Source organism: Kitasatospora sp. NPDC091276 (assembly GCF_040684355.1).
Classification (GTDB): Bacteria; Actinomycetota; Actinomycetes; order Streptomycetales; family Streptomycetaceae; genus Kitasatospora.
The window spans coordinates 1-115,343 of sequence record NZ_JBFBFU010000024.1 but is presented as its reverse complement, the minus strand read 5'-3'; the positions used below and the strand labels follow the sequence as shown (position 1 = coordinate 115,343).

General features: G+C 73.5%; 84 protein-coding genes and 1 pseudogene (1 of these 85 running past the window's edge). 22 read left to right on the top strand and 63 right to left on the bottom strand.

Features of this window, described 5'->3' with window-relative positions:
* The 3 genes from AB0O19_RS27500 to AB0O19_RS27490 all read right to left on the bottom strand — a co-directional run.
* Positions 1-356 carry the beginning of an RtcB family protein gene (locus AB0O19_RS27500; protein ID WP_363623252.1) on the bottom strand. 838 nt of this gene lie to the left of the window's left edge, so only the first 356 of its 1,194 coding nucleotides appear in the window; it begins with the start codon at positions 354-356; its stop codon lies beyond the left edge, outside the window.
* 315 nt (positions 357-671) lie between these two features.
* A complete protein-coding gene (locus tag AB0O19_RS27495) occupies positions 672-2,036 on the bottom strand; it encodes a pitrilysin family protein (RefSeq protein WP_363623286.1) in 1,365 nt (454 codons plus the stop codon).
* 20 nt (positions 2,037-2,056) lie between these two features.
* Positions 2,057-3,418 (bottom strand): pitrilysin family protein, encoded by a 1,362-nt coding sequence (locus AB0O19_RS27490; protein ID WP_363584489.1) that lies wholly within the window; start codon positions 3,416-3,418, stop codon positions 2,057-2,059.
* Between the two features lie 250 nt (positions 3,419-3,668).
* Here AB0O19_RS27490 and AB0O19_RS27485 point away from each other — a divergent pair, with 250 nt between their 5' ends.
* Positions 3,669-6,119, top strand: coding sequence for a DNA topoisomerase IV subunit A (locus tag AB0O19_RS27485; RefSeq protein WP_363584491.1), 2,451 nt, complete (start codon positions 3,669-3,671; stop codon positions 6,117-6,119).
* A gap of 95 nt (positions 6,120-6,214) precedes the next feature.
* The gene (locus AB0O19_RS27480) at positions 6,215-7,117 is read left to right on the top strand and encodes a sucrase ferredoxin (RefSeq protein WP_363584493.1); all 903 of its coding nucleotides are present in this window, start codon (positions 6,215-6,217) and stop codon (positions 7,115-7,117) included.
* A 151-nt stretch (positions 7,118-7,268) separates the two neighbouring features.
* Here the strand turns inward: AB0O19_RS27480 and AB0O19_RS27475 are convergent, their stop codons facing one another.
* The 3 genes from AB0O19_RS27475 to AB0O19_RS27465 all read right to left on the bottom strand — a co-directional run bounded on the left by AB0O19_RS27475 (position 7,269) and on the right by AB0O19_RS27465 (position 10,156).
* Entirely contained in the window at positions 7,269-8,345 is a 1,077-nt protein-coding gene (locus AB0O19_RS27475) for an ABC transporter substrate-binding protein (protein WP_350880086.1), read from the bottom strand.
* Positions 8,346-8,466: 121 nt separating this feature from the next.
* Entirely contained in the window at positions 8,467-9,342 is an 876-nt protein-coding gene (locus tag AB0O19_RS27470; protein ID WP_363584495.1) for an ABC transporter permease, read from the bottom strand.
* Positions 9,332-10,156, bottom strand: coding sequence for an ABC transporter ATP-binding protein (locus AB0O19_RS27465; protein WP_063349366.1), 825 nt, complete (start codon positions 10,154-10,156; stop codon positions 9,332-9,334). The genes AB0O19_RS27470 and AB0O19_RS27465 overlap by 11 nt, the downstream gene beginning before the upstream one ends.
* A 219-nt stretch (positions 10,157-10,375) precedes the next feature.
* Between AB0O19_RS27465 and AB0O19_RS27460 the strand changes: the two genes are divergently transcribed.
* Both AB0O19_RS27460 and AB0O19_RS27455 read left to right on the top strand, forming a co-directional pair.
* Complete coding sequence (locus AB0O19_RS27460; RefSeq protein ID WP_363623250.1) at positions 10,376-11,971, top strand: sensor histidine kinase; 1,596 nt, start codon at positions 10,376-10,378, stop codon at positions 11,969-11,971.
* Positions 11,971-12,660, top strand: a complete 690-nt coding sequence (locus AB0O19_RS27455) for a response regulator (RefSeq protein ID WP_063349364.1) — start codon at positions 11,971-11,973, stop codon at positions 12,658-12,660. The genes AB0O19_RS27460 and AB0O19_RS27455 overlap by 1 nt, the downstream gene beginning before the upstream one ends.
* 67 nt (positions 12,661-12,727) lie before the next feature.
* Here AB0O19_RS27455 and AB0O19_RS27450 read toward each other — a convergent pair whose 3' ends face one another.
* From AB0O19_RS27450 to AB0O19_RS27425, 6 genes are all read right to left on the bottom strand, one after another.
* Positions 12,728-14,440, bottom strand: coding sequence for a cation acetate symporter (locus AB0O19_RS27450; RefSeq protein WP_363623284.1), 1,713 nt, complete (start codon positions 14,438-14,440; stop codon positions 12,728-12,730).
* Positions 14,441-14,472: 32 nt separating this feature from the next.
* The gene (locus tag AB0O19_RS27445; RefSeq protein WP_363623248.1) at positions 14,473-15,036 is read right to left on the bottom strand and encodes a DUF485 domain-containing protein; all 564 of its coding nucleotides are present in this window, start codon (positions 15,034-15,036) and stop codon (positions 14,473-14,475) included.
* 125 nt (positions 15,037-15,161) lie between these two features.
* Complete coding sequence (locus AB0O19_RS27440; protein WP_363623246.1) at positions 15,162-15,857, bottom strand: response regulator transcription factor; 696 nt, start codon at positions 15,855-15,857, stop codon at positions 15,162-15,164.
* 73 nt (positions 15,858-15,930) lie between these two features.
* A complete protein-coding gene (locus AB0O19_RS27435; RefSeq protein WP_363623244.1) occupies positions 15,931-17,091 on the bottom strand; it encodes a histidine kinase in 1,161 nt (386 codons plus the stop codon).
* Positions 17,092-17,145: 54 nt separating this feature from the next.
* Positions 17,146-17,631 carry a CcdC protein domain-containing protein gene (locus AB0O19_RS27430; protein ID WP_363623242.1) on the bottom strand — a complete coding sequence of 162 codons (486 nt, stop codon included), beginning with the start codon at positions 17,629-17,631 and terminating at the stop codon, positions 17,146-17,148.
* Positions 17,632-17,794: 163 nt separating this feature from the next.
* A complete protein-coding gene (locus AB0O19_RS27425; protein ID WP_363623240.1) occupies positions 17,795-19,906 on the bottom strand; it encodes a DNA topoisomerase IV subunit B in 2,112 nt (703 codons plus the stop codon).
* Positions 19,907-20,443: 537 nt separating this feature from the next.
* On the opposite strand from AB0O19_RS27425, the gene AB0O19_RS27420 reads away from it, so the two are divergent.
* Entirely contained in the window at positions 20,444-20,677 is a 234-nt protein-coding gene (locus AB0O19_RS27420) for a hypothetical protein (protein ID WP_363623238.1), read from the top strand.
* A 193-nt stretch (positions 20,678-20,870) separates the two neighbouring features.
* On the opposite strand, the gene AB0O19_RS27415 is transcribed toward AB0O19_RS27420, so the two are convergent.
* The 7 genes from AB0O19_RS27415 to AB0O19_RS27385 form a co-directional block, all read right to left on the bottom strand.
* Entirely contained in the window at positions 20,871-21,800 is a 930-nt protein-coding gene (locus tag AB0O19_RS27415; protein ID WP_363584515.1) for a serine protease, read from the bottom strand.
* 171 nt (positions 21,801-21,971) lie between these two features.
* Positions 21,972-23,609 (bottom strand): RNA polymerase sigma factor, encoded by a 1,638-nt coding sequence (locus AB0O19_RS27410; protein ID WP_363623236.1) that lies wholly within the window; start codon positions 23,607-23,609, stop codon positions 21,972-21,974.
* Between the two features lie 454 nt (positions 23,610-24,063).
* Positions 24,064-24,996, bottom strand: coding sequence for a FadR/GntR family transcriptional regulator (locus tag AB0O19_RS27405; RefSeq protein ID WP_363584519.1), 933 nt, complete (start codon positions 24,994-24,996; stop codon positions 24,064-24,066).
* A 118-nt stretch (positions 24,997-25,114) separates the two neighbouring features.
* Complete coding sequence (locus AB0O19_RS27400; RefSeq protein WP_363623234.1) at positions 25,115-26,038, bottom strand: hypothetical protein; 924 nt, start codon at positions 26,036-26,038, stop codon at positions 25,115-25,117.
* Between the two features lie 3 nt (positions 26,039-26,041).
* Positions 26,042-27,505: an ATP-binding cassette domain-containing protein gene (locus AB0O19_RS27395; protein ID WP_363623232.1), complete on the bottom strand. Its 1,464-nt coding sequence runs from the start codon at positions 27,503-27,505 to the stop codon at positions 26,042-26,044.
* Positions 27,506-27,733: 228 nt separating this feature from the next.
* Positions 27,734-28,492, bottom strand: coding sequence for an NUDIX domain-containing protein (locus AB0O19_RS27390; protein WP_350880113.1), 759 nt, complete (start codon positions 28,490-28,492; stop codon positions 27,734-27,736).
* A gap of 106 nt (positions 28,493-28,598) precedes the next feature.
* Entirely contained in the window at positions 28,599-30,722 is a 2,124-nt protein-coding gene (locus AB0O19_RS27385; protein ID WP_363623282.1) for a glycogen debranching N-terminal domain-containing protein, read from the bottom strand.
* A gap of 765 nt (positions 30,723-31,487) precedes the next feature.
* Here AB0O19_RS27385 and AB0O19_RS27380 point away from each other — a divergent pair.
* On the top strand, positions 31,488-32,801 hold the full coding sequence (locus tag AB0O19_RS27380) for an alpha/beta fold hydrolase (protein WP_363623230.1): 1,314 nt from the start codon (positions 31,488-31,490) through the stop codon (positions 32,799-32,801).
* 61 nt (positions 32,802-32,862) lie between these two features.
* Here the strand turns inward: AB0O19_RS27380 and AB0O19_RS27375 are convergent, their stop codons facing one another.
* Entirely contained in the window at positions 32,863-34,440 is a 1,578-nt protein-coding gene (locus tag AB0O19_RS27375; protein WP_363623228.1) for a DUF4192 family protein, read from the bottom strand.
* A gap of 228 nt (positions 34,441-34,668) precedes the next feature.
* On the opposite strand from AB0O19_RS27375, the gene AB0O19_RS27370 reads away from it, so the two are divergent.
* Together AB0O19_RS27370 and AB0O19_RS27365 are read left to right on the top strand one after the other, a co-directional pair.
* Entirely contained in the window at positions 34,669-36,864 is a 2,196-nt protein-coding gene (locus tag AB0O19_RS27370) for a RecQ family ATP-dependent DNA helicase (protein ID WP_363584528.1), read from the top strand.
* 359 nt (positions 36,865-37,223) lie between these two features.
* Positions 37,224-37,922, top strand: coding sequence for a hypothetical protein (locus AB0O19_RS27365; RefSeq protein WP_363584530.1), 699 nt, complete (start codon positions 37,224-37,226; stop codon positions 37,920-37,922).
* 236 nt (positions 37,923-38,158) lie between these two features.
* On the opposite strand, the gene AB0O19_RS27360 is transcribed toward AB0O19_RS27365, so the two are convergent.
* The 3 genes from AB0O19_RS27360 to AB0O19_RS27350 form a co-directional block, all read right to left on the bottom strand.
* Positions 38,159-38,686, bottom strand: a complete 528-nt coding sequence (locus AB0O19_RS27360; protein WP_363623226.1) for a hypothetical protein — start codon at positions 38,684-38,686, stop codon at positions 38,159-38,161.
* A gap of 249 nt (positions 38,687-38,935) precedes the next feature.
* Positions 38,936-39,634 carry a ribonuclease HII gene (locus AB0O19_RS27355; RefSeq protein ID WP_363623224.1) on the bottom strand — a complete coding sequence of 233 codons (699 nt, stop codon included), beginning with the start codon at positions 39,632-39,634 and terminating at the stop codon, positions 38,936-38,938.
* Between the two features lie 126 nt (positions 39,635-39,760).
* The gene (locus AB0O19_RS27350; RefSeq protein WP_363623222.1) at positions 39,761-40,312 is read right to left on the bottom strand and encodes a TetR/AcrR family transcriptional regulator; all 552 of its coding nucleotides are present in this window, start codon (positions 40,310-40,312) and stop codon (positions 39,761-39,763) included.
* A 372-nt stretch (positions 40,313-40,684) separates the two neighbouring features.
* On the opposite strand from AB0O19_RS27350, the gene AB0O19_RS27345 reads away from it, so the two are divergent.
* Positions 40,685-42,226: an MFS transporter gene (locus AB0O19_RS27345; RefSeq protein WP_363623280.1), complete on the top strand. Its 1,542-nt coding sequence runs from the start codon at positions 40,685-40,687 to the stop codon at positions 42,224-42,226.
* A gap of 156 nt (positions 42,227-42,382) precedes the next feature.
* On the opposite strand, the gene AB0O19_RS27340 is transcribed toward AB0O19_RS27345, so the two are convergent.
* The 9 genes from AB0O19_RS27340 to nrdR form a co-directional block, all read right to left on the bottom strand.
* On the bottom strand, positions 42,383-43,900 hold the full coding sequence (locus AB0O19_RS27340; RefSeq protein ID WP_363623220.1) for a DUF4173 domain-containing protein: 1,518 nt from the start codon (positions 43,898-43,900) through the stop codon (positions 42,383-42,385).
* Between the two features lie 344 nt (positions 43,901-44,244).
* Positions 44,245-45,192: a carbohydrate ABC transporter permease gene (locus AB0O19_RS27335; protein WP_350880131.1), complete on the bottom strand. Its 948-nt coding sequence runs from the start codon at positions 45,190-45,192 to the stop codon at positions 44,245-44,247.
* The gene (locus AB0O19_RS27330) at positions 45,189-46,211 is read right to left on the bottom strand and encodes a sugar ABC transporter permease (protein ID WP_363623218.1); all 1,023 of its coding nucleotides are present in this window, start codon (positions 46,209-46,211) and stop codon (positions 45,189-45,191) included. Before AB0O19_RS27330 ends, AB0O19_RS27335 begins: the two co-directional genes overlap by 4 nt.
* A 209-nt stretch (positions 46,212-46,420) precedes the next feature.
* Positions 46,421-47,824, bottom strand: a complete 1,404-nt coding sequence (locus AB0O19_RS27325; protein WP_363623216.1) for an ABC transporter substrate-binding protein — start codon at positions 47,822-47,824, stop codon at positions 46,421-46,423.
* Between the two features lie 419 nt (positions 47,825-48,243).
* The gene (locus AB0O19_RS27320; RefSeq protein WP_363623214.1) at positions 48,244-48,807 is read right to left on the bottom strand and encodes a Clp protease N-terminal domain-containing protein; all 564 of its coding nucleotides are present in this window, start codon (positions 48,805-48,807) and stop codon (positions 48,244-48,246) included.
* A gap of 3 nt (positions 48,808-48,810) precedes the next feature.
* Positions 48,811-49,047: an RNA polymerase subunit sigma-70 gene (locus AB0O19_RS27315; protein WP_363584548.1), complete on the bottom strand. Its 237-nt coding sequence runs from the start codon at positions 49,045-49,047 to the stop codon at positions 48,811-48,813.
* Positions 49,048-49,095: 48 nt separating this feature from the next.
* Positions 49,096-49,860 carry an NAD(P)H-binding protein gene (locus tag AB0O19_RS27310; RefSeq protein WP_363623212.1) on the bottom strand — a complete coding sequence of 255 codons (765 nt, stop codon included), beginning with the start codon at positions 49,858-49,860 and terminating at the stop codon, positions 49,096-49,098.
* Positions 49,861-50,032: 172 nt separating this feature from the next.
* Positions 50,033-52,918 carry a vitamin B12-dependent ribonucleotide reductase gene (locus AB0O19_RS27305; protein WP_363623210.1) on the bottom strand — a complete coding sequence of 962 codons (2,886 nt, stop codon included), beginning with the start codon at positions 52,916-52,918 and terminating at the stop codon, positions 50,033-50,035.
* 203 nt (positions 52,919-53,121) lie between these two features.
* Complete coding sequence (gene nrdR / locus AB0O19_RS27300; RefSeq protein WP_063349343.1) at positions 53,122-53,619, bottom strand: transcriptional regulator NrdR; 498 nt, start codon at positions 53,617-53,619, stop codon at positions 53,122-53,124.
* Between the two features lie 524 nt (positions 53,620-54,143).
* On the opposite strand from nrdR, the gene lexA reads away from it, so the two are divergent.
* The gene (gene lexA, locus AB0O19_RS27295) at positions 54,144-54,857 is read left to right on the top strand and encodes a transcriptional repressor LexA (RefSeq protein ID WP_244293672.1); all 714 of its coding nucleotides are present in this window, start codon (positions 54,144-54,146) and stop codon (positions 54,855-54,857) included.
* A 133-nt stretch (positions 54,858-54,990) separates the two neighbouring features.
* Here the strand turns inward: lexA and AB0O19_RS27290 are convergent, their stop codons facing one another.
* The 5 genes from AB0O19_RS27290 to AB0O19_RS27270 are packed head-to-tail and all read right to left on the bottom strand — an operon-like array spanning position 54,991 to position 62,784.
* A complete protein-coding gene (locus AB0O19_RS27290) occupies positions 54,991-57,162 on the bottom strand; it encodes an ATP-dependent DNA helicase (protein WP_363623208.1) in 2,172 nt (723 codons plus the stop codon).
* A 12-nt stretch (positions 57,163-57,174) separates the two neighbouring features.
* The gene (locus AB0O19_RS27285; RefSeq protein ID WP_363623278.1) at positions 57,175-58,968 is read right to left on the bottom strand and encodes an IucA/IucC family siderophore biosynthesis protein; all 1,794 of its coding nucleotides are present in this window, start codon (positions 58,966-58,968) and stop codon (positions 57,175-57,177) included.
* A 7-nt stretch (positions 58,969-58,975) separates the two neighbouring features.
* Positions 58,976-60,412 (bottom strand): SidA/IucD/PvdA family monooxygenase, encoded by a 1,437-nt coding sequence (locus tag AB0O19_RS27280; RefSeq protein WP_363623206.1) that lies wholly within the window; start codon positions 60,410-60,412, stop codon positions 58,976-58,978.
* A gap of 9 nt (positions 60,413-60,421) precedes the next feature.
* Positions 60,422-60,991, bottom strand: coding sequence for a GNAT family N-acetyltransferase (locus tag AB0O19_RS27275; RefSeq protein WP_363623204.1), 570 nt, complete (start codon positions 60,989-60,991; stop codon positions 60,422-60,424).
* Positions 60,988-62,784, bottom strand: coding sequence for an IucA/IucC family protein (locus AB0O19_RS27270; RefSeq protein ID WP_363623202.1), 1,797 nt, complete (start codon positions 62,782-62,784; stop codon positions 60,988-60,990). Before AB0O19_RS27270 ends, AB0O19_RS27275 begins: the two co-directional genes overlap by 4 nt.
* A 334-nt stretch (positions 62,785-63,118) precedes the next feature.
* Between AB0O19_RS27270 and AB0O19_RS27265 the strand changes: the two genes are divergently transcribed.
* Together AB0O19_RS27265 and AB0O19_RS27260 are read left to right on the top strand one after the other, a co-directional pair.
* Positions 63,119-64,291 (top strand): hypothetical protein, encoded by a 1,173-nt coding sequence (locus AB0O19_RS27265; RefSeq protein WP_363623200.1) that lies wholly within the window; start codon positions 63,119-63,121, stop codon positions 64,289-64,291.
* A 67-nt stretch (positions 64,292-64,358) separates the two neighbouring features.
* Positions 64,359-65,483 carry a hypothetical protein gene (locus tag AB0O19_RS27260; protein ID WP_363623198.1) on the top strand — a complete coding sequence of 375 codons (1,125 nt, stop codon included), beginning with the start codon at positions 64,359-64,361 and terminating at the stop codon, positions 65,481-65,483.
* Between the two features lie 142 nt (positions 65,484-65,625).
* Here the strand turns inward: AB0O19_RS27260 and hflX are convergent, their stop codons facing one another.
* The 5 genes from hflX to miaA form a co-directional block, all read right to left on the bottom strand.
* Positions 65,626-67,128: a GTPase HflX gene (gene hflX / locus AB0O19_RS27255; RefSeq protein ID WP_363623196.1), complete on the bottom strand. Its 1,503-nt coding sequence runs from the start codon at positions 67,126-67,128 to the stop codon at positions 65,626-65,628.
* A gap of 104 nt (positions 67,129-67,232) precedes the next feature.
* Complete coding sequence (locus AB0O19_RS27250; protein WP_363623194.1) at positions 67,233-69,572, bottom strand: HD domain-containing protein; 2,340 nt, start codon at positions 69,570-69,572, stop codon at positions 67,233-67,235.
* 197 nt (positions 69,573-69,769) lie between these two features.
* Positions 69,770-70,681, bottom strand: coding sequence for a diaminopimelate epimerase (gene dapF, locus AB0O19_RS27245; protein ID WP_363584569.1), 912 nt, complete (start codon positions 70,679-70,681; stop codon positions 69,770-69,772).
* Between the two features lie 97 nt (positions 70,682-70,778).
* The gene (locus tag AB0O19_RS27240; RefSeq protein ID WP_363623192.1) at positions 70,779-71,279 is read right to left on the bottom strand and encodes a hypothetical protein; all 501 of its coding nucleotides are present in this window, start codon (positions 71,277-71,279) and stop codon (positions 70,779-70,781) included.
* Between the two features lie 226 nt (positions 71,280-71,505).
* Positions 71,506-72,471, bottom strand: coding sequence for a tRNA (adenosine(37)-N6)-dimethylallyltransferase MiaA (gene miaA / locus AB0O19_RS27235; protein WP_363623190.1), 966 nt, complete (start codon positions 72,469-72,471; stop codon positions 71,506-71,508).
* A 188-nt stretch (positions 72,472-72,659) separates the two neighbouring features.
* Between miaA and AB0O19_RS27230 the strand changes: the two genes are divergently transcribed.
* On the top strand, positions 72,660-72,923 hold the full coding sequence (locus tag AB0O19_RS27230) for an antitoxin (protein WP_363584573.1): 264 nt from the start codon (positions 72,660-72,662) through the stop codon (positions 72,921-72,923).
* A 15-nt stretch (positions 72,924-72,938) separates the two neighbouring features.
* Here AB0O19_RS27230 and AB0O19_RS27225 read toward each other — a convergent pair whose 3' ends face one another.
* A complete protein-coding gene (locus tag AB0O19_RS27225) occupies positions 72,939-73,637 on the bottom strand; it encodes a class III extradiol dioxygenase subunit B-like domain-containing protein (protein ID WP_063349332.1) in 699 nt (232 codons plus the stop codon).
* Between the two features lie 117 nt (positions 73,638-73,754).
* Entirely contained in the window at positions 73,755-75,257 is a 1,503-nt protein-coding gene (gene miaB / locus AB0O19_RS27220) for a tRNA (N6-isopentenyl adenosine(37)-C2)-methylthiotransferase MiaB (protein WP_363584577.1), read from the bottom strand.
* An 85-nt stretch (positions 75,258-75,342) separates the two neighbouring features.
* Here miaB and AB0O19_RS27215 point away from each other — a divergent pair, with 85 nt between their 5' ends.
* Entirely contained in the window at positions 75,343-76,362 is a 1,020-nt protein-coding gene (locus AB0O19_RS27215; RefSeq protein WP_363623188.1) for a TAXI family TRAP transporter solute-binding subunit, read from the top strand.
* An 88-nt stretch (positions 76,363-76,450) separates the two neighbouring features.
* On the opposite strand, the gene AB0O19_RS27210 is transcribed toward AB0O19_RS27215, so the two are convergent.
* Both AB0O19_RS27210 and AB0O19_RS27205 read right to left on the bottom strand, forming a co-directional pair.
* On the bottom strand, positions 76,451-77,884 hold the full coding sequence (locus AB0O19_RS27210) for a HAMP domain-containing sensor histidine kinase (protein WP_363623186.1): 1,434 nt from the start codon (positions 77,882-77,884) through the stop codon (positions 76,451-76,453).
* A 6-nt stretch (positions 77,885-77,890) separates the two neighbouring features.
* Positions 77,891-78,646, bottom strand: a complete 756-nt coding sequence (locus AB0O19_RS27205; RefSeq protein ID WP_350880177.1) for a response regulator transcription factor — start codon at positions 78,644-78,646, stop codon at positions 77,891-77,893.
* A 371-nt stretch (positions 78,647-79,017) separates the two neighbouring features.
* Between AB0O19_RS27205 and AB0O19_RS27200 the strand changes: the two genes are divergently transcribed.
* From AB0O19_RS27200 to AB0O19_RS27180, 5 genes are all read left to right on the top strand, one after another.
* Positions 79,018-79,791, top strand: coding sequence for an amino acid ABC transporter ATP-binding protein (locus AB0O19_RS27200; RefSeq protein ID WP_363584583.1), 774 nt, complete (start codon positions 79,018-79,020; stop codon positions 79,789-79,791).
* 120 nt (positions 79,792-79,911) lie between these two features.
* Positions 79,912-80,814, top strand: coding sequence for a glutamate ABC transporter substrate-binding protein (locus AB0O19_RS27195; protein WP_363623184.1), 903 nt, complete (start codon positions 79,912-79,914; stop codon positions 80,812-80,814).
* A gap of 55 nt (positions 80,815-80,869) precedes the next feature.
* Entirely contained in the window at positions 80,870-81,520 is a 651-nt protein-coding gene (locus tag AB0O19_RS27190; RefSeq protein WP_363623182.1) for an amino acid ABC transporter permease, read from the top strand.
* The gene (locus AB0O19_RS27185; protein ID WP_363623180.1) at positions 81,517-82,368 is read left to right on the top strand and encodes an amino acid ABC transporter permease; all 852 of its coding nucleotides are present in this window, start codon (positions 81,517-81,519) and stop codon (positions 82,366-82,368) included. The genes AB0O19_RS27190 and AB0O19_RS27185 overlap by 4 nt, the downstream gene beginning before the upstream one ends.
* A gap of 122 nt (positions 82,369-82,490) precedes the next feature.
* Positions 82,491-84,239, top strand: a complete 1,749-nt coding sequence (locus AB0O19_RS27180; protein WP_363623178.1) for an FAD-dependent monooxygenase — start codon at positions 82,491-82,493, stop codon at positions 84,237-84,239.
* Between the two features lie 72 nt (positions 84,240-84,311).
* On the opposite strand, the gene rny is transcribed toward AB0O19_RS27180, so the two are convergent.
* The 7 genes and pseudogenes from rny to AB0O19_RS27145 all read right to left on the bottom strand — a co-directional run bounded on the left by rny (position 84,312) and on the right by AB0O19_RS27145 (position 92,116).
* Positions 84,312-85,781, bottom strand: a complete 1,470-nt coding sequence (gene rny, locus AB0O19_RS27175; protein WP_363623176.1) for a ribonuclease Y — start codon at positions 85,779-85,781, stop codon at positions 84,312-84,314.
* A 156-nt stretch (positions 85,782-85,937) separates the two neighbouring features.
* Positions 85,938-86,432, bottom strand: a pseudogene (locus AB0O19_RS27170) (regulatory protein RecX); the annotation flags it as partial.
* A 598-nt stretch (positions 86,433-87,030) separates the two neighbouring features.
* Positions 87,031-88,161, bottom strand: a complete 1,131-nt coding sequence (gene recA, locus AB0O19_RS27165; RefSeq protein ID WP_363623174.1) for a recombinase RecA — start codon at positions 88,159-88,161, stop codon at positions 87,031-87,033.
* Positions 88,162-88,338: 177 nt separating this feature from the next.
* Positions 88,339-89,472, bottom strand: a complete 1,134-nt coding sequence (locus AB0O19_RS27160; RefSeq protein ID WP_363623276.1) for an AI-2E family transporter — start codon at positions 89,470-89,472, stop codon at positions 88,339-88,341.
* Positions 89,473-89,679: 207 nt separating this feature from the next.
* Positions 89,680-89,874, bottom strand: a complete 195-nt coding sequence (locus tag AB0O19_RS27155; RefSeq protein ID WP_350880193.1) for a DUF3046 domain-containing protein — start codon at positions 89,872-89,874, stop codon at positions 89,680-89,682.
* Positions 89,871-90,461 carry a GNAT family N-acetyltransferase gene (locus tag AB0O19_RS27150; RefSeq protein WP_363584599.1) on the bottom strand — a complete coding sequence of 197 codons (591 nt, stop codon included), beginning with the start codon at positions 90,459-90,461 and terminating at the stop codon, positions 89,871-89,873. Before AB0O19_RS27150 ends, AB0O19_RS27155 begins: the two co-directional genes overlap by 4 nt.
* Positions 90,462-90,514: 53 nt before the next feature.
* Positions 90,515-92,116: a S8 family serine peptidase gene (locus AB0O19_RS27145; RefSeq protein ID WP_363623172.1), complete on the bottom strand. Its 1,602-nt coding sequence runs from the start codon at positions 92,114-92,116 to the stop codon at positions 90,515-90,517.
* A 172-nt stretch (positions 92,117-92,288) separates the two neighbouring features.
* On the opposite strand from AB0O19_RS27145, the gene AB0O19_RS27140 reads away from it, so the two are divergent.
* Positions 92,289-97,040 (top strand): ATP-dependent helicase, encoded by a 4,752-nt coding sequence (locus AB0O19_RS27140; protein WP_363623170.1) that lies wholly within the window; start codon positions 92,289-92,291, stop codon positions 97,038-97,040.
* Between the two features lie 77 nt (positions 97,041-97,117).
* On the opposite strand, the gene AB0O19_RS27135 is transcribed toward AB0O19_RS27140, so the two are convergent.
* From AB0O19_RS27135 to AB0O19_RS27095, 9 genes are all read right to left on the bottom strand, one after another.
* Entirely contained in the window at positions 97,118-97,402 is a 285-nt protein-coding gene (locus AB0O19_RS27135) for a hypothetical protein (protein WP_363623168.1), read from the bottom strand.
* 55 nt (positions 97,403-97,457) lie between these two features.
* Positions 97,458-97,826 carry a helix-turn-helix transcriptional regulator gene (locus AB0O19_RS27130; protein ID WP_030290911.1) on the bottom strand — a complete coding sequence of 123 codons (369 nt, stop codon included), beginning with the start codon at positions 97,824-97,826 and terminating at the stop codon, positions 97,458-97,460.
* Between the two features lie 381 nt (positions 97,827-98,207).
* Positions 98,208-98,699 (bottom strand): CinA family protein, encoded by a 492-nt coding sequence (locus tag AB0O19_RS27125; protein WP_363623166.1) that lies wholly within the window; start codon positions 98,697-98,699, stop codon positions 98,208-98,210.
* Between the two features lie 17 nt (positions 98,700-98,716).
* The gene (gene pgsA / locus AB0O19_RS27120) at positions 98,717-99,355 is read right to left on the bottom strand and encodes a CDP-diacylglycerol--glycerol-3-phosphate 3-phosphatidyltransferase (RefSeq protein WP_363623164.1); all 639 of its coding nucleotides are present in this window, start codon (positions 99,353-99,355) and stop codon (positions 98,717-98,719) included.
* Positions 99,352-100,845 carry a 30S ribosomal protein S12 methylthiotransferase RimO gene (gene rimO / locus AB0O19_RS27115; protein ID WP_363623162.1) on the bottom strand — a complete coding sequence of 498 codons (1,494 nt, stop codon included), beginning with the start codon at positions 100,843-100,845 and terminating at the stop codon, positions 99,352-99,354. The genes pgsA and rimO overlap by 4 nt, the downstream gene beginning before the upstream one ends.
* Before the next feature lie 117 nt (positions 100,846-100,962).
* A complete protein-coding gene (locus tag AB0O19_RS27110; RefSeq protein WP_363584611.1) occupies positions 100,963-101,826 on the bottom strand; it encodes a helix-turn-helix domain-containing protein in 864 nt (287 codons plus the stop codon).
* A gap of 263 nt (positions 101,827-102,089) precedes the next feature.
* Complete coding sequence (locus tag AB0O19_RS27105; RefSeq protein ID WP_350880211.1) at positions 102,090-104,777, bottom strand: DNA translocase FtsK; 2,688 nt, start codon at positions 104,775-104,777, stop codon at positions 102,090-102,092.
* 146 nt (positions 104,778-104,923) lie between these two features.
* Positions 104,924-105,562 carry a response regulator gene (locus AB0O19_RS27100; RefSeq protein WP_063351395.1) on the bottom strand — a complete coding sequence of 213 codons (639 nt, stop codon included), beginning with the start codon at positions 105,560-105,562 and terminating at the stop codon, positions 104,924-104,926.
* A gap of 294 nt (positions 105,563-105,856) precedes the next feature.
* Entirely contained in the window at positions 105,857-110,425 is a 4,569-nt protein-coding gene (locus AB0O19_RS27095) for a HAMP domain-containing protein (protein WP_363623160.1), read from the bottom strand.
* 507 nt (positions 110,426-110,932) lie between these two features.
* Between AB0O19_RS27095 and AB0O19_RS27090 the strand changes: the two genes are divergently transcribed.
* A complete protein-coding gene (locus AB0O19_RS27090) occupies positions 110,933-113,494 on the top strand; it encodes a SpoIIE family protein phosphatase (protein WP_363623158.1) in 2,562 nt (853 codons plus the stop codon).
* Positions 113,495-113,798: 304 nt separating this feature from the next.
* Positions 113,799-114,362: a GPR1/FUN34/YaaH family transporter gene (locus AB0O19_RS27085; RefSeq protein WP_363584619.1), complete on the top strand. Its 564-nt coding sequence runs from the start codon at positions 113,799-113,801 to the stop codon at positions 114,360-114,362.
* Here the strand turns inward: AB0O19_RS27085 and AB0O19_RS27080 are convergent.
* Complete coding sequence (locus AB0O19_RS27080) at positions 114,355-115,200, bottom strand: phosphatase PAP2 family protein (RefSeq protein ID WP_363623156.1); 846 nt, start codon at positions 115,198-115,200, stop codon at positions 114,355-114,357. The genes AB0O19_RS27085 and AB0O19_RS27080 overlap by 8 nt on opposite strands.
* Positions 115,201-115,343 lie beyond the last annotated feature (143 nt).

Below are 115,343 nucleotides of genomic sequence, written 5' to 3'. Positions count from 1 at the left end.
GGGTCGACGGGGTCGGTGTGGAGGCCGCGGCCGACCGGGATGGCCTGCTCGATCTTGGAGCGGAGGCGGGACAGGTCATCGGGGAGGTCCTCGGCGGTGAGGGAGGTCTTCACCGCGCTCATTCCGCAGCCGATGTCGACACCGACCGCCGCCGGGCAGACGGCGCCCTTCATGGCGATGACGGAGCCGACGGTCGCGCCCTTGCCCAGGTGGACGTCGGGCATCACGGCGAGGCCGTGCAGCCAGGGCAGGGAGCTGATGTTGCGCAGCTGCTGCAGGGCCTGGCCCTCGACGGTGGCCGGGTCGGTCCACATCCGGATCGGGACCCGGATTCCGGGCACCTCGGTGTACGTCATGGTCGAACGACCTCCAGCGGTCGGGTGGTTCGGGGAAGGGGGTGCCGCGCGAAGAAGCCCGGTGCGGCTCGGGGAAGTTCGGGGGTGGGGCTCAGGCGCCCTGGGCACAGGGGGAGGACGGCCTCGGGGAGCGTCGGCGTATGGCTCGCTCGACCCGCATGGTGACCGCCTCCCTTCGTTCGCCGTCGTTCGTCGTCGTTCGTCCGTGTGTGCCGGGGATATCTATCCACGGAACGCCGCTGGCCCGCAACGGATTTAACAACGCGACGGCCCGGCGGAGCGGGTGCTCCACCGGGCCGTACGGGAAACGCCGGGTCAGCTGACGACGGTGACCTCGCCGATGCCGAGGGCCCGCACGTCGTCGGCGATGACGGCGGCGTCGCCGACCAGCACGGTGACCAGGCGGTCCGGCGGGAAGGCGGCGACGACGGCCTCGGTGGCTGCGGCGGTGGGCAGTTCGGCGAGCTGCCGGTAGACCTCGGCCTGGTAGTCGTCCGCGAGGTACTGCTCGACCTGGTCGGCCAGGGTGCCGGCGACCGAGCCCGCGGTCTCGTACTTCAGCGGTGCGACGCCGACCAGGAACTGCACGGCCTCGTCGCGCTCGGCGTCGGTGAGGCCCTCGGCGGCGAGGGTGCGCAGGATGGTCCAGGTGTCGGCGATCGCCGGGGCGGTGGAGGCGGTGTCCACCGAGCCGCTGATGGCGAGCAGCGAGCGGCCGCTGCCGTCGGCGGCGGAGCGCAGCGGCTGGGCGAAGGAGCGGACGCCGTAGGTGTAGCCCTTCTCCTCGCGCAGGACGCGGTCGAGGCGGGAGGTGAGGGTGCCGCCGAGGCAGTAGGTGCCGAGGATCTGGGCGGCCCAGACGGGGTCGTGGCGGTCGGGGCCGATGCGGCCGATGAGGAGTTGGGTCTGGACGGAGCCGGGGCGGTCGACGATGACGACGCGGCCGCGGTCGTCGGCGGTGACGGGGGCGTGGGCGGAGGGTTCGGCGGTGTTGCCGGTCCAGGTGCCGAGGGTGCTCTCCAGGAGGGCGGGCAGGTCGGTGCCGGTGAGGTCGCCGACCACGACGACGGTGGCGGTGGCGGGGCGCACGTGGGCGTCGTAGAAGGCCTTGACGGCGGCCCGGTCGATGGCCTTGACCGTGTCGGCGGTGCCGCTGCGGGGCCGGGAGAGGCGGTCGGCGCCGTCGAAGAGCTCGGCGTAGAGGGCCTTGGCGGCGCGCCGGGCGGGGTTGGCCTGCTCGTGGACGATCTCGTCGAGGCGGTTGGCGACGAGGCGCTCGATCTCGTCCTCGGGGAGGGCGGGGGCGCGCAGGGCGTCGGCGAGCAACGAGAGGCCGCGCTGCAGGCGGGAGGCGGGGACCTCCAGGGAGACGCGGATGCAGGGGTGGTCGGCGTGGGCGTCGAGGGTGGCGCCGGCGCGTTCGAGTTCGGCGGCGTACTCCTCGGCGGTGAGGGTGTCGGTGCCTTCGCTGAGGGCGCGGGCGAGGATGGCGGCGATGCCGTCGAGGCCGTCGGGTTCGGCGGCGAGCGGGGCGTCGAGGAGGACCTCGACGGCGACGAGCTGCTGGCCGGGCCGGTGGCAGTGCAGGACGGTGATGCCGTTGCCGAGGGCGGCGCGCTCGGGGGCGGGGAAGGCCCAGGGGCCGGGGGTGCCGGGCTCGGGCTGGGGGTGGAACGTCATGGCGGGGACGTAGTCGGTGCTCATGCGGCGGCACCCTCCTCATCGGTGGCGGCGGGGGCGTCGGTGTCGTCGGCCGTGGTGGGCTCGTAGACGAGGACGGCCCGGTTGTCGGGGTGGAGCCGGGCCTTGGCGACGGCCTGGACCTCCTCGGCGGTGATGTCGAGGACCTTGGGGAGGGCGTCGTTGAGGAGCTTGGGGTCACCGAACAGGACGGCGTAGCGGCAGAGTTCGTCGGCGCGGCCGGCGACGGTGGTGAGCCGGTCGAGCCATTCGCGCTCGATCTGGGCCTGGGCCCGTTCGAGTTCCTCGGGGGTGGGGCCTTCGGCGGCGAAGCGGGCGAGTTCCTCGTCGACGGCGGCGTCGATCTGCTCGATGGTGGCGTCGCCGGAGGTCTTGACGTCGAGCCAGCCGAGGCTGGGGGCGCCGGCGAGGCGGAGCAGGCCGAAGCCGGCGGCGACGGCGGTGCGGTCGCGGCGGACGAGCCGGTTGTAGAGGCGGCTGGACTCGCCGCTGCCGAGGATGGTGAGGGCGAGGTCGGCGGCGTCGGCGTCGCGGGTGCCGTCGTGCGGGAGGCGGTAGGCGGCCATCAGGGCGCGGGAGGGGACGTCCTCGCGGACGTGCTCGCGCAGTTCGCTGCCGATGGTGTCGGGGAGTTCGCCGGAGCGCGGCGGCTGCTTGCCGTCGTGGGCGGGGATGCTGCCGAAGTACTTCTCGACCCAGGCGATGGTCTGCTCGGGGTCGATGTCGCCGACGACGGTGAGAACGGCGTTGTTGGGCGCGTAGTAGGTGCGGAAGAACGCGCGGGCGTCGTCGAGGGTGGCGGCGTCGAGGTCGGCCATGGAGCCGATCGGGGTGTGGTGGTACGGGTGGCCGTCGGGGAACGAGAGCGCGGTGAGCTTCTCGAAGGCGGTGCCGTAGGGGACGTTGTCGTAGCGCTGGCGGCGCTCGTTCTTGACGACGTCGCGCTGGTTCTCCATGGACGTCTCGTCGAGGGCGGCGAGCAGCGAGCCCATGCGGTCGGCCTCCAGCCAGAGGGCGAGCTCCAGCTGGTGGGCGGGCATGGTCTCGAAGTAGTTGGTGCGCTCGAAGCTGGTGGTGCCGTTGAGCGAGCCGCCGGCGCCCTGGACGAGCTCGAAGTGCCCGTTGTTGGAGACGTTGGCGGAGCCCTGGAACATGAGGTGCTCGAAGAGGTGGGCGAGGCCGGTGCGGCCCTTGACCTCGTGGCGGGAGCCCACGTCGTACCAGAGGCAGACCGCGGCGACCGGGGTGAGGTGGTCCTCGGAGAGGACGACGCGCAGGCCGTTGGCCAGGCGGTGCTCGGTGATGGCGATGGCAGCGCCATGTCCTCCGGTGGAGGCGGATGCGGGGGCCGGGTTGGCCATGCGCTCGGGTCCTTCCCGTCGTCGATGTCGGGGTTCGTGTGGCGTCCCCCATTGTGGTGCAACGCGCGGGGGGCGTGTTCGTGTCCCGCGCAGACAGGGCGTTCGCCAGGGGCGGAAGAGGGGCGCTGGCCGGGAGTGTCGGCGCGAGGGTCCACAATGGGGGCGCCGAGCCCTGTTGACGAGGGTCGGCGGATGGACGTCAGAGACTGACCGAGACACAGCAAGCGAGACGTAAGGGAGCCCCGCCGCGATGGCCCGCCGCAGTTCGCAGACCCCGCCGCCCGGAGACTTCGAGGAGCGGATCCTCGATGTCGACGTCGTGGACGAGATGCAGGGCTCCTTCCTGGAGTACGCCTACTCGGTGATCTACTCGCGTGCGCTTCCGGACGCGCGGGACGGTCTGAAGCCGGTGCACCGCCGGATCCTGTACCAGGCCAACGAGATGGGCCTGCGGCCGGACCGCGCACACGTGAAGTGCGCCCGTGTGGTGGGCGAGGTGATGGGCCGGCTGCACCCGCACGGTGACGCGTCGATCTACGACTCGGTCGTCCGGATGGCGCAGCCGTTCTCGATGCGGCTGCCGCTGATCGACGGGCACGGGAACTTCGGTTCGCTGGGCAACGACGACCCGCCGGCGGCGATGCGCTACACGGAGTCGCGGCTGACGGCGGCGTCGATGGCGATGGTGGAGTCGATCCACGAGGACACCGTCGACTTCGGTCCGAACTACGACGGCAGCGAGCAGGAGCCGTTGGCGCTGCCGGCGGCGTTCCCGAACCTGCTGGTGAACGGCGCGACGGGCATCGCGGTCGGCATGGCGACGAACATGCCGCCGCACAACCTGTCCGAGGTGGTGGCGGCGGCCCGGCACCTGATCAAGCACCCGACCGCGGACCTGGACACGCTGATGCGGTTCGTGCCCGGTCCGGACCTGCCGACGGGCGGGCGGATCGTGGGCCTGTCGGGGATCCGGGACGCGTACGAGTCGGGCCGCGGCACGTTCAAGATCCGGGCGACCACGACGGTGGAGGCGGTGACGGCGCGCCGCAAGGGCATCGTGGTGACCGAGCTGCCGTACAACGTCGGCCCGGAGAAGGTCATTTCGAAGATCAAGGACCTGGTCAACGCGAAGAAGCTGCAGGGCATCGCGGACGTCAAGGACCTGACCGACCGCGAGCACGGGCTGCGGCTGGTGATCGAGGTGAAGAACGGCTTCGTGCCGGAGGCGCTGCTGGAGCAGTTGTACAAGCTGACGCCGATGGAGGAGACCTTCGGCATCAACAACGTGGCGTTGGTGGACGGCCAGCCGCTGACGCTGGGACTGAAGGAGCTGCTGGAGGTCTACGTCGACCACCGGTTCACCGTGGTGCGGCGACGCAGCGACTTCCGCCGGCGCAAGCGGGAGGAGCGGCTGCACCTGGTCGACGGTCTGCTGGTCGCGCTGCTCGACATCGACGAGGTCATCGCGATCATCCGGTCGAGTGACAACGCGGGGCAGGCGAAGGAGCGCCTGATGGAGCGCTTCTCGCTGTCGGAGACGCAGACGGCGTACATCCTGGACACTCCGCTGCGGCGGCTGACCCGGTTCGACCGGGTGGAGCTGGAGCAGGAGAAGGCGAAGCTGAACGCGGAGATCGCGGAGCTGACCGAGATCCTGGACTCGGACTCCCGGCTGCGCAGCGTGGTGTCGTCCGAACTCGGCGCGGTGGCGAAGCAGTTCGGGACGGAGCGGCGGACGGTGCTGCTGGAGGCGGGGGCGGCGCCGTCGGCGGCGCTGTCGGTGCCGCTGGAGGTGGCGGACGACCCGTGCCGGGTGCTGCTGTCGTCGACGGGCCTGCTGGCGCGGACGGCGGACGGGGAGCCGTTCGAGCTGTCGGAGAAGCGGTCGAAGCACGATGTGATCGTGTCGGCGGTGCCGGCGACGGCGCGGGCGGACGTGGGTGTGGTGACGTCGGCGGGCCGGGTGCTGCGGCTGCCGGTGATCGATCTGCCGGCGCTGCCGCCGACGCCGTCGCCGACGCTGGCCGGCGGGGCGGCGGTGGGCGAGTTCCTGCGGTTGGAGGCCGGGGAACGGGCGCTGGCGTTGACCACGCTGGACGAGTCCTCGCCGGGGCTGGCGCTGGGCACGGCGCAGGGCGTGGTGAAGCGGGTGGTGCCGGAGTGGCCGGCGAACAAGGACGAGTTCGAGGTGATCGCCCTCAAGGAGGGTGACGAGCTGGTGGGCGCGGTCGAACTGCGCACCGGCGAGGAGGACTTGGTCTTCATCGCTTCGGACGCGCAGCTGCTGCGCTACCCGGCGGGGCAGGTGCGCCCGCAGGGCCGTCCGGCGGGCGGCATGGCGGGGATCAAGCTCTCCGACGGGGCGCGGGTGCTGTCGTTCACGGCGGTGGATCCGGCCTCGGACGCGGTGGTGGTCTCGGTGGCGGGGGCGTCGGGGACGCTGAGCGGCGAGGAGCAGACGTCGTGGAAGGTGACGCCGTTCGAGCAGTACCCGCGCAAGGGCCGGGCGACGGGCGGTGTGCGCTGCCAGCGGTTCCTGCGCGGCGAGGACGGTCTGACGTTCGCCTGGGCGGGCGTGGCCCCGGCCCGGGCGGCGTCCGACAAGGGCGCGCCGGTGGACCTGCCGGAGCGCGACCCGCGCCGTGACGGTTCGGGCACGCCGGTGACGGCTCCGATCGCGGTGGTGGCCGGCCCGGCGTAGGGCGCGGGCGTGGTGGAGGAGGGGTGCCGGAGCCGTCCGGCGCCCCTCCTTCGTCGTTCCGGGGCGCGGCGGGTGCCGAGGGTAGCCTTACCCGGGTGAGCACCTGTGCGACGCTGTCGCGTGAACTGTCGGAGCCGCTGACCGCCACCGCCGCGGTGGCGACCACCTGGCTGCTGGTGGAGCAGAACGGGCCGTGGGGCGCGAAGGCGCTCGGGGAGAGCCACCTGGACCCGGCGACGGGGCGGGCGCTGGACGCGGCCGCGGCGGGCACCGGGGTGCGGGTGGCGCTGATCCGGCGGCCGGGGCGGCACGCGGACTGCCTGCCGACGGCGCGGCACGAGGTGGTCGTGGCGCACACGGTGCCGGGTCGCGGCTGGGTGCGCCGGGCGGAGGTGGCCGATCCGGCGGAGCTGCTGGAGCTGGACTTCGCGGCGCTGGGCGTCGGTGACCACGGCGGTTTCGGGGTGGAGCACGTCGGCGGCCCGTTGGCGCTGGTGTGCACCAACGGGCGGCGGGACCGCTGTTGCGCGCTGCTGGGCCGCCCGTTGGCGGCGGAGCTGGCGGCGGCCGGGCACAGCGAGGTGTGGGAGGTGACGCACCTGGGCGGGCACCGCTTCTCCCCCACGATGCTGGTGCTGCCGTACGGCTACGCGTACGGGCGGCTGACGGCGGAGGCGGCCAAGGAGGTGCTGGCGGCGACGGCGGCCGGGCACATGGTGCCGGCCTGGTCGCGGGGCTGTTCGGGCTGGGAGCGTCCGGGTCAGGCTGCCGAGCACGCGGTGCGGTTGGCGACCGGGGAGACCGGGGTGGACGCGCTGACGCTGGCCCAGCGGCCGGACGGCGCGGGCCGTTGGCTGGTCTCGGTGCTGCACCAGGACGGCCGGGCCTGGGAGGTGGACGTGATCGAGGCGGTGAGCGAGCCGGCGCGTCCGGAGAGCTGCGGCAAGGCGGCGGGGACGCCGTCGCGGATGGACGTGCTCTCGGTGCGGGGTCGGTAGCGGGGCGGAAGCGCGCCGGCAGGGCCTTCAGCAGGTCGGGAGCGCGCGGGCGGCCCCGCGCCCGTGGGGGTGAGCGCGGGACCGGAGCGCGTGGGCGGCCCCGCGCCCGCTGTCCACGGAGGTGCGCGGGGCCGTCACGTCGGGTGTCGGCTCAGCCGGTGACGGCCTTGCCGACGAACTCGGTGGTGTAGGTGCGGGAGAGGTCGATGGTGCCCTCCTTGCCCTTGACGTCCGGGTGGAAGGCGGCGAGCACGGCGAGGACGGTCTTGGGGCCGTCGGCCGGCATCACGCCGTCGGTGGTGAACATCGGCAGGGTCGCCTTGATCGCGGCCGCGTACTGCTCGGCGCCGCCCTGCGCGTAGTCGGCGGGCATCTTCGCGGCGATCTCCTCGGGGCTGTGCGTGGACATCCACTTGAGGGTCTTGACGAAGGCGTTGGCGAGCTTCTGGGTGGTGTCCTTGTTCTTCTCCACCCAGTCGGTGTTCATGTAGAGCGAGGACGACGGGTAGAGGCCGCCGAGGGCCTCGCGGGAGCCCTCGGGTGTGCGCATGTCGTAGAGGATCTTGCCGAGGCCCTTGTCGAGGACGTTGGCGACGGTCGGGTCGGTGGTCATCCCGCCGTCGATGCTGCCCTGTTGGAGCGCGGCGATGAAGGTCTGGCCGGCTCCGACCGCGATCGGGCTGAACTCGCTGACGGCGGTGCCGTTCTTGACGGCGAGGTACTTGGTGAGGAAGTCGGTGGAGGAACCGATGCTGGTGACGCCGAGCTTCTTGCCCTTGAAGTCCGCGCCGGACCTGATGGCGTCGGCCTGCTTGGTGGAGACGAGTTCGACCTCGCCGGGGGCCTGGGAGAACTGCACCACGGACTCGACGATCTTGCCCTTGGCCTGGAGGTCGATGGTGTGGTCGTAGAAGCCGACGGCGCCCTGGACGTCGCCGGCGAGCAGCGCGGTGGTGGCGTTGACGCCGGCGGGCTCGCTCATCAACTCGACGTTGACGCCCGCGTCGGCGAAGAAGCCGAGCCGCTGGGTGAGCATCGCGGGCAGGTAGATGACCTTGTCCAGGCCACCGACCATGATCTTGACCTTCGGCCCGTCGACCTGCCGGCCGGCCGGGGCGGCGGCGCCGTGGGTGGTCGTGGCGGCGTCGTTGGCGCAGGCGGAGAGCGGGAGGAGCAGGACGGCGGCGAGGGCGGCCGCGGCGGGTCTGCCGATCGGGTTCGGGCGCATGGGTGGGGGTGCCTCTCTCTGCGAGGGGGGTTCAGCGGCACAGGTGGTTCAGCGAAGCGGGGGGTTCGCGACGCAGGGGGTGGGGTTCAGCGGCGCAGGTGGTTCAGCGACGCAGAGGGGTTCAGCGGCCGTCGCCCGTGTCTGCGGGCTTCCAGCGGAACAGCTTCGTCTCGGCGAAGGTCAGCAGCCCCTCGGTGAGCAGCGCCACGACGGCGAGGATGGTCATGGCGGCGTACACGCCGGCCGCGTTGAAGGTGCCCTGGGCGGCGGCGACGAGCAGGCCGAGGCCCTTGGTGGCGCCGATGTACTCGCCGACGATGGCCCCGATCAGGGCGAAGCCGAAGCTGACGTGCAGGCTGGTGAAGATCCAGGTGGTGGCGGCGGGGATGACCACCTGGAGGGTGACCTTGCGGCCGTCGGCGCCGAGGATGCGGGCGTTGGAGACGAGGTTGCGGTCCACCTCGCGGGCGCCCTGGAAGGCGTTGAAGAACACCGGGAAGAACACCAGGACGACGGCGGAGGCGACCTTGGAGGCCGGGCCGAGGCCGAACCAGATCAGGAAGATCGGGGCGAGCACGATCCGCGGGATGGCGTTGAGCACCTTGATGTAGGGCCCGAACACGTCGGCCAGGAAGCGGACCCGGCCGAGCGCGATGCCGAGCAGCACACCGCAGATGACGCCGATCACCCAGCCGGTGAGGGCCTCGTAGAGGGTGTAGCCGATCTGTTCGCCGAGCGAGCCCTGCGCGGTGCCGTGGGTGATCCACTGCCAGATCTGGTCCCAGATCCTCGACGGCTGCGAGAAGTTGAACGGGTCGATGACGTCGGTGCGGGCGCAGACCTCCCACAGTCCGAGGAAGGCGACCAGGACCGCGACCCGGGCCCCGTAGACGGTCAACCTCCGGTTGCGGGCGGCCCGTTCGCGGGCCTCGGTACGGCTGGCGGGGGTGGCCGCCGGGGGCTTGTCGGCGACGGCCGACGCGGTCTCAAGCGGCACGACCCGCTCCTCTCTCCCGGGTGATGCGCACCTCTTCGCCGAGCGAGGCCCAGATCTCGCGGTACAGCTCGACGAACCTCGGTTCCAGCCGGACGGCCTCCACGGTGCGCGGTCGCGGCAGGTCGACGGTGAAGATCTCCTTGACGGTGGCCGGTCCGGCCGTCATGACGACGACCCGGTCGGCGAGCGCGATGGCCTCGTCCAGGTCGTGGGTGACGAAGACGACCGACGCGGCGTTCCCGGAGGACCTGGTCCCGGCCCACAGCTCCAGCAGCTGGTCGGACATCAGGGCGCGGGTCTGCACGTCCAGCGCCGAGAACGGCTCGTCCATCAGCAGGATGTCCGGGTCGTTGACGAAGGTCTGGGCGAGCGCGACGCGCTTGCGCATGCCGCCGGACAGCTGGTGCGGGTAGCGGTCCTCGAAGGCGGCGAGGCCGACGCGGCCCAGCCAGTCCCGGGCCCGTTCCCTGGCCTCGGCGGTGGGCACGCCGCGGAAGCGCGGCCCGGCCATCACGTTGGACAGGACGGTGCGCCAGGGGAAGACGGCGTCCTGCTGGAAGACGAAACCGACCTTGGGGTGGATTCCGCGGACCGGCTCGCCGTCCACCCGGACCTCGCCCTCGGTGGGCTCCTCCAGGCCGCTGACCAGGGTCAGCGTGGTGGACTTGCCGCAGCCGGTGGGCCCGACGACGGCGACGAACTCGCCTTGGGCGACGGTCAGATCGAGATCACGGACGGCGGTGTGCAGGGCCCCGGACGGGGTGCGGAACCGTTTCGTCGCGCCAGTCAGCTCGATCGCCGGGGTTGTGCTCATTCGATCCTCCCGGGTCTGTGCTTGCCCCGGAAAGGTAGGAGCGGGCCGGGCCCGGGCGGGAGCCTTCTCGGCGTACTGCGGTTTCTCCGCGTTGAGGGGTGTTCTGCTCCTTTTGCTTCCGCTACAACTGCGGGGACGCGGCTGACAGAAACACGCCGGAAACGTAGGGTGTCCCGACCCTGACGTACCCGCCCCCACAGCCGCCGAGAGGAGGCCCGGATGAAGCTGCCCCGCTGGCCCCGCCGGGTCTTCGCGCAACTGCTGCTGAGCCAGACCGTCGTCACCGTCGGTGTCACCACCGTGACCGCCGGCCTGTTCCTGGCCCCGGTCAGCAGCGAGCTGGACCACGACGCGATGCAGCGGGCGCTGTCGATCGCCCAGGCCACCGCCACCGACGAGGCGATCGCCCGCGCCGCCGACGCCCGGGACTCGGCGACCGCGCAGCGCAACGCCGAGCAGATCCGGCTGGCCACCGGCGCGAGCTTCGTGGTGGTCACCGACCTGGACGGGATCCGGCTCTCGCACACCGACCCGGAGCGGATCGGCCACCGGGTCAGCACCGATCCGGAGCCGGCGCTCAGCGGGCTCAGCGTCACCGCGATGCAGCAGGGCACGCTGGGCCGCACCGCGCGCGGCAAGGTGCCGCTGCGGGTCGCGGACGGCCGGATCGTCGGCGAGGTGTCGGTCGGCATCAGCGACGACTCGATCCGCCGCCGGCTGCTGAAGATGCTCACCGGGATCCTGCTGTGCGCGGGCGCGGGCCTGGCCGCGGGGACGGTCGCCACGCTGGCGCTGGCCCGGCGGCTGAAGCGCCGCACCCACAACATCGCGCTGGCCGACATCTCGGCGCTGCTGGTGGAGCGGGAGGCGATGCTGCACGGCATCCGCGAGGGCATGGTGGCGCTGGACGAGCGCGGCCGGATCCGGCTGGCCAACGACGAGGCGGTGCGGCTGCTCGGCCTGCCGGAGGACTGCACCGGGCGGCCGATCCACGCGGTGCTGCCGCCGGGCCGGCTGGCGGACGTGCTGACCGGGCGGATCACCGGCGCCGACCTGCCGGCGGTCCGGGACGACCGGGTGCTGGTGGTCAACCGGATGGGCACGGCCGAGGGCGGCGCGGTCGTGACGCTCCGCGACCGGACCGAACTGGAGTCGCTGGTCCGCGAGTTGGACACCACGCGCAGCCTGACCGAGGCACTGCGCGCCCAGGACCACGAGCACGCCAACCGGATGCACACCCTGCTGGGCCTGCTGGAGCTGGGCCGCCACGAGCAGGCGGTGGCGTTCATCTCGGAGCAGTCCGGTTCGCACGCGGTGGTCGCGGCGCGGATCGCCGAGCAGGTGCAGGATCCGCACGTCGCGGCGCTGCTGGCGGGCAAGACGGCGGTGGCGGGCGAGCGCGGGGTGCGGCTGGCGCTGGCCCCGGCGGCGCACCTGCCGGACGCGGTGGTGGACGCGCGGGCGCTGGTGACGGTGCTCGGCAATCTGATCGACAACGCGGTGGACGCGCTCGCGGCGGGTGGGGGCGGCCGGCTGGAGGTGACGCTGGCGGCGGCCGGCTCCACGCTGCTGCTCCAGGTCGCGGACAGCGGCCCGGGCGTGCCGGAGGAGCTGCGCGAGCAGGTCTTCGAGGAGGGGTGGACCAGCAAGGACGCGCCCGCGCACCGTCCGCGCGGGCTGGGGCTGGCGATGGTGCGGCGGCTGGTCGAACGGACCGGCGGCCGGATCGTGCTCGACGCGGGACCGCTCGGCGGCGCCCGGTTCACGGTCGAGCTGCCCGAGGCCCTGCTCACCCCTCAGCTCGTGGAGGCCTGATGATCGACGTACTCGTGGTGGACGACGACTTCCGGGTCGCGGACGTGCACGCCGCGTACGTGGCCAAGGTGCCGGGCTTCCGGGTGACCGGCACCGCGCACTCGGCCGGGGAGGCGCTGGCCGCGCTGGAGCGCCGCCCGGTGGACCTGCTGCTGCTCGACCACCACCTGCCGGACGAGACCGGCCTGGCGCTGGTGCGCCGGTTGCGGGAGCGGCAGGTGGCCTGCGACGTGATGATGGTGACGGCCGCCCGGGACGTGTCGACGGTGCACGCCGCGATGCAGCACGGCGCGCTGCAGTACCTGGTCAAGCCGTTCACCTTCGCCGGCCTGCGGGACAAGCTGGTCGCGTACGCGCAGCTGCGGCACGCGCTGGCCGGACCGGCGGCCCGGGAGGCCGGCCAGGACGAGGTGGACCGGCTGTTCGCCACCCTGCGCAGCGCCGCCGCCCCGGCCGGCCCGCTGCCGAAGGGGCACTCGGCGCCCACCACCGACCTGGTGCTGGGGGTGCTGCGCCAGGCGGGCCGCCCGCTGTCCGCGCAGGAGGTCGCGGACGCCACCGGGCTCAGCCGCTCGACGGCGCAGCGCTACCTCAAGCAGCTGGAGCGGGACAGCCGGCTGCGGCTGACCCTGCGCTACGGCGACACCGGCCGCCCCGAGCACCGCTACGGCCTGGCGGTCCGGGCCTGACACCGCGCCCGGACGTGGGGGAACCCCGGCGGCCCCAGGCCCGCCGGGGTTCCCCGGGGCGCGGCGCTCAGGCCGCGCCCGCACCGGTGAGGGCGCGCACCTCCAGCTCGGCGAAGCGGTCCGCGTCGGCCGGCTCGGGCGAGGTGATCGTCCCGATCCAGCCGGCCAGGAAGCCGAGCGGGATGGAGATGATGCCGGGGTTCTCCAGCGGGAACCAGTGGAAGTCGACGCCGGGGAAGAGCGCCACCTTGGTGCCGGAGACCACCGGGGAGAAGACGACCAGCACGATCGCCGGGACCAGCCCGCCGTACACCGACCAGACCGCGCCGCGGGTGGTGAACCGCGACCAGAACAGGCTGTACAGCAGGACGGGCAGGTTGCTGGAGGCCGCCACCGCGAAGGCCAGGCCGACCAGGAAGGCGACGTTCAGCTGCTGGGCGTAGAGGCTGATCGCGATCGCGGCCGCGCCGATCCCGACGGCCGCGAACCGTGCCACCCAGACCTCCTGGCGCTCGCTGGCCTCGCCCGTCGGCTCGGCCTCCGCCGCGTCCCCCGCCTCCCCCGGCCGGGAGGCCGGGACGGCGGCACGCCGCCGGAAGGGGCGCCGGCGCGGCCGGCCGCGCCAGGCACCGGCCCAGATGTCGTGGGCGAAGGCCGCCGAGGAGGCCAGGGTGAGCCCGGCGACCACGGCGAGGATGGTGGCGAAGGCGATCGCCGAGATCAGGGCGAACAGCACCACCCCGCCGGTGCTGCCGTTGCCGCCGCCGAGCACCAGGGCGAGCAGCGGGACGGCGGTGTTCCCGGCCGAGTTGGCGTGCCGCACCTCCGCCGAGCCGACCAGCGCGGTCGCGCCCAGGCCGAGCGCGATGGCCATCAGGTAGAAGCCGCCGACCAGGCCGATCGCCCACATCGTGGAGCGGCGGGCGGCCCGCGCGGTGGGCACGGTGTAGAAGCGGGACAGGATGTGCGGCAGTCCGGCGGTGCCGAGCACCAGGGCGAGGCCCAGGCTGAAGAAGTCGAGCCGGCTGGTGAAGGTGGCGCCGTACTTGAGGCCGGGTTCGAGGTAGCGCCGCCCGGCGCCGCTGTGCTGGGCGGCCTGGCGCATCAGCTCGCCGACGTCGCCGTGGAAGCGGACCATCAGCAGCACGGTGAGCAGCACCGAGCCGGCGATCAGCAGGAAGGCCTTGACGATCTGGATCCAGGTGGTGGCCCGCATCCCGCCGATCGTGACGTAGACGATCATCAGTCCGCCGACGGCGACGATGGTCCAGGTCCGGGCCTGGGCGCTGTTGGTGCCGAGCAGCAGGGCGACCAGCGAGCCCGCGCCGACCATCTGGGCGACCAGGTAGAGCAGGGTGACGACGACGCTGGCGCCACCGGCCGCGGCCCGGACCTTGCGGCGGCGCAGCCGCAGGGCGAGCACGTCGGCGAGGGTGTACCGGCCGGCGTTGCGGACCAGTTCGGCGACCAGCATCAGCACCACCAGCCAGGCGACCAGGAAGCCGATGCTGTAGAGCACGCCGTCGTAGCCGTACAGCGCGATCAGCCCGGCGACGCCGAGGAAGGAGGCGGCGGAGAGGTAGTCGCCGGAGAGCGCGAAGCCGTTCTGGAGCGGGGTGAAGTCGCGTCCGCCGGCGTAGAAGTCCTCGGTGGCGCTGCCCCGGCGGCCGACCCAGAGGGTGATCGCCAGGGTGACCAGGACGACGACGGCGAACAGCGCGATCGCGAGGTCGTGGTGGTCGCCGGTGGGGGCGACGGGGGGCGGGGTGGCGGTCGTCATCGTGGTCGTCACCGCGGTCGTGATCGTGGTCGTCATCGCAGCTGGTCCTGGGTGTCCCAGCGCAGGCCCAGGGCGGCGCGGTCGCGCTTGGTCCGGGCGTTGCGGGCGTAGAGCCAGGTGAGCAGGAAGGTGGAGGCGAACTGCAGCAGGCCGAGCAGCCAGGCCACGTTGAGCGGGCCGGCCACCTGGCTGCGCATCAGGCCGGGGGCGGCGGCCTGCGCGGCGACGTACATCAGGAACCAGCCGAGGAAGGCTCCGCTGACCGGGAAGACGAACGACCGGTAGCTGCGGCGGATGTCCTGGAAGGCGTCGCTGCGCTGGACGGCCCGGTACACCTCGGTGCTGTCGGTGGCGGGCACCAGGGCCCGGGGGGCGGTCGCCGGTTCGACGGCGGGCTGGGCGGCGGGGGCAGCGGCGGCCCGGCCGGGCGCCCGCCCGGCCGGTACCGGCTGGACCGCGCGGGTGGGGGCCGACTGGGCCGGTACCGCCGGTTGGCCGGGCACGTCCGGCCGGTCGGCGGCGGTGGCGGCGGCCGGAGCGGCCCACCAGTCAAATCGCTGCCCCTGTCCGGGACTGCTCGTCTGCTGCTGTGGCACAACTGCTCCTGGACCGGCGGGCACTCTGACCCCAACCATGATGGTGGCCGCCGGACAGCCCCTCTGACCATTGCCGATACCTTCACTCGATGAGGTGATCGATCATCCGACAGACACTCATCCGACTACTGCTGCGTACCGGTGATCCCGTGTCGAAAGGCGTACGAGACCGCCTGCGCCCGGTCCCGTACCGCGGTCTTGGCGAACAGGTTGTTGATGTGCGTCTTCACGGTGGCCTGGCTGACGAACAGCCGCTGGGCGATCTCGGCGTTGGAGAGCCCCTCCGCGATCAGCGCCAGCACCTCCGCCTCCCGGGCGGTCAGCCCGTCCGGGAGCTCCCCCGGCCGCCCGGCCGGCTTCCCGGCCCCCGGCGCGGATCCGACCTCAGGCCCTGAAAGCCTTTCCAACAGACGGAGTTGGATCTGCGGCGAGAGCCCGGCCGCCCCCGCGCGGACGTCCGCGATCGCCCGGGCGATCTCCTCGCCGCCGGCGTCCTTGGTGAGGTAGCCGCGCGCCCCGGCCTGCAGGGCGGGGAACAGCGAGTCGTCGTCGGCGTAGGTGGTGAGCACCACGACCTCGGTCTGCGGGTGCGCGGCCCGGATCCGCCGGGTCGCCTCGACGCCGTCGACGCGCGGCATCCGCAGATCCATCAGCACCACGTCCGGGTGACACCGCTCCACCAGGGCGACGGCCTCCTCCCCGTCCGCCGCCGCGCCGACCACCTCGATGCCGGGCAGCAGCCCCAGCAGCATCACGATGCCCTCGCGCACCACCGTCTGGTCGTCCACCACCAGCACCCTGGTGACTTCCGCCTCGCTCATGCGCCCGCCCCGCTTCGCTCGGCAGTCGCTTCGCGAAATCCGCACCTGCTGATGATGAGCTCGCCGCGCTCGCTCATGCCGGCACCTGCAGCAGCACGCGCCACCCTCCGTCCTCGGGGCCCGCCAGCAGGGTGCCGCCGAGCAGTTCCGCGCGTTCGCGCATCCCCAGCAGACCGTACCCGCTGCCGCTGGCTGCCAGCTCCCCGGACGGTTCGCCGCGCGGGGGGCGGGAGTTGCGCACCTCCAGCTCCACCGCCTCCGTCAGGTAGCGCAGTTCGACGGTGCACCGGGCGCCGGGCGCGTGCTTGCGGACGTTGGTCACCGCCTCCTGCGCGGTGCGCCGCACCGCGAGGGCGGCCTCGGCGGCGAGCGGTCGGGGCGTGCCGGTGACGGCGAGCGCGGCCCGCTCCCGCCCGGTCAGCTCCACCAGGAACTCGCCGACCGGGGTGAGCTCGCCGCGCAGCGCGGACAGCGCCTGCCGGGTCTCGACCAGCCCGTCCTGGGCCATCCGCCGGGCGGCGACGACCCGCTCGCGGATCTGCCCGCGGTCGGTGCCGGCGTCCAGCATCAGCCGGGCCGCCTCCAGGTGGACGAGCTGCGCGGAGAGGCTGTGCGCGAGCACGTCGTGGATCTCCCGGGCGATCCTGGCCCGTTCGGCGAGCGCCGCGCTCTCCGCCTCGGCGGCCCGGGCGGCGCGCTCCTGGGTGAGCAGCTGGCGGGCGGTGCCGCGGGCCTCGACGTCCAGCCGCAGCAGGTAGCCGAGCAGGCCGAGCCCGCCGATGGTGGCGAAGATGCTCACCCAGCTCGCCCAGCTGGCGGCGGTGTACGAGCCCAGCGCGGTCGCCGCGGCGAGCAGGCCGGGCGCGGGCGGCAGCCGGACCACCCCCACCACGGCCAGCCCGCACCAGACGAAGTCGGCCAGCAGGTAGGCCTGCCCCCAGTTGGCCAGCCAGGCGCTGCCGAGCAGGGCGACGGCCAGGCCCAGCGAGAGCGCCAGGCGCTGTTCCCGGGTGGCGTAGAGGTAGCCGGTGGCCAGGGCGGCGACCCCGAGCAGTCCGGCCGCCACGACCACCACCGCCCAGCCCGTGTACTTGCCGCCGGAGAACGTCCCCCAGCAGACGACGACCAGCAGGACGGTGCGGCCGAGCAGGGAGAGGGCCCGCCGCGGCCATCTCCCGACCTCGCGCTCCAGCCCCTCGCGGGACGGCCAGCGGGTCCAGTACCACTCGGCCACAGATGCCTCCTCGACGTTCTCGGACAGCGGGCCCGGCAGGCCCCGGCAGGGCGGTCAGCGCGGTACGGCGGCCTGTTGCGGCAGGTCCAGGGCCCGTGCCCGCCAGTTCACCACGAAGGAGCGGGTCAGCAGCAGGACCGCCAGCCCCAGCAGCAGCGCGCTGCCCGCCTGGTGGACGTGCAGTGCCGCGCCGATGCCGTACAGGGCGAGCCGGATGGCGAGCATGCCGACCCAGGCGGCCACCGTGGCCTTGGTGCCCTTGGCCCAGACCGAACCGTCCCCGGCCCGCCACAGCCGCACGGTCCAGCCCCAGACGGAGCCCATCGCGACCACCGCCACCAGGCCGCACCCGACCAGGGTGGCGGACAGCGCGGTGTGCTGGTGGTCGATGAGCTGCGGGTCGCGCAGTGCGAGCACGCCGAGGATCAGCGGCAGCAGCCAGAAGCGGCGCTCGGTGTCCAGGCGCTGGGCTCGCATCTGGCGCTGGACCACGAGGACCATCACCGCGATGATCACGACGATGTTGACGAGGGCGGTCATCGGACTTCTCCGTCCCGACAGGAGGCTTGTACTGACCTCTCCGACGCTACGGATCCGGCGCCCCCGGTTGATCGGCGCCGGGGTGGACCACAGGTGGAACCGGCAGCACGAGGGCCCTCCACCCGTGGGTGGAGGGCCCTCGTGCCGGAAGGATCCGAAGGCCTCAGGCGTCGATGCGGGAGCGGTCCAGGGTGGCCGCCGAGTCCACGATGAACTCCTTGCGCGGGGCGACGTCGTTGCCCATCAGCAGGTCGAAGATCCGCTCGGCCTGCTCAAGGTCGCCCAGGTTGATCCGGCGCAGCGTGCGGTGGCGCGGGTCCATGGTGGTCTCGGCCAGCTGGTCGGCGTCCATCTCGCCCAGGCCCTTGTACCGCTGCACCGGCTCCTTCCAGCGCTGCCCCTTGCGCTGGAACTCCAGCAGCGTGGAGCGCAGTTCGGCGTCGGAGTAGGTGTAGTGGTACTTCTCCTGGCCGCGCTTGGGATTGGTGAGCTCGATCCGGTGCAGCGGCGGCACGGCGGCGAAGACCCGGCCCTGCTCGACCATCGGCCGCATGTAGCGGTGGAACAGCGTCAGCAGCAGGGTGCGGATGTGCGAGCCGTCGACGTCGGCGTCGGCCATGAAGATGACCCGGCCGTAGCGGGCCTGGTCGATGTCGAAGGTGCGGCCCGAACCGGCCCCTATCACCTGGATGATCGCGGCGCACTCGGTGTTCTTGAGCATGTCGCTCACCGAGGCCTTCTGCACGTTGAGGATCTTGCCGCGGATCGGTAGCAGCGCCTGGAACTCGGAGTTGCGGGCGAGCTTGGCGGTGCCGAGCGCGGAGTCGCCCTCGACGATGAAGAGCTCGCTGCGGTCGACGTCGTCACTGCGGCAGTCGGCCAGCTTGGCCGGCAGCGAGCTGGTCTCCAGCGCGGTCTTGCGGCGCTGGGCCTCCTTGTGCTGGCGGGCCGCGACCCGGGTGCGGGCGGCCGCGACGACCTTGTCCAGCACGGCCCGGGCCTGGAGCTTCTGGTCCTTCTTGGCCGAGGTGAGGAAGGCCTTGAGCTCCTTGGCGACGACGGCGGCGACGATCCGGTTGGCCGCCGAGGTGCCGAGCACCTCCTTGGTCTGGCCCTCGAACTGCGGCTCGGCGAGCCGGACGGTGACCACCGCGGTGAGGCCCTCGGTGGCGTCGTCCTTGGTGATGTCGTCCTCGGCGACGCGCAGCAGCTTGGCCGCGCGCAGCGCCTCGTTGACGGTCTTGGCCAGCGAGCGCTCGAAGCCGGTCATGTGGGTGCCGCCCTTGGGGGTGGCGATGATGTTGACGAAGGAGCGCAGGGTGGTGTCGTAACCGGCGCCCCAGCGCAGCGCGATGTCCACGCCGAGCTGCCGGGTGACCTCGGTGGGGGTCATGTGGCCGAGCTCGTCCAGGACGGGCACCGTCTCCTTGAAGGTGCCCTCTCCGCGCAGCCGCAGCACGTCGCAGACCGGCTTGTCGGGCGCCAGGAACTCGCAGAACTCGGCGATGCCGCCGTCGAAGCGGAAGACCGACTCCTCGACCTGCTCGCTCTCGGTGAGCCGCTCGTCACGCACGACGATGGTCAGGCCGGGCACGAGGAAGGCGGTCTGTCGGGCGCGGCTGTGCAGGTGCTCCAGGGAGAGCCGGGCGTCCTTGAGGAAGATCTGCCGGTCGGCCCAGTAGCGGATCCTGGTGCCGGTGCGGGCCTTGGGCACCTTGCGGGCCCTGGTCAGGCCGTTGGCGGGCTCGAAGGGCGCGTCGGGGCTGGCCTCGGTGAAGATGCCGGGGGTGCCGCGGCGGAAGCTGATCGCGTGGGTGTGTCCGCTGCGGTCGACCTCGACGTCCAGCCGGGCGGAGAGGGCGTTGACCACGGAGGCGCCGACGCCGTGCAGGCCGCCGGAGGCCGCGTAGGAGCCGCCGCCGAACTTGCCGCCGGCGTGCAGCTTGGTCATCACGACCTCGACGCCGGACAGCCCGGTCTTGGGCTCGACGTCGACCGGGATGCCGCGCCCGTTGTCGCGGACCTCGACCGAGGAGTCCGGGTGCAGCAGGACCTCGATGCGGTCGCAGTAGCCGCCCAGCGCCTCGTCGACGGAGTTGTCGATGATCTCCCAGAGGCAGTGCATCAGGCCGCGGCTGTCCGTCGAGCCGATGTACATGCCGGGGCGCTTGCGGACCGCCTCCAGGCCCTCCAGGACGAGCAGGTGCCGAGCGGTGTAGTTGGAACCGTCGTCGCCGGCCAGCAGTGCGGACGGCACGGTCGTTTCGGCACTCACGCGGCACTCTCCTCGGTGAAGTTCTGTCTCATCGGTCACATCCGGACGCATCCGGACCATCCGCCAGTGCAGCACGCCGCACCGACAGCCGTCGCCCGGTGTGCTCGCACCCCTCCGCTGGGTGCACAGCACGGCGGGCCGCTCCCGCGCAGCTTGTACGCGCTGCGCGAACAAGGACCGCTCCGGTGTCCGGACCCCGGGGCGCCATCTCCTCCCGGTACCACCGGTCCTGGCGGATCGTGGGGCCTGGCACAGGCTCCGGAACTGCCGTTATGCAGGCTACCGGGGCCCGGGGCGGGGCTTATGCTCCAACCCGGCAGAGGATTATGCTACGCGGACCTCGCACCCGGTCCCGATCGGGCGTTCGAGGGACGGGCGGATCCTGGGATTCGGTACGCATGAACCACCGGCCCCCGGGGCACGTCCTCATCAACACAGCAGAATCCTCAGAGAAGAAAAGCCACGAGCGGGAACGTTTTCGGCCTGGTTGGATGTTGACCCTGGTACGACAGCTCGTCGAGCTAGAGAAGAGGCGACGTGACTACTGTTCTGACACCTGCGAGCCCGCTCACCGCGGCTGACCGCTGCGACCGCTGCGGCGCCCAGGCCTACCTGCGCGTCGTACTCGCCAGCGGCGGAGAGCTGCTCTTCTGCGCCCACCACGGCCGGAAGTTCGAGCCCGAGCTCAAGAAGATCGCCGTGGAGATACAGGACGAGAGCGGCCGTCTCAGCGGCACCGCCAACGCCGCGGCCGCCGAAGAAGAGCGCTGATCCAAGGCGCCACACCAGCAGTCGGCGTCGAGCTGTGTATCCGGTCGCGCACTCCGCGCGACCGGTGAGCCGGGCGACAGGTCCCCTCGGGGGCCGGTCGCCCGGCTCTGCTGTTCCCGGAGGCTGGCACGCTCCGCAGCGATGTGACGTCAGAACGTGACCAGTTGGCCACCGGCAACGGCCCGGGCGGCCCTCACAGCACCGAGCGCACCGCGTCCGCGACGGACGCCACCCTGGTGTAGACGCCCGGGTGGGCCGCCTCGGCGCAACCCGTCCCCCAGGAGACCAGGCCGACCAGTCGGCCGCCGACGACCAGCGGGCCGCCGCTGTCGCCCTGGCAGGCGTCCTTGCCGCCCTTCTCCTCACCCGCGCACACCATGCCCCGGGCGTCGAACTTGCCGTCCGGCCCGCCCGGGTAGGCCTGCGCACAGGTCTGGTCCGCGATGATCGGCACCTCCACCCCGCGCAGCGTGGGCGAGTAGTCACCGCGCCCGGTGGTGTCGCCCCAGCCGAAGACCCGCGCGGCGGTCCCGGCCGCGTACGGCTCGGTCTCGCCCTGGCCGACCAGGTCGATCACCGGCCGGGAGTCCTGGGGGTCGGCGAGGGTGAGCACGGCGACGTCGTTCAGGTTGGCGGTGAAGGAGTAGTCGGGGTGGATCCACACCGACCGGACGGGCACCTCGCGGCCGGCCGAGCTGCGCATGTCGTCCCGGCCGATGACGGCCTTGAGGCCCGGCCGGTCCACCTTGGCGCCCCTGGACTCGTCGTAGAAGCAGTGCGCGGCCGTCACCACCTTGGTCGGTGTGACCAGCGCTCCCCCGCAGAACTGGCCGGAGCGGCCGCTGCCGAACTGCTGGCGGCTGGACAGCGCCACCACCCACGGGTGGTCGACGGTGGTCTCGGCGGTGCCGCCGACCACCCGGCGCTGCGCCCCGGCCGGACCGGCCGCGCCGAGCGCGACCAGCGGGACGGGGACGGCGGCCAGCAGCGCCAGCACGGCGGCCCGTCGGCGGCGGCCCGCACGGGCGGCCGCCGGGCTCGCCGGGGGCGGGGCGGGGGTCGGCAGGGCAGCGCGGTCCGGGTTGGGCAGCACCGTGACTCCAGTCGGCTCGGCAGCAGGCAACCGCCACAGCGTAGGTGATCGACTACACGGTGCGACCGATTCCCGTCGCACCGCCACCCGGACGAGGGACAACGGCCACCCGGACGCTGACCCGCCCGGGCCCGGACAGCGGCGAAGGCCCGGAGCCGTGGGGCTCCGGGCCTTCGTCACACGCTCGCCGTACCGGCCTGATCAGTCCAGGTAGTCGCGCAGCACCTGGGAACGCGACGGGTGGCGCAGCTTCGACATGGTCTTCGACTCGATCTGGCGGATGCGCTCACGGGTGACCCCGTACACCTTGCCGATCTCGTCGAGCGTCTTCGGCTGACCGTCCGTCAGGCCGAAGCGCATCGAGACCACGCCGGCCTCGCGCTCGGAGAGGGTGTCCAGCACCGAGTGCAGCTGCTCCTGGAGCAGGGTGAAGGAGACCGCGTCGGCCGGGACGACCGCCTCGGAGTCCTCGATCAGGTCACCGAACTCGCTGTCGCCGTCCTCGCCGAGCGGGGTGTGCAGCGAGATCGGCTCACGGCCGTACTTCTGGACCTCGATGACCTTCTCGGGGGTCATGTCGAGTTCCTTGGCCAGCTCCTCCGGGGTGGGCTCGCGGCCCAGGTCCTGGAGCATCTGGCGCTGGACGCGGGCCAGCTTGTTGATGACCTCGACCATGTGCACCGGGATGCGGATGGTGCGGGCCTGGTCGGCCATGGCGCGGGTGATCGCCTGGCGGATCCACCAGGTGGCGTAGGTGGAGAACTTGTAGCCCTTGGTGTAGTCGAACTTCTCGACCGCACGGATCAGACCGAGGTTGCCCTCCTGGATCAGGTCCAGGAAGAGCATGCCGCGGCCGGTGTAGCGCTTGGCCAGCGAGACCACCAGGCGGAGGTTGGCCTCCAGCAGGTGGTTCTTGGCTCGGCGGCCGTCCTCGGCGATGATCTCCAGCTCGCGCTTGAGCTTGGGAGCGAGCTTGTCGGCGGCCGAGAGCTTGTCCTCGGCGAACAGACCGGCCTCGATGCGCTTGGCGAGCTCGACCTCCTGCTCGGCGTTGAGCAGCGGGACCTTGCCGATCTGCTTCAGGTAGTCCTTGACCGGGTCGGCGGTGGCACCGGCGACGGCGACCTGCTGGGCCGGCGCGTCGTCCTCGTCGTCGTCGGAGAGCACGAAGCCCTGCGACTCCTCCTCGGGCTCCGCCTCCTCGCCCGCCTTGTCGCCGGGCAGCGCGACGTCCTCGAGCAGCTCCTCCTCGCCGATGAGCTCCTCGTCGCCCTTGCCCGCCTTGGCGGCGGTCTTCTTGGCGGCGGTCTTCTTGGCCGGCGCGGCGGTCTTCTTGGCCGCGGCCTTCTTCGCCGGGGCGGCCTTCTTCGCCGCGACCGCCTTCAGCTCGGAGGCGACCCCGGTCGTCTCCGAGGTGATCTCGGCGGACACCGTGGGGGCGGACGCCGTGGCGGCCGCCACGGCCGGGGCCGCGACGGGCGCACCGGGCGCGATCCGCACGGGCGGCTTGGTCGGGGCCGTGGGGGCGGCCGGGCTCCGGGTGGTGACAGCCTTGGTGGCGGTGCGCTTGGTGGGGCTCTTGGCAGCAACGCTCTTGCGCTTGGCGCCGGCCGGTTCGGCCGCGCTGACCATGAGGTCCACCCCCTCCTCAATCAGCACCTGGTTGAGGCTGCGCATGACGTTCTTCCACTTGGTGACCGGGATCTGGTCCGCCTCGAACGCCTGGCGCACGTCGTCACCGGCGATCTGCCCCTGGGCCTTGCCCCGCTCGATGAGCGCCAGCAGAGCTGCGGACTCGGCGATCTCGGGGGGAAGCGAACGGGATGTGCTGGCCGACACGAACAACCTCTCGGACGATGAGTGGACTCGAACCCGTACCGGCCGCCCGAGCGGGCGGGGAAGGAAATCGCGCGTCGGGCGCGCGGTGTCGATTCCGACCGACTCGGGCTTGAGGACTGGGTTTGCAGGACGGCAGCAGCGCCGCGGACCAACACAGCATTGTGACATGTTGAAGTATTCCGGAGCTGCTCCCGCTCAGGAGACATCGCTGCTACTCGTCAAGTGTTACGCATGGCCTTCGTGTCGCGGGTCACACCACTCGGCGCCCGCGGCCACGGGGCCGGAATCCATCATCGCGCACTCGCGCCGAAACCCGTTGTCATGGACGGGGCATCAAACGTTCGGGTCGGACCGCCGGCATGCAGAAGCCCTCCGGCTGCGCCGCGCGGGTGCGGCCGGAGGGCCCTGGAGGAACGGAGGACGGACGGGGCGCCCGCTCACCGGAACGGCCCGCTCAGTGCTCCCGAGGGGCGGGGACGGACGGCTCGATCTCGGGGTGGACGGTGAGCAGCGCCCGCATCGCGGCCTCCCCCGCGGTGCCGTCGCCGGTGCCCAGCGCATCCACCAGCCGGGCGTGCAGGCTGACCGAGGACTCGGAGGCGCGCTCGCAGGAGATGGCCGGCCCGCCCGACACCTGCAGCGCGCCGGCGACGATCCCGGACAGGTGCTCCAGCATCCGGTTGCCGGCCATCTGGAGGATCAGGCCGTGCAGCTCGGCGTCGGCCCGGGCGTAGGTGGAGAGGTCGGCCTGGGCGGCGGCGTGGCCCATGATCTCGACCAGCTCGACCAGCCGCTGCTGGACGTCCTCCCGGCCGTGGCCGGCGGCGAGCCGGGCGGCCAGCGGCTCGATCGCCCAGCGGAGCTCGAACAGCTCCCGGCGCTGCTCGTCCCGCTGCGGGCCGAAGGCGCGCCACTCGATGATGTCCGGGTCCAGCAGGTTCCAGTCGGCGACCGGACGGACCCGGGTGCCGACGTTCGGCCGGGCGCTGACCAGGCCCTTGGCCTCCAGGACGCGCAGCGACTCGCGGACGACTGTGCGGGACACCTCGAACCGCTGGCCGATCTCCTCGGGCACGAGCGGACGGTCGGCGCCCAGGTCGCCGGAGACGATCATCTGGCCGAGCTGCTGGACCAGCTGGCCGTGCAGACCGCGGCCGCGACTGCTGGTGGTCTTGCGGCCGACCCGGGCGAGATCGGACTCGGCGCCCTCCCAACGGGGCGCCGGCGGAGTCGGCCGGTCGGCGTACGAGAAGCGGTCCAGATCGCCGGGGCCGTGGATGGGTCCGTCGGCGGAACGGGCGGGGGTCATGGTGGGGTGCGCAAGGGTACTCACAGCTCCTTTGTCGGCGATCGGCGGGCGCAGCTTGAGAATTCTCGTGAAAAGCACACGAAAGGGTGATCGACCGCGACTGGATAATTGACTTCTTATCAGGAAGAACCGCGCATTACGGTCACTGCTGGTCGATCTTGATGCTTCGGCGCGGCCGCCCCCTCGGCGCCCGGCGTCAGAGCGCGCGCCGCCGGACCTGCACCAGGAGCGCCGCGAGCAGCAGGACGGCCGCGGGCGCCACCACCGCCGCGAGCAGAGCCGGATCCGTCAGCGCCGCGCTCCCAGCCACCGCCTCGTGCTCCCCGCGGTAAACCCAGCCGTAGGCCCATTCGACGCCGGACTGGAACGGCAGCAGCTCGGCCGCACGGGTCGGCCACGGCCTGCCGGTCTCCCGCAGCAGCAGCGCCACACCAGACTCCAGCAGCGGCGGCAGCGCGCACAACAGCAGCACCCCGACCGAGGCGCTGCGGGTCAGCGACGCCGTCAGCACCCCGGTCCAGCCCGCCACGACGGTCAGCAGGACGAAGGCCAGCAGGGCCGCCGGCGCCCCGTGGCCGGCCGCCAGCGCCACCGGGGCAAACACGCCCGGCAGGTCGGTCAGGCCCGGCAGGTCAGTCAGGCCGGACAGCCCGGTGGCGGCCAGCGCCTGCGACACCTGGTCCGACAAGGCCGAGGGCTCCGCCCAGGCGGCCACCGTCACCCCGCCCGGCAGCGCCAGCTGCACCGCCACCGCGTCGAGGAGCAGGGTCGCCAGCGCCAGCAGCCCCGCGACGGGACCGACCACCAGCAGCTTGGCCAGCAGCAGTCGCACCCGCCGCGGGTACGACACCTGGGAGGCCGGCAGCCCCGGGTGTCGCACCTCGTGCCCGTACGAGAGCGCGCCCAGCACGCCGGCCCCGAACGCGGCGAACGGCAGCGGGATCAGCGGTACGGCGGCGGTCAGCAGCCGCACCCCGGCCGGGACGGCCAGCGGGCCGGCCGGGGCCTGGCTCGCCAGGACGGCGGCCGTGACGGCGTCGCACAGCAGCACGGCGGCGAGCAGCAGCCAGGTGGAACGCAGGCCGCGCAGGCGGCGCAGCTCGTAGGCCAGGACACGCACGGTTCACTCGCTCCGGTGGTCGTCGGGGGTGGCGGGGCTGACGGGACCGCCGGGGGCCTGGGTCGCGGCCGGAACCTGGGCCCCGGCCGGGCGGCCGAGCCGGACGGTGTCGTCGGTCAGCAGGTCGGCGGCGCTCTCGCGGCGGCCCCTGGTCGGGTCGGGCGCGGGCCTCCCGTCGCCGACAGCGGGGACGGGGTCGGGGTCGGGAGCCGGGGCCAGGGCCGACGCGGATCTGGCCAGGGCGCCGGGGCCGTCACGGAACAGCCGCTCCACGACCACGGTCGGGGTGGGCTCGGCGGGCTCGGCCTGGCGGGGGGTGGCGCCGAGAGCGGAGAGGGCGGTCGCGGCCGAGGCGGCCGGCAGGGCGCGGGTGGGCAGCGCCGCCTCGTCCCGGTGGTGGGCGGCCGCCGGACGGGCCTCCGGGCGGCGGGCGCCCCGGTGGCGCGGGACGGTGACGGCCTGGACGTCGGAGGCCGGTTCCTGAGCGGGCTCAGGGCCGGGTTCGGGGCCCGGCTCGGCAGCGGTGGGGCCCGACTGGACACGGAGGTGGCCGGAGCGGCCCGACGCGACCGGCAGGGCGACCCGGGGCGCCGGCTGCTCGACCACCCGGTCGGCCAGCTCGTGCAGCAGGATGCCGTGGCGATAGGCGAGTTCACCGATCTCGGTACGGTCGACGCCCGCCACCGCGAGGCCCGCGCCGCCGTCCCGCCGCACCTCGGCGCCCTGACTGACCAGCAGGTCGGCCAGCCGCGCCATCTGCGGCCCGCGGACGGCCACTTCGGGGCTGAGCCTGGTCCGGCGGAACTCCGCCACCGGCTGGTCCGCCACCAGCCGGCCGCGGTCCAGCGTGATGACCCGGTCGGCGAGCTGCGCGGCCTCCTGCGGGGTGCGGGTGGTCACCAGGACCGTCCCGCCGGCGACGCCGAACGAGTGCAGGAAGGAGTGGAACCACTCGACGTTGCGCGGGGACAGGCCCTCGGTCGGCGCGTCCAGCAGCAGCGTGCCGGGGTCGCCGAGCAGGGCCGCGGCCAGGGCCAGCCGGCGGTGCATGCCGGGCGAGAAACTGCGCAGCCGCTGCCCGGCGACGGCGGCCAGCCGGGTCTGCTCCAGCAGTTCGTCGGCCCGCCGTGCGGGGGCGCCGACCGCCGCGGCCAGCATCCGCAGGTGGCCGTGCGCCTTGCGGCCCGGGTGGCCCGCCACGGCGGCCGCGCCCGGCCCGGGGCCGGGCAGCAGCACGCCGACCTCGCGCTCGGGGCGGCGCAGCCGGCGGTAGGTGCGGCCGTCGAAGAGCGTGATGCCCTGGCCGCGTTCGAGTTCGAGCATCAGCCGCAGCGCGGTGGACTTGCCCGCGCCCTCGGCGCCGAGCAGCGCGGTCACCATGCCGGGCCGGGCGTCGAAGGTCAGATCGAGCACCGCGGGCGGCGCGCCCTTGCGGTAGACCTTGGTCAGTCCGGTGATCTGGATCATCGCTGCCTGCTCCCATGCCCTCGGCCGACCTGCCCGACGCGGGGCGCCCCCTGGTGTGTTGGCGCGTGCCAGCACGGCCCCGCGCCAGCACATTAGGGGCCGGTGGCGGAGATTCCGGGCATTACGGGAGCGGCGCGGGCCCGTCGGCCACCCACCTCACCCGATCAGGGGACAATCCGATCCTGCGATTCCCGGGTCGGGGGGAGTCGGCGGCGGGCCGGGGCCGGGTCAGGACTCCGGGCGCAGCATGGGCGGGTTGAGGACGGTCGCGCCGCCCGCGGTGAACAGCTGGGCGGGGCGGCCTCCCTGACGGGTCGTCGTGCCACCGGAGGGCAGCAGGAAGCCGGGGGTGCCGGTGACCTTGCGGTGGAAGTTCCGCGGGTCCAGGACCACGCCCCAGACCGCCTCGTAGACCCGGCGCAGCTCGCCGACGGTGAACTCGGTGGGGCAGAAGGCGGTGGCGAGGGAGGAGTACTCGATCTTGGAGCGGGCGCGTTCCACGCCGTCGGCGAGGATCAGCCCGTGGTCGAAGGCGAGCGGGACGCCGTCGACCGGGCTCCGGCCGAGCAGTTCGCCGACCGGGGCCCAGCGGGCGCTGCTGGCGTCGCCGCCGGCCCGGGGGGTCGGCAGGTCGGGGGCGAGGACCAGGTAGGCGACGCTGACCACCCGCATCCGGGGGTCGCGCTGCGGGTGGCCGTAGGTGGCGAGCTGCTCCAGGTGGGCACCGGCCGCGCCGGGGCCGACCGCCTCGTGGCCGGGGGCGGAGTGTGCGCGCAGGCCGGTCTCCTCGGCCAGCTCCCGGGAGGCGGCCTCGGCCAGGCCCTCGTCCGGGCGGACGAAGCCGCCGGGCAGTGCCCAGTACCCCTGGAACGGCGGCTCGCCGCGTCTGACCAGCAGGGCGCAGAGCGCGTGGTCGCGCACCGTCAGCACCACCAGGTCAACCGTGACAGCGAACGGGGGGAAGGCTGACGGATCGTAGCGCGACATGGCGACGATCATAGTCGTCTCTCTGACGATAAGCACAGGCCCGTACACGGACCGCGCCCGGCCCGCCTGAGGTGTCGCCGGAGCCGGGCGGGCCCGGGCAGGGGTGTCAGCGGGCGACCAGTTGCAGTTCCGCGGAGGCCTCCTCGACCATCGCCACGCCGATCCGGCTCACCCGGACCGAGAAGGGCTCGCCGGCGACCCGCAGGCCGGTCAACTCCAGCTCGCCGAGCGGAGCGGTGCTGGCCGGACGGACCAGGACCCGGCCGCCCGGCACGTCGGGGCGGACCCCGGCGAGCGCGAACACCGCGTGCGCGGCGCCGGCCGCCGAGACCGCTGCCGGGCGGCAGGCGGCCGGGTGCGGCACCGGCGGGCAGCCGGGGATGCGCTGCTCCCCCGCGTACATCTCGGGCAGCCGCCCCTCGTAGTGGGCGGCCGCGGCGAGCAGGCCCTCCAGCAGGGCGCCGGCCTCGTTCTCATGGCCGGCTTCGGCCAGCCCGGCGATCGCCAGCGCGGTCTCGTGGACCCGCACCGCGCCGCCGCGGTGGCCCAACGGGTTGAAGCGGGGGGACTTGGCGCTGAGCGTGCGCAGGCCCCAGCCGCTGTCCAGCTCCGGCGCGGCCAGGCGCTGGGCCAGCAGTCGGGTCTGTTCCCGGTCCAGCAGGCTCTCGTGCCGGCCGCCGTCGGCGGCGAGCCCGGTGTCCAGCAGGTGCACCAGGCAGGAGGCGACGGCCGGCAGCGGCTGGCCGCCGGGCGCCAGCGCGGCGGCGGGGCGTCCGCCGGAGAGGTCGTCGATCCAGAACCGCTCGCGGAAGCGCCCGCGCAGTTCGGCGGCCCAGCCGCGCCACTCCTCGGCGCCGGGGCGGCCGAAGGCCTCCAGCAGTTCGGCGCCGTGCAGGGCGGCGCGGTGGGCCTGCGCCTGGACCTCGGCCCGGGCGGCCACCGGGTGGGCGGCGCGGTCCTCCGCCGGGCGGCTGAGGTCGGTGACGAAGCCGTCGACCAGGCCCTCGCGGAGGGCGGCCAGGGCACGCTCGGCGGCCGGGAGCAGGTCGGCGGTCTCCGCGCGGGGCAGGCCCCAGCGCCAGGCCTCGGCCAACACGGTGACGAACAGCAGGGTGGCCTCGGTGGCGGTGCAGGTGGGCGGCAGCTCGGGGCCGCCGTGCCGGAGGGCGCCGGGCAGCAGGCCTTCGGTGCGACCCGGGGCGGCGGCGGGCTGCTGACGGCGGGCCAGCGCCCGGAGGGTGCCGGCGGCGAGCCGGGTGCCGAGCGGCAGGGTGAGCCGGGCGGCCCAGAGCGCATCGGCCGGGGCGAGGCCGAAGCGCCAGGGCGCGCCGGAGGCCGGGTAGAGGTCGGTAGGGCGGTCCGGGTCGGCGAACAGCAGCCCGCCGAGGGCGTCCAGGGAGCGGGTGACCAGCAGGGCGGCCCGGGCGTCGTCGCTGCGGACCTCCGGTTCGGCCCAGGGCAGCGGCACGCCCGTGCCCCGCCCGCCGGGCGGCCGCGGGCCGGGGACGGTGCTCTCCAGTTCGGCGCGCAGCTCGACCGACCAGCGGGCGCCGGGTTGCACCTCCAAGTCCCACCGGAGCACCCCGGCCCCGGCCAGCACCGCGTGCGGGGAGGGCTTGGCGCTGACCACCGCGCTGTGCGCCGGGCCGGCCCAGCGCAGCCCGGCGGACTGCACCTGGCCCGGCAGGTCGGCCGGGCGGTGCCCGGCGGCGATCTCGGCGACCGGACCGAGGTCGGTGCCGAGGGCGATCTCCATCGGCAGCCGGGCGGGCCGGCCGCCGGTGTTGCGCACGATGACGGTCTCCACTCCGTCCGCGTGGCGCAGCCGCTCGACGGTGAGCGCCGGGTCCGGGTCGAGGTCGCCGGGGAGCCGGACGGCGCCGAGGAAGCGGGCCTGCGCGGTGCTGGTCAGGGCACCCTGGAGCGGCAGCGGCTCCATACCGCCCAAACGCAGCTCCATCCGGGCGAGCACCCGGACGCCGTTGCGGTAGAAGCCGTGCAGGCCCTGGCCGCGTAGCTGGCCGTCCGGCCCGGAGGCCGCCATCGCTGGGGCGTTGACGCAGAGCACCGCGTGGTGGACGGCGGGGGGCTGCGGCCTTGGCGGGGCCGTGAGCCGACTCGGGCCGACGGGTGCCCCCGCCGGTCCGGCCGTCTGGACCTGGTCGGGACGGCCGACCGGTCTCGGCGCGCCGACCACGCTCTCGGCCGGCATGGCCTGTGGTGGCCTCATGGCGGTCACCGGACTCTCCTCCCCTCGGCGGTCCGGTGGCCTGGTCAGGCCGGTGGGCCGCGAGCACGCTCGATCGCGTGCTGATGGTGCCGGGCCGGCGGGGTGCCCCGTCGGCGGGTGTGCCGTGTCTGGCCGTACCCGGTGCCGGGCCGTGCCATGCGGTGCGCGGTACCGGGCCGGTACCGGCGCGCCGCACCTTCGCGTCGGGCCCGCCTCGGTGCCCGGCGCGTCGTCAGGTCCGGTGGCCCGGACCGCCGGTGGCGCCCGACCCGTGGGCCGCGGCGGCGGCCGAGCCAGGTGACCCGAGCGGGCCCCGCACGCTCCGGCGCCCCGGCGCCGTGGCCGCCCCGCTCGGCGGGCGGTCCGCCCGGAACCTGCCGCCGGACGGCCGTCGGCCGGTCGCCGGGCCCCCGGAGTGAACGCCGCGCACCGCCTCCAGGTCACGCCCGGCGACGGGTGCGGCCCGTCGAGCCCGGCCCGCCGGGCGGTCGTGCCGCAGCCGTCGAGCCGTCACGGTCGGGCCGTCACCGGGCTGCCACCAGGGCGGCGCGGTCTCGCCACCGGGTGGCGGCGGCTGCGTCCCGGCCCACTGCCTGCCGTGCAACCCGCCCCGGCCCGGCATCGTATGCCTGGCCGAGTGGGCGGTGACCGTCGAACCGGTGCCCGACCGCGGTCAGGATACGGTGCGGGGGTCGCGGCGCCCGCACCCGGTGACCCCGTGAGCCGCGACCTGACCGCTGTGACCAGCAGAGACCGAGGAGTTGCATGTCCACCGTCAGCCGTCTGCCCGGGATTGCTACGACCGACCACGTCTTCCAGGCCCCCCTCGACCACGCCGACCCGCAGGGCGAGCAGATCGAGGTGTACGCCCGCGAGGTGGTGGCCGCCGGCCGCGAGCAGGCCGACCTGCCCTGGCTGGTTTTCCTCCAGGGCGGTCCCGGCGGCAAGGCCGCCCGCCCGCTCGGCCGCGACGCCTGGCTGGAACGCGCCCTCGACGACTACCGGGTGCTCCTGCTCGACCAGCGCGGCACCGGTCGCTCCACGCCCGCGACCCGGCAGACCCTCGCCCGGCGCGGCGGTGCCCAGGAGCAGGCGGACTACCTGGCGCACTTCCGCGCGGACTCGATCGTGCGGGACGCCGAGCTGATCCGCCACCAGCTGCTCGGCGCGGACCGGCGCTGGAGCGTGCTCGGCCAGAGCTTCGGCGGCTTCTGCACCCTCACCTACCTCTCCTTCGCCCCCGAGGGCCTGGCCGAGGCCTTCATCACCGGCGGTCTGTCCGGCCTCGGCAGTTCGGCGGACGACGTCTACCGCGCCGCCTACCCGCGGGTGGTCCACAAGAACGAGGACCACTACGCCAGGTTCCCGCAGGACGTCGAGGCGGTACGGCGGATCGCCGCGCACCTCGCCGCCGCCCCCGCGACGCTGCCCGACGGCGGACTGCTGACCGTCGAGGCGTTCCAGGCCCTCGGGCTGATGCTCGGCGGCGGCAGCGGCTCCGGCACCCTGCACTACCTGCTGGAGGAGGCCTGGGTGGACGGCGCGGCCGGCCCCGAGCTGTCCGACACCTTCCTGGCCGGTGTCCAGGCCAAGCTCTCCTTCGCGGAGGGCCCGCTGTACGCCGTGTTGCACGAGTCGATCTACGGCCAGCGCTCGGTGGACCAGGGCGGCACCGCCTGGTCTGCCGATCGGGTCCGCAAGGAGTTCCCGCAGTTCGACGCCCGGGCGGCGCTGGACTCCGGCGCACCGGTGCTGTTCACCGGGGAGATGATCTACCCCTGGATGTTCGACACCGACCCGGCGCTGCGCCCGCTGAAGGAGACCGCGGACCTGCTGGCCGCCCGCACCGACTGGCCCGACCTGTACGACCCGACGCGGCTGGCCGCCAACACCGTCCCCGTCGTGGCGGCGGTCTACCACGACGACATGTACGTGGACACCGCCGACTCGCTGGCGACCGCCCGCGCGGTGCGCGGTCTGCGGACCTGGATCACCAACGAGTGGGAGCACGACGGCCTTCGGGCGAGCGGCGGCAAGGTGCTCGACCGCCTGATCAAGCTGGCGCGCGGCGAGGCCTAGCGAAGCCCGCCCGGGCCGGGCGGCGAGGCTCCGGACGGCCCCTGACGGACGCCCGGCGAGGTCAGCGCGCATGGTGGGCTCCCCTCGCCGCCCGACGGACGCCCCGGCACCGGTGGCGCCCGGCGGCCGACGGTGCGGCGGCGGCCCGGGACACCGCTGTCCGGCCGAGCCGCAGACCCCGGGCGGACCGCTGCCGGGGCACCGGAGCGCACCCGGGCACCGGTAGCAGGGCGAGCGGGCCCGGACCGTCCGGACGCGGCGTCGGCTCGGCGGGGCCGGCCGGGCCGACGGGGCCGTGCTCGGCCGGCCCCGCTGTGGCCTGAGCCGCCTTCGAGGCCTTCCGGCGGGCAGGCCGGCGGCGGCGTGAGGCCCCCGCCGGCCCGGGCAGCCCCGACGGCCCACCGCGGCCGGCCTGGTTACCACCCGGGCCCTCGGCGGGCGCCGGCCCCGGTTCGCCGCCGGGCGCCGGCACGGGCCCACCCGCCTCGCGCCGCCGACGCTGCGCCTCGACCGCCGCGAGCAGCGCGTCGGGCGTCATGCCGTCGTTCAACGACTCGTACAGCAGCTCGGCCAGCAGGTAGGACGGGTCGAGCCGAAGGACGTGGCCCAGCACGACGCGGGCCGTCGCGGTGTCCCCCGCCACCCAGGAGGCCCAGGCCAGCAGCGTGAGCGGGGCCACCGCACAGCCCTCGTAGGGGGGCACGGCGCGCCGGGCGAGGAAGCGCCAGAGCCGCTCGGCGGGCGCGAGCTCGGCGGGTCGGGTGTACTCGACTCCGCGATCCCGGGTGAGGCGGTCCCGCAGGGCGACCAGCAGCCGGGCCGCCCGCTCCTCGTCGAGCTCCCGGGCCCCGGCCGCGAACTCGGCGAAGGCCTGGTCGAGCAGGTCGGCGCCCTGCTCCTGGACGGACGCACCCCCGGAGCCCCCAGCGCCGTCAGCACCGTTGGCGGCCTCAGCGGCCTCGGCCCGGGCGAGCGCCGCGCGCTGGGCGTCCGCCCCCGGCGGGCCGATCGGGGCCAGCCCGCCGATGATCGCCTTCCGGCTGCCACGCGGCGCGAGGCCGGCGAACGCCGCGGCGGCGGCCGCCGGGCCCGGGCCGGGGGCACGGCGGATCGGGTTGCCCGCCGGATCGCAGCACCCGGCGCGGCGGCAGAGGAAGGACCACCAGCGGCCGTCCGAGACGCAGAGCGACTCTTTGACGGCCACCCCCCTGCGCCCGAAGGCCGCGCGGAGGTCGCCCGCCAGCGGCCGCAGGCCGTCCACCACCGGAGGGGCGTGCGCCGTGGTCGGATCCTGGCAGAGGTAGAGGAGCACTTGGACCGGCCGCTCGCCGTGCCGCTCGGAGAGCGCGACCAGCAGGGCGGCCGTCTCCTCCGCCGCAGCCGGCCACTGCTCGGGCGACTCCGGGACGTCCGCCCGGATCACTCCGCCCTGGTGCAGGTCGGGGCCCTGGAGGCCGACCGCGACGATGCTGTCGTCGGGGTAGAACCCCAGGAGGTAGGGCAGCAGCTCGGCCATGTCGGCCGGGCCGCGCATGGTGACCGGCCGGTGGCCGGAGGACGGGCCGAGGGACAGGGTGACGCGCTCGTTGTTCATGACGCTCCCGTTGTTCATGACGCTCCGGTTGTTCGCGGCGTTCATGACCGGAAGCGTGACGCAATCCGAGAGACGCACCGGATTTTTCTCTTTTCCTGTGGATAACCCCGCCCTCGTTTTCCGCTTCCCTCATTCGGAGCACACCGCGCCCACTCCCCCGGGTGATTAGTCGGCGGCCGTTCAGCTGAGGAGCTGATGAAATACATCCGGCCTCCATCTCTCCGCAGCCCCGGCATTCGCCCCATGTCGGCGGCTCGGGGTTACATGGACGCCATGCAGCAGTCCGAGAACCACACCACCGCCACCGCCGACCGCGCCGAGGTCCGGGCGCGGGCCGAGGCCGTCCTGCGCGAGCTCGCCGGGCCCGGTGCCGCCCTGCGCGAGGACCAGTGGACGGCCATCGAGGCCCTCGTGGTCGACCACCGCCGCGCCCTGGTCGTGCAGCGCACCGGCTGGGGGAAGTCCGCGGTCTACTTCATCTCCACCGCCCTGCTCCGGGCCCGGGGCGCCGGGCCGACGGTGATCGTCTCCCCGCTGCTCGCCCTGATGCGCAACCAGGTCGAGTCGGCGGCCCGGGCCGGCATCCACGCCCGGACCATCAACTCGGCCAACACCGACGAGTGGGACGAGATCCAGGCCGAGGTCTCCGCCGGGAAGGTCGACGTCCTGCTGGTCAGCCCCGAGCGGCTGAACAACCCCGACTTCCGCGACCAGGTGCTGCCCAAGCTCGCCGCCTCCACCGGCCTGCTCGTGGTCGACGAGGCCCACTGCATCTCGGACTGGGGCCACGACTTCCGCCCCGACTACCGCCGGCTGCGCACGATGCTCGCCGAGCTCCCGCCAGGCGTCCCGGTGCTGGCCACCACCGCCACCGCCAACGCCCGGGTCACCGCGGACGTCGCCGAGCAGCTCGGCACCGGCAGCACCGACGAGCACGCCCTGGTGCTGCGCGGGCCCCTCGACCGGGAGAGCCTCACCCTGGGCGTGCTGCCCCTGCCCGACCCGGCGCACCGGCTGGCCTGGCTCGCCGACCACCTCGACCGGCTGCCGGGCTCGGGCATCGTCTACACCCTGACGGTGGCCGCCACCGAGGAGGTGACGGCCTTCCTCCGCGAGCGGGGCTTCCCGGTGGCCTCCTACTCCGGCCGCACCGAGGACGCCGAGCGCCGCACCGCCGAGGCCGACCTGCTGGCCAACCGGGTCAAGGCGCTGGTCGCCACCTCCGCGCTGGGCATGGGCTTCGACAAGCCCGACCTGGGCTTCGTGGTGCACCTGGGCTCGCCCAGCTCGCCGATCGCCTACTACCAGCAGGTCGGCCGGGCCGGGCGCGGCGTCGACCGGGCCGAGGTGCTGCTGCTGCCCGGGCGCGAGGACGAGGCGATCTGGCGCTACTTCGCCTCGCTGGCCTTCCCGCCGGAGGAGCAGGTGCGCCGCACCATCGACGCGCTGGCCGAGGCCGGCCGCCCGCTGTCCACCGCCGCGCTGGAGCCCCGGGTGGACCTGCGCCGCACCCGGCTGGAGACCATGCTCAAGGTGCTCGACGTGGACGGCGCCGTCCGCCGGGTCAAGGGCGGCTGGACGGCCACCGGGCAGAGCTGGGCGTACGACACCGCCCGGTACGCCAAGGTCGCGGCCTCCCGCGAGGCCGAACAGCGGGCGATGCGCGAGTACGCGGCGACCACCGGCTGCCGGATGGAGTTCCTGCGCCGCCAGCTGGACGACGAGCAGGCCCGTCCGTGCGGCCGGTGCGACAACTGCGCGGGACCGCTGCACACCGCCGAGGTCTCCGCCGAGGCGCTGGACGCGGCCCGGGCCGCCCTCGGCCGCCCGGGCATCAGCTTCGAGCCGCGCCGGCTCTGGCCCACCGGGATGGACTCCCTCGGCGTGCCCCTCAAGGGCCGGATCCCGGCGGGCGAGCAGGCCGAGAACGGGCGGGCGCTCGGCCGGCTGTCCGACATCGGCTGGGGCAACCGGCTGCGCACCCTGCTGGCCGACCAGGCCCCGGACGTACCGGTCCCCGGAGAGGCCGTGGACGCCCTGGTCGCGGTGCTCGCCGACTGGGCCCGCGGCCCCGGCGGCTGGGCCGGGCCCGCGACGGCGGACGGCGCCCGGCTGGAGCGGCCGGTCGGCGTGGTGGTCATGGCCTCCTCGACCCGCCCCCAGCTGGTGGGCAGCCTCGGTGCGCGGATCGCCGAGATCGGCCGGCTGCCGCTGCTCGGCCGGATCGAGTACGCCGACGGTCGGCCCCCGCACGGCGCGCGCAGCAACAGCGCCCAGCGACTGCACTCGCTGGCCGGCGCGCTGACGCTGCCGCCGGAGGTGGCGCAGGCGGTGGCCGAGGCCGGCGGGCCGGTGCTACTGGTGGACGACCTCGTCGACTCGGGCTGGACGGTCACCGTGGCCGCCAGGCTGCTGCGCCGTGCCGGGGCGAGCGCGGTGTTGCCCCTGGTGCTGGCCGTGCAGGGGTGACCGGGCGGCAGCGGGCCGCCACTCCACCCATCACTCGAATGGCCTAACGAAGGGAGAAAGCAGCCCACTCGCGAACACGCGGGACGCCGGAGCGGGGAAAGGAGTGGTCACCGTGCCGACAGCGGTTCACCGGACCCCGCACACGGTCTGGATCAAGGTCCAACGCCGCCCGAACGACGCCCGGAACACGGTGGAACATATCCGGCGGAACGTGGGCTTTCGGGTGGCGTTCATCGTTTCATCGTTGCCGCTCCACCCCGGATACCGCGAGAATTGGCGCGTACCCGAAACCCTGTCCGCTGGACCCGGCCTTCGGCGTACCCACGTACCCGCGTGCCAGTGGGTCAGGAAGGAGGATCGTGATCAACGGTATCGGCCGAGGTCAGCATCCCCTCGCCCGGAGTTCGGCGCCCAGACGGCTGCTGGACCTGGAGACCTGGACCGCCTCGGGGATCCCGTTGCTGCGCGACCCGCGCGAGTTCGTGGTGGAACTGCACCAGCGCCACCTGCCCCAGCCGGGCACGGTCGTGATCGCCGTCCTCAACGCGCTGCACCACGTGTCCGCCTCGGCCTCGTTCACGCCCTGGCCACACGACACCGACGGCTGGCAGCACCGCAACGCCGTGCTCACGCACCTGCGCCAGATCACCCCGCACGACCTGCGGCTGGCCGAACCGACCCGCACGGCCGTGCTGTTGCGCTGCCGCGAGGGCGCACCCGGCTGGACCGAACAGGACGGCGCCTGGATGTGGGCGCTGCGGGACGCGGCCGTCCTGCACGGCCTGCGCTGCGGCTCGTACATCGGGCTCACCCCGGCGGGCTGGCACGTCCTCGGGGACGGCCGGAGCGGACGCGATCCGCACGCGGGCTCGTGGGCGGACGGGGTGGTGCACACCGTCACGGAACTGCCGCCGCGCTCGGCGCTGGACGCCCCGCGCGGCCAGCGCGCCCGGCACCAGGCGGCCGAACGGGCCCAGCACGCCCGGCAGTCCGAGCACCCGTGGCCCCCGGCGCGGGTCGCGGCCGTCCAGCCAGCCCGGCGCACCGGCACCTGCTGACCCCACTGGTCCCGCCGACACCCACGGGCCGCGGCCACGGGCGACGCCACGATCGCAGACGATGCCACGGCCGGAGCCGACCCCAAGGCCCGACAGCCGACACCAGGACCAGGCACGGGCGAGACCAGCCACGGGTCGGCCCGCGCCCCGGACCGTACGCCCTCGCCGCCACCGGGGTACGACGGACCCGGGCCCGGCACCGTGCGGCGCCGGGCCCGGGGGTGGCTCCGTCGTGGTCAGGCGCCGATCGAACGGCCGGGCGCGGTTCCGGCCGCCCCGGTGGCGACCGGGCCGGCGTCACCGCAGACCACGAGCAGCGCGGTCGTGTGGCCGAGCGCCTTGGCGTGGGCCTCGGCGGCCCGGACGGCCGTTCCCCCGTTGACCACCAGGACGACCACCTCCCGGCGCACCGGGCGGGTCAGCGCGACGTCCGCGTAGAACACGTCCCCGCCCTCGGCGAGCTGCGCCCAGTAGCGCTCCTCACCGAAGGAGAGTTCGTGCTGCTGCCACGGGTGCGCCTCGCCGACCGTCAGCACCAGGATGGCGCCCGGGTCGCGGCCGGCGTCCAGCAGTCGGTCGACCGCGGCGTCCGCGCGTTCCAGCGCCCGCGCCGGGGTGGCGGCGACGCGCTGGATCTCGACCTGCGGTTCGGCGCCGCCCGAACGGCGCTGCGCCGGAGAGGGCTTGGGGATCAGTCGCGGCGGACCGGAGCGGTCGGCGCGCGGGGGTGCCGGGCGCGGCGGTGCCGGACGGGGGCCGGGCACCGGAACGGCGGCGACGGTGGTGGGTGCGGTGGAAGAAGCGCCGCCGTTGGCAGGCGCGCGGAGGGCTTGTGCGTCCGACTCTCGGGGGAAGGGAACGCCGGGGCCCGGGAGGCTCTCGTGAATCTCCGACTCCTCGGGGAAGACAGGCATACCCGGATATCTATCAAATGCGGCTCGAACACGCACGCGCACCCCACCCATCGGGCACCGCACACCCACCGCCCCACCCAGGCAATTCCAGACGGACCGTCAGAAACCGAGCGTCAACTGTTCGTCGGCGGAGCCTTCGACCGCACCCGCGACGTCCCGGACGCGCTTCAGGTGCCGCCACTTCGGCAGCGCGTCCAGGTATGCCCAGGAGAGCCGGTGATGCCCGGTGGGGCCGAACTCCTCCAGCGCGGCGCGGTGCACCGGGGACGGGTAGCCGGCGTTGTCCGCGAAGCCGTATTCCGGGCATTCCTCGCCGAGTTCGGCCATCAGCCCGTCGCGGTGGACCTTGGCGAGCACCGAGGCGGCGGAGACGCAGATGCAGGACTGGTCACCCTTGATCACCGTACGCACCCGCCAGGGGCCGCCCAGGTAGTCGTGCTTGCCGTCCAGGATCACCGCGTCGGGCTCGACCGGCAGCGCCTCCAGCGCGCGGACGGCGGCCAGCCGCAGCGCCGCCGTCATGCCGAGTTCGTCGCACTCCTGCGGCGAGGCATGGCCGAGCGCGTAGGCGGTGACCCAGTCGGCGAGGACCGGGGCGAGCGCGCGGCGGCGCAGTTCGGTGAGCAGCTTGGAGTCGGTCAGCCCCTCCGGGGCCCTGCGCAGGCCGGTGACGGCCGCGCCCACGGTGACCGGGCCGGCCCAGGCGCCGCGCCCGACCTCGTCCAGGCCGACGACGATCTTGGCGCCGGCCCGGCGGAGCGAGCGCTCGACGGAGTGCGTCGGCGGGACGATGGGCATCGCGAGTTCCGTTCGGCGGAGGGGCAGCCCGTTCAGCTGGGCAGCATCCAGCCTAAGCCCCGCCGCTCAGCCGCCCGGGCCGGCCGCCGACAGCCCCCGCCCGCGGAGCCGCAGCAGCGGCCGCACTCAGGCGCGGATCAGCGGGTACAGCACCTCGTCCAGCAGCCGGGCCCCGAAGTCCGGCCCCGTGTTCTCCCGGCCGCAGATCTTCACCTGGTAGAGCAGCATCGCCGGGACGACGTCCGCGACCAGCGCGGTGGCCGCGCCGGGCCGGACGTCGCCGCGGTCGGCGCCGCGGCGCAGGATCGCCAGGATGGTCTCCTTGGTCGGCTCGATCACCCGTTGGCCGATGAAGTCCTTGAACACCTCGGCCCGTTCATGGTCGATCTCACCCATCAGCGTCTGGATCGCGGCGCCCGTCGGGGAGTTCATCGCGCCCATGAACACCTCGATGAGCTGCCGCAATTCGAGATCCGCGGACCCGAGGTCGGGGGTGTCGTAGGGGCGTGGGAGAGTGGCGTCCAGGGCGTCGATGACCAGTTCGTCCTTGGACGCCCAGCGCCGGTAGAGCGCGGCCTTCCCGGTCCGCGCCGCGCCGGCGACGCCTTCCATCGTCAGCCGCGCGTATCCGCCGGAGGTGAGCTGGTCGACCGTGGCCTCGAAGATCGCGTTCTCCAACTCCTTCCCGCGGCGCCGCACCGGCCGTGTGAGGGCCTCGCGGGCGATCCGCACCGGGCAGTGAGCCGCCGGCTCGGGCGTCGCCCCCGGTCCCGCCGCGGGTGACGGGGGCGCGTCCGCCGCCTCAAGCGGTCGGGCGCCCGCCCGACCGGTCGCCCGGTCCGCCGTCAGGCGCCGCACCAACCGATCCATCGCCACCATCCTTAGGGAACGCTTGCGTTCACAATCAGGCCCAGGATATCGTCCGCATTAGTGAACGATCCCGTTCCTTCCTAGCCCGCGCCAGACCGTGGGCTCACGCCGGACCAGTCGGTCCGCGGCGTACGAAGCACGCAGCCAGGCACATAGCCAGCAGGGGGCACAATCGTGGCTATCTCCGACACGATCAGCAAGAACTCACCACCAAAGAGCAGTCAGGGCCGGGGCAAGGGCATCACCCTGACCGTCATCGCGGCCACGCAGTTGATGGTGGTGCTCGACGCCACCATCGTGAACATCGCGTTGCCGCAGATCAGGGACGCACTGAACTTCTCGACCACCAACCTGTCGTGGGTCATCAACGCCTACACGCTGACCTTCGGCGGGCTGCTGCTGCTCGGCGGGCGCGCGGGCGACATCCTCGGCCGCCGCCGGGTGTTCATCTTCGGGACCCTGCTGTTCGGCTTCGCCTCCCTGCTGGGCGGATTCGCCCAGGACGGGGGGATGCTGCTGGCCGCCCGCGCGCTCCAGGGCATCGGCGGCGCGATCTGCTCACCGACGGCATTCGCCCTGATCGCCACCAACTTCGAGGAAGGGCCGGAACGCAACAAGGCGTTCGGCGTCTTCTCGGCGGTGGCCGGGTCCGGTGCCGCGATCGGCCTGCTGGCCGGCGGTCTGCTCACCGAGTACCTGGACTGGCGCTGGGTCTTCTTCGTCAACGTGCCGATCGCCGCGCTGATCGCGCTCGCCGCACCGCGCTACATCGCCGAGTCCGAGCGCCACGCGGGCCGCTTCGACCTGCCGGGCGCACTCACCTCGACGCTCGGCCTGGTCGGCCTGGTCTACGGGTTCATCCGGGCCGCCTCGGACGGCTGGTCGGACAGCATCACGCTCGGTTCCTTCGCGGGCGGTGTGCTGCTGCTCGCCGCGTTCGTCGTGATCGAGAACCGCACCGACCAGCCGATCACCCCGCTGCACCTGCTCGCCAACCGCAACCGCACCGGCGGCCTGGTGATGATGCTCTGCCTGGCCGCGGCCATGTTCGGCATCTTCTTCTACATCACGCTCTTCGTGCAGGGCCCGCTCGGCTACAGCCCGCTGAAGGCCGGCGTGTCCTTCCTCCCGATCAGCGTGTCGATCATCATCGCCGCGCAGCTCGCCTCCAGCCTCCAGGCCAAGTACGGCCCGAAGCCGTTCATGGCGGGCGGCGCCCTGCTGGTCACCGTCGGCCTCACCTGGCTGACCCAGATGAGCAAGGACAGCGGCTACCTGGACGGGGTGCTCGGCCCCACGGTCATCTTCGGCTTCGGCATGGGCCTGATCTTCGTCCCGGTGATGCTGCTCGCGGTCGCGGGCGTCCCCGGCCAGGAGACCGGTGCCGCATCCGGCCTGCTGAACTCCATGCAGCAGATCGGCGGTTCGCTCGGCCTGTCGATCCTGACCACGGTCTTCGCGCACTACGCCACCGCCGAGGGCAAGCTCCAGCAGCCGAAGTTCCTCCAGTCGGCCACTCCGGACCAGCTGGCCTACCTCCAGCAGCACCACGAGTTCCCGAAGGGCACCGACGCCGCCAACTCGGTCCTCACCCAGGGGATTTCGCACGGCTTCATCGTGGGCGCCGTGCTCGCCGGGCTGGCGCTGGTGGTCTCGGTCTTCGTGATCAAGGCCAAGGCCAGCGACCTGCCGAGCGGGGCCTCCGGCGTCGCGATGCACTGAGCCCGACCAGGGCACACCGCACCACACCGGGCCGGCCGGGAGCAGCACGCTCCCGGCCGGCCCGGCCGCGTTTCCCAGCCTCGTTTCCCGGCCGCGTTTCCCCTCCTCACACCAGCCCCGCCCCAAACGCACGCCCCCCCGAGACAGGCGCAGGCGTCAGGGCCAGAGGTCCTGGTACCTCATCCCGGCCCGCTCGCAGGAGGTGCGCCCCTCCTCCAACTGGTCCACCAGCGGCCGTTGCGCCAGGATCTCCCGGGCCCGGGCGGCGGAGGCGCTGGTCGCGTACCAGGGCTGCCCGGGGCGGTTCTCCAGCCCGGCGCGGATCAGCTGCAGCGCGCAGGTCCGCTGGGCGGCGGGGAGCCGGTCCAGGGCGGGGGCGGCGTCCGGCGAGAGGTCGCGGACGTTGCGCAGGTCGATCCGGGAGGTCCGCTCGAAGCGGGCGACGTTCTGCTCGGCGATGATCGCGTCCGGGCCCATCAGCCCGTACACCGCCGCCGTGAGCATGCCGCTGAGGACGACGACGCGGGGCAGCCAGCCCGCCGAGCGGGTCAGCCCGGCGGTGATCAGCAGCAGCAGGACGACGCCGAGCCAGCCCTCGACCACCAGCACCCAGAGCCGCAGCCTGGTCAGCCCGGAGGCGTCGACGTAGAACCACATCCGGCCGAGCGCCGAGGCGACCACGACCAGGGCGAGCACGCAGAGCGCGCCGAGCAGGATCCGCGCCACCCGGCGGTCGGCGGGCGTGCTGCGCGGGGCCCAGCGCTTGGCGACCGCCACCACGACCAGGGTGAGCGCGGTGATCACGCTCAGCTGCCAGAAGCCCTGCCGGGCGTACTCGGAGCGGCTCATCCCGGTGTTGCGCAGGACGGCGTCGGCGCCACCGAGCACCACCAGGGCCTGGATCACCGCGAAGGCGCCGAACATCAGGTTGAGCGCGACCAGCGGCAGCGCCCACTCCAGCCGGCGGCGGGCCCGGCCCGGCCGGACGACCGTACGGTCCCAGCGGCGCGGCCCGGCCGCGATGTGGGCGAAGCCCAGGGCGGTGAACGCCCCCAGTGCGAACAGCACCGCGCGCAGCGGGAGCCCGCCGAGGTCGAGGCTGGGGCTGAGGCTGCCCAGCAGGTCCGCCATGGCGGCGTCCGCACCGGCGAACAGCAGGCCGAAGACGGTCAGCAGGACGGCGGCGACCGCGAGCGCCTTGAGCACCGGGACGATCCGGCCCCGGTGGGGCAGGCTCCGGCCGCGCAGCCCGTCCCTCAGCCAGAGCGCGCCGGGCGGCAGCTGCCAGAGGACGGCGGGCAGGGGGAGCAGGACGCCCGCCCAGCGGCGGCCGCCGTGCAGCGCGAGCGAGGCCAGGCCGAGTGCGCACCCGATGGACAGCGTCACCGGCCAGCCCGCCTCCCAGAGCGCCGGGACGGCGAGCAGGGCGACGGCGAGCAGGCTCCACACCACCGTCCAGGGCCGGATCCGGCGGCCCGCCGACCGGGCGGCGAGACCGGCCGCGGCAGCGGTGGCCCCGGCGCAGATCAGCAGGTTGACGCCCACGCCGTCGAACAGCAGCCAGGCCGTCAGCAGGCCGGTGAGCAGCGCCAGGAGGAGGACCCGGGGCGTGGCGGCCGCCCTGCGCTCGGGGTCGCTCGGGCGCAGCCACCCGTGGTGCGGCGGCACGGTCACGCCGGACCCCCAATGGGGGCCGGGCGGCGTCGCGGGTCCGGGCTCGGGCCGCAGGTCGGCCGGGGCGGGCGGGGACGGGCCGGACATGAGTCCCCCTCGGTGGTCGGCGGGCATGCGGAAGCCGCCCTTGGGGCAGTCCGCCGTCGGGCGCGCTCGGCGCCGCGGCTGCAGCCGACTGTAGACCATTCTGAACAGGTTCAAAACTCAGTTCTGAACAAGTTCAGAAATCTCGGCCCGCCTTCCCGCCACCGCCCCCGCGACCCTCCCCCAGCCCTCCCGCGCCTCTCCCGCAGCCTCCCCCCGCCTTCCCGCACCCCTCCCGCGGCCCATCCACCACCCCTCCGCTACCCCTTCACCGACCCCGCCAGCAAGCCCCGGACGAAGTACCGCTGCAAGCTGAAGAAGACGATCAGCGGGACGATGATCGACAGGAACGCCCCGGCCGTCAGCAGCTCCCACCGCCCGCCGAAGGACCCGGACAGCTGCGCCAGCCGGACCGTCATCGGCGCCACCTCCGGCGTGCCGCCCGCGAAGGTCAGCGCGACCAGCAGGTCGTTCCAGACCCACAGGAACTGGAAGATCGCGAACGAGGCCAGCGCCGGGGTGCACAGCGGCAGCACGATCGAACGGAAGATCTTGAAGTGCGAGGCCCCGTCCACCACCGCCGCCTCCATCAGGTCCCGCGGCAGCTGGGCGATGAAGTTGTGCAGCAGGAACACCGCCAGCGGCAGCGCGAACATGGTGTGCGCCAGCCACACCGGCGCGTAGCTGCCCTTCAGGTCCACCGCCGGAATCAACGTCAGCGACCCCAGGTGCGCACCGCCGGAGAAGAGCCGCAGCAGCGGGATCAGCGCCATCTGGATCGGCACCACCTGGAGCGCGAACACCCCGAAGAACACCGTGTCGCTCCCCCGGAACCGCACCCAGGCCAGCCCGTACGCCGCCATCGCCGCCAGCACCAGCGGGAACAGGGTGGCCGGGACGCTGATCGCCAGCGAGTTCACCAGGAACGGCATCAGCCCGGTGGAGACGCCGGAGCCGCCCTCGAACAGCACCGTGTGGTAGTTGCCCAGGCCCAGGTCCGGGTGGAGGAAGGCGTTCCACCAGCCGTTCGCCGTCACGTCCTGCTTGGGGCGCAGCGAGGTCACCAGCAGGCCCACCGTCGGGATCGTCCACAGGACGGTCACCGCGATCACGAAGACCGAGGCCAGCGGGCTGCTGAAGGCCTTCCGGACCGGGCTGCCGTGCGGCGCGCTCATCGCGCGGGCCGGCCTGTCGTGCGGTGCGCTCATCGGACCCCACGCTCCTTCCGCAGCTGGACGATGTTGTAGGCCACCAACGGCAGCACCGCGAGGAAGAGGATCACCGCGAGGGCACTGCCCCGCCCGGTGTCGAACTGCACGAAGGACTGCGAGTACATCTCGTTGGCCAGCACCTGGGTGCCGAAGTTGCCGCCGGTCATGGTGCGGACGATGTCGAAGGCCTTCAGCGTGATGATCATGATGGTGGTCAGCACCACCACCACCGTGGTGCGGATCATCGGCACCGTGACGTACCAGAACAGCCGCACCCCCTGCGCGCCGTCCAGCCGGGCCGCCTCGGTGACCTCGTCGGGGATCGCCTTGATCGCCGCCGACAGCACCACCAGCGCGAAGCCCGTCTGCACCCAGACCATCACCGCCATCAGCAGGAAGGTGTTCAGCGGCTGCGAGAGCATCCAGTTCGGCGGGTCGTCCCAGCCCACCGCGATGGCGAGTTGGCTCAGCAGGCCGATCTGCGACTGGCCCGGCCCGCGCGACTCGTAGACGAACTTGAAGATGATCGAGGCGCCGACCAGCGAGATCGCCATCGGCATGAAGATCAGCGACTTGTACACCGCCTGGCCGCGCATCCGGTCCACCAGCAGCGCCAGCACCAGGCCCAGGCCGGTCGCCGCCAACGGCGCGACCACCAGCCAGAGCAGCGTGTTGACCAGCACCTTCTGCACCGAGTCGGTGGTGAACGCCCAGCCGAAGTTCTCGCCGCCGACGAACCCGCTGCCGTCGGCGTTCTGCAGGCTCAGATAGACCGTGCGGATCAGCGGCACGACCAGGCCCACCAGCAGCAGCACCGCGGCCGGGCCGAGGAACACCACCACCGACAGCGGGCGGGAGAGTCGGCCGCGGGCCCGGCCCGCGGCGAAGAAGACCAGCAGCAGGATGCCGAGGAAGCCCGCGACGGCGCCGAGGCTGTTGCCGAACTTGACCGCCGCGTCGCCCCAGGAGCCGGTGGCGAGCGCGGTGACCGGTGAAGGGGTTCCGGGTACGGACATGACGGTGCGTCCCTCCTGTTCTGGTGGGAAGGGGCGGGCGGTGCGGGTGGGTGGCCCCGCACCGCCCTCGACAGGTGGTCCTGAACGGCGCCCGGCCGGGCCCGGCACGAGTCCGGCTCGGCGCCCACCACGGCCAGGCGCCCACTGCGGCCGAGTACCCACCACGGCCAGGCGCCCACTGGGGGCGTGCGCCTCGTACGGGCGGGCGGCTACTGCGGCCAGGCGGCGTCGATGTCGGCGGCGGTCTTCTGGATCGACTGCCCCTCGGCGAACCAGGCGGTCAGCGACTTCCACTCCTGCCCGGAACCGATGGCGGCCGGCATCAGGTCGGAGCCGTCGAAGCGGAAGGTCGCCGCCGGGTCGGTCAGCGCGTCCGCCGACAGCCGGTCGATCGGGTCGGTGTACAGGCTCTTGTCCACGCCCTGGTTGGCCGAGACCCAGCCCGTCGCGGTCTTCACCCGGCTGCTCGCCCAGTCCGAGCTGGACAGGTAGTTCTGCACCGCCTGCACCTCGGGCCGGCCGGAGAAGGCGGCCAGGAACTCGCCGCCGCCCTCGACCGGGTTGGGGATCGCCGGGTTCACCGCGGGCAGGTGGAAGGCGAACACGTCGCCGTCCGGGCCGACCTTGGTGCCCTTGGGCCACTGCGCCTCGTAGAACGACGCCTGCTGGAGCATGGCGCACTTGCCGGTGAGGACCGGCGCGCCCGCGTCCTGGAAGGTGGTGGTAGCGATCGACTTGACGTCGCCGTAACCGCCGTTGACCCAGGCCGGGTTCTGCATCCAGCCGGCGACGGTCTTCATCGCCGTGGTGATCTTCTCGTCGGAGAACTTCACCTGGTGGCCGACCCACTGGTCGTACACGTCACCGCCGTACGTGCCGAGCACCACCTCCTCCAGCCAGTCGGTGGCCGGCCAGCCGGTGGCCGTGCCCGAGGCGATGCCGCCGCACCAGGGCTTGGCGCCACCGGACTTGGCGATCCGGTCGCTGAGCGCCATCAGGTCCGCCCAGGTCTTCGGCACCTCGTAGCCGCCCGCCTTGAAGGCCTTCGGCGAGTACCAGACCAGCGACTTCATGTTGGCGCTCATCGGCGCCGCGTAGAAGGTGCCGTTGACCGAGCCGTAGGTCTTCCAGATCGGACTCCACCGGTCCTCGTTGGTGACCGTCTGGGCGGGCGGCTTGACCACCTTGCCGCTCTTCACCATCTGCGCCAGCAGGCCCGGCTGCGGGATGATCGCGAAGTCCGGGGCGTTGCCGCCGGCCACCCGGACCGGCAGCTGGGACTCGAAGTCGTTCGAGCCCTCGTAACTGATCTTGATGCCGGTGCACTTGGCGAACTCGGCCCAGGACTTCTCCAGGTTGTCCGACTCCGGACTGAGGATCGAGGCGAACATCGTCACCGTGGTTCCCGAATGCCCGGCGTACGGCTGGTACTTGGCACAGTCGCCGGACAGCGACGGGACCGCCGCGTCACCCCCGCCGCCCGAACCGCCTGAGCTGTTGGAACAGGCCGCGGTCAGGGCCAGCGCCGCGAGCAGGGCGGGTACGACGGCCAAGCGGCGGCCGGAACCGCGATGACCGGAACTCCTGGACGGCGCGGTCGGGTTGAGGGTCAATGCGGTCCTCCTCGCCAGGGCGTGCTGCCGACGGTGGGCTGAACAACATCGCGCTGTACCGGAGACGGGCGTGCAGAGGTCGCGAGCGGGCGACGGACGAACCGATCCGATGACGTTAACGCAGCCGCCAGCCGCCGCCAAGGTCCACGTCGACCTTCATCCGTCGACACCCCGACCGGGAGCTCCGCCCCCGCCCGACAGCACGACGGCCCCGCCCGGAAACCCGGACGGGGCCACGCGTCTTGACCGACTGCCAGTGCGGCCGGACCGGCAGCACCTCGATCGCCGCAGTGGCGATCACCTCGGCGGCCTCCTGAGCCGGGAAGGGGCAGCCGTGCTCGCCGTACGGGTAGCTCAGGCGCGCCCGGTCGCCCCCGGCCGGGCGGCCGTCCGGCCGGCGCACCGCCGAACCCGCCGGTTCACGCCAGCACCCCCTCGACAGCCCGCCGGACGGCCTGCGGATCCAGTCCGTGATCGACGATCACCCGGGCGCCGAACCCGTCCCCCTCCCGGAGGACCCCCAGCAGCAGGTGCCCGACCGCGATCTGACCGGACTTGAGCCGCAGCGATTCGCGCAGCGACAGTTCCAGCGCCTTCTTCGCCCGGGCACTGAACGGACTCCGGCCCGCCCTCGAATCCAACCTGAACCAGCCCCGCCGCTTCGGCTCCTCCTCGGCCGGCGCGTCCAGCGCGCCTTCACCGAAGGCCGATTCGACCGCGGCCCGGACGGCGTCCAGGTCCACTCCGATCGAGGCCAGCGCCTGCGTGTCGTCCCCCGGCCCGAGCAGCCGGACCACTGCCCGCCGGGCGGCCTCGTGGTCCAGCCCCAGCCCGATCAGGACGCCGGCGGCCGGGTCGTCCGGCCGGGCCAGGATCGCCAGCAGCAGGTGCTCCGTCCCGATGCGGTCGTGCCGCAGCTCCCCGGCCTCCTGCTGGGCCGCAGCCACCACCTGCCGCGCCGGGTCGGTGAAACGCTCGAACATCGTTCAGCCTCCGTCCTGGTCCTTGCCGGGCCCGCGCCGGGCGTACTTCTTGTGCACCGCCTGCCTGGTGACCCCGAGGCAAACCGCGATGTCCTGCCAGGACCAGCCCCGCGACCGGGCGTTACCCACCTGCAGGCCTTCCAGGCGGTCCGCCAGGTCGCGCAGTGCGCGGACCGCCCGGAGCCCGACCGCGGGGTCACGGCTGCTCGCCGCGGCCGCGAGTTCTCCGCTCTCACTCATGCTGTCAACTATGGTTGACAGTTGCGGCGATGTCAACCCTGGTTGACATCAGCGGTCGCCGAACCGCCCCGCCAGCACCTCCTCGAAGGTCCCCCGGCCCACCTTCCGCTCCGGGGTGAGGTTCCCGCCCGCCCGCAGCGCCCGCCCCGAGGCCCCCGGCACCCGCACCGGCAGCAGCACCCGACGCCGACCCGACGCCCGCAGGTAGGCCTCGGCCAGCTCCCGGTACGGCCGCACCCGCGGCCCGCCCACCTCCGGCGCGTACCCGGTCGGCCCCTCCCCCACCAGCTCCGCCACCCGCGCGGCCACCTCCCGCACGTCCACCGGCTGGACCCACGCCCCGCCCGGCACCGGGAACACCGGCAGCCGCGCCGACACGTCGAAGATCCTCAGCAGCAGGTCGTGGAACTGCGTCGCCCGCAGCACCGTCCACCCCAGCCCCGACTCCCGCACCACCCGCTCACAGGCGAGCTTCGCCCGGTAGTACGGGATCGGCACCCGGTCGACCCCGACGATCGACACGTACAGCAGGTGCCGCGTCCCAGCCCTCCCGGCCTCCGCCACCAGCGTCCGGACCGCGGCCACGTCCTTCCGCCCCACCGTGGTCGCGCAGTCCACCACCACCTCGACCCCCGCCACCGCCCCGGCGACCCCCTCCCCGGTCACCAGGTCCCCGACCACCCACTCGACCCCCGCGCCCCCGCTCCGCACCCGCCGGCTCAACCCCCGCACCGCCACCCCGCGCGCGACCAGCAGCCGCACCACCTCCCGCCCCAGAACCCCCGTCGCCCCGGTCACCAGCACCGTCGCCATCACCACACCACTCCTCCCGCCGAACGCCGTCACCCCTACCGACCGCCCACCGCCCCCATCCGTGACATCGGCGTCCGCGAAGTGCCCGGACAACGAGAAGAGGCGGGGCGAGGACGTGAAGTCCTCGCCCCGCCTCAGCGGTGGCTCACCCGCGCGGGGTCAGTACCGGCGGTCAGCTGCAGCCGCTGGTGGAGCCGCAGCCCTCGCAGAGGTAGCAGCTGCCGGCGCGGCGCATCTTGGTGCCGCAGGAGAAGCAGAGCGGGGCGTCGGCGTTGAGGCCGAGCTGGATCTCGATCAGCTCCGTGGAGTTGTGGGCCTGCGCCGGGGAGGCCTTGGGGGCCTTGGGCGCCTCGACGGCGGGGGCCGGGGTGGCGACCACCGGCGCCGACTGGGCGAGCGACTCGGTGTCGAGCTCCTCGGCCTCCAGCGGCTCGTAGGAGCCCGTGTCCAGGTGGCGCTGGCGCTCCTCGACGGAGTGGATGCCGAGCGCCGAACGGGTCTCGAACGGCAGGAAGTCGAGCGCCAGGCGGCGGAAGATGTAGTCGACGATCGACTGCGCCATCCGCACGTCCGGGTCGTCGGTCAGGCCGGCCGGCTCGAAGCGCATGTTGGTGAACTTCGAGACGTAGGTCTCCAGCGGCACGCCGTACTGCAGGCCGACCGAGACGGCGATGGAGAAGGCGTCCATCATGCCCGCGAGGGTCGAGCCCTGCTTGGACATCTTGAGGAAGACCTCGCCGAGGCCGTCGTCCGGGTAGGAGTTGGCGGTCATGTAGCCCTCGGCGCCACCGACCGTGAAGGAGGTGGTGATGCCCGGGCGGCCCTTGGGCAGGCGCTTGCGGACCGGGCGGTACTCGACGACCTTCTCGACCGCGGCGGCCGGGGCGGCCACCTCGAGCTTGGGCTCGGAGTCCTTCTTCTTCGCCGAGAGCGGCTGGCCGACCTTGCAGTTGTCGCGGTAGATCGCGAGCGCCTTGACGCCCATCTTCCACGCCTCGAAGTAGATCTCCTCGATCTCCTCGACGGTGGCGGACTCGGGCATGTTCACGGTCTTGGAGATCGCGCCGGAGATCCACGGCTGGATCGCGGCCATCATCCGGACGTGGCCCATGGCCGAGATGACCCGCTCGCCCATCGCGCAGTCGAAGACCTCGTAGTGCTCGGCCTTGAGGCCCGGGGCGTCCACCACGTTGCCGTGCTCGGCGATGTGGGCGACGACCGCCTCGATCTGCTCGTCCTGGTAGCCGAGGCGCTTGAGGGCGCGCGGCACGGTGCCGTTGACGATCTGCATCGAGCCGCCGCCGACGAGCTTCTTGAACTTGACGAGCGCCAGGTCCGGCTCGACGCCGGTGGTGTCGCAGTCCATCATCAGGCCGATGGTGCCGGTGGGGGCGAGCACCGAGGCCTGGGCGTTGCGGAAACCGTTCTGCGCGCCGATCCGCAGGACGTCCTGCCAGGTGTCGTTGGCCACGGCCCAGACCGGGGCGTCCAGGTCGTCGAGCGAGACGGCGGCGAGCGAGGCGTCCGCGTGCTGCTTCATGACCAGCTGGTGCGGGGCGGCGTTGCGGGCGTAGCCGTCGTACGGGCCGACGACGCCGGCGAGTTCGGCGCCGCGGCGGTAGGCGGTGCCGGTCATCAGCGAGGTGATGGCGCCGGCCAGGGCGCGGCCGCCCTCGCTGTCGTAGGCGTGGCCGGTGGCCATCAGCAGGGCGCCGAGGTTGGCGTAACCGATGCCGAGCTGGCGGTAGGCGCGGGTGGTCTCGCCGATCTTCTCGGTGGGGAAGTCGGCGAAGCAGATGGAGATGTCCATCGCGGTGATGACCAGCTCGACGACCTTGGCGAAGGTCTCCGCGTCGAAGGAGTCGTCATCGCGCAGGAACTTCATCAGGTTCAGCGAGGCGAGGTTGCAGCTGGAGTTGTCCAGGTGCATGTACTCGGAGCAGGGGTTGGACGCGTTGATGCGGCCGGACTCCGGGCAGGTGTGCCAGTGGTTGATGGTGGAGTCGTACTGGATTCCGGGGTCGGCGCAGGCCCAGGCGGCCTCGGCCATCTTGCGGAACAGCTTCTTGGCGTCGACGGTCTCGATGACCTCGCCGGTCATCCGGGCGCGCAGGCCGAATTCGGTGCCGTTCTCGACGGCGGTCATGAATTCGTCGGAGACGCGGACGGAGTTGTTGGCGTTCTGGTACTGGACGGAGGTGATGTCGTCGCCGCCGAGGTCCATGTCGAAGCCGGCGTCGCGCAGGGCGCGGATCTTCTCCTCCTCCTTCACCTTGGTCTCGATGAAGGCCTCGACGTCGGGGTGGTCGACGTCGAGCACGACCATCTTCGCCGCGCGGCGGGTGGCGCCACCGGACTTGATGGTGCCGGCGGAGGCGTCGGCGCCGCGCATGAAGGAGACCGGGCCGGAGGCGTTGCCGCCGGAGGACAGCAGTTCCTTCGAGGAGCGGATGCGGGAGAGGTTGAGGCCGGCGCCGGAGCCGCCCTTGAAGATCATGCCCTCTTCCTTGTACCAGTCGAGGATCGACTCCATGGAGTCGTCGACGGACAGGATGAAGCAGGCGCTGACCTGCTGGGGCTGCTTGGTGCCGACGTTGAACCAGACCGGCGAGTTGAAGCTGAACACCTGGTGGAGGAGGGCGTGCGTCAGCTCGTGCTCGAAGATCTCGGCGTCGTCCTTGGTGGCGAAGTAGCCGTGCTTCTCGCCGGCGGCGCGGTAGGTGAGCACCACGCGGTCGATGATCTGCTTGAGGCTCCACTCGCGCTGGGGAGTGCCGACGGCGCCGCGGAAGTACTTGGACGTGACGATGTTGACGGCGTTGACCGACCAGAAGTCGGGGAACTCGACGCCGCGCTGCTCGAAGTTGACGGACCCGTCGCGCCAGTTGGTCATGACGACGTCGCGGCGCTCCCAGCGCACCTCGTCGTACGGGTGCACGCCAGGAGTGGTGTAGATGCGCCCGATCCGCAGACCGCCCTTGGGGGCCTTGCCGCCGCCCTTGGCCGTGGTCTTGTCGGACTTCGACCCGCGTGCGGAACCGCTCGTGGTGTCTGTCACTTCTTCCTCCTCCTGGGCAAACGCCCGAGGTGCCCCGAAAAGTCCGGGCACCGCTGGTTCGTTCTTCCGGTGTGCGGGCAGGCGGAGACCTCGCCTGCTTGCGCACGGTTTGTTGTGTTCTGTGCCCTTTTTCCGGGCATGCGTGGGCCCCGTGGGACCCGTGGTGCAGCAAGGCCCGCCAGGGGGCCGGGTGCCGGCGCCTCCTAGGGCGCGGCGGCGGCGACGGGCACGCAGGTGCCGTCCGCCTCGGGGACGGGCCGTTCGGCGCGGAGTTCCGCGATGGCGGCCTCGAAGTCTTCCAGTCCGTCGTACGCCTGGTACACGCTGGCGAAGCGCAGGAAGGCGACCACGTCGAGTTCCTTGAGCGGGCCGAGTATGGCCAGCCCGACGTCGTGGGTGGTCAGCTCGGCGTTGCCGGTGGCGCGCACGCACTCCTCGACCCGCTGGCCGAGCTGGGCGAGGGCGTCCTCGGTGACCGGGCGGCCCTGACAGGCCTTGCGGACGCCGGTGATGACCTTCTCCCGGGAGAAGGGCTCGGTGACCCCGCTGCGCTTGATGACCATCAGCGCGGCCGTCTCCACGGTGGTGAAGCGGCGGCCGCAGTCCGGGCACTGCCGACGACGGCGGATCGAGCTGCCGTCCTCATTGGTCCGGCTGTCGACAACACGGCTGTCGGAGTGCCGGCAGAAGGGGCAGTGCACCTGAGGATCCCTCCCTGGCAGGACGTGCGGACCTGTTGAGTCTATGCGATGCGACCCCGGCCTCGGCAAGCTGATCATGCGCCGTAACCACTAGTACTGGGCACGGAGAGGACTGTAGCCACTAGATGTAGGTCTCCGGGGGAAGCGACACCCCTGGCGTGTCGGCACCGATTAGACTGCCGAAGTCGAGATCCGATCGAACATTTACTCGATGCACGGTCTCGATGTACAGCAAAGCCTTGATCGAGTCAGCCAACTCTCGAATAATTCACTCGAACGTGTGTTTGGCGCAACCTTTCGATAGGAGGGGCGTTGGGCTGGAAAAGGGGAGAGGACAGCCGTCGAGAGGGGCCGCCGTGAACACCATCGAAAGCAACACCATCCCGGTGCAGGAACACTCCCAGTTCAAGGTGGGGCAGCGCACCACGAATCAGCAGAGCGTGGACATCAGCATGGACCGTAGCGAAGACCAGCGCCTCTCCGGCCCGGCCCTTTCCAGCACGGGCCGCGTTCCCGACCAGCCGATCGAACACTCCCCCGCGATCGACGACGCCCACCAGGCGCCCACCCGCGCGCTGCCCGGCCGCCCCCCCGGCATCCGCACCGACGAGGCCGGTCTCACCGAGCGCCAGCGCCGCGTGATCGAGGTCATCCGGGACTCCGTCCAGCGCCGCGGCTACCCGCCGTCCATGCGCGAGATCGGCCAGGCCGTCGGCCTGTCCAGCACCTCCTCGGTCGCCCACCAGCTGATGGCCCTGGAGCGCAAGGGCTTCCTGCGCCGCGACCCGCACCGCCCGCGCGCCTACGAGGTCCGCGGCGTCGAGGTGGCCCGCCCGAACACCGCCGAGACGGCCGGCCGACCGTCCACCTCGTACGTGCCGCTGGTCGGCCGGATCGCCGCCGGCGGCCCGATCCTGGCCGAGCAGACGGTCGAGGACGTCTTCCCGCTGCCCCGCCAGCTGGTCGGCGAGGGCGAGCTGTTCGCGCTCACCGTGCGCGGCGACTCGATGATCGAGGCGGCCATCTGCGACGGCGACTGGGTCACCGTGCGCCGGCAGCCGGTCGCCGAGAACGGCGACATCGTGGCCGCGATGATCGACGGCGAGGCCACGGTCAAGCGGCTCAAGCGCGAGGACGGCCGGATCTGGCTGATGCCGCACAACCCGGCGTACGAGCCGATCAACGGCGACAACGCCACCATCCTGGGCAAGGTCGTCGCGGTCCTGCGCCGCCTCTGACGCCTCGCGCGCACCCAGCGGGAAGGGGCTCCACCGCGCGGTCGCGGGGAGCCCCTCCGGCGTCTCCGGGGGCTTCCGGGCCCCGCCTCGGCCCCGGGGGCGGGCTGGACGGAACCCCGGATCACCGCACCGCTCAGCCCCGCTTCACCACCGGCTTGACCGGCGGCGCCGAGGCGTCGATCGCCGCCAGCGAGCGGCGCACCTGGTTGCGGTCCGTGGTGTACCAGAACTCCGGCATCGAGGAGCGGAAGAAGCTCCCGTACCGCTTGGTCTCCACCCGCGGGTCGAGCACCGCGACCACGCCCCGGTCCTCGGCCGCGCGCACCAGCCGGCCGGCGCCCTGCGCCATCAGCAGCGCCGCGTGCGTCGCCGCGACGGCCATGAAGCCGTTCCCGCCACGCTGTTCGACGTCCTTCTGGCGGGCGCTCATCAGCGGGTCGTCCGGCCGGGGGAACGGGATGCGGTCCATCACGACCAGCTGGCAGGCCGAGCCGGGCACGTCCACGCCCTGCCAGAGCGAGAGCGTGCCGAACAGGCAGGTGGACGCGTCCGAGGCGAACTCCCGGATCAACTCGCCCAGGGTGTCCTCCCCCTGGAGCAGGATCCGGTTGTCCAGCCGCTCCCGCAGCGCCTCGGCGGCCGTCTGGGCGCCGCGCATCGAGGAGAACAGCCCCAGCGTGCGCCCGCCGGCCGCGCCGATCAGCTCCGCCAACTCGTCCAGCATGTCCGGCCGTTCGGGATCGCGGCCGGGATCTGCGAGGTGCCGGGCGACGTACAGGATGCCCTGCTTGGGGTACTTGAACGGCGAGCCGACGTCGATGCCGCGCCAGTGCGGCACCGCGTCCTCGCCGAACCCGGAACCGGAACCGGGACCGGAACCGGAACCGGAACCGGCCGAAGGATTGTCCCCGGGGGTGCGCTGGTCCGGCAGCCGGGAGTCCGAGGGCAGGCCGACGGAGGCGGCGACGCCGTTGAAGTCCCCGCCGAGCTTGAGGGTGGCCGAGGTGAGCACCACCGAGCGCTCCTTGTAGAGGCCCTCGCGCAGCAGCCCGGAGACGCTGAGCGGCGCGACCCGCAGCGAGCCGGTGCCCATGCCGAAGCGGTCGCTGCGCTCGATCCAGACCACGTCGTACTCGGAGTCCTCCAGCAGCCGCTCGGCGGTCTCGTGCAGCGACTCGGCCGAGGCCATCGCCTGCTTGCGGACGGCGTCCTCGTCGCTGAGCCCCTTGTCGCGGGTCTCGCCGAGCGAGCTGATCACCTGGCGGGCGGCGTCCCGGATCGAGGTGACCGCGTACGCCAGGTACTCGGGCAGTTCCTCGACCCGGCCGGGCTGGGCGGTCTCCATCAGGCCGTGGTAGTTCTCGGCGGCGGCCTGCAAGGCGTCCACGGCCTTCTCGTTGGCGAGCCGGGCGGCGCGCTTGACCGCCCGGTTGACCGCACCGACGGTCAGTTCGGCGGTGGCCGCGCCGGTGACCCGGTTGACCAGCTCGTGCGCCTCGTCGACGATCAGCAGCCCGTGCTCGGGCAGCACCGGCGCGCCCTCGATCGCGTCGATCGCGAGCATCGCGTGGTTGGTGACCACGACGTCGGCCAGCTTGGCCCGCTCCCGGGCCTTCTCGGCGAAGCACTCCTGCCCGTACGCGCAGCGGGTGGCGCCCAGGCACTCCTTGGAGGTGACCGCCAGCTGGGCCCAGGCCTTGTCGGAGACGCCGGGGCTGAGGTCGTCCCGGTCCCCGGTGTCGGTCTCGTCGGCCCACTCGCGCAGCCGCAGCACGTCCTGCCCGAGCTTGCTGGCGGGCCCGCCGAGCGCCTCGGCCGCGTCGAACAGGCCCTCGCCCTCGTCGCTCGGGGTGCCCTCGTTGGCCCGGTGCAGGCACAGGTAGTTGGAGCGGCCCTTGAGCATCGCGAACAGCGGGCGGCGGCGCAGCACCGGGTGCAGCGCCTCGACCGTGCGCGGCAAGTCCCGTTCGACGAGCTGGCGTTGCAGCGCCAGGGTGGCGGTGGCGACCACCACGCGGTCCCCGTGGGCGAGCGCGGGCACCAGGTAGGCGAGGGACTTCCCGGTGCCGGTGCCGGCCTGGACGAGCAGGTGCTCGGCGTTGTCGACGGCGTCGGCGACGGCCTCGGCCATCCGGACCTGACCGGGGCGCTCGACGCCGCCGACGGCCGCCACCGCGGCGTGCAGCAGGTCGGGGATGCGGGAGCGCGGAACGGCGACGGCTTCCTCGACGTCGGCGGCGGCGCCGCCGTCCTCGCCAGGGAGCTCGGTCTCGCCGGGGAGCTGGGTTTCGGAGTCGTTCGTCATGACCCTCCCAGCCTACGGGGCGGGGGTGACAATCCGGCTCCGTCGCCCGGGAAGATCCGCCTCCAGGGTCACCAGGGCGTTGGGGACGGTCCCGTACCGGGCGGCGTGCGGGCGGTGCGGGCGGTCCTGGTAGCCGTCGAGCAGCAGCCGGTTGCGGTTGAGGCAGAGCCGGTCGATCCGCGGCCGGAACAGGTCGAACAGCTCGAAGCGCTCGCCCAGGCCGGGGAAGCGGTCCTGGTAGCGGCGGATCTCGGCCCGCAGCAGGGCCCAGAACCCGGCCTCGGGCAGCCCGGTCTGCGCCTCCAGCAGCGGGGCGAGGTAGCGCAGGACGCCGATGAACAGCCCGGAGTGGAGGAACTGGCAGAGCCCCTGCGGGCCGTCCCGCAGCAGGACGTCGTCGACCTCGGCGGGCAGGTCGCGCAGTTCGGGCAGGTCCTGGTCGCTGAGGTTGACGTCGTCGACGAAGTCCTTGACCGCGAGCCGGGTCGGCGCGTCGTGCTCGTCGAAGACGACGATGGCGTTCTCGCCGTGCGGGGAGAAGACCAGCCCGTACCGGTAGAGGAAGTGCAGCAGCGGCGGCAGCACCGCGCCGAACAGCCGGCCGGTCCAGGCGGCGGGGGTGAGCCCGGAGCGGGCGATCAGTTCGGCGGCGAGCGCCCGGCCGTCGGAGCCGGTCTGCAGCAGGGCGGCCAGGGTGCGGGCGCGTTCGCCGCCGGCCAGGAAGGGGCCGAGGGGTTCGCGCCAGATCGCGCCGAGGAGTTCCTTGTACTGGTAGGGCGCCTCGGGCAGCTCGCGGTAGAGCGGGTGGTCGACGGTGACGGAGGCGATCTCGCCGAGCAGGATCACCCGGCACTCGTCGCGCAGGTACGGGTCGGCGTCGCGCAGGCCGTGGATCCAGGCGGTGACGGCGGGCGCGGCGAGGGTGCGTTCGGTGGGCAGGCCGCGCCAGACCAGGGTGTTGAGGACGGACAGCGGCAGTTTGACGGTGCAGCGCTCGGGGTGGGCGGTGTTGAAGAAGGAGCGGATGGACTGCTGGGGCAGCCGTGGGTCGCCGTCGGAGGGCAGCGGGACGATCTCGCCGGAGGCGATCCAGGGCGCGAACAGCGGGACGATCGTCTCGTCCCACTGCCAGGGGTGGACGGGCAGCAGCAGGTAGTCGTCGGCGGCCGGGCCGAGGGCGGCGCGCAGCGCGTCCGGGTCGTCGAGTTCGCGGGCGTACAGCTGCTCGGGCCGCTCCAGGCCTGGCACGCCGCGGTACTCGGCGAGCCGGCGGTGGACGGCGATCCAGGGCAGCGGGCGCGGGGTGCGGGCCTCCGGGGCCCAGCGGGCGGCGTCGGTGGCGGAGAAGCCGATCCGGCCCTTGTTGGGGACGATCCAGGGGTGGCCGTCCTGGCGGCCCTCCAGGGCGGGGTGGTCGAGGTCGGCGAGTTCGGCGGCGGTGAGCGCGGTGGCGAGCTGGTGCGCGTCGGCGGTCAGGGTGGCGGTGAGTTCGCGGATCAGGTGGCCGGTGGTCTCGCCGCGCAGGCCGAGGGCGTGCCGGGCGTGCGGGAGGAAGCGCAGCGGGTCGAGGCCGTCCGGGTCGGAGCAGCGGACCGACTCCGGGTCGACCCGCCAGCTTCCGTACGCGCCGCGGCGGGCGGTGAAGCGGTACTCGGCCTCGGGCAGCCAGAGCAGGTACTCGCCGTCGGCGGCGGCGCGGACGGGCGTGAGCAGTTCCTCGTAGGCGAACTCGCCGAGCATCTTGGCCAGCAGGGCGCGCCCGGCCCGCCGCCAGTGCCCGGCGGTCAGGTGCGGGGGCAGGTACAACGGCGGTTCAGCGGCCGACGGTTGCGGCACGGGTCAGCTCCTGGGGACGGGGGACGGTGGGGGTGCTCTCGGTGGGGGTGCCCTCGGCGGCAGCGGCGACAGCGGCGGTGCCCGCGGCGGGGACGGTCCCGGGCGGCGCGAAGCCGGTCCAGGCGGTGCGGGCGGGCAGCCGGTGGACGGTCCGGCCGGTGACGGCGTTGAGGATCACGGCGGCCCGGTGGGCGCCGAGTCCCAGGTCGGGGACGCCGACGCCGTGGGTGTGCAGTTCGGCGTTCTGGACGTAGAGGCCGCCGGTGAGTTCGGGCCGGGTGGCGACCCGGTGGTCGAGGTCGACCCGGTAGCGCCCGCCCCGGTCCCAGTCGATCAGCCGGGCGAGCGGTTCGAGCGCGGCCGGCCGGGCGGCCCGGTAGCCGGTGGCGAGCACCACGGCGTCGGTGCGCAGGACGTGTTCGGCGCCGGAGTCGCCGTGCCGGCAGTGCAGTTCGAGGCCGCCGCAGGGGCCGGGGCGGGCTTCGGTGACGGCGGTGCCGGGGGTGATGTCGACCGGGGCGGTGTCGATCGGGCGGCCGATGGTGCGTTCGTAGAGGTGGTCGTGGATCTCGGCGAGGGTTTCGGCGCTGGCGGCCTTGTGGAGTTGCCACTGGGCGGCGACCAGGGTGTCCCGGACGGGTTCGGGCAGGCTGTGGAAGTAGCGGGTGTAGTCGGGGGTGAAGTGCTCCAGGCCGAGCTTGGAGTACTCCATCGGCGCGAGCGCCCTGGTCCGGGTGAGCCAGCGCAGCCGGACGCCGTCGCCGTCGTGGCGGCGGAGCAGGTCGAGGAAGACCTCGGCGCCGGACTGCCCGCTGCCGACCACGGTGATGTCCCGGGCGCCGGCGAGGTCGCCGCGGCGGTCCAGGTAGTCGGCGGAGTGGAAGGCGCGCGGGTGACCGTCGAGGGCGGTGAAGGCCTCGGGCAGGACGGGCCGGGTGCCGACGCCGAGGGCGAGGTTGCGGACGTGCACCTCGGTCCGCCGCCCGGTCGCGGTGTCGGTCAGCTCGGCCCGGAAGTGCGGGGCTTCCCAGTGCAGGGCGGTGACCTCGGTGCCGAAGCGGCAGTTGGCGAGCCGTTCGGCGGCCCACCGGCAGTAGTGGTCGTACTCGCGGCGGGGCAGTTGGAAGCGCTCGGCGAAGTAGAACGGGAAGAGCCGGTCCTGGTCGCGCAGGTAGTTGAGGAAGGACCACGGGTTGGTCGGGTCGACGAGGGAGACCAGGTCGGCGAGGAACGGCACCTGCATCCGGGCCCCGTCCACCAGCATGCCGGGGTGCCAGCGGAACTCCGGGCGCTGGTCGCAGAAGAGCGTGCGCAGGCCGGGGACGGGCGCGGCGAGCGCGGCGAGCGAGAGGTTGAAGGGGCCGATGCCGACGCCGAGCAGGTCGTACGGCGGCTGGGGTGCTGGGGTGTCCACGGGGGTGTCCTAGGCGACGAAGGGGACGCGGGCACGGACCATCAGGGCGGCGCGCTTGTCGGGCAGGTCGAGTTCGGTGTCCAGCCGGAATCCGGCCCGTTCGAAGGCCCGGACGGAGCGCCGGTTGCGGACGTCCGGTTCGGCGACGACCCGTTCGCAGCGGGGCCGTTGCCGCAGGATCCGCTCGGCGAGGGCGGCCAGCAGGACGGCGCCGAGGCCCCGGCCGCGGCTCTCGGCGGGGCCGAGCAGGAGGTGGACGCCGGTGTCGTGCGGCCGGGCCGGGTAGTGCCGGGCGAGCGGGTCGAGGTCGGCGCGGTAGACCTCCCAGTAGCTCGTCGGGGCCCCGTCGAGCAGGCCGAGGCAGGGCACGCTGCGGCCGTCGCCGTCGAGTTGGGCCCGGAGGTGCCGTTCGGTGGCGTCGGGCGGCCCGGCGAGCTGCCAGAACGCGGCGATCTCGGGGTCGTTCATCCACCCGGCGAGCAGGTCCAGGTCGGCGGGCAACCGGACCGGGCTGAGCCGGAACTCGCCGGCCGGGGTGGGGATCGCGCCCCATTCCGGCGGGTCGTCGAGCAGGCTCATGCGCCCGCCAGCGGGTTGGGGATGTCCACGTAGACGGACTGGGTGGCGACCGGGCCGACCAGTTCGTCCAGGCCGTTGATCCGGGTGAGCAGGTTGGCCTTGCACGGCAGGGTGGGCGCGTCGAGCAGCAGCCCGGGCAGCGCCGAGCCGGTGGCGGCGGCCCGCGGGCCGGCCAGGAAACGGCGCAGCCCGGCCAGCAGCACGGTCTCGTCGGCGAGCCCCTGGCTGCCGAAGGCGCCGATCAGGCCGAGGACGTGGTTGATGCCGAGGTAGTAGGCGAAGTGGTGGTCGATCACCTCGTCGGGCAGGAAGGTGTCGCTGTGCTCGCCGAGCCCGGGCAGCCGCGCGGTGAGCCGGTCGGCGGCGCTCTCCCGGTAGTAGTAGCCCTGGTTGTCGCGGTAGCGGCCGCCGCTGGGCCAGCCGTCGGCGTCGAGCAGGACGAGGCTGTTCTGCTGGTGCGCCTCCAGGGCGATGCCGGCCGTGCCGTCCAGCCAGAGGACGGGCAGCACGACGGCGTCCAGGTAGCGCAGGAACCATTCGGCGGCGACGGTCCGCAACGGACGGCCGCAGCGGACGGCGAGCGCCCGCAGGGTGTCGCCGAGCCGGGACGGCACGGTGTCGCCGGTGCCGAGCGGCTGTTCGGCGACCAGCCCGGCGACGCACAGCGCGCGGTCGGCGGGGGCGAAGGGCTGGGCGCGCAGCACGGTGTCCAGGCCGCCCGGGTCACCGAGGGCGGGGTGATCGACGCCGATCCAGGCCGGGTCGCGGACGATGTCGAAGCCGGGGTGGGCGCGGTGCCATTCGGCGGCCAGGCCGCTCTCCAGCAGCCGGTGCACCTCCAGGCCGCGGTGGAGTTCCTTGCGCAGGTTCTCCCGGCGGGAGTTGGTGATCCGCAGGCCGAGCGAGAGCTTGAGCATCCAGGGGGTGCCGGGGCGGTAGACGGTGCGCACCGAGGAGGTGGGGTGCCAGGGTTCGCCGGCCGGGCCGAGGTCGTGCAGCAGCCCGTCGGCGAGCAGGGCGGCGACGGCCGGGCGGTGGGCGAGTTCGCGGGCCTGCCAGGGGTGCAGCGGCAGGGCGGCGGTGCCGGGCGGCAGGACGGCCTGGTCCCCGAGCAGGTCCGCGGTGATCCGGTCGGCGCTCTCGGTGAGGGCGGAGCCGGCGGCGAGCAGGTCGCGGTGGACCGCGTACCAGTGGAGTTGGAAGGAGCCGTGCAGTTCGGGCGAGTAGGCGGCGCTCTGGGCCGGGCCGAGGCCGTCGCGGCTCTTCGGGGTGGGGTGCAGCGGGTGGCCGAGCAGCAGGGACTGTTCGGCGGCGAGGAAGTGCGAGCGTTCCGGGCCGCCGGCGGGGGCGGCGGTGCGGCGGTGGGCGAGGATGTCGGCGGTGCGGACGACCGAGTCGGCGACCCGGGCGGCGAGGTCGGCGACCTGCCCGGGGTCGGGGCGGTCGGCGGCCGCGGCGGCGAGCAGCGCGGCGGTGGTGACGGCGTCCACGGGGGCGTCGGCGGTGCCCTCCCCGGCGGAGAGGACGGCTGGGCCGAACCGGTGCCAGCCGCCGGGCGACCAGTAGCGGACGGGGGCGGAGAGCCGGGCGGCGCCGCCGAGGACGGCGATCCGCAGCCGGCCGTCGGGGCCGGGGCGGGCGCCGGTCTCGCGCGTCCAGCAGCGCAGCAGGGCTTCCAGTGCGGCCTGTTCGGCGGCGACGGCGGGGTCCGGGTGCAGCAGCGGATCGGGCTCGGCCGGCCGGTCCGCGGGCAGCAGCGGGGCGGGCGGGGCTCCGGTGAGGGCGGTGCTCAAGGCTGCTCCTTGGGGCGCGTGGGGGTGCGGACGCACGGGTGGTGGAGAGGATCGGCGGGCGCTCGCACCGTCGCATCAGGTAAGGGTTACCTATCCCTGATGGGTGATCACAAGGTTGACTCACTCGTCCGGGTGAAGATCGGGGATTGTCCGCGTCCGGCAAGCGGGGCCCTGCTGGGCCGACGGACCGTCGGCGGCCACGTCACGGATCGGTGACCTCCGGTCGGGGCCGCAACCCGGGGGGTGGCCGCCGCCGTCCTGGTGACCGGTGGAAGACTCCACAGCGGCGAGTCGCCGCACGACAGCCCGATCGAGCACAGGGGGAAGCGCACACATGCCATCGATCCACCGGTCAGCCATGGCCGTCGCCCTCGTCACGGGGACGCTGCTCGCGGCGAGCGCCTGCGGGCCGGACGGCCCGGCGGGCGACGGGGGCGGCAGCGCCGCGCCGCCGCCCGCGTCCGGCACCGCCGCCCCGGGGGGCGGCGTGATCGGCGGGATCACCCTCCCGTCGGGCATCCCGACCGGTCTGCTGGAGGGCCTGCCGAAGTCCTGGGACGACCTGAAGAAGTGGAAGTTCGAGGACTGGGACTCGTGGGCGTCCAAGCACGTCTTCAACAACCCGGTGGTGAAGGACTTCTGGAACCCGGACAAGATGGGCGACTCCAAGCCCGCCGATCCGGCTCCGCCCACCGCCAAGCCGGCCGCCGACAACGGCGTGACGGACCCGGACCCGCCGGTGGTCAAGGCCGTGCCGGTGCCCCGCCCGTACACCAAGCAGCCGTCCGGGAAGGTGTTCTTCAGTGCCCAGGGCGGCCGGGGCAACTGCTCGGCGACGGTGATCACCGACCCGCAGCACCCGGGCAGGAGCAATCTGGTCTGGACGGCCGGCCACTGCGTGCACGCGGGCAAGGGCGGCGACTTCTTCAAGGACCTGGTCTTCGTGCCCGCCTACAACAACTCGGGCGCCTCCAGCGGCGGCAAGAAGGCCCCGCTATCCGAACTGGCCCCGCTGGGCACCTGGTGGGCCGACCTGGTCACCACCTCGCCGCAGTGGATGGTCGAGGGCGGCGGCACCGGTGACGCCGCGAACCAGTACGACTTCGCCGTCATGCGGGTGCACAACCAGAACGACTCCGGCAAGTCGCTGGAGGAGACGGTCGGTTCGGCCGTCCCGGTCTGGTTCGACGCCCCGCGCGACAAGGTGTCCGTCGCGGCGGTCGGCTACCCGCTCTACAAGCCGTTCGACGGCCAGGAGCTGTACAGGTGCGACGGCGGCAAGCCGACCCGGCTGTCGTTCGACGCCAAGCGCCCGTCGATGCTCACCATCGGCTGCAACATGACCCAGGGCTCCAGCGGCGGCGGCTGGTTCGCCACCATGCCGGACGGGAAGACCGCCCTGGTCAGCAACACGTCCATCGGCACCGAGGACCACACCTCGCTGAGCGGCCCGTACCTGGAGACGGTCGCCAAGCAGGCGCTGGACTGGATCTCCAAGAAGCCGTAAGCCCTTTCCGGCCGGACCGGACCAAGCCGTACGGGCGGCGGAGGCCGCCCCCGGGGGACGATGCAGCATGCCCAAGCACACCGGCCGCGGACCGCGGCGCCGATCCGGACCGACCGGCGCCGCGGTGCTCGCCGTGCTCGCGCTCGCCGCGACCGCCTGCGGGCCGGACGACTCCGGCGCCGCGGCGGCCGCGCCGCCGCCCGCCCTCCCCACCTCGGCGCCCACCAGCCTGGGCGACCTGACGGGCTGGAAGGTGGAGGACTGGGCCCGGTTCGTCTCCGGCAGCGGCTTCGCCAACGAGGTGGCCCCGGGCTTCTGGTCGACCACCCGGATGGCCGCCGCCAAGGGCCGGCCCACCCCGGAGTACCCGCTCACCGCCGCACCGGACGGCGGCCGGCCGGACGCCCCGCCCGCGGCCGCCGCGGCCACGCCGCAGCCGCACCCGTACGGCCCGGCCACCGCCGTGGTCGGCCGGCTCTTCGTCACCACGCCCCAGGGCGACGCGGCCTGCTCCGCGACGGTGGTCTCCGACCCGGCCAACCCGGGCCGCAGCAACCTCGTCTACACCGCCGCGCACTGCCTGCACGACGGCAAGGGCGGCGGCTGGCTGCGGAACATCACCTTCGTGCCCGGTTTCAACCGGGACGGCCAGGCGGCCCGCGGCAAACCGCTCACCGAGCAGCAGGCCGCGCCGTACGGCCGGTGGGTGGCGGTGCGCGCGCTGGTGTCGCCGACCTGGCTCGGGGAGGACGGCGTCGGCGCCCACCACCAGTACGACTACGGGATCATCCGGGTGCGCGGCGAGGGCGGCTCCGGCGCGTCGCTGGAGGAGGCGGTCGGCGGCTCGGTCCCGGTCTGGTTCAACGCCCCGCGCGAGCAGATCGGCTCGGCGGCCGCGTACGGCTACCCGACCGATCGGCCGTCCGACGGCCTGGAACTCTCCCGCTGCGAGTCCCCGGTCCCGCCGGCCAGGCTCTCCCCCGACCGGAGCCGCCCGCCGATGTACGTCACCGGCTGCACCGTGACCGGCGGCTCCAGCGGCGGCGGCTGGTTCATCACCAAGGACGGCAAGCCCAACCTGATCAGCGTCACCGCGATCGGCAGCCGCAACCCGCCCGGGTACCTGGCCGGCCCCTCGCTCCAGGACCAGGCGAAGCAGGCCTTCGACTACTTCGCCAAGAACGTGAAGTAGCCCGCACGCCCGCACGCCCGCACGCCCGGACAAGCCCCCGCACGGCCCCCGCACGCTCGCGCACGCGAAGGGCCCCCGCACGCTCGCGCGATGCCCAACGGCATGACGCTCGCGTCCGGGGGCCCTTCGTCGGCCCGTCGCCTCAGACCTGCAGCGCCACCGCGTAGCGCTCCAGCTCGGCGGCCAGCTCGGCCGGCACCTTGGCGTGCAGCAGCGTGCCCTCGCCGGTGTGCTCGGTGCCGAGCAGCTCGCCCTCGGCGTGCACCCGGGAGACCAGCCCGCCCTGGGTGTAGGGCACCAGGGCCCGCACCTCGATCGCCGGGCGCGGCAGCTCGTCGTCGATGAGCTTCAGCAGCTCCTCGATGCCCTCGCCGCTGCGGGCCGACACCACGATGGCGTGCGGCTCGCGGCGCAGCAGGCGCTGCAGCACGTGCGGGTCGGCGGCGTCCGCCTTGTTGATCACCACGATCTCCGGCACGTTCTGCGCGTCGACCGAGACGATGACCTCGCGGACGGCGGCCAGCTGCGTCTCCGGCTCGGGGTGCGAGCCGTCGACCACGTGCAGGATGAGGTCCGCGTCGGCGACCTCCTCCATGGTCGAGCGGAAGGCCTCGACCAGGTGGTGCGGCAGGTGCCGGACGAAGCCGACGGTGTCGGCCAGGGTGTAGAGCCGCCCGCTCGGGGTCTGGGCCCGGCGCACGGTCGGGTCCAGGGTGGCGAACAGGGAGTTCTCCACCAGGACGCCCGCCCCGGTGAGCCGGTTGAGCAGGGACGACTTGCCGGCGTTGGTGTACCCGGCGATGGCCACCGACGGCACCTGGTGGCGCTTGCGCTCCTGGCGCTTGGTGTCGCGGCCCTTCTTCATCTCGGCGATCTCGCGGCGGAGCTTCGCCATCTTCTCGCGGATCCGGCGCCGGTCGGTCTCGATCTTGGTCTCACCGGGACCACGGGTCGCCATGCCGCCGCCGGACGAGCCGGAGCCGCCACCACCCATCTGCCGGGACAGCGACTGACCCCAGCCGCGCAGGCGCGGCAGCATGTACTGCATCTGCGCGAGCGAGACCTGCGCCTTGCCCTCCCGGGACTTGGCGTGCTGGGCGAAGATGTCCAGGATCAGGGCCGTCCGGTCGACGACCTTGACCTTGACCACGTCCTCCAGGTGGATCAGCTGGCCGGGGGTGAGCTCACCGTCGCAGACCACGGTGTCGGCGCCGGTGGCCGCCACGATGTCGCGCAGTTCCTTCGCCTTGCCGGAGCCGATGTAGGTGGCCGCGTCGGGCTTGTCGCGGCGCTGGATCACGCCGTCCAGCACCTGGGAGCCGGCCGTCTCGGCGAGGGCGGCGAGCTCGGCCATCGAGTTCTCCGCCTCCTCCAGGGTGCCGTCCGTCCAGACGCCGACGAGCACCACGCGCTCCAGGCGGAGCTGGCGGTACTCGACCTCGGTGACGTCTTCGAGTTCGGTGGAGAGGCCGGCGACGCGGCGCAGGGCGGCACGCTCGCTGCGGTCGTACTGGTCGCCGTCGTAGTGGTGGCCGCGGTCCTCGTCGATGGCCGCGAGGTCCTCGTCCATGAGGGCTTCCGCCCGCAGACCGTTCAGGCGGCGCGGGGCGTCGGCGTGGTCGCGGGTGTCGGACGTGGAGGTCATTCTGTCCTTTGGTCGCTGGTGCGGATGGCCTGTGGGGACCGCCCTGTGCGGTCCCACCCGGAGTCTGCCCAGCTGCCGCCCCGGTTACCGCCGGGCGAGGTGAGCTACCCCTCAGGTCCTCGGGTGCCATCGGGGCTCCTGTGCCCTGAGAACGCCGTGGACCGGCCGTGAATTCCCCATGATGGTCCCACGCCCGGCGCGGACCGGTCATCCCCATTTTCCCCGGGGTGGCGGGCCCCGCCGGTGTCCGGGGCCTGCGGCCGGCTGACGTCGTACACCCCGGAGACCTTGAGCATCGCCCGCATCAGCGCGGGCAGCGCGGCCGGCTCGGGCAGTTCGACGGTGTAGGTGTGCCGGACCCGCAGCTCCTGCGGCGGTTCGACCTCGGCCGAGACGATGCCGACGTCCTCGGCGGAGATGGCCGCGGTGAGGTCGGCGAGCAGCCGGGGCCGGTTGAGCGCCTCGGCCCGCAGGGTGGCCCGGTGGCCGGCCGCCGGGGTGCCCTCCGGCCGCCAGCGGACCTCCAGCTCGGCGCGCCCGGCCGCGCGCATCCGCTCCCCGGCCGGGCAGCCGGTGCGGTGCACGGCGACGGCTCCGCCGCGGATCGGGTAGCCGGCCACCTCGTCCGGCGGCACGGGCGTGCAGCAGCGGGCCAGCCGGACCGGCGCCCCGGGCCGGCCGGCCACCGCGACCGGGGCCGGCCGGCGCTCGGTGGTGCGGTGCGCGGGCGGGGCGGGCTGGCCGCTGGAGGGGCCGGTGCGCACCGCCGGGAGCCGGGCCGGGTGGTCGGCGAGCCAGCGTTCGATGGCCAGCCGGGCGGCCGGGGTCCGGGCGTGCGCGAGCCACTCGGGCGCGGGCCCGGAGGGTTCGGCGGGGCGCGGTCCGTCCTCGGTGAGCACGGTTCCGGTGGGCACGGCCTCGGTGAGCACGGCGAGCAGGTCGCCGTCCTGCAGGACGGTGGAGAGCGCGGTGAGCCGGCCGTTGACCCGGGCTCCGATGCACCGGTGGCCGGTCTCCTCGCCGAGCAGGTAGGCGGCGTCCACGCAGGTGGCGCCGGCCCTCAGCTGAAGCGTTTCGCCGCTCTCCGTCACGACGGTGATCTCGCGGTCGCCGGCCAGGTCGGCGGTGAGCGCGGACCAGAAGGCGTCCGGGTCGGGCGTCTCCTGCTGCCACTCCAGCAACCGGCTGAGCCAGCCGGGCCGGGCCGGGTCGGTGCGGTCGAGTTCGTCGGCGTCCTGGACGGCGCCGGCCGGCTCCGGGTCGCCGAGCGCGACCACCCCGGTCTCGGCGACCTCGTGCATCCGCCGGGTGCGCACCAGCACCTCGACGACCGTGCCGCCGCTGAGCGCCACGGCGGTGTGCAGCGACTGGTAGAGGTTGAACTTGGGGGCGGCGACGAAGTCCTTGAACTCGCCGGGCAGCGGCGTCCAGCAGGTGTGCAGCTCGCCGAGCACGGCGTAGCAGTCGGCGTTCTCCTCGACGACCACCAGCAGCCGCCCGAAGTCGGCGGGCTGCGGCCCCTGCGGCCGCCCGTCCGGGCCGGGCGCGGCGGCCCGCTTGAGCAGCACCCGGTGCAGCGACACGCAGTGCCGGGGCCGGACGGTGACCTCGGCGGCCACCCCGGTCTCGGACAGCTGGCGGGCCAACAGCCGGGCGAAGGGGGCCAGCAGGGTGTCCGGCTCGCCCTCGTGACCGGCCATCAGGGCCCGGGTGCGGGCGTGCTCCTCGGGGTGCAGGGTGGCGAAGACGATGTCCTCCAGCTCCGCCTTGAGCACCTGGATGCCGAGCCGTTCGGCCAGCGGGATCAGCACGTCCCGGGTGACCTTGGCGATCCGCACCTGACTGGCCGGTTTCATGTGCCGGATGGTGCGCATGTTGTGCAGCCGGTCGGCGAGCTTGATCACCATCACCCGGACGTCGTCTCCGGTGGCGACCAGCATCTTGCGGAAGGTCTCGGCCTCGGCGGCGGCGCCGAAGTCGACCTTCTCCAGTTTCGTCACCCCGTCGACCAGGTAGGCGACTTCGGGCCCGAAGCCGGCGCTCACCTGATCGAGCGTCAATTCGGTGTCCTCGACGGTGTCGTGGAGCAGCGAGGCGACCAAGGTGGTTGTCCCCGCGCCGAGTTGGGCCAGGATCATGGTGACGGCGAGCGGGTGGGTGATGTACGGCCCGCCGCTCTTGCGCTTCTGGCCCCGGTGGCTGGCCTCGGCGAGCCGGTAGGCCCGGGCGAGCAGGCCGAGGTCGGCCTGCGGATGGTGCTCGCGGTGGACTCGGACGAGCGGTTCGAGGGCGTCCGGGACGGGCGGCCGGCCGGTGGCCAGCAGGGCGGCCCGCCCGGCCCGGCCGAGCGCGGCCCGGCCGAGCTCCCCCAGGGGCCGCCTGGCCCCGGCTTGCCGTGCGGACGTCGGCTGCCCCGTCAGGGACTGCCCGGCTTCGATGGTCATCGGCGCACCTCCGGCAGCGATCACCGGCCGCCACCCCGCCGAGGGGCGCCTTCCCGGTGGTCCATGCTACCGAGCAGAGCACGTTCCGCGATGCCTTGCTTCCCGTCCGCGACACGCGTCACTCGAACGGGCGGATTCACCACCGCGCGAAATGGGCAAACCGGGCCGTCAGCTGTCCGAGCCGCGCCCCAGGCGTGTCAGACCCGCCCCAGTTCGGCCCACCAGCGGGCGTCGATCTCGCCGGCGGCCACGATGACCGCCGGGCCGGTCTTCTCGATCCGGCCGTCCGGGTGCTCGGTGATGACCAGTCGGCCGCCCGGCACGTCCACGGTGTAGGTGGCCGGCTCGCCGGTGACCGCCGGGTCGACGCCGTCCCGGCGGATGGCGGCCACCGCGACGGCGCAGGTGCCGGTCCCGCAGGAGCGGGTCTCGCCGGAGCCGCGCTCGTACACCCGCATGGCGACGTGCCGCGGCCCGCGGTCCACCACGAACTCGACGTTCACGCCTTCCGGGTAGGCCCCTTCGGGGCTGGTCAGCGGCGCGGACAGCAGGTCCCCGGCGTGGTCGAGGCTGTCCACGAAGGCCACCGCGTGCGGATTGCCCATGTTGACGTTCAGCGCGGGCCAGCGCCGCGCGCCGACCGCGACCTCGACGCCGTCCGGCCCGGGCAGCCGGGCCCGGCCCATGTCGACGGTGACCTCGCCGGGCGTCCCGTCCCCGGCGTCCTCGGCGACCCGCACCGTCCGCACCCCGGCGCGGGTGGCGACCGCGAACTCGCCGGGCTCGGCCAGGCCGGCCTCGACCAGGTAGCGGGCGAAGACCCGCACGCCGTTGCCGCACATCTCGGCGATGCTGCCGTCGGAGTTGCGGTAGTCCATGAACCACTCGGCCCGGTCGGCCTGGTCCGCGGCGGCCGGCTCGGCGGCGGAGCGCACCACGCGCAGCAGCCCGTCCCCGCCGATGCCGGCCCTCCGGTCGCACAGCGCGGCGACGGCCGCGGGGCCGATCTCCAGCGCGCCGTCCGGGTCCGGGACGATGACGAAGTCGTTCTGGGTGCCGTGCCCCTTGAAGAAGGGGACGCCGACCGGCTGCGGGGAGGATGCGCTCACCCTCCCGATGGTACTGAACGGGCGCACCGGCCACCCGGGCGGTCCAGCCGGTGGATCGGCGCGGACAGCAGGGGGGCCGACACCGGCAGCCGACGGATCAGCGCAGGTAGGCGACCCGCCAGACGGCCAGCGCACAGGCCACCAGCGCGATCAGGGTGTAGAGCGCGATCGCCTTCCAGCCGGCCCGCTGCCCGGAGCCGCGGCGCGGCAGGCCCGGCCACTTGTACCCGGCGTGCCGGGCGGCCATCGCCCCCCAGCCGACCGAGGCGGCGGTGAGCAGCAGCCCGAGCATGCCGACCATGGTGGCGCGCGCGCCGGCCGAGCCGAAGGCGAGCGGGAAGGCGAACATCAGCGAGCCGAGGATGCCCAGCAGGGCGATCGGCAGGGTCTGCCACCAGCGGAGCCGGCGCAGCGGTCGGATCTCCCGCTCGTGCACCGCGCCGGCCGGGGTGCGGGTGTCCAGGGCCGGCAGTGCCACCGCGTAGGAGGTGGGCGCCTCCAGGCCGGTCAGCACGGGGAGGTCACCCATCGTCGACTCGTCGACCGGTGCGGTGACGCTCCCGCTCTGGCCGGGTTCGGGGCCGGTACCCGTCGACACGCGGCCTCCCCTGACAGTTCGACACGAGCGGACTCGCGGTCGGGCACGGTCGGCCCGCGCGGCCGACCCCTACGCCTTCGATGATGGCATGTCCAGACGGGCGTTCCGGGCCTGACCGGCGTCGACGGGTGATCCGTGGCCATCACGTGATCGGGCCGTGACCGCCGGTTCGTCCTGCACGGCCACCTGCGCGCGCAGGTGCACCGCCGGATTGGCCGGAACCCGCCTACCCGGCCGGACGCTCCTGACGGTCGATCAGCTCCAGGGAGCGTTCCAGCAGCTCGACGGGGTCGGTGCCGGCCGGCCGGGACAGCCAGTGGATCCGGCCGTCGCGGCGGAACCAGGACTCCTGACGGCGGGCGAAGCGCTTGGTGGCCCGGACGGTCTCGGCCCGTGCCTCGTCCTCGGTGCACTCTCCGGCGAAGTGGTCCAGCACCTGCTGGTAGCCGAGCGCCCGGGAGGCCGTCCGCCCCTCCCGCAGCCCGACCCGCTCCAGCGCGCGCACCTCGTCCAGCAGTCCGGCCCGCCACATCAGGTCGACCCGCAGCGTGATCCGCTCGTCCAGTTCGGGGCGCGGCACCGCGACCCCGATCTGCACCGCGTCGTAGACGGCGGTGTTGCCGGGCAGGTTCGCGGTGAACGGCTGCCCGGTGATCTCGATGACCTCCAGCGCGCGGACGATCCGCCGCCCGTTGCCGGTCAGGATCGCCTCCGCGGCCGCCGGGTCCAGCTCGGCCAGCCGCCGGTGCAGCGCGAGCGGGCCGGCCTCCTCCAGCTCGGCCTCCAACCGGGCCCGGACCGCCGGGTCGGTGCCGGGGAACTCCATCTCGTCGATCGCCGCCCGGACGTACAGCCCGGAGCCGCCGACCAGGACGGGCGTGCGCCCGGCCGCGAGCAGCCGGTCGATCTCGGCGCGGGCCAGCCGCTGGTACTCGGCGACGCTGGCGGCCTCGGTGACGTCCCAGACGTCCAGCAGGTGGTGCGGCACGCCGCCGCGCTCGGCGGGGGTGAGCTTGGCGGTGCCGATGTCCATGCCCCGGTACAGCTGCATCGAGTCGGTGTTGATCACCTCGCCGCCGAGGCTGCGGGCGATGGCGACGGCCAGGTCGGACTTGCCGGCGGCGGTCGCGCCGACGATGCAGACCACTCGGGGCTGGGCGGCGCGGGACTGGTCGGTACGGGAGCTGCTCACCGCTCCAGTCTCGCAAAACCGCCGCCGCACCCGTGACCGGGCTGCCCGTCGGCCCCGACTGCGCGACGATGTGACTGTGTCCAGCCGTCTCCGGCCATCTCCGCCGTTTCCGCAGTTGAGCCGGTTTGCGAACGGTTCGGCGGTGACGGACGTTGGGCAGGAGACAGGGACGAAAGGGTGAGATCGCCATGGGTCTGATGGACAACCTCAAGGGCAAGGCCGAAGAGCTCAAGGGCAAGGCCAGTGAGCTCGCCGGCAAGCACAGCGAGCAGATCGAGCACGCGGTGGACAAGGCCGGCGGCGCGATCGACAAGGCGACCAAGGGCAAGTACAGCGAGAAGATCGAGCACGGCGCCAGCAAGGCCAAGGGCGCGGTGGACGACTTCGCCCACAAGCCGAAGCCGGGCGAGGAGGGGCCGGCCGGCGGCAACGGCCAGGCGCCGCGGGCCTGACGCCCCGCGCTCCGATCAGCTCCAGGACGCCACGACGTAGCCGACCCCGTACGGGGCGTCCTGGTAGCCGAGCCGCGCGGTGAGGCCGGCGCCCTCCGCGGCGCCGGCCAGCACCTGCCAGGGCGCCCGGCCCTCGGCCTTGAGCTCGGCGGCCAGCCCGGCGTCCAAAGCGGCGAGCGCGGGCAGGTCGGCTGAGCCCAGCGCGGCGGCCAGGGCGGCGTCGAAGCCCTCGGCGCGCTCGTCCAGGTAGCCGGGCGCCTTCACCGAGCGGCAGGCGCTGCCGTCGCCCACCACCAGCAGGCCGACCCGGTCGGCCAGCTGGGCCAGGCCCTGGCCGAGCCCGAGCATCCGGTCGGCGGGCGCGTCGGCGGGCACCGCGCAGGCGTGCGTCGGCAGCGTCACCCCGGCACGCTCCAGCAGCCAGGCGCCGACCGTCAGCGAGGGCGCCAGCTCCGGCCCCTCGACCCGGCCGCCGGGCAGCTTGGCGACCAGCGGCACCCCGTAGCGGTGGAAGGACCCGGCCCCGCCCTCGGTCCACACCTCGGCCTCCGGGCCGGCACCGACCACCACGACCAGCTGCGGTCCGGCCGCGACCAGCGCCGCGAGGGCCTCGTCGCAGGCGGCCCGCAGCGGGTCCAGTTCGGCGGCCGCCCCGGCGGCGACCTCGGGGACGAGCAGCGGCGGACAGGGGCACACGGCGGCGGCTACCAGCATGCGGATCACTCTAGCCAAACGGCGACGGCGGCCCGGCCGGACTCGAAGTCCCGCCGGGCCGCCGGTGGAGGAGCGGGCCGCCGTTCGAGCAGCGGGCCCCGTTCGAGCAGCGGGCCGTCAGTCGCCGCAGCAGGCCCCGCCCGCCGGAGCGGCCAGGGGCAGCGCGGCCGGGGCACCGATGCCCGGCAGGCCGAGCATCACCCCGGCCGGCTTGGCCGCGGGCTTGGCCTGGCGCTTCTCCCAGGCGTCACCGGCCCGGGTGCGGCGCACCGCGAGCGACGGGCCCTCGGCGAGCAGGTGGTGCGGGGCGGCGTAGGTGATCTCGACGGTCACCAGGTCGCCCGGGCGCACCGGCTCCGTCGGCCTGGTGAAGTGCACCAGCCGGTTGTCGGGGGCGCGGCCGGAGAGCCGGTCGGTCTTGTCGTCCTTCTTGCCCTCGCCCTCGGCGACCAGGATCTCCAGGGTGCGGCCGACCTGCTTCTTGTTCTCCTCCCAGGAGATCTCCTCCTGGAGGGCGATCAGCCGGTCGTAGCGGGCCTGCACGACGGCCTTCGGCACCTGGTCCGCCATCTCGGCGGCCGGGGTGCCGGGGCGCTTGGAGTACTGGAAGGTGAAGGCGTTGGTGAAGCGGGCCTCGCGGACGGTGTGCATCGTCTGCTCGAAGTCCTCCTCGGTCTCGCCGGGGAAGCCCACGATGATGTCGGTGGAGATGGCCGCGTCCGGCATCGCCTCGCGGACCTTCCGGATGATCCCGAGGAAGCGCTCCTGGCGGTAGGAGCGGCGCATCGCCTTGAGGACGGTGTCGGAGCCGGACTGCAGCGGCATGTGCAGCTGGTGCATCACGTTCGGCGTCTCGGCCATCGCGGCGATCACGTCGTCGGTGAAGTCGCGCGGGTGCGGCGAGGTGAAGCGGATCCGCTCCAGGCCCTCGATCTGGCCGGCGGCGCGCAGCAGCTTGGAGAAGGCCTCGCGGTCGCCCAGGTCGGAGCCGTAGGCGTTGACGTTCTGGCCGAGCAGGGTCACCTCGATGACGCCCTCGTCCACCAGCGCCTCGATCTCGGCGAGGACGTCGCCGGGGCGGCGGTCCTCCTCCTTGCCGCGCAGCGCGGGGACGATGCAGAAGGTGCAGGTGTTGTTGCAGCCGACGGAGATGGCGACCCACGCGGCGTACGCGGACTCGCGGCGGGTCGGCAGGGTGGAGGGGAAGGTCTCCAGCGACTCCAGGATCTCGACCTGGGCCTTGCGCTCGACCGCGGCCCGCTCCAGCAGCGCCGGCAGGTGGCCGATGTTGTGGGTGCCGAACACCACGTCGACCCAGGGAGCCTTGCGGACGATGGTGTCGCGGTCCTTCTGGGCGAGGCAGCCGCCGACGGCGATCTGCATGCCCTTGTGGCGGCTCTTGACCGGCGCCAGCTGCCCGAGGTTGCCGTACAGCTTGTTGTCGGCGTTCTCCCGCACCGCGCAGGTGTTGAACACCACCAGGTCCGGGTCGCCGTCCTGCCCCGCCTTGACGTAACCCGCGTCCTCCAGCAGGCCGGACAGCCGCTCGGAGTCGTGGACGTTCATCTGGCAGCCGTACGTGACGACCTTGTAGCTCTTCAATCCGCTCTCACCGCTCACCAGACCAGGGTACGGGCAGCCGCGAAGCGCTTTTCCCCCACCGTTTCCCCTCCCGTTCCGGCGGAGCGCCTGGCAGTATCCCTGCATGACCCCCACCACCCCGTCCCGTCTCGGCGCCGCCGTCCGCACCGCGGCCCGCAGCCCGCTGTGGCGGACGGTGCTGGTGCTGGTGCTGCTGGTCGCGGGGCTGGGCGGCTGGTGGCTGTCGGCGGGCCGCTCGCCCGGCTACCCGCGCGGCGAGACGCGCTTCGCGACCGGCGTGCAGCGCGGTGTCTACGACCGGTACGGGCAGCTGCTGGAGGCCCACGTCACCAAGGCCATGCCGGGGGTGCGGCTGGCCCTGGACAACACCGAGGGCTCGATCGACAACCTGGCCCGGGTGACCAGCGGCCAGGACGACTTCGCGATCGCCACCGCCGACGCCGTCGCCGACTACCAGGGCCCGGGCAAGGACCGGCTGCGGGCGATCGCACGGCTGTACGACGACTACCTCCAGCTGATCGTCCCGTCCTCCTCGACGGTGCACCGCACGGCCGACCTCAAGGGGCTGCGGGTCGGCGTGGGCCTGCCGCAGTCCGGGGTGAACCTGGTGACCAGGCGGCTGCTGGCCGCGGCCGGCCTGGACCCGGACCACGACATCGTCCCGGTGTCGGCGGGCGTCGGCGACGCCGCCGACCAGCTGCGGGAGAACAAGCTCGACGCCTTCTTCTGGTCCGGCGGGCTGCCGACCAGCGCCCTCACCGACCTGTCCGACCACATGCGGATGCGGGTCGTGCCGCTGGGGGACCTCGCCGGGGCCATCCACAAGATGGAAGGCGGCGGCACCGACGCCTACCGGGCGGCCACCATGCCCAAGGGCACCTACCCGAACGCCGACCCCAAGGACGCCGTCGCCACCGTGGCCGTGCCCAACCTGCTGATCACCCGGGACGACGTGGACCCGGGCCTGGTCGAGGGCATGACCCGGGCGGTGATCGACAGCCGCGACCAGATCGGCGCTCAGGTGCACGCCGCCCAGCTGGTCGACCTGCGCACCGCCGTCTACACCGACCCGCTCCCGCTGCACGAGGGCGCGGCCCGCTACTACCGCTCGGTGAAGCCCTGAAGGTGGACCCCTGAAAGTGGAGCCCTGAAGGTGAGGTCCTGAAGCCCGGAAGCCCTGACACCGCACGGGCGCCGTGGGCCCGTACGGGCTACCGCTTCTCCGGCCGCGGCACCGCCAGCGTCACCGCGAGCCCGGTCGGCTGGACCGGGGCGAAGGCGAGCGAACCGCCGCCCGCCGCCAGCAGGGTGCGGGCGATCGACAGGCCGAGCCCGGAGCCGTCCACGTTCTGGTGCCGCGGGCTGCGCCAGAAGCGGTCCCCGGCGCGGGGCAGCTCGTCCTCGGCGAGGCCGGGCCCGGCGTCCGTGACGGTCACCGCGACCTCGTCCCGACGCACCGAGACCTTCAGCCGCACCCCGCTGCCGACCGGGCCGAACTTGAGCGCGTTGTCCAGCACGGCGTCCAGGGCGGAGCCGAAGCCGATCGGGTCCGCCATGCCGACGGCGAGCGCCGGGCCCTCCCAGCGCAGCTCGATCCCGCGCTGCTCGGCGACCGGCCGCCAGGCGTCGACCCGGGCCAGGGTGAGCGCGGCGAGATCGGTCTGCTCGGGTTCGGGGCGGGCGTGCTCGGCGGTGGCCAGGCCCAGCAGGTCGTCCAGCACCCGGGCCAGCCGGACGCCCTCCTCCCGGACGCCGCCGAGCTCCTCCTCGTGCCCCTCGGGCAGTTCCAGGCCGAGCACCTCGACCCGCAGCAGCAGGGCCGCCAGCGGGTTGCGCAGCTGGTGCGAGGCGTCCGCGACGAAGGCCTTCTGCTGGTCCATGGCGAGCACCACGTGGTCGGCCATCTCGTTGAACGAGCGGGCCAGCCGCTGCAGCTCGGGCGGGCCGCCGCCGGGCGCGACCCGGGCGGCCATCCGGCCGGTGGCGATGTCGTGGGTGGCCCGGTCGAGGGTGCGGACCGGGCGCAGCACCCACTCGGTGAGCCGACCGGCCAGCAGCACCGCGACGATCATCGCGGCGGCCTCGCCGGTGCCGATCACCAGCCAGCTGTGCAGGATCCGGGTGCGCAGCGCCCCGGTGGGGGACTCGCTGAGCACCACCGCGACCACGTCGCCGTCGCGCACCACCGGGGTGGCGACGGTCAGGGTGCGGTCGTCGGTCCACGGCCAGACCTGGGGCGGGTTGTGGCTGCGCCGCCCGTCCAGCGCCTCCTGGAAGGCCTGCGCGCCCCAGCCGCCGGGGGGCACCCGCCAGTCGGCGGGGGCGGCGGCGATCGGCACGCCGTCGCGCTGGAAGATGCCCAGCCGCACGCCGTACAGGTCGTGGTAGCGGCGGACCTCGGCGTCGATCGCGTGCCGGCGGCTGACGTCGCCGGGGGCGGGCTCCGGGTCGCCCTTGAGCGCGGACTCCACCGCCGAGGGGCCGGAGGTGGGCAGGTCCTGGGCGAAGCGGGCGGCGTCGTCGAGCCGGTCGACGACCACCTTGCTCTGCTCGGCCGCCGCGACCGCTGCCGCGAGCGGCAGCCCCAGGGCGGCCAGGACGCAGAGCATGAGGGCGATCAGGATGCCGAGCAGGCGGGTGCGCACGTGCGGTCAGCGCTCCGCGGGGGCGGGCGGGGCCGGGTCCGCGGCGGGCGCCGGGGACTCCGGGATCAGGCGGTAGCCGACGCCGCGGACGGCCTCGACCAGGCCGGGCAGCGCGAGCTTGTTGCGCAGCGAGCCGATGTGCACCTCCAGGGTGCGCCCGTTGCCCTCCCAGCCGCTGCGCCAGACCTCGCTGAAGATCTGCTCGCGCCGGTAGACCACGCCGGGGCTCTGGGCGAGCAGGGCGAGCAGGTCGAACTCCTTGCGGGTGAGCGGCACGTCCCGGCCGTCCACGCTGACCCGGCGGCGCTCCCGGTCGATCCGGATGCCGCGGGACTCCAGCGGGCCGCGCTGCTGCGGGACGGCGTCGGGCGCGGGCACCGCCACCGAGGCGGGGGCGGCGCCGCGGCGGGCCACCGCGTGGATGCGGGCGAGCAGCTCGCCCATGTCGTAGGGCTTGGTGACGTAGTCGTCGGCGCCCAGGTTGAGGCCGTGGATCCGGGAGCGGATGTCGGCGCGGGCGGTGACCATGATCACCGGAACGCCGCTGCCGGCCCTGATCCGGCTGCACACCTCGAAGCCGTCGCGGTCGGGCAGCCCGAGGTCGAGCAGCACCACCCGGTACGGGTCGTTCCCGTCCGGCACCAGGGCGTCCAGCGCCTCGTGCCCGCTGCGGGCGTGCCGGACCTGGAAGCCGTGCCGGCCCAGTACCGCGACCAGCGCGGCGGCCACGCGTTCGTCGTCCTCGACGAGCAGCAGTCGCATCCTGTTCTCCTCCTTCCCCCACCTGATCACCGGGACCGCCCGGTCGGGCCCCGGTCCTGCGCAGTATGAGCCAGTGGGCGGCCCGGCGCCAGGCTCGGTCGCCCGACGGCTGCCGCGGGGCGGGGCGCGCCGGCGCGGACGCCCGCTCTCACATGCCCCGTTGGCGACCCGGCGAACGGCCCGCGAGCAGCGTGTGGCCGTTTCGTGATCCTCAAGTTCCGCTCAGATCGGCTGACGGCACGTCGTCATCACTCCTATGGTCGGCCCACCGGGGGCTGCGGCTCCGCCGGTCGCGGCTCCCGGATTTCGTACCACCATTGCCGCCCAAGGGAGTTCAGACTTTCACGGGCCGACACGAGGGAGCAGGCGCGATGGCCGAGAATCCGGTCGAGGACTCCACCCCTGCAGCCGCCCCCCTGGTCGTGCTGAGCAGCGTGAACAAGCACTACGGAGCGCTGCACGTCCTCCAGGACATCGACCTGAAGATCGTCCAGGGCGAGGTCGTGGTCCTGATCGGGCCGTCCGGCTCCGGCAAGTCGACGCTCTGCCGGACGATCAACCGGCTGGAGACCATCGACTCCGGCACGATCACCATCGACGGCCGCCCGCTGCCCGCCGAGGGCAAGGAGCTGGCCCGGCTGCGCGCCGAGGTCGGCATGGTGTTCCAGAGCTTCAACCTGTTCGCGCACAAGACGGTGCTGGAGAACGTCGTCATCGGCCAGGTCAAGGTGCGCGGGATCGCCCGGGCGCAGGCCGAGAAGACCGCCCGCGAACTGCTGGAGCGGGTCGGCGTCGGCGCGCAGGCGGACAAGTTCCCCGCCCAGCTCTCCGGCGGCCAGCAGCAGCGCGTGGCGATCGCCCGGGCGCTGGCGATGAAGCCCAAGGTGATGCTCTTCGACGAGCCCACCTCGGCCCTCGACCCGGAGATGGTCAACGAGGTGCTGGAGGTCATGCGCCAGCTGGCCGCCGACGGCATGACGATGGTCGTGGTCACCCACGAGATGGGTTTCGCCCGCTCCGCCGCCAACCGCGTGCTGTTCATGGCCGACGGCCGGATCGTCGAGCAGAACACCCCGGACGCCTTCTTCACCGCGCCGCGTTCCGACCGTGCCAAGGACTTCCTCTCGAAGATCCTCCACCACTGACGCTTCGAGACCACGCGGGGCCGCCGCCGGCAAGGACGCCGGGCGGCCCTGCCCGCGCACGCACCTTCCAGACGCCAGAGCCCGGTTAGCCGTGGCCCAGCTCCCAGGAGAACAACCCTCATGAGGACTCGTCGCACCCTCGCCGTCGCGCTCTGTGCCGTCGCGCTCACCGCCACCGCCGCCTGCGGCAAGGACGGCACCCCCGGCGCCACCGCCGCGAGCAGCGGCAACGCCCCGGCGCTGCCCACCTACACGGTCAAGACCGACGTCAAGATCGACTCGGCGATCCTCGCCGAGGCGAAGAAGCGCGGTCAGCTGATCATCGGCGCCAAGGCCGACCAGCCGTTCCTGGGCTTCGAGGACGTCGCCAGCGGCGACCGCAGCGGCTTCGACATCGAGATCGCCAAGATGATCGCCGCCGACCTCGGCTTCAGCCCGCAGCAGATCAAGTGGCAGACGCTGGTCTCCTCGCAGCGCGAGCCGGCCATCGCCAAGGGCCAGATCGACTTCTACGTCGGCACCTACAGCATCAACGACGAGCGCAAGAAGACGGTCTCCTTCGCCGGCCCGTACTACATCGCCGGCCAGGACTTCCTGGTGAAGGCCGACAACACCTCGATCACCGGCCCGGAGAGCGTCGGCGGCAAGAACATCTGCACCGCCACCGGCTCCACCTCGATCAAGAACATCCAGCAGTACAACCCGAAGATCACGCAGTTCGACACCTACTCGGCCTGCGTCGAGAAGCTGCTGTCCGGCGAGGTCGACGCGGTCACCACCGACGACGCGATCCTCAAGGGCTACGCCTCCAAGTACGCCCCCAAGCTCAAGGTGGTCGGCAAGCCGTTCACCAAGGAGAACTACGGCGTCGGTCTCAACAAGGACGACGCGGTCCTGCGCAACGCCATCAGCGACGCGCTCAAGGCCCACGAGGACAACGGCGACTGGAAGAAGGCCTACGACGCGACCCTGGGCGCGTCCGGCTCCGCCGCGCCGGCCGTGCCGGCCCTCGAACGCTACTGATCCGGTCCACGCCCGACCATCCGTCCTGACCATCTGATGAGAGGAGGGCCGCCGGATGGGGTTCCTGTTCGAGCAGGACAACTTCGCGTTGTTCCGCGACGGCTTCCTGCAGACGATCGAGCTGAGCGCGCTCAGCGCCCTGCTCGCCCTGCTGCTGGGCACCCTGCTGGCGGCCTTCCGGGTCTCCCCGGTGCCGGTCCTGCGGGCCTTCGGCACCGCCTGGGTCACGCTGTTCCGCAACACCCCGCTGACCCTGCTGTTCTTCGCCGTCACCTTCGGCCTGCCGCCGCTCGGGGTGCACTTCGGCCACCTCACCTTCGCGGTGCTGGCGCTCGGCGGCTACACCGCCTCGTTCGTCTGCGAGGTGATCCGCTCGGGCATCAACACCGTGCCGCTCGGCCAGGCCGAGGCGGCCCGCAGCCTCGGCATGAGCTTCGGCCAGACCCTCACCCTGGTCATCCTGCCGCAGGCCACCCGGACCGTCCTGGCCCCGCTGAGCAGCGTGTTCATCGCGCTGCCGAGGAACTCGGCGATCGCCGGCGCGTTCAGCGTCAGCGAGCTGTACAGCGTGCAGCAGACCCTCTCCGAACGCGGCTACGCGATCTTCGGGATCTTCTTCTGGGTGGCCTGCGCCTACCTGGTGATCAGTGCCACGGTCGCCACGCTGTTCCGCGTCCTGGAATCCCGACTGGCGGTGGCCCGATGAGCAACCTCTTCACCCGCACCCCCACGGCCAGCGTCCTCTACGACGCCCCCGGCCCGCGGGCCCGCACCCGGTACCGGCTGTTCGGGGTACTGGCGCTGATCGGCGTCGCCGCCCTGCTCTGGTACGTCTTCGCCGCGCTCTCCGACAACGGCCAGTTCGACCCGCAGATGTGGGACGCGTTCCAGTACAACACCGTCCAGCAGCGCATCGTGGACGGCCTGCTCTCCACCCTGGAGGCCTTCGGCCTGGCCGCACTGTTCTCGCTCACCCTGGGCGGCCTGCTCGCCGCCGGGCAGCTCTCCGACCACAAGCCGGTCCGCTGGGCGGCCGTCGGCTTCGTCCAGTTCTTCCGGGCGATGCCACTGCTGATCCTGATCGTCGCGCTCTACTACGCGTTCTTCGCGAAGGAGCCGATGTGGGCGCTGGTGCTCGGCCTCACCCTCTACAACGGCTCGGTGCAGGCCGAGATCATCCGCAGCGGCGTCAACGCCGTCCCGCGCGGCCAGGCCGAGGCGGCCTACGCGCTCGGCATGCGCAAGACCCAGGTGATGGCCGGCATCCTGGTGCCGCAGGCGATCCGCTCGATGCTGCCCTCGATGATCGGCCAGCTGGTCGTCACCCTGAAGGACACCTCGCTCGGCTTCGTCATCACCTTCCACGAGCTGCTGTTCGTCGGCAAGGCGATCGCCAGCCAGCCGATCAACGCCGCGGGCTTCCCCTACATCCCCGTGGTGCTGGTGATCGGTCCGATCTACATCGCCATGTGCCTGCTGCTGACCGCCCTCGCCCGGTGGATCGAAGCGCGCGGCCGTCGCGGCGCGAACCGGCGCACTTCAGCTGCTGCTTGACGCACACGCAGGTGAACTGTTGCATTGCTCTTCGTGACACCTCCCGGGAGCATCCACGCGGCATATGCGGCAGCGGTAACTGACGCCGGCCCATCGGCCGGTTCGTGCCCGGAGGTCACCACATGGACCCGGTGATCGTGGTCGGGGCCGGACCGGTCGGTCTGGCCCTGGCCCTCGCCCTCGCCCGGCACGAGGTGCCGACCATCGTCCTGGACGAGGGCTCCGGGCTCTGCCCCGAGGGCCCGCGCAGCGTCGTCCTCGGGGCCGACACCGCCGCCTTCCTCACCCGGATCGGCTACCCGCGGGCCGTCTCGGACTCCGCCCTCTGGGACTCCTTCACCGTCTGGCGCCGCCGCCAGGAGGTGCTGCGGATCGACCTCACCGACTCCCCCGCCTTCCACCTGCCCCAGCACCGCCTCCAGCGCGGCCTGCGCGACGCCCTCACCGGCACCCCGCTGGTCCGGCTGGTCCCGCTGAGCCGGGTCGTCGAACTCGAACAGGACCGCGACGGCGTCAGCGTCCGCACCCACGGCACCCAGGACGGCTCCAGCACCTGGTGGCGCGGCAGCCACCTGGTCGGCTGCGACGGCGCCAGATCCGCCGTCCGCAAGCTCCTGAAGATCCGCTTCCCCGGCCGCCCCGCCGTCGACCGCAACGCCATCGCCACCGTCCGGGTCGACCTGCCCTTCCACGAGGCCCGGCTGCACCGCGAGCCCCCGTGGCGCGGCGACCGCGAGGCCTCCGCCCGCCCGCTGCCGGACGGCGTCTGGCGGCTCGACTGGCGGCTGCCCCCCGGGCGGCCCGCCCCCACCGAAGCCGTCGACCCGCACGCCACCTGGCCCGGCGTCGTCACCGGCGACACCCTGCTCACCCGGGTCACCGCCACCCTCACCGGCTGGTGCGGCGAACTCCCCCGCTTCGACCTGCTCGCCGCCGCCGACCACACCGCCCAACAGCGCCTCGCCGCCCGGTTCCGCAGCGGCCGTTGCTTCCTCGCCGGCGACGCCGCCCACCTGCACGGCGCGCTCGGCATGCAGAACCTGGCCGACGGGCTGCGCGACGCCGACAACCTCGCCTGGCGGCTCTCCCTCGCCTGGCACCTCCACTCCGGCGGCCCGCAACCCGGAGGCTCCCTGCTGGACGGCTACGAGGCCGAACGGCGCGGCGCGGTCGGCGCCCGGCTGCGCGCCGTCGACCAGTCCATGCCGCTGCTGCGCCCGCTGCGCGGCTGGCAGCAGACCCGGCGCTCGCTGCTGGTCGGCGGCTTCCGCAAGCACGCACCGCTGCTCGCCGACGGACAGCTCGGCACCGGCCGCTTCGGCGGCGCGCCCGCCTACCCGGCCGCGCCCTCGGGCGTCCCCGGCCGGGTGCCGGTCCAGCGCGGCGCCCGCGGCACCACCTCGCTCAGCGAACTGCTGCCGGCCACCGCCCCCGGCGTGCTCGTCCCGGACCTGCCGGTGCTCGCCGCCGACGGCACCCCGGATCACCTGCACGCCCGGCTCGGCGTCACCTTCCTGCTGCTGCTGGTCGCCCCCGGCACCGCCGTCTGGTCCGCCGAGCACTGGCTGGGCGCCGGCCTGATGCCCCGGCTCGCCGAGGTCGCCGCCGCGCTGCCGGTGCCCGCCGAAGTGCTGGTCACCGAGGAGTACCCGGAGGCCGGGCCGCACACCGTGCTGCTGATCCGGCCGGACGGGCACCTGGTCGGCGCCACCCAGGGCGCCGCCGCCGAGGACCTGCTGGCGCTCGCCGACCGCGCCCGGGGCGGGCCGGCCCCGCTCGCCGGCGCACCCGAAGCCGAGCCCGACCAGGACCCCGCGCCGGAGCCCGCCGCCCGCCAGGCGCCCCGGCAGGTGGACTCACCCCGCGCGTAGGGCCCTGGCGCGTGCCCCGGGCGTGCAACTCCGGGCGTGCGCCGGACAGGACCGGACAGGACCGGGCAGGGCCTAACTCGCCACCGCGATGGCCCGGCTCTCCCGGACCACCGTCACCCGGATCTGGCCGGGATAGGTCAGCTCCTCGGAGACCTGCCGGGCGACCTCGCGGGCGATCAGCTGCGCCCCGAGGTCGTCCACCTCCTCCGGCCGCACCATCACCCGTACCTCGCGCCCCGCCTGCATCGCGTACACCTCGGCCACGCCCTCGTGCGCGCGGGCGATCTCCTCCAGCCGCGCCAGCCGCCGCACGTACACCTCCAGCGACTCCTTGCGCGCCCCGGGCCGCCCGCCCGAACAGGCGTCCGCGGCCTGCGTGAGCACGGCCTCCACGGTGCGCGGCTCCACCTCGCCGTGGTGCGCGGCGATCGCGTGCACCACCTCCGGGGACTCCCCGTGCCGGCGGGCGAAGTCCGCGCCGACCGCCGCGTGGCTGCCCTCGACCTCGTGGGTGAGCGCCTTGCCGATGTCGTGCAGCAGGGCCGACCGCCGTACCGGCTCCGGGGCCACCCCGAGCTCGGCGGCCATCATCCCGGCCAGGTGCGCGGACTCCAGCAGGTGCCCGAGCACGTTCTGCCCGTACGAGACCCGGTAGCGCAGACTGCCCAGGGTGCGGACGAGTTCGGGGTGCATCCCGCCGACCCGGGCGTCCAGCAGGGCGTCCTCACCGGCCCGGACGCAGCACTGCTCGACCTCCTCGCGGCTGCGCTCGTGGACGTGCTCGATCCGGGTCGGGTGGATCCGGCCGTCCTCGACCAGTTGTTCCAGGGTGAGCCGGGCGGTCTCCCGGCGGACCGGGTCGAAGCAGGAGAGCTGCACCGTCGCGGGGGTGTCGTCGATGATCAGGTTGACGCCGGTGACCGCCTCGAAGGCACGGATGTTGCGGCCTTCGCGGCCGATGATCCGGCCCTTCATGTCCTCGCTCGGCAGCCGGAAGACGGTGACCGCCGTCTCGGCGGTCTGCACCGTCGCCAGCCGCTGGATCGCCCCGGCGAGGATGCCCCGGGCCCGGCGCTCGCCCTCCTCCCTGGCCTCGCGCTCGAACTCCCGGACCGTGACCGCGGCCTCCCGCCGAGCCGTGGTCGCGGCCTCGCGCAGGAGTTCGGCGCGGGCCTGCTCGGCGGAGAGTCCGCCGGCCCGCTCCAGCACCGCCACCCGGCGGGTCACCAGGGCCTCGGCCTCGCCCCGGGCGCGCTCCAGCTCGGCGAAGCGCGCGGCGAGTTCGTCCTCCCTGGTCCGGACCCGGCGCAGCTCCTCGGCCAACTGCTCCTCGCGCCGGTCGAGTTCGGCCCGCTGCCGGGAGGTCTGCTGCTCGGCCCAGCCGCGAACGCGCTCGGCCTCGACGCCGGCGCGCCGCTGGGCGGCCCGGAGCCGCTTGGCCAGCAACCCGACCAGGACGGCGAGGAGCAGCAGGACGGCGCCGGCCGACCCGGCGAGGAGCAGCAGGGAGGCGTCCGGTCCGGTGCCCGCAGAGATCCTCATGCCGCCCACTCCCCGTCACCGCTGTCCGCCGCCCGGCGTGGACCGCCGTCCGGAAGCGCCCCCGCACTGAGTGCGAGGCTAGGCGCGGGTCACGAAACGGTCAAGACTCGACCTGGACTGGACCAAGAAGCGTACGCAATGGCTACCGGACGGCCACTAGTCCCTCCCGGTTCCCGACGGTTCGCCCGGCTCCTCCTCGTCCAGCGCGCTCCGCACCACCCGGAACGCCAGCCCCTCGGAGTAGCCGCGCCGGGCCAGCACGCCGACCAGCCGCCGCATCCGGACCTGCGGGTCCAGCCCCCGGGTGGACCGCAGCTTGCGGTCCACCAGCGCCCGGGCGGCCTCGGTCTCGTCGTCGTGGTCGAGCTGGGCGACGGCCTGTTCGACCAGGTCCGCGGCCACGCCCTTGGTGCGCAGTTCCTGGGCCAGCGCCCGCCGGGACAGCGCCCGGACGGCGTGCCGGGACTCCACCCAGGCCGCGGCGAAGGCCGCGTCGTCGATCAGCCCGACCTCTTCGAGCCGGGTGAGCACCTCGTCGGCGACGTCGTCCGGGATCTCCCGCTTGCGCAGGGCGTCGGCGAGCTGTTTGCGGCTCTTGGCGGCGCCGGTGAGCAGCCGCAGGCAGATGTCGCGGGCACGCGCCTCGGGATCGGCCGTCTCCTCGGTCCCGGCCCGCTTCCGTGCGGTTCGGCCGGTACGGACGGAGGGGTCTCGCTCGTCACCCGGAGCGCCCGCCTCGTCCGAGGCGTGCCCGGCGGAGCGCCCGGCCGGAGTGCGCCGCCCACGACGCGCCCCGGTACCGGTGCGCGGGGCCGGGGCGGTCACACCCCCGTGACCGACCGCCCCGGCCTCGCCCCGGCCGCTGCCCGCCGTCGCGGAGCCGGCCTCGTCGAACTCCTCGGCCGCCAGTGCCGATCGCCGCCTGCGGCGGCCGGTGGGCAGTTCGGAGGCGGAGACGAGCCCGAGCTCGTCCACCGTCGGCTCCGCCGGAGCCGGCCCGGGCGCCGCGCCGCGCACCGCCCGGGCCGACGCCCGGTCGAACTCCGGCTCCGGACCGGATGCCCACTGTGCGGCGGAGGACCGCTCCCGCCGCCGCCCCTTCCGGGACTGCGACCGCGCCCGGGGCGTCGCCTCGAACGGCGGCTCCGACTCCCCCGCCACGGCGGCGAACCAGTCCGGCGGCCCGTAGTCGTCGCCGTCCGGACCCGCCGGTCCGCCCTCACCCACTGCGTCGTGCTGCGTCAACGGTTCAGGCCTTGGCGGCCGCCGCCGTCTTCTTCGCCGCAGCCGTCTTGGCGGCGGTCGCGGTGATCGGCTTCGCGGCGCCGTCGGCGGCAGCGGCAGCGGCAGCGGCAGCAGCCTCGCCCTCGGCCGGCTCCTCGGTCTTCGGGCCGATGCCGAGCTTGCCCTTGATCTTCCGCTCGATCTCGTCGGCGAGCTGCGGGTTGTCCCGCAGGAAGTTGCGGGCGTTCTCCTTGCCCTGGCCGAGCTGGTCGCCCTCGTAGGTGTACCAGGCGCCGGACTTGCGGATGAAGCCGTGCTCGACGCCCATGTCGATCAGGCCGCCCTCGCGGCTGATGCCGACGCCGTAGAGGATGTCGAACTCGGCCTGCTTGAACGGCGCGGCGACCTTGTTCTTGACCACCTTGACGCGGGTGCGGTTGCCGACCGCCTCGGTGCCGTCCTTCAGGGTCTCGATCCGGCGGATGTCCAGCCGGACGGAGGCGTAGAACTTCAGCGCCCGGCCACCGGTCGTGGTCTCCGGCGAGCCGAACATGACGCCGATCTTCTCGCGCAGCTGGTTGATGAACACCGCCGTGGTGCCCGACTGGTTCAGCGCGCCGGCGATCTTGCGCAGCGCCTGGCTCATCAGCCGGGCCTGCAGACCGACGTGCGAGTCACCCATCTCGCCCTCGATCTCCGCACGCGGGACGAGCGCCGCGACCGAGTCGATGATGATCAGGTCGACCGCGCCGGAGCGGATCAGCATGTCGGTGATCTCCAGCGCCTGCTCACCGGTGTCCGGCTGGCTGACCAGCAGGGCGTCGGTGTCCACGCCGAGCTTCTTGGCGTACTCGGGATCGAGCGCGTGCTCCGCGTCGACGAAGGCGACCGTGCCGCCGGCCCGCTGGGCGTTGGCCGCCAGGTGGAGGGTCAGGGTGGTCTTGCCGGAGGACTCGGGGCCGTAGATCTCGACCACCCGGCCGCGCGGGATACCGCCGACACCGAGGGCGACGTCCAGGGCGGTGGACCCGGTGGGGATCACGTCGATCGGCTCGTTGGCCTTCTCGCCCAGGCGCATCACCGAGCCCTTGCCGAACTGCCGCTCGATCTGAGCGAGTGCGTTCTCAAGGGCCTTCTCGCGGTCCGTACCTGCCATGGCTTCCACCCTCGGGTTCTGTGCTGTGCGCTTCATCGTCCTCGACGCTAGCGCGTCCCACTGACAAACGAGCCCGACCCGGCTCCGCCTGTGGAAAACTCCTCGCCGGAGAGTATAGAGAACAACTGTTCGATTCAAGCCTCGCACGTCCGAACGGTGCCGCCACCGCCGGCCGGGTCACCTCCCGTCGCCGCCGACCATCCGCCGCAGCCGCCGCGCCGCCTCCCGGCGCAGCTCCCGCCGGGCCCGCCGCTGCTCGCCCCGGTCGATCCGCGGGTCGGTGGCCACCTCGTACCGCCGCACGTACGTCCCGACGAAGCCCTGCAGGGTGGCCGCCGCCGGGATGGCGATCAGCGCGCCCACCGCGCCGAGCAGCGCCGCGCCCGCGATCACCGCGCCGAACGCGACCGCCGGGTGCACGTCCACCGTCCGCGCGGTGATCCTCGGGTGCAGCAGGTAGTTCTCGACCTGCTGGTAGACCACCACGAAGATCAGCACCCAGAGCGCGTCCACCGGCTGCACGGTGAGCGCCACCAGCACCGGCAGCGCGCCGGCCAGGTACGTCCCGATGGTCGGCACGAACTGCGACATGACGCCGACCCAGACCGCCAGCGCGGCCGCGTACGGCAGGTCGAGCAGCTCGAACATCACCCAGTGCCCGATCGCGGAGACCACCGCGAGCAGCGCCCGGGAGTACAGGTAGCCGCCGGTCTTGGCGAGTGCGATCTCCCAGGCCCGCAGCACCTCGCCCTGCTTGGCGGGCGGCAGCATCGAGCAGACCGTCCGGCGGACCCGCGGGCCCTCGGCGGTGAAGTAGAAGGTGAACAGCCCGACCGTGAAGGCCTGGAAGAGCCCGCCGATCACGGTGGAGGAGAGGCCCCAGACGTTGTCGGCGGCCTGCTGGGCGTAGCTCTCGATCGCGCCGGAGTCCTTGAGCAGCTTCTTCTGCAGCTCGCCCAGCGACAGGTCCTGATGGAACGTCCGGTTCACCCAGTTGATCAGGTTGTCGACCAGGTGCGGCAGGTCCCCGGCGATCTTCGCGACCTGATCGACCAGCAGCGTGCCGAGCGCCGCGAGGAACCCGATCACCGCGATCCCCACCGCGACGAACACCAGGAAGGTGCCGATCCCGCGACGCACCCCGCGCGCCGCCATCCGGTCGACGGCCGGCTCCAGCGCCAGCGAGAGGAAGAAGGCCACCAGCAGCATCACGAAGAGGTCGATCAGCTGGTGGAAGGCCCAGTCGGCGAGCTGGAACAGCCCGACCAGCACCAGGGCCAGCACCATCGCCCGGGGCAGCCAGCGCGGCATCCCGCCACCCCAGAGGCCGCCGGCCGCGCCCTCCGGCAGCCGCGGTTCGGGCGGCGGGCCCGGAGCCTCGTCGGCGACCCGCGCCGTCCTGTCCGAATTCTGTGCTTCTGCGCTGCTTGTCACTCCGACAGTCTCACCCATCCCCCGGAACCGCCCGAGCACCGGGCACCCCGTCGGGGCGGGGTCGGTCCTCCGGGCGGGCGGTGGTCAGCGCAGCACGCCGGAGACGCCCTGAGTCTCGCAGACCACCCGCCAGACGTCCTTGGCCTCCCAGCCCGCCTCCAGCGCCTGCCGCACCGTCCGCCCGCCGAGTTCGCTCATCACGTGGTCGGAGGCGAAGGACTCCGCGTACGTCTCCCCGAAGTGCGCGTGCATCCGTCGCCAGAACTCCGTCAGCCTCATGGCTCCAGTATCCCGGACCGCGCGGCCCCGCTCCGGGCCCGCCACTGCCCGGCCGTCAGCGCGTACTCGACCTCACCGTGCTCGCTGCCGGGGATCGCCTCCGGGTAGTCCTCGTGGAAGGTGCGGACGAACGACAGCCCGGTCTTCTCCATGACCCGCCGCGAGCCCGCGTTGACCGTCATCGTGTACGCCACCACCCGCCGCACGCCCAGTTCGGTGAAGCCGCGGCGGACCAGCGCCCGCGCCCCCTCGGTCGCGTACCCGAGCCCCCAGGCGGCCCGGCGCAGCCGGTACCCCAGCTCGACCTCGGAGCGGTCGCCGTCCCGCGTCGGCCGGAACTCGAACCAGCCCAGGAAGGCCCCGCCGTCCCGCTCCTCGGCCGCCCACCAGCCGAGGTCGCCGTACCGCCGGTGGTGCGCGAGGTACAGCGGCAGCAGTTCGCCCTCGACCCGCTCCCGCGCGGTCGGTCGCCCGCCGGTGAGGTGGCGCATCACCTCCGGGTCGCCGTCCAGTTCGACCAGGTGGTCGACGTCCGCTGCGGTGAAGCGGCGCAGCACCAGCCGCTCGGTGGTGAGGAAGACGGTCACGCCCCGATCCTCACCCGCCGGCCCGGGCGGCGTCACCCGGTTTTCCGGCCGCCTCAGCGCGGCAGCGCGAGCAGCCCGGCACCGAAGTACTGCCGGGCCCCGCAGGCGTACGGCCCGGGCGGGCAGGCGGCCGCCGCGGTGCCGGCGAGCAGGGCGGCGAGCGGGGCGGAGCCGTAGTCCGGGTGCAGGGCGGCGGCCACCGCGACCACGCCGGTGACGTGCGCCGCCGCCATCGAGGTGCCGGCCAGTGCCGCGTACTGCCCGCCCGGCCAGTCGGAGACGACCGCGCCCTGCGGCCCGCTGTCCGGGTCGCCGCCGGGGGCGGCCAGCGAGACCCGGCCGCGGCCGTAGTTCGAGTAGCCGGACGGGCGGCCGTCCCGGTTGACGGCGGTGACGGTGACGACGCCGGGCAGTTCGCCGGGCAGCCGGATGCACTCGGTGCCCAGGTAGCGGGAGCGGGCCGGGCCGGAGACCCGGTCGTTGGGGCTGCGTTCGTCCGTCCGGGCGGCGCCGAGGTCCTGCCCGTCGTTGCCCGCCGAGGCGACCACGACGGCGCCCTTGCGCTGGGCGTAGGCGGAGGCCCGGCCGACGGCGGCGACCAGCGCGGCCTGGTCCTGGTCCTCCGGGCAGTTGTACTTCCACGGGTCGGCGAAGTAGCTGTTGTTGATCGCCTTGGCGCCGTGGTCGGCGGCCCAGAGCATGCCGCACACGATGTTCTCGGCGTAATACTGGCCGAGCGGTCCGAGCAGCCGGACGGCGGCGATCCGCACGCCCGGCGCGACCCCGGTGACGCCGTGGCCGTCCCGGGTGGCGCCGACGATCCCGGCAACGTGGGTGCCGTGGCCGCTCTCGCTGACCCCGGGGTCGGGCCGCCAGGAGCCGGAGCGGGCGTCGGGCCGGCCGTCGGCGCAGGAGACGGAGGCCTTCGGGTCGACGGCGGCGCGCAGGTCCGGGTGGGTGTCGTCGACGCCGGAGTCGAGCACCGCGACGAGCACCTCGTGCAGCGCGTCGGCGGTCGGCGCGCCGGCGGGACCGCGGATCCCGGTGGAGGCGTCGCCGGCCCGGGCGCCGGCGCCGCCGAGCATGGCGAGGTTCCACGGGTCGCCCTCGCCCGGGTCGGGCACCGTGACGGTGCCGCCGTCCTGCCGGTCGGCGCTGTCGCGACGGGCCCTGTCGGTGCTGCTGCGACGGGCGTGATCGCTGTCGCGACGGGCCTGATCGGTGCTGCTGCGGCCGGCGCGGGCGGCGCGGTCGGTACCGGCGGCGAAGTCCCCGGCGCCGTCCAGCAGGCGGGGCGGGGCGACCACCGGTTCGGTCCGGGTGGTGCCGACGGCCGCGATCCCGGGCCGGGCCCGCAGCGTGCCCGCGAAGCCGCCGGTGGCGTACGCCAGGACGGCCCCGATCTGCGGGTACTCCTGGACCACCTGCCCGCCCGCCGCCCGGCTCTCGGCCCCGGCCAGGGCGGCCCCGGCGGCGTCCTCCTGCGCGGCGAGCACCAGGTAGCTGAGGTAGGGCCGACCGGATCCGGACACGTACGGGACGGCGCCGCCGACCACGAGTGCGGTGAGCAGCATCGCGAGCAGCGCCCGGGCGGGCCCGCGGACGCGGCGGCGGGCGGCACGGGCGGGACTGCCGGACGGGTTCACCTGCGCCATCGCACGGTCTCCGCTCGTCGGTCCGGTGGGTCGGGGGTGGGTCACTGGCCTGATTCATCACCATATGAGCGGATTTGCCTTTTTGCTCCTTTAACTACACCCGTGCTCACCACACCCGTGCGACCTCCGCTCCCCCACCCCGGTTGTCGGTGCCACCCGGCACCATGGGGGCATGGCGCCCCCGCACCCGACCCCGCCGAACGACGACCCCCTGGCCGGATTCGCCCCGACCACCCGGGCCTGGTTCACCGGCGCCTTCTCCGCCCCCACCACCGCCCAGGCCGAGGCCTGGCGCGCCATCCGGCAGGACACCGACGTCCTGGTGGTCGCCCCCACCGGCTCCGGCAAGACGCTCGCCGCCTTCCTCTCCGCCCTGGACCGGCTGAGCAGCACCCCGCCCCCGGCGGACCCCAAGCGCCGCTGCCGGGTCCTGTACGTGTCGCCGCTCAAGGCCCTCGCGGTGGACGTCGAGCGCAACCTGCGCGCCCCGCTGACCGGCCTGCGCCAGGCCGCCGTCCGGCTCGGCCTGCCCGAGCCGGAGGTCCAGGTCGCCACCCGCTCCGGCGACACCCCCGCCGCCGACCGCCGCCGCTTCGCCACCCACCCGCCGGACATCCTGATCACCACCCCCGAGTCGCTGTTCCTGCTGCTCACCTCCGCCTCCCGGGAGGCGCTGCGCGGCGTCGACACGGTGATCCTCGACGAGGTGCACGCCGTCGCCGGCACCAAGCGCGGCGCCCACCTCGCGCTCAGCCTGGAGCGGCTGGACGAACTGCTGGAGCGCCCGGCCCGCCGGATCGGCCTGTCCGCGACCGTCCGCCCGGTCGAGGAGGTGGCCCGCTACCTCAGCCCGCAGCGCGGCGCCGTCGTCGTCCAGCCCGCCGCCGCCAAGGAGTTCGACCTGTCGGTGGTCGTCCCCGTCCCCGACCTGGACGACCTGCCCGCGGCCCCGGCCACCGGCGCCTCCTCCGACGCCGACCCGCAGCGGCAGGCGTCGATCTGGCCGCACGTCGAGGAGCGGATCGTCGACCTGGTCCAGGCGCACCGCTCGACCATCGTCTTCGCCAACTCCCGCCGCCTCGCCGAGCGCCTGTGCAACCGGCTGAACGAGATCGCCCTCGAACGGGCCACCGGTGAGCGGCTGCCCGAGGCGCACTCCCCCGCCCAGCTGATGGCCGAGTCCGGCGTCGCCAAGGGCGCCCCGCCGGTCATCGCGCGCGCCCACCACGGCTCGGTCTCCAAGGAGCAGCGGGCGCTGGTCGAGGAGGAGTTGAAGGCCGGCCGGCTGCCCGCCGTGGTCGCCACCTCCAGCCTGGAACTGGGCATCGACATGGGCGCCGTCGAACTGGTCGTCCAGGTCGAGTCCCCGCCCTCGGTCGCCTCCGGCCTGCAACGGGTCGGCCGGGCCGGCCACCAGGTCGGCGCCGTCTCCACCGGCGTCTTCTTCCCCAAGTACCGCGGGGACCTGGTGCAGTCCACCGTGGTCACCGAGCGGATGCGGGCCGGCCGGATCGAAGCGCTGCGCGTCCCGCGCAACCCGCTGGACGTGCTCGCCCAGCAACTGGTCGCGATGACGGCGCTGGACGCCTGGCCGGTGGACGACCTGCTCACCGTGGTCCGCCGCGCCGCGCCCTTCGCCACCCTCCCGCAGTCCGCCTTCGAAGCCGTGCTCGACATGCTGGCCGGCCGCTACCCCTCGGACGCCTTCGCCGAGTTGCGCCCCCGGGTGGTCTGGGACCGGGTGGCCGGCACCGTGACCGGCCGGCCCGGCGCCCAGCGGCTCGCCGTCACCTCCGGCGGCACCATCCCCGACCGCGGCCTGTTCGGCGTCTTCATCGCCGGCGCCACCGGGTCCGATTCGAAGACGGGCAAGAAGGGCGGCGGCCGGGTCGGAGAGCTCGACGAGGAGATGGTCTACGAGTCCCGCGTCGGCGACGTGTTCACCCTCGGCACCACCTCCTGGCGGATCCAGGAGATCACCCACGACAAGGTGCTGGTCACCCCCGCCCCCGGCGTGCCCGGTCGGCTCCCGTTCTGGAAGGGCGACACCCTCGGCCGCCCACTCGAACTCGGCCGCGCCCTCGGCGCGTTCACCCGCGAGCTGGGCGCCCTGACGCCCGAGGCCGCCACCGCCCGGCTGCACCGGGCCGGCCTGGACGACTGGGCCGCCGCCAACCTGCTCGACTACCTCGCCCAGCAGCGCGCCGCCACCGGCCACCTCCCGGACGACCGCACCATCGTCGTCGAGCGCTTCCGGGACGAGCTCGGCGACTGGCGGATCGTCATCCACTCCCCCTTCGGCGCCCAGGTGCACGCCCCCTGGGCGCTCGCGCTCGGCGCCCGGCTGCGCGAGAAGCACGGCCTCGACCCCCAGGTCATGCACGCCGACGACGGCATCGTGCTGCGCCTGCCGGACGCCGACCTCCTCGCCACCGACTTCGACTTCAACAGCCCCTCGGAGCGGTCCGGTTCGGACGAGGCCCCGGTCGGCGCCGACGCCGCCCTGTTCGACGCCGCCGAGATCGAGCAGCTGGTCACCGACCAGGTCGGCGGCTCCGCCCTGTTCGCCTCCCGCTTCCGCGAGTGCGCCGGCCGTGCCCTGCTGCTCCCGCGCCGCAGCCCCGGCCGCCGCACCCCGCTCTGGCAGCAGCGCCAGCGCGCCGCCCAACTGCTCGAAGTCGCCTCCGAGTACGGCTCGTTCCCGATCGTCCTGGAGGCCGTCCGCGAGTGCCTCCAGGACGTCTTCGACGTGCCGGGCCTGGTCGAGCTGATGGGCGACCTCGAATCCCGCGCCGTCCGCCTGGTCGAGGTCACCACCCCCGAGCCCTCGCCCTTCGCCCGCTCCCTCCTGTTCGGCTACGTCGCCCAGTTCCTCTACGAGGGGGACTCCCCGCTCGCCGAGCGCCGCGCCGCCGCCCTCTCGCTCGACTCCCGGCTGCTGTCCGAACTCCTCGGCCAGGCCGAGCTGAGCGAACTGCTCGACCCGCAGGTCCTCGCCGAGTTGGAGGCCGAGCTCCAGCGCCTCACCCCCGAGCGCCGGATCAAGGACGCCGAGGGCGTCGCCGACGCGCTGCGCCTGCTCGGCCCGCTCACCGAGGCCGAGCTGGCGGCCCGCAGCGCCGAGCCGCTCTGGGCACTGGAGTTGGAGGCCGCCCGCCGGGTGATCCAGGTCCGGATCGCCGGCGAGCGACGCTGGTCCGCCGTCGAGGACGCCGGGCGGCTGCGCGACGCGCTCGGCACCCCGCTGCCGGTCGGCGTCCCCGAGGCCTTCACCGAGCCGGTCAAGGATCCGCTGGGCGACCTGCTCGCCCGCCACGCCCGCACCCACGGCCCGTTCGCCGCCGCCGAGGCGGCCGCCCGCTTCGGCCTCGGCACCGCCGTCGTCACCGGCACCCTGCACCGGCTCACCGCCGCCGGCCGACTGGTCCAGGGCCAGTTCCGCCCACCCGTCGCCCGCCAACACCCTTCGCCGGAGGCGCTCCACACCACCCCTCCCGACCACACCACCACCGAGTGGTGCGACGCCGAGGTCCTGCGCCGGCTGCGCCGCCGCTCGTTGGCCGCCCTGCGCCAGGAGGTCGAACCCGTCCCACCGCGCGCCCTGGCCGCGTTCCTCCCGCAGTGGCAGCACCTGGCCGGCCACCGACTGCGCGGCCCGGACGGCCTGCTGCGGGTGGTCGAACAGCTCCAGGGCACCGCCCTGCCCGCCTCCGCCCTGGAGAAGCTGATCCTCCCGGCCCGGCTCACCGACTACTCCCCCGGCCTGCTGGACGAGTTGACGGCGGCCGGCGAGATCGGCTGGTGCGGGGCCGGCGCACTGCCCGGCAAGGACGGCTGGCTCAGCCTGCACCTGGCCGAGCACGCCCACCTGCTGCGCCCCGAGCCCGTCCCGCCCGCGCTCACCCCCGTGCACAGCGCGCTGATGGCGGCACTGGCCGGCGGCTACGGCCTGTTCTTCCGCCAGCTGGTCCAGCAGTTGCCGCAGGAGACCCCGGAGCCGGAGGTCGTCGAGGCGCTCTGGGACCTCGTCTGGGCCGGGTACGTCACCAACGACACCCTCGCCCCGCTGCGCGCCCTGCTCGGCTCCGGCCGGACGGCCGGTGCCACCGCGCACCGCGCGCCCCGGGCGACCCCGCGCGGCCGCTACGGCGGCGCCGGCCGCGCCTTCGGCCGGGTCGGCGGCGCGCTGCGCAGCGGCCCGCCGACGGTGGCCGGGCGCTGGTCACTGCTGCCCGCCTTCACCACCGACCCGACGGTCCGGGCCACCACCCAGGCGCAGAGCCTGCTGGACCGGCACGGCCTGGTCACCCGGGGCGCGGTGGCCGCCGAGCGGGTGCCGGGCGGCTTCGCCGGGGTGTACCGGGTGCTCGCCGCGATGGAGGAGCGCGGCCGGGCCCGCCGGGGCTACTTCGTCGAGGGGCTGGGCGGCGCCCAGTTCGCCATGGAGGGCGCGGCCGACCGGCTGCGCTCGGTCAACGGGCGGCTGGAGCGGGCCCGGGCCGCCGAGTGGCCGGCCGCCCCGGCCATCGAGCCGCCGCAGGTGCTGGTGCTGGCCGCCGCCGATCCGGCGAACGCCTACGGCTCCGCGCTGCCCTGGCCGGAGCCGCCGACGGCCCCCGGAGCCAAGGAGGCCCGGGCGCACCGCCCGGGCCGCAAGGCGGGCGCCCTGGTGGTGCTGGTGGACGGCGAGTTGGCGCTGTACGTCGAGCGGGGCGGCAAGTCACTGCTGGCCTGGCCGGAGGACGGCGCCACCCGGGCGCTGGCGGTGGGCGCGCTGGCGGCCGCGGTCCGCGAGGGTGCGCTCGGCAGCGTCACGGTCGAGCGGGCGAACGGCGAGCCTGCCCTCGGCTCGGCGCTGGGCGCCGCGCTGGAGGAGGCCGGTTTCCACGCCACCCCGCGCGGCCTGCGCCTGCGGTCCTCCTGAGGTCCGCCGACGCCGAAGGCCGCGGGGCATCCGGTGCCCCGCGGCCTTCGTTCGCTCGTATCACCCGTTCGAGTGGCTCAGCCGGCCGTCGGCGGTTGCGCCTCCACCCGGGCCACGGCCACCGATGGACGCCGCTCCGGCCCGGTGGCGTTCCGGTCGGCATGGACCGGGATCAGGCCGAGTCCCCAGCCGCCGGCCGCGAGCAGCCCCAGCACGGCGCCGTCGGCCAACTGTCCCCGGACCACCGGCAGCCACCAGACCAGCCCTGCCGTCAGGATCACCAGGACCCGGCGGGCCGGCCAGGGCATCAGTCGCCGCAGCCGTATTCGAGCCTCCGTGCACGCCGTCGCGGCTCTCCGCACGACCGCCCTCCTTCGCTCGCCCCGGGCACCAGGAGCCCGGGAGTCGAGGCCGGGTTCAGGCGGCGACCACGTCCATCGCGGCGGCCTTGGGCGACATGTTCGCCCGGTCGGCACCGGGGGCGGGCAGCGGAACCGGTTCGAGTACCGGCCTCAGCAGATCACCTTCGGAGAGGGTGGCCATCGCCGCAAGTTCGGCGAGCGACAGTTCGTCGCTGACCTCGCGCATGACCTCGGACATCCGGACGTCGAGCGCGTCGCAGATGGCGGAGAGCAGCTCCGAGGAGGCCTCCTTCTGTCCCCGCTCGACCTCGGAGAGGTAACCGAGCGAAACCCTGGCTGCCGCCGACACCTCGCGGAGTGTGCGGCCCTGGCGCTGGCGCTGCCGACGCAGTACATCGCCCAGTAGGCGACGAAGCAGGATCATCGGTGCCTCCCTCCTCGGACTGCGGATCGAGATGTCACGACCCCACCGTACCGCCTTGCCCGCATCGCGTGCGGGGACCCTGGTCGTGTTCACTCTGGGCTGCAAGGCTGTCCCCCTCCTCGTTCCGGTGTCGTTCCCGGGTCCGCGGGCCCCTCGTGGTACCCGCCGTGGGCCGCCCGGCCACCGTCACGCAACTCGTTCGCCACCTGGTTTCTGCCCAACCAGGCCGTTGGATGTAACACGATCCTCCAGCTGTGCCATGCCCGCGGACCGGATCGGCAGATCGCGGTTCGGTGGAGATCGCCGCGATCGGGGCTCCACCACGCCTCCGCGGCGCCTCCACACGGGCTGCGGGACGCCCGGGTGCGGGCCCCGCGGGGTTCAGGTCGTGGGCGTAGCGGCCCGGAGCCGCCCGACGAACAGCTCCAGAGCGGCGGTCACCGCCCCGTGACGGATTCTGGCACGCCCGCCCGACAGCCGGGGCGAACTGACCAGAGTTCCCTCCGGACCGGCGACCGCCAGGTGTACGGTGCCCACCGGCTGCCCGTCCTGCGGGTCCGGCCCGGCCACCCCGGTCGTCGCGATCCCGTACGTGGCCCCCAGCAGCCGGCGCACGCCCTCGGCCATCTGCCCCGCCACCACCGGGTGGACCGGCCCGTACACCGCCAGGAGCCCCTCGTCCACGCCGAGCACCGAGGCCTTCAGCTCGGTGGCGTACGCCGTGACCGAGCCCCGGAAGGTCGCGGACGCCCCGGGGACGTCGACCAGGGCGGCCGCGAGCAGCCCTCCGGTCAGCGACTCGGCGACGGCCAGCGTGCCGCCCCTGGCGCGCAGCGCCTCGTGCGCCCGTACCGCCAGCTCGTGGTCCGTCACCCGGTCTCCCCCGTCACTCACCGGCCCGCGCGCTCCGCGGCCAGTCCCTCTCGGCGCATGCGCAGCGCCTGTCCGACGTAGTCCAGCGCGGTGCCGACGGTCAGCAGTACCGCCAGGGCCATCAGCACGGCCCGGGCGGTGGCCAGCCAGCCGGTCAGCTCCAGCACGTACATGCCGACCGCGATGCCCTGGGTCAGCGTCTTGATCTTGCCGCCCCGGCTGGCCGGGATGACGCCGTAGCGGATCACCCAGAAACGCATCAGGGTGATGCCGAGTTCGCGGGCCAGGATCACCGCGGTGACCCACCAGGGCAGGTCGCCGAGCAGCGAGAGGCCGATCAGCGCCGAGCCCATGATCGCCTTGTCGGCGATCGGGTCGGCGATCTTCCCGAAGTCGGTGACCAGGCCCTTGCGCCGGGCCAGCTCGCCGTCGAACAGGTCGGTGATCATCGCGATGGCGAACGACGCCCAGGCGACCGAGCGCCACTTGGGGTCGTGCCCGCCGTCGGCGAACAGCAGCGACACGAAGACCGGCACCAGCAGCAGCCGGAGCATCGTGAGCATGTTGGCGATGTTCCAGACAGCCGGCGCCGGCGGCACCGCGGCCGGCGGTCTGCCCGGATGGGCCGCGGCCGGGGCGCCGGGCCCCTTGGTCATTCCCCGGCTCCCGGGGCCTGACGGACCCGGACCGGCTCCAGCGCCTCGGCGATCAGGTCGACGCCCTCGCTGGCGACCACCTTGGCCCGGTGGAACTGACCGATCTGCGGGTCCTCGACGCCGGTGAGGGTGGTCAGGCCGTCGGTCTCGGGGGCCTGGTGGGCGGCCCGGCCCTCGACCACGCCGTCCTCGATGGACTCGATCAGGACCTCGACCTCGGTGCCGACGCGCTGCTCGGCCCGCTGGGCGGTCATCTCCTCGGCCAGCCGGCTGAGCCGGTTCAGCCGGTCGGCGATCACGTCCTCGGACAGCTTGCCGTCGTAGGTCGCGGCCTCGGTGCCGTCCTCGTCGGAGTAGCCGAAGACGCCGATCGCGTCCAGCCCGGCGTGCGTGACGAAGCGCTCCAGCTCGGCGAAGTCCGCCTCGGTCTCGCCGGGGAAGCCGACGATGAAGTTGGACCGGGCGCCGGCCTGCGGGGCCCGGTCGCGGATGGTCTTCAGCAGGTCCAGGAACTGGTCGGTGGAGCCGAAGCGGCGCATCCGGCGCAGCACGGCGGGCGCCGAGTGCTGGAAGGACAGGTCGAAGTAGGGCACCACGTCCGTGGTCCCGGTCATCGCGTCGATCAGCCCGGGGCGCATCTCGGCGGGCTGCAGGTAGGAGACCCGGACCCGCTCGACGCCCTCGATCGCGGAGATCTCGCCGAGCAGCGTCTCCAGCAGCCGGATGTCGCCGAGGTCCTTGCCGTACGAGGTGTTGTTCTCGCTCACCAGGACGACCTCGCGCACGCCCTGCTCGGCCAGCCACTGGGCCTCGTGCAGCACGTCGGAGGGGCGGCGGGAGATGAAGGAGCCGCGGAACGCCGGGATGGCGCAGAAGGAGCACCGCCGGTCGCAACCGGAGGCGAGCTTGACCGAGGCGACCGGGTTGTCGTCGAGCCGCTTGCGCAGGGTGCGCGGACCGGAGGCCGGGGCGAGGCCCTCGGGCAGGTCGGCGATCGGCTCTGCCGGGGTCTCGGCGGCGCCGTGGCCGGGCAGCGCGACGGCCTCGGCGGCGGACTGCCGCTCGGCCGGGCTGATCGGCAGCAGCTTGCGGCGGTCGCGCGGGAGGTGCGGGGCGTGGTGGCCGCCGGAGAGGATGGTCTGGAGGCGGTCGGAGATGTCGGAGTAGTCGTCGAAGCCGAGCACGCCGTCGGCCTCGGGCAGGGCGTCGGCGAGCTCCTTGCCGTACCGCTCCGCCATGCAGCCGACCGCGACGACGGCCTGGGTGCGGCCGTGCCCCTTGAGGTCGTTGGCCTCCAGCAGGGCGTCCACGGAGTCCTTCTTGGCGGCCTCGACGAAGCCGCAGGTGTTGACGACGGCGACGTCCGCTTCGGCGGCGTCGTCGACGAGCAACCAGCCGTCGGCTTCCAGTCGCCCGGCGAGTTCCTCGGAGTCCACCTCGTTGCGGGCACATCCGAGCGTGACAAGGGCGACAGTACGGCGTTCAGGCATAGGGCCAAGATTAACGCGCGGCCTCCGGTGCCGTTCGCCCCGGAGGCCGCGCGCCTCGGATTACCAGATCTTCGCCAGGCCGCAGGGCCGCTCTCCAGGGCCTCCGCAGGCCTGTGGTCAGCCCGCCTGCGGATCGCCGGGGGTGTACGTGACGTGCACCACCTGGCCGTCCTTGCCGAGGAGGCCGAGGTCCTTGCCGTTGACGTACGCGTGCACGGCCCCGCCGTTTCCGAGCACCAGCTTGATCTGCTTGGCGTCGGTGAAGGTCTGGTCCTGGCCGTCGCTGATGTTGTTCTGGAACAGCGACTTCCCGCTGCCGTCCACCGCGGACACCCAGCTGGTGCTGCCCTCGGCGACCAGCTTCACGGTGACCTTGTCGGCCGGGACGGCGGCGATCGCGGCCGCACTCGGCACGGGCGCCGGCGGCTGCACGGTGGGCGAGGGCACGGAGGCGACCGAGCCGGTGCCGGAGCCGCTGGGCAGCGGCGCGCTGGCGGAGCCGGTGCCGGTGTGGCCGTCCTTGCCGCTGACCAGGTTGAAGCCGATCAGGACGACCACCACGACGATCGCGGCGACCATGGCCGCCGCCCAGTTCGGCCGGCCGCGGCCGGGCACCTTGATCGGGCCGCTGTCGATCAGCTGGGTCGGCCGCTTGGAGGCGGGCGAGCCGCCGTGCGCGGCGTCGTACCGGGCGATCAGGGCCTCGCCGTCGACGCCGACCTCGCGGGCGATCGCGCGGATGTGCCCGCGGGCGTAGAAGTCGCCGCCGCAGCGGCCGAAGTCGTCCTCCTCGATGGCATGGACGATCGGCACCCGGACCCGGGTCGCCGTACTCACCTGGTCCACCGTGAGCCCGGCCTCGATCCGGGCGGTGGACAGCACCCGGCCGATGCTCGGGGCATCGGCCGCCTGCACCGCGTCGTCGGTCGACTCGACGGACGACGGGGCGTTCTCGCGGTCGGGGGACTTGCCGATGGTCACGGGGCACGCCTTTCGAGCGGATGGCCACCTGCTGGGGAACAGTCTAGGGGCGCGGGCGGATCGTTTCTCAAGCGGAACAGGCCCGAATGCGCGCGCCCGCCCCGACGGGGGCCCGGCACCCCGCTGAACGGCCGTCAGCGGGCCCGCACGGGGAACCCGGGGGGTTCGCTTTCCGGCCTGTGACGCGGCGTACGGACGTTCGGTTCCCCTGCACGCGCCTACCCTCCTCCGAACGAGTGAACACTCGCCGCGGGCCCTGGTCGTCAACCGCGCAGGCCGACCAGCACCCCGTCCAGCTCGTCCGGCTTCACCAGGACGTCGCGGGCCTTGGAACCCTCGCTCGGCCCGACGATCCCGCGCGACTCCATCAGGTCCATCAGCCGCCCCGCCTTGGCGAAGCCGACCCGGAGCTTGCGCTGGAGCATCGAGGTCGAGCCGAACTGGGTGGAGACCACCAGCTCGGCCGCCTGGATCAGCAGGTCCAGGTCGTCGCCGATCTCCTCGTCGATCTCCTTCTTGGCCCCGCCGCCGACCGTCACGTCGTCCCGGTAGACGGCGGTCAGCTGGTCCTTGCAGTGCTGCACCACCGCGGCGATCTCCGCCTCGGTGACGAACGCGCCCTGGAGGCGGATCGGCTTGCCGGCGCCCATCGGCAGGAACAGCGCGTCGCCCTTGCCGATCAGCTTCTCCGCGCCGGGCTGGTCCAGGATGACCCGGGAGTCGGCCATCGCGGAGGTCGCGAAGGCCAGCCGGGACGGCACGTTGGCCTTGATCAGACCGGTGACCACGTCCACCGAGGGCCGCTGGGTGGCCAGCACCAGGTGGATGCCGGCCGCGCGGGCCAGCTGGGTGATCCGGACCACCGAGTCCTCGACGTCGCGCGGCGCCACCATCATCAGGTCGGCCAGCTCGTCGACGATCACCAGCAGGTACGGGTACGGGGTCAGCTCGCGCTCGCTGCCCGGCGGCGGGGTGACCGTGCCGGCCTTCACCGCCGCGTTGAAGTCGTCCACGTGCCGGAAGCCGAACGCCGCGAGGTCGTCGTAGCGCAGGTCCATCTCGCGGACCACCCACTGGAGGGCCTCGGCGGCCTTCTTCGGGTTGGTGATGATCGGCGTGATCAGGTGCGGGATGCCCTCGTACGCGGTCAGTTCGACCCGCTTGGGGTCGACCAGCACCATCCGCACCTCGTCCGGGGTGGCCCGGGCCAGGATCGAGGTGATCAGGCAGTTGATGCAGGACGACTTGCCCGCGCCGGTCGCGCCGGCCACCAGGATGTGCGGCATCTTGGCGAGGTTGGCCATCACGGTCTGGCCCTCGACGTCCTTGCCCATGCCGACGACCATCGGGTGGGTGTCCTCGGCGGCCGTGCGCGAGCGCAGCAGGTCGCCGAGGTTGACCATCTCGCGGTCCCGGTTGGGGATCTCGATGCCGACCGCGGACTTGCCCGGGATCGGGCTGATGATCCGCACGTCGGCGCTGGCCACCGCGTACGCGATGTTCTTGGCGAGCGCGGTGATCCGCTCCACCTTGACGGCCGGGCCGAGCTCGACCTCGTAGCGGGTCACCGTCGGGCCCCGGGTGAAACCGGTGACCCTGGCGTCCACCTTGAACTCGGTGAAGGTGCTGCTGAGCTGGGCCACCACCTCGTCGTTGAGGGCGCTGCGGGCCTTGGCCGGGCCGCCGCGCTCCAGCAGGTCGAGCGGGGGCAGCGCGTAGGTGACGTCGCCGGCCAGCTGGAGCTGCTCCATCCGCACCGGCGCCGGGCCGTGCTCCTCGGGCGCGCCCGGGCCCGCGCTGCGGGCGGCCGGGACGGCGGCCTCCTCCGGCGGGGCGGTGCGGTCCTGCACCTGGTGCATCATGTTCGCCACCGCCGAGGAGGCGGGCACGCCGTAGACGAGTGCCCCGTCCAGGTCGGCGGCGGCGCCGGCGGCGAGGTCGCGGGTGGCGTACGGGTCCAGCGGCTCCTTGTCCAGGGACACCCGGACGGCATCGGGCTGGTCCTCGTCGTCCGCCGGCTTGCGGCGGCGGCGCCGACGGCGGGCGGCCACCTCGTCGCCCGGGTCCTCGCTGCCCACGGTGAACGGCAGCGCGGAGGGGTCCGCGTCCTCGGGCGGCTCGGTGGACAGGTCGCGCTCCGGCGTACGCCCCTCGCGCAGCTCGTCCTCCGGCCCGGGCTCCACCACGCCGAGCCGCACGCCGGCCGACCGCAGCCGCTCGGGGATGCGGTTGACCGGGGTGGCGGTGACCACCAGCAGGCCGAAGAAGGACAGCAGCAGGAGCAGCGGCACGGCCAGCGCCGGCCCGGCGGCGGCCATCATCGGGGTGGACACGGCCCAGCCGATGATCCCGCCGGCCGCCCGTATCCGCGAGGCGCCGCTGCCCATCATGGGCGCGCCGCAGCCGATGTGCACCAGGCCGAGGACGCCGACCAGCAGCGCGCTCAGGCCGATCATGATCCGGCCGTTGGCCTCCGGCAGCTCCGGGTGGCGCCAGAGCCGGACCGCGATCCCGGCCAGCAGGAACGGCACCAGCACGTCGAGCCGCCCGAACAGTCCGGACACCACGGCGGTGGCCGCCTCGCCCAGCCAGCCCTGCGGGCTGAACCAGGTGCCGGCGGCGGTCACCAGCGCGAGTGCGAACAGCAGCAGGCCCAGCCCGTCCTTGCGGTGGGCGGGGTGGAGGTTCTTGGCCCCGTCGCCGAAGCCCCGGAAGATCGCGGCGATGCTGTTCGCCACGCCGAGCCAGACGGCCCGGACGGCCCGGAAGAGTATCGGCTTGGGCGGCGGCGGGGACGGCGGGGCCGGTTTGGCCGCCGCCTTCTTCGCCGGGGCCGCCTTCTTGGCCGCCGCCTTCTTCGCGGGCGGCTTGCCCGGGGCCTTCGCCGCGGCCTTCTTGGACGGTCCCGGACTCGGGTTGCGTGCCGCGCTTCCGGGCGTACGAGTGGCCATGGGTCAGCAGCCTACCGGGGTGGGCCACCAGTGCACATGTGCCCGAGCCGGGGCTCGGGGACGTGTCGCAGACACACCGTCACGCTGACCCGGTTTCACCCGTCCGCGTCGGAAATTCACCCGCAGGAGTGAACCCCGGCGATCGGTTACGCGGTTCCCGGCCGGAGCGCGTCCAGGGCCCGGCGCAGCCCCGCCAGCTTGCGCTCCAGGTGCGCCGCGGTCGCCGCCACCCCGGCGTCCTCGACGCCGTCCAGCTGCTTGCCCAGCGCCTCCGCCTGCTCCTCGACCGCCGCCAGCCGCGCGGACAGCTCGCCCAGCAGCGCCCCGCCGAGGGGCGGCTCGCCGCCGCCCGCCTCCAGTTGCAGCCGCAGCAGCGCGGCCTGCTCCTTCAGCTGGCAGTTCTTCACGTACAGGTCGACGAAGACCGAGACCTTGGCGCGCAGCACCCACGGGTCGAACGGCTTGGAGATGTAGTCCACGGCGCCGGCCGCGTAGCCGCGGAAGGTGTGGTGCGGGCCGTGGTTGATCGCGGTCAGGAAGATGATCGGGATGTCCCGGGTGCGCTCGCGGCGCTTGATGTGGGCGGCCGTCTCGAAGCCGTCCATCCCGGGCATCTGGACGTCCAGCAGGATCACCGCGAAGTCGTCGGTGAGCAGCGCCTTGAGCGCCTCCTCGCCGGAGACGGCGCGCACCAGCGTCTGGTCCAGCGCGGAGAGGATCGCCTCCAGCGCCAGCAGGTTCTCCGGTCGGTCGTCGACCAGGAGGATCTTCGCCTTCTGCATCAGGGCTCGCCCTCCTGTCGCCTGCCTGCCGCCCGGTGATGGCACTCGCGTACTGCCCACCGCTACCCCGGTCATGCTAGCCGCACCCCCTCGCCCGGCACATCGCTCCGTCGTGACCCGATCCGGAGCGGCGCGCGCCCAGTGCTCCGGCGCACGCTCAGCAGTGTGTCGCCGTCCGGTCACTGTTCGCAACGATCGGTGACCCTACCCGGTTCCCGGGCCCGACCGCCAGCAAACCGGCCCACCGGACGGCGCGAACTCCGGAGCCCGCCCAGGAGTTCGCGCCCTCCCCTGGCGCTACGCGCGGTCCGCCCGCAGCCACTCGCGCATCACCGCCAGCAGGTGGTCGGTCTCCACCGGCTTGGTGATGTGGTCGGTGGCGCCCGCCTCCAGCGACTTCTCGCGGTCGCCCTTCATCGCCTTGGCGGTCAGCGCGATGATCGGCAGGCCGGCGAACTGGGGCATCCGGCGGATCGCCTCGGTGGTCGCGTAGCCGTCCATCTCCGGCATCATGATGTCCATCAGGACCAGCGCCACGTTCTCGTGCTGCTCCAGCATCTCGATGCCCTCGCGCCCGTTCTCGGCGTACAGGACGGTCAGGCCGTGCTGTTCCAGCACGCTGGTGAGGGCGAACACGTTGCGGACGTCGTCGTCCACGATCAGCACCTGCTGGCCGTCGAAGCGCACGTCGCTGCGGCTGGGGCGGGGCGGCGCGGGCTCCACCGGGCGGGCCCCGGCGGCTTCCAGGGAGGCGCTGCGCCGGCGCTCCACCGCGCCGCGGCGGCGCTCCTCGGCCAGCTCGCGGACCTCCTGGGCCCAGTGGTCGGCCGGGTTCTCGCCGACCGGCACGGGCACCCCGATCGGGGTCACGCCGACGGAGGCGCGCAGCGCCGGGACGCTCGACACGACCGGGCGCTCGACCTGGGTCGGCTCCGGGGCCTCGGTGCGCAGCGGCAGGTAGAGCGTGAACGTGGAGCCCTTGCCCAGCTCGCTCTCGGCGTGGATCTCGCCGCCCAGCAGCCGCGCGATCTCGCGGCTGATCGACAGGCCGAGCCCGGTGCCGCCGTACTTGCGGCTGGTGGTGCCGTCGGCCTGCTTGAACGCCTCGAAGATCTCCCGCAGCTTGTTGCCGGGGATGCCGATGCCGGTGTCGGAGACCGCGAAGGCGATCAGCTCGTCGTCCGGGTCCTTGATCGAGCCGGACTCCAGCAGCCGCTCGCGCACGTGCTGCGGGACCTCCGCACCTGCCGGGGAGATCGAGAAGTCGACCGCGCCGGCGTCGGTGAACTTGACGGCGTTGGAGATCAGGTTGCGCAGCACCTGCTGGAGCCGCTGCTCGTCGGTGTGCAGGGTGACCGGCAGGGCGGGCGAGACCCGGACGGCGAAGTCCAGGTTCTTGTCCAGGGCGACCGGCTGGAAGGTGGCCTCGACGTAGTCGACCAGCTGGACCAGGGCGATCCGGGCCGGGCGGACGTCCATCTTGCCGGCCTCGACCTTGGAGAGGTCGAGGATGTCGTTGATCAGCTGGAGCAGGTCGGATCCGGCGCCGTGGATGGTGTCGGCGAACTCGACCTGCTTGGGCGAGAGGTTGCCCTCGTTGTTGTCGGAGAGCAGCTTGGCCAGGATCAGCAGCGAGTTGAGCGGGGTGCGCAGCTCGTGCGACATGTTGGCGAGGAACTCGCTCTTGTACCGGGAGGCCAGGGCGAGCTGCTCGGCGCGCTCCTCCAGAACCTGCCGGGCCTCCTCGATCTCGCTGTTCTTGATCTCGATGTCGCGGTTCTGCTGGGCGAGTTGCTCGGCCTTCTCCTGCAACTCCTCGTTGGTGCGCTCCAGTTCCTCCTGGCGCGCCTCCAACTCGGCTGATCGCATGGAGAGTTCGGCGGTGAGTCGCTGGGACTCCAGCAGCAGGCCCTCGGTCTTGGTGTTGACGCTGATGGTGTTGACGGTGACGCCGATCAGGTCGGCGATCTGGTTGAGGAAGTCCAGCGCGACGGTGGTGAAGGAGCTGAAGGTGGCCAGCTCGATCACGCCCAGCAGCCGGCCCTCGAACAGCACCGGCAGCACCACGATGTGGGCCGGCGAGGCCTCGCCGAGGCCGGAGGCGATCTTGAGGTATCCGGGCGGCGCCTCCTTGAGGATGATCGCCCGCTTCTCCACCGCGGCCTGCCCGATCAGCGACTCGCCGGGCCGGAACGTGGTCGGCATCGCGCGCCGCTGGTAACCGTAACTGCCGATCAGCCGCAGGACGGTGTCGTTCTCGTCGTCGTCCTCGGTGATCAGCTCGGCGGTGCGGCCGGCCGGCTGGGCGAGGAAGAAGGCGCCGTGCTGGGCGGAGACCACCGGGGTCAGCTCGGTCATGATCAGCGAGGCGACGGCCTCCAGGTCCCGGCGGCCCTGGAGCAGGCCGGAGATCCGCGCCAGGTTGGTCTTGAGCCAGTCCTGCTCCTGGTTGGTGCGGGTGGTCTCGCGCAGGTTGGCGATCATCTGGTTGATGTTGTCCTTGAGCTCGTCGAGCTCCCCCGCGGCGTCCACGTCGATCCGCAGGCTCAGGTCGCCCCTGGTCACGGCGGTGGCGACCTGGGCGATCGCGCGCACCTGCCGGGTCAGGTTGTTGGCCAGTTCGTTCACCGATTCGGTGAGGTCCTGCCAGGTGCCGTCCACGCCGGGTACCCGGGCCTGACCGCCGAGCCGCCCGTCGGTGCCCACCTCGCGGGCGACCCGGGTGACCTCGTCGGCGAACGCCGACAGCTGGTCGACCATGGTGTTGATGCTGGTCTTGAGCTGGAGGATCTCGCCGCGCGCGTCGACGTCGATCTTCTGCGAGAGGTCGCCGCGGGCCACCGCCGTGATCACCAGCGCGATGTTGCGGACCTGGCCGGTGAGGTTGTTGGCCATCAGGTTGACGTTGTCGGTCAGGTCCTTCCAGATGCCGGCCACGCCCGGCACGCTCGCCTGACCGCCCAGGGTTCCGTCGGTGCCGACCTCGCGGGCCACCCTGGTCACCTCCACCGCGAAGGAGGAGAGCTGGTCGACCATGGTGTTCAAGGTCCCGGCGAGGGCGGCGACCTCGCCCTGCGCCTCGATGGTGATCTTCTTGGACAGGTCGCCGCGGGCCACCGCGGTGGCGACCTCGGCGATGTTGCGGACCTGCCCGGTCAGGTTGGAGGCCATGAAGTTGACGTTGTCGGTCAGGTCCTTCCAGATCCCCGACACCCCGCGCACCCGCGCCTGGCCGCCCAGGATCCCCTCGGTGCCCACCTCGCGGGCGACCCGGGTCACCTCGTCGGCGAACGCCGACAGCTGGTCGACCATGGTGTTGACGGTCGTCACCAGCTCCAGGATCTCGCCCCGGGCGTCGACGGTGATCTTCTTCGACACGTCGCCGCGCGCCACCGCCGTGGTCACCTCGGCGATGTTGCGCACCTGGCTGGTCAGGTTGTTGGCCATCAGGTTGACGCTGTTGGTCAGGTCCTTCCACGTCCCGGACACCCCGGGCACGCTCGCCTGACCGCCGAGGATGCCTTCGGTGCCGACGTCCCGGGCCACCCTGGTGACCTCGTCGGCGAAGGCGCCCAGCTGGTCCACCATCGTGTTGATGGTGTTCTTCAGCTCCAGGATCTCCCCGCGCGCGTCCACCTGGATCTTCTGCGACAGGTCGCCCTTGGCGACCGCGGTCGTCACCTGCGCGATGTTGCGCACCTGATCGGTGAGGTTGTTCGCCATGAAGTTGACGTTGTCGGTCAGGTCGCGCCACACCCCGGCCGCCCCGGGCACCTGCGCCTGGCCGCCGAGCCGCCCCTCGGTGCCCACCTGGCGGGCCACCCTGGTCACCTGTTCGGCGAAGCCGGAGAGCTGGTCGACCATCGTGTTGATGGTGTTCTTCAGCTCCAGCATCTCGCCGCGCGCGTCCACCTCGATCTTCTGCGAGAGGTCCCCGCGCGCCACCGCCGTGGTCACCTGGGCGATGTTGCGCACCTGGCCGGTCAGGTTGTCGGCCATGAAGTTCACCGAGTCGGTCAGGTCCCGCCAGACCCCGGCCACGCCCGGCACCTGCGCCTGGCCGCCGAGCCGGCCCTCGGTGCCCACATCCCTGGCCACCCCGGTGACCTGGGCGGCGAACCCGTTCAGCTGGTCCACCATCGTGTTGACGGTGTTCTTCAGCTCCAGCATCTCGCCGGCCACCTCGACGGTGACCTTGCGGGACAGGTCGCCCTTGGCCACCGCGGTGGTCACCTGGGCGATGTTGCGCACCTGCGCGGTCAGCCGGCCGGCCATGGTGTTGACCGAATCCGCCAGGTCCTTCCAACTGCCGGACACACTGCGGACCTTGGCCTGGCCGCCCAGCTTGCCCTCGGTGCCCACCTCGCGGGCCACCCGGGTCACCTCGTCGGTGAACTCCGAGAGCTGGTCCACCAGCCCGTTGACGGTCCGGCCGATCTTGAGGTACTCGCCGCGCAGCGGGTGGCTCACCCCGTTGCTGTGCAGCGAGCGCAGCTCCATCTTCTGGTCCAGGTCGCCCTCGGCGATCGAGGAGAGCACCCGGCCCACCTCGGCCATCGGACGGGCCAGATCGTCGATCAGCGCGTTGCAGTTGTCGACGGCCGCCATCCAGGCGCCCTCGCCCGCGCCGGTCTCCAGCCGCTCGTTCAGCCGGCCCTCGCGGCCCACCGCCCGCCGCACCCGGGCCAGTTCTCCGGTCAGGTGCTGATTGCGCTCGGCGACCTCGTTGAACACCGCGGCGATCTCCGCCAGCGGCCCGTCCCCCGGAACCGTCAGCCGGCGGCGGAAGTTGCCGTCCCGCATCGCGGTCAGCGCGGCCAACAGCTTCCGCAGTTCGGCCGGCTCCGCCCCCCGGTTGTGGCTCACTCGCCGGCCGGCCGCGTTCCGCGGCGCGGTCCCGGACCGCCCACCGCGCGGAACGGGCGGCGTCGTACCGGTTGCGTCCTTGGTGGCCGAACTCAACGGGCCCCTCCCACATCGTGAACTTTCCGGTGACCGTCCGTGCCGGTACGGCACGCACCGGGGCACCGGCCCGGTCGGGCTGCGCACCGGCGCCCCACGCGGCACACCGGCACCCGCATCGACCGTACTGCTCCGACCGGCCGTCGCGGACCCCCCAGTCTGGCAGCACCGGCGCCGGGTATACGGCCGGTTGCGCCCGGTTGGTAGCCGACCGTCCGAAACAGGTGGGCAGAATCACTCTCAGGTGCCTGTTTCAACGCCCCGCCCCCACGGGGAACCAAGCGGAAAGTAGGGTGGAGCGCTGCACCGGGCCATGACCCGACCCAGCGCCGCCACCCCGGCGGCACGCACCGGGAGTCGGCGCCACGCCCCGGACAGTCAAGGCCAGAGCAGCAGAGGAGAAGTGGCAACGTGGTCACCGCGCGCGCAGCCGCCACCTTCGACCCCGACGGCCGGTCCGCAGCCGCCGCCCGGGGCTTCGTACGGGACGCGCTGCTCGGCTGGGGTCTGCCCGAGGTCGTCGACGACGCCGTCGTCCTGGTCAGCGAACTGGTCACCAACGCCGTCGTCCACGCCGGCACCGCCGCCGAGGTGTGCTGCCTGCGCGAGGAGGGCACCGTCCGGATCGAAGTCACCGACCACCACCCCGAACGCGGCCTGCCCTCCCTCGGCGACGGCCCCGTCACCTCCTCCGACCGCTACGCCGACCCCGACGGCGAGGGCGGCCGCGGCCTGCTGATGTGCTCCGCCCTCGCCGAGCGCTGGGGCGTCGAGTACGCGGCCGGACGCAAGACCGTCTGGTTCCGGCTCGCCCTGCCCGCCCCCGTGGCCGGCACCCGCTACGCCGTCCCCGCGACCCCCGGCAGCGACCTGCCCAGCGGCCCCGGCCCGGTGCACGTCGCCGTCGTCCAGCTCGACGAGGACGGCCGCGTCCTCGCCTGGAACCCGGACGCCGAGGCGCTCTTCCAGTACCCCGCCGCCACCGTCCTCGGCCGCCCCTGGGCCGACCTCGCCGTCTGGCCGCAGTCCGCCGGCCGCGGCCTCGGCCTCGCCGACACCCTGCGGCTGGCCCGCTGGGAGGGCGGCTACGGCGTCCGCCGCGCGGACGGCCACGAGGTCGAGGTGTACGGCGTCCAGGTCCGCGTGCGCGACACCGAGGGCGTCCCCTCCACCCTCTGCCTGCTCGTCCTCGAACCCGACCGCGCGGTGCTCCGCTCCCCCGCCCGCGCCCTGCCCGGCGAGCGCTCCGACCCGACCGGCCCCCGGCTCGACCTGCTGGCCGGCCCGGTCGCCACCGACGACCTCGACACCCTGCTCCAGCGCACCGTCGAACGCGCCCGCGACCTGCTCGACGCCGACGCCGCGTACCTGCTGCTGACCACCGACGACGAGACCGAGTTCGAGGTCCGCGCCGCCACCGGCTTCACCTCCGGACACCGCCGGCACACCCGCTTCCCGGTCGACACCGGCAGCCGCTACGACTCCGCCCGGCTGCCCTCCGTCCACGAGGACCTCACCGCCCGCCCGACCGGCCTGCCCCTGCTCACCGGCAGCGGCATGCGGTCCCTGGTCACCGTCCCGCTCAAGGTCGAGGGCCGGCTCATCGGCTCGCTCGGCATCGCCACCGCCGCACCCGGCCGCTACGACAACGAGGACGCCCTGCGGCTGCAGTTCGCCGCCGACCGGGTCGCCCTCGCCGTCGAGAGCACCCGGCTGACCGAGCTCGAACGACTCCGCCGGGGCTCGCTGTCCTTCCTCGTCGAGGCCTCCGACCTGCTCGCCGGCACCCTCGAACACGAGCAGACCCTCGCCCTGATGGCCCAGATGGCCGTCCCCACCCTCGCCTCCTGGTGCGCCGTCTACACCAAGGGCGACCACGGCGCCACGGCCGGCCTCGCCTTCGTCCTGCACGAGGACGAGGACCGGATCGACCCGCTGCGCGACCTGCTCGACAAGACCCCGGCCCCCGACGCCGGCCCGACCCACGGCGTCCGCTTCTGGTCGGCGCCCGCCGAGACCGCCGCCGCCGGCGGCCTCACCGACAGCCCCGAACTCGCCGGACTGCTCGGCGAGACCGTCGTCCTGCCGCTGACCGCCCGCAACCGGGTCATCGGCCTGCTCGCGCTCGGCGTCCCGGCCGGCGTCCGGTTCCGCCAGGAGATCCTCGAACTCGCCGAGGACCTCTCCCGCCGGGCCGCCCTCGCACTCGACAACTCCCGCCTCTACTCCGAGCGCACCGCCACCAGCCAGGCCCTGCAACGCAGCCTGCTCCCGCCGGACCTGCCCGAGATCCCGGGCGTCGAGGTCGACGTCTACTACCAGGCCGCCGGCGAGGGCAACGAGGTCGGCGGCGACTTCTACGACCTGTTCACCATCCGCGAGGGCACCTACGGCTTCGCGATCGGCGACGTCTGCGGCACCGGCCCCGAGGCCGCCTCGGTCACCGGCCTCGCCCGGCACTCGCTGCGCCTGCTCGCCCGCGAGGGCCTGGACGCACCGCAGGTGCTCCGCCGCCTCAACGCGGCCATCCTGGACGAGGGTTCGCGCAGCCGCTTCCTCACCCTGCTCTACGGCGAGCTGACGCCCCGCCCGGACGGCAGCACCGAGCTGTCCCTTGTCTGCGCCGGCCACCCGCTGCCGCTCCGGCTGCGCACCGACGGCCAGGTCGACCGGGCCGCCACCCCGCAGCCGTTGCTCGGCGTCTTGGAGGACCTCGACCTCACCGCCGAGCGCCTGGTGCTCTCCCCCGGCGAGGTCCTGCTGTGCGTCACCGACGGCGTCACCGAACGCCGCGAGGGCAGCCGGATGCTGGGCGACGACGGCCTCGCCGAGGTGCTCACGGGCTGTACCGGCCTGACCGCCGGGGCGGTCGCGATGCGGGTGCAGCGCGCCGTCGAGCGCTTCGCCCCGGAACCGCCGTCCGACGACATGGCCATCCTGACCCTGCGGGTGCCGACCCAGCGCACCTCGTGAGCCGACGCCGTCTCTCGGTCAGCCCCCGGCGTCCCGGTCGGCCCTGAGCGTTCCACAACTGACATCGTCACAAATTGTTATATTCACAAGGGTACAAGCGAGTACGGCCGGGTACACCGACCTCACCGGGGAATCCCCCGGCGGGGACACGACCGGCGGCTCTTCCGCCGGCCCATCACTTCTGACCGCAGCCCGCGCACGCTCCAGCCGTGCGCCCTCGGCGCGGTCGCGCGCATCCACCTCATCGGACCACACCACTGCGTTGACTGCGCCCTGCGCGCGCCCAAAGTGAAAGGAGCCTCCGGTGAGCAACGAAGCTACCGGGGCAACGAACGCCCGCTCCACCGGAGCCGACGCGGGTAACCTCGGCTACCTCGCACTCGGCCTCACACTGCTCGCCTACGGCCTGCTCTCCACCGGCGTCCTGAGCGGCACCGGGGTCGGGGACGCGGCACACCTCGCCCACCTGGTCGGCGGAGTCACCCTCTTCATCGCGGGCCTGTGGCAGCTCCGCGGCGGCGAGGGCTTCACCGGAACGGCCTTCACCAGCCTCGGCGCCTTCTGGGCGACCTGGTCGGCGGCCGGCGGGGCGGGCAAGAACGCCGCCGGCCTGTTCCTCCTGCTCTGGGCCCTGCTCGCCCTCACCCTGACCGCCGCCAGCTGGGGCGCGGGCCTGTTCAGCCGCGCCGTCTACGGCCTGCTGACGCTGTCCCTGCTGCTGAACGCCATCGCCGCCTTCGGCGGCTACAGCGGCCTCGCCAAGTTCGCCGGCTGGATCGCGGCCGTCTCCGGGCTCACCGCCTGGTACTGGGCCACCTCCGCGCTCAGCAACGGCTCCTGGGGCAGGATCGCCCTGCCCGTCAAGTGACCCGCTGCGGCTGATCCGCCGTGGCGCGCCGGGGTCGGACCTCCGTGTCGACGGAGGCCCGACCCCGGCGACGTGCCACCAGGACCTGGGCGGCGTACGCGAACAGCAGGATCACGACGGCGACGATGCCGTCCGCCCAGAAGTGGTTCGCGGTCACCACGACCACCGCGACGGTCAGCACCGGGTGCAGCACCATCGCCCACCGCAGCGGGCTCCGCGAGACCCGCACCACCGCGACCGCCGCCAGCACGCACCACGCGACGTGCACCGAGGGCATCGCCGACAGCTGGTCGGCCACCACCACACCGCCCACCGCGCCCCCGTACACCGACTGCCCGTACTCGGCGGCCACGTCGACGAACCCGTGCTGCGGCAGCATCCGGGGCGGCGCCACCGGGATGAACTGCACCAGCAGACACACCGCCGTGGTGATCACCACCGTGTTCCGCACCCACGCGTACCGCTCCCGGTGCCGCACGAACACCCAGAGCAGCACCGCCAGCATCACCGCGAAGTGCATCGCCGCGTAGTAGTAGTTCGCGAGCCTCACCAGCACCGGGTACGGCGTGACGGCCGCCTGCCAGGACGCCTCGTCCGGTAGACCGATCGCCGACTCGGTGCGGTGGATCCAATCCGCCCGGTCCAGCGCGTGGTCCCCGCTCATCACCGAGAGGTGACCCACCAGCTGCCAGAGCGCGAACAGCGCCAGCAGCGTGCCGGCCTCCCGCAACAGCGCCGACAAGGACGGCTTCCGGACCCTGGCGGCGGCGTACGCCCCGCCGTAGAGAGCGACCGCGGCGCCCCCGGCGGACTGCCAGGTAAGGGTCAGGTTCTGCAACGGATCGCGCCTCTCCGACAAACTCTGGTTCGTGTGTTGGCAGAGGTTAACGCAAAAAGACCCCCTCCCGGACGGGAGGGGGTCTTTTCGGAATAATTGTTCGGCGGCGTCCTACTCTCCCACAGGGTCCCCCCTGCAGTACC

Excerpts from the sequence above, each read along its gene's own strand:
- AB0O19_RS27495 (WP_363623286.1), bottom strand. The coding sequence starts at position 2,036 with ATGACGTTCCACCCCCAGCCCGAGCCCGGCACCCCCGGCCCCTGGGCC.
- AB0O19_RS27490 (WP_363584489.1), bottom strand. The coding sequence starts at position 3,418 with ATGGCCAACCCGGCCCCCGCATCCGCCTCCACCGGAGGACATGGCGCT.
- AB0O19_RS27485 (WP_363584491.1), top strand. The coding sequence starts at position 3,669 with ATGGCCCGCCGCAGTTCGCAGACCCCGCCGCCCGGAGACTTCGAGGAG.
- AB0O19_RS27475 (WP_350880086.1), bottom strand. The coding sequence starts at position 8,345 with ATGCGCCCGAACCCGATCGGCAGACCCGCCGCGGCCGCCCTCGCCGCC.
- AB0O19_RS27465 (WP_063349366.1), bottom strand. The coding sequence starts at position 10,156 with ATGAGCACAACCCCGGCGATCGAGCTGACTGGCGCGACGAAACGGTTC.
- AB0O19_RS27460 (WP_363623250.1), top strand. The coding sequence starts at position 10,376 with ATGAAGCTGCCCCGCTGGCCCCGCCGGGTCTTCGCGCAACTGCTGCTG.
- AB0O19_RS27455 (WP_063349364.1), top strand. The coding sequence starts at position 11,971 with ATGATCGACGTACTCGTGGTGGACGACGACTTCCGGGTCGCGGACGTG.
- AB0O19_RS27450 (WP_363623284.1), bottom strand. The coding sequence starts at position 14,440 with ATGACGACCGCCACCCCGCCCCCCGTCGCCCCCACCGGCGACCACCAC.
- AB0O19_RS27440 (WP_363623246.1), bottom strand. The coding sequence starts at position 15,857 with ATGAGCGAGGCGGAAGTCACCAGGGTGCTGGTGGTGGACGACCAGACG.
- AB0O19_RS27430 (WP_363623242.1), bottom strand. The coding sequence starts at position 17,631 with ATGACCGCCCTCGTCAACATCGTCGTGATCATCGCGGTGATGGTCCTC.
- AB0O19_RS27395 (WP_363623232.1), bottom strand. The coding sequence starts at position 27,505 with ATGATCCAGATCACCGGACTGACCAAGGTCTACCGCAAGGGCGCGCCG.
- AB0O19_RS27390 (WP_350880113.1), bottom strand. The coding sequence starts at position 28,492 with ATGTCGCGCTACGATCCGTCAGCCTTCCCCCCGTTCGCTGTCACGGTT.
- AB0O19_RS27385 (WP_363623282.1), bottom strand. The coding sequence starts at position 30,722 with ATGAGGCCACCACAGGCCATGCCGGCCGAGAGCGTGGTCGGCGCGCCG.
- AB0O19_RS27380 (WP_363623230.1), top strand. The coding sequence starts at position 31,488 with ATGTCCACCGTCAGCCGTCTGCCCGGGATTGCTACGACCGACCACGTC.
- AB0O19_RS27375 (WP_363623228.1), bottom strand. The coding sequence starts at position 34,440 with ATGAACGCCGCGAACAACCGGAGCGTCATGAACAACGGGAGCGTCATG.
- AB0O19_RS27370 (WP_363584528.1), top strand. The coding sequence starts at position 34,669 with ATGCAGCAGTCCGAGAACCACACCACCGCCACCGCCGACCGCGCCGAG.
- AB0O19_RS27355 (WP_363623224.1), bottom strand. The coding sequence starts at position 39,634 with ATGCCCATCGTCCCGCCGACGCACTCCGTCGAGCGCTCGCTCCGCCGG.
- AB0O19_RS27335 (WP_350880131.1), bottom strand. The coding sequence starts at position 45,192 with ATGAGCGCACCGCACGACAGGCCGGCCCGCGCGATGAGCGCGCCGCAC.
- AB0O19_RS27330 (WP_363623218.1), bottom strand. The coding sequence starts at position 46,211 with ATGTCCGTACCCGGAACCCCTTCACCGGTCACCGCGCTCGCCACCGGC.
- AB0O19_RS27320 (WP_363623214.1), bottom strand. The coding sequence starts at position 48,807 with ATGTTCGAGCGTTTCACCGACCCGGCGCGGCAGGTGGTGGCTGCGGCC.
- AB0O19_RS27315 (WP_363584548.1), bottom strand. The coding sequence starts at position 49,047 with ATGAGTGAGAGCGGAGAACTCGCGGCCGCGGCGAGCAGCCGTGACCCC.
- AB0O19_RS27310 (WP_363623212.1), bottom strand. The coding sequence starts at position 49,860 with ATGGCGACGGTGCTGGTGACCGGGGCGACGGGGGTTCTGGGGCGGGAG.
- AB0O19_RS27290 (WP_363623208.1), bottom strand. The coding sequence starts at position 57,162 with ATGACGAACGACTCCGAAACCCAGCTCCCCGGCGAGACCGAGCTCCCT.
- AB0O19_RS27275 (WP_363623204.1), bottom strand. The coding sequence starts at position 60,991 with ATGAGCCTGCTCGACGACCCGCCGGAATGGGGCGCGATCCCCACCCCG.
- AB0O19_RS27265 (WP_363623200.1), top strand. The coding sequence starts at position 63,119 with ATGCCATCGATCCACCGGTCAGCCATGGCCGTCGCCCTCGTCACGGGG.
- AB0O19_RS27260 (WP_363623198.1), top strand. The coding sequence starts at position 64,359 with ATGCCCAAGCACACCGGCCGCGGACCGCGGCGCCGATCCGGACCGACC.
- hflX (WP_363623196.1), bottom strand. The coding sequence starts at position 67,128 with ATGACCTCCACGTCCGACACCCGCGACCACGCCGACGCCCCGCGCCGC.
- AB0O19_RS27250 (WP_363623194.1), bottom strand. The coding sequence starts at position 69,572 with ATGACCATCGAAGCCGGGCAGTCCCTGACGGGGCAGCCGACGTCCGCA.
- AB0O19_RS27230 (WP_363584573.1), top strand. The coding sequence starts at position 72,660 with ATGGGTCTGATGGACAACCTCAAGGGCAAGGCCGAAGAGCTCAAGGGC.
- AB0O19_RS27225 (WP_063349332.1), bottom strand. The coding sequence starts at position 73,637 with ATGCTGGTAGCCGCCGCCGTGTGCCCCTGTCCGCCGCTGCTCGTCCCC.
- AB0O19_RS27215 (WP_363623188.1), top strand. The coding sequence starts at position 75,343 with ATGACCCCCACCACCCCGTCCCGTCTCGGCGCCGCCGTCCGCACCGCG.
- AB0O19_RS27205 (WP_350880177.1), bottom strand. The coding sequence starts at position 78,646 with ATGCGACTGCTGCTCGTCGAGGACGACGAACGCGTGGCCGCCGCGCTG.
- AB0O19_RS27200 (WP_363584583.1), top strand. The coding sequence starts at position 79,018 with ATGGCCGAGAATCCGGTCGAGGACTCCACCCCTGCAGCCGCCCCCCTG.
- AB0O19_RS27195 (WP_363623184.1), top strand. The coding sequence starts at position 79,912 with ATGAGGACTCGTCGCACCCTCGCCGTCGCGCTCTGTGCCGTCGCGCTC.
- AB0O19_RS27190 (WP_363623182.1), top strand. The coding sequence starts at position 80,870 with ATGGGGTTCCTGTTCGAGCAGGACAACTTCGCGTTGTTCCGCGACGGC.
- AB0O19_RS27185 (WP_363623180.1), top strand. The coding sequence starts at position 81,517 with ATGAGCAACCTCTTCACCCGCACCCCCACGGCCAGCGTCCTCTACGAC.
- AB0O19_RS27180 (WP_363623178.1), top strand. The coding sequence starts at position 82,491 with ATGGACCCGGTGATCGTGGTCGGGGCCGGACCGGTCGGTCTGGCCCTG.
- rny (WP_363623176.1), bottom strand. The coding sequence starts at position 85,781 with ATGAGGATCTCTGCGGGCACCGGACCGGACGCCTCCCTGCTGCTCCTC.
- recA (WP_363623174.1), bottom strand. The coding sequence starts at position 88,161 with ATGGCAGGTACGGACCGCGAGAAGGCCCTTGAGAACGCACTCGCTCAG.
- AB0O19_RS27160 (WP_363623276.1), bottom strand. The coding sequence starts at position 89,472 with ATGCCGCGCTGGCTGCCCCGGGCGATGGTGCTGGCCCTGGTGCTGGTC.
- AB0O19_RS27155 (WP_350880193.1), bottom strand. The coding sequence starts at position 89,874 with ATGAGGCTGACGGAGTTCTGGCGACGGATGCACGCGCACTTCGGGGAG.
- AB0O19_RS27145 (WP_363623172.1), bottom strand. The coding sequence starts at position 92,116 with ATGGCGCAGGTGAACCCGTCCGGCAGTCCCGCCCGTGCCGCCCGCCGC.
- AB0O19_RS27140 (WP_363623170.1), top strand. The coding sequence starts at position 92,289 with ATGGCGCCCCCGCACCCGACCCCGCCGAACGACGACCCCCTGGCCGGA.
- AB0O19_RS27130 (WP_030290911.1), bottom strand. The coding sequence starts at position 97,826 with ATGATCCTGCTTCGTCGCCTACTGGGCGATGTACTGCGTCGGCAGCGC.
- pgsA (WP_363623164.1), bottom strand. The coding sequence starts at position 99,355 with ATGACCAAGGGGCCCGGCGCCCCGGCCGCGGCCCATCCGGGCAGACCG.
- rimO (WP_363623162.1), bottom strand. The coding sequence starts at position 100,845 with ATGCCTGAACGCCGTACTGTCGCCCTTGTCACGCTCGGATGTGCCCGC.
- AB0O19_RS27105 (WP_350880211.1), bottom strand. The coding sequence starts at position 104,777 with ATGGCCACTCGTACGCCCGGAAGCGCGGCACGCAACCCGAGTCCGGGA.